The sequence below is a fragment of the Asanoa ishikariensis genome (assembly GCF_900107455.1).
Lineage (GTDB): Bacteria > Actinomycetota > Actinomycetes > Mycobacteriales > Micromonosporaceae > Asanoa > Asanoa ishikariensis.
Window position 1 is genome coordinate 393412 of the sequence record NZ_FNQB01000002.1, and the last position, 113114, is coordinate 506525.

Below are 113114 nucleotides of genomic sequence, written 5' to 3' on the forward strand. Positions count from 1 at the left end.
TCGAGGCAGAGGTTCTCGGCGCGGCGGCCGTAGATCGGTCCGGTGTAGCGGACCTCGCGATGCTGGCCGCAGACATGGCACACGTGCTCGGCGCGCTCGGCCGAGCCGGTCGCGATCGGGTCCGGGTGGTAGCGGAACATCGCTCAGCCCGACAAACCGCCGCCGGAGAGGAGGGCGCGGGTGGCATCCCAGCCCTCTACGGCCTGGTCGAGGGTGGCCAGGTCGGCCGGACCGCGCAGGCGGCGCCACGGCGGTGCGGTCGCCACCTCGGCGGGGTTCGGCGCGTGCGGGCGGATGGTGGTCGCGGCCACGTCGCCGTCGAGGTCGAGCTCCGGCAGCCAGTCCGGCGCCGGCAGGCGGGACGCGACCCCGAGCAGGCCCGGTCCCTCGTTCGGGGCCACTGCGACCGTCTTCGTGGTCAGCGGGCGGAACAGCTTGCCGAGAATCAGGCCGGGCAGGTCGGGCACGTCGGCGGCGATCACCGCTGCCTGGTCGTAGCCGTCCGCCGCGGCCGCCGCGAAGGTGGCGTTGACGGTGGTCGACGGGACCTCGTACACCTGCATCGAAGGCCAGGCCACCGCCTCGGCGAGGGGCCGGTCGGCGGGTGTGGCGGCGATCGCGGGGTCGACCTCGTTGAGGGTCGCCAGCAGGTCGACGACGTCCTCGGCGAGCGCATGGCGCCACTTCTCGAGTTCGATGCCGGGAGGTGCCCAGGTCACCTGGGTGAGCAGTACGACGATCACACGGCGGGTCACGGACCCAAGGTTATTTCAGTCCGCCAGGACCAGGCCCGTGGTGGCGGCGACGCCCTCGAGAAAGCCACGGGCGCGCTCGGTCTTGTCATAGCGACCCACGAGGGCCCAGAAACGGGCGTTGTGGCTGGGGACGACGAGGTGGGCGAGCTCATGGAGCAGCACGTAGTCGATCACCCAGTCGGGCATCTCCTGGATCCGGTGCGAGATGCGAATCGACCGGTCAGCGGGCGTGCACGACCCCCAGCGGCCGTTCTGGTTGGTGACCCAACGGACACTGGCCGGTTGGGCGGCACGGGCGAACTCAGCCAGGTAGAGAGCGATCAGGCGCCGGGAGCGAGCCTGGAGCTCGGCGTCGCTGCGGCTGAGGCGCTGCTCGCGGGCGGCGAGACGGGCGAGCATCTTGTCAACCCACTCGGTCTCCTCGGCCCGGGAGAACTGGTCGGGTATGAGCACGACCACGCGCTCGCCGTCACGGTAGGCGGACACCGTCCGGCGCCGGCGCTGTGAGCGCCGTACCTCGACGACCGGCTTCCGCGTGGCGGCCACTACCGCGCCCCGGAGCCCCAGGTTCCGTTCACGAACGCACGCTAACCGGTAGGTGCCATGCCGCCGCAAGGGCCAACACACACGGTCACGCCGGGAAAGTGCTAGTTCACGACGTGTCGTCCGGAAAAAATTTCGCGGGTACGTCGTTGGCGGTGGGTCCGCTGCGCCCCGAGGGACCCTACGGCAAACGTTAAGGGATCCCACGCTCGGATGGGCCGCAAACGGCGTGATCCAGCTCGCACGAGCGCTTTGGTCGGCGTGTCTCGGCCGAATCTGACTAATCAGGCCGAGTCCGACATGCACACTCGTCCCCGTCAGGTGTCGCATCGCACTACCAGCGGAGCCCCGTCCCTGGTGATGATCGGGTTCCTGACATGGAACCGCCCGCTTGTGGGTAGGGTCCGCGGACCGGCGGTCACACGTGTGACCGCGGAGAAGCCCCGACGTCGGCGCTCTTGTGCCGCACCCGGGCATTCGCCGGGGCGAAACCGGCGAACAAGACTAGGAGGGCATCGTGGCCGACAAGGCCCAGACCTACAACGGGTATTGCGTCAAGTGCAAGGAGAAGCGGGACTTCACGGGCACCGTCGAGGTGTCGAAGACCGGTATGAACATGGCCAAGGGCAAGTGCCCGGTTTGTGGGACCACGGTCAACCGGATCCTCGGCAAGGCGAAGGTCTGACCGGGAGTTTTCGCTCCGGCCCTCGGCCGGCGTGTACTGACGTAGTTGCGACGGGAGAGGGCGGCCACTCGGCCGTCCTCTCCGGCGTCTCGGAACGAATACGGAGTGTTATCAAGATCGGGCGGTCAGATTACCGGCTGGTTGTGGATAACTCGCCGGAAGCTGTGGATAACCCCGTGTACATGACCCGCCACCTGTGGACAACGAGCCGATGGCCGCTAGGTGACGGTGACATTCTGTTACGTCGTGACGACCATTGGGTTGCTCCGGCCGACGCTGCTGCCAGGCCTGACAAGGATCCGGCGCGGGCACCGCACGCTGCAGTTCGGTGTCGACCCGGGGCGTGCGGTGCTGGTCGAACTGGCTGACGAGCGGACCGCCGGGATCCTCGACCTGCTCGACGGAGCGCACACCGAGCGACAGGTGCTGGCGGGCGCTCAACGGCTGGGAGTGCGTCCGGGTGACGCCCGAGAGCTGCTGGCCACGCTGCACGCCCACGGCCTGCTGGTGCCCGCACACACCCTGACCCCACCGGGCGCCGCACCTCACCTCCGCGCCGAAGCGGCCGCGCTCGCCCTCCGCCAGATCGACCACCGCGCGGCGGGCCGCTGGGCGCTACGCGGCCCGTTGAGCATGGGGCCGGCCGGCGGCGCCGCCTCCGGGCTCGGCTCCTTGAGCGCCGGGTCGGAAGGCCTCCAGGGTGCTGGCCCCGCACGGGGACCCTCTCAAGCAGGCCTTCGCGGCGGACCTGGCGGCCCGCGCGGCGCTGGCTCCGGGCGCGGCCCGTTGAGCGCCGGGTCGGAAGCCACCTACGGTGTTGGCTCCGCCCCCGGACCCTCTCAAACAGGTCCTCGCGGCGGACCTGGCGGCGTCGAGACGGCCAAGCTGGACGCCCAGTCGGACCGACCGGGCGATGCGCCAGGCCCGAGGAAGGTGGGTGCGACCCGCAGACCGGGGAGTGCGGGCGCCGTGCCCGGGGGTCGTCCTGTGGTGAGGACCACCGTTGGGTTCGTCACTCCCGCTCAGGTCCTCCGGCGGCGGGCCGCCGCGCGGGTTCTGGTCACCGGCCGTGGCCGGTTGGCGACGCCGATCGCGATCACCCTGGCCCGCTCCGGAGTCGGCCACGTCCGCCCAGACCTACCGGGGATCGTCCGGCCGGAGGAAGCGGTCCTCGGCCTCGACCCGAGCACCGTCGGGAAGCCGCGCGCCGCCGCCGTGGCCGCGGCGGTCGCCGCCGCCGGAGCCAGACCGGGCCGCACCAAGCCGCACGTCGTCATCCAAGCCGGCGCGCAACAGCCCGCGAATCTGGCGGCTACCGCCCTTCGCCACCGCGGCCAGGCGATGCTCGCCGTCGAGATTCGCGACGGCGCACCGGTAATAGGTCCGTTCGTCCAACCCGCCGGTTCGCCGTGCCTGAGTTGCCTGGACCACCACCGGCGAGACCGCGACGAGGACTGGTCGGAGATCGCCGCCGGGCTGGCCACCGCGCCACCGACTGAGGAGGCAGGTGACCTGGTCACGATCATGACGGCCGCCGCGCTGGGTGCGGCCGAGGCGCTGGCATACATCGACGGTGGTACGCCCCGGACCACCGATGGCGCAGTGACCGTCGTCTCCCCGGGTGACCTGCGGTGGCGGCATTGGCCGGCACATCCGCGATGTTCCTGCGTACCGACCTAATTATGATCTTGGGTGTCCGGAAACTGTCAGTCACAATGATCTGGTGAGCGACATCCCGCGCCAGGCCGTTACCCGGACTGCCAAGCTCGCTTCTCTCCCTCTCGGCTTCGCCGGGCGGGCCATGTTGGGCTTCGGCAAGCGGATGACCGGCATGGCGTCCGATGCGATCTCCGCCGAGTTGCAGCAGCGCACCGCCGACCAGGTGTTCGCCGTGCTGGGCCAGCTCAAGGGCGGAGCGATGAAGTTCGGGCAGGCCTTGTCCGTTTTCGAGGCCGCGCTGCCCGAGGAGATGGCCGGCCCCTATCGCCAGGCCCTGACCAAGCTCCAGGAGTCCGCGCCGCCGCTCCCGGCATCCAGCGTCCACCGGGTGCTCGCCGACCAGCTCGGCCCCGAATGGCGCAAGCATTTCCTCGAGTTCGACGACACGCCGGCCGCCGCCGCCAGCATCGGCCAGGTGCACAAGGCGCTCTGGAAGGGCCGCGCCAAGGGTGGCCGGCCCGTCGCGGTGAAGATCCAGTACCCCGGTGCCGGTGACGCCCTGCTGAGCGACCTCAAGCAGCTTTCCCGGCTCGGCTCGATGTTCAAGGCGATCCAGCCCGGGCTCGACATCAAGCCGCTGCTGGTCGAGCTGCGTGCGCGGATCAGCGAGGAGCTCGACTACGAGCTCGAGGCGAAGGCGCAGCGGGCGTTCGCGGCCGCGTACGCCGATGATGCCGAGATCCTCGTTCCCAAGGTTGTGGCCCAGGCGCCGCGCGTGCTGGTCACCGAGTGGATCGAGGGCATGCCGCTCTCGAAGATCATCGCCGGCGGCTCGCAGGAGGAGCGCGACCTCGCGGGTTCGCGCATGGCGACCCTGCACTTCTCCGCGCCGGCCCGCGCCCGGATGCTGCACGCCGACCCGCACCCCGGCAACTTCCGGCTGATGCCGGACGGCCGGCTCGGCGTGGTCGACTTCGGTGCCGTCGCCCGGCTGCCCGATGGGCTGCCCGAGCCGGTTGGTCGCCTGACCCGGCTGGCCCTGGCCCACGAGGCCGACGCGGTGGTCGAGGGGCTGCGCGAGGAAGGCTTCCTGCGCCTCGAGCAGGACATCGACGCCGAAGAGGTGCTCAACTTCCTGCTGCCGATGCTGGCCCCGCTCGCGGACGACGAGTTCCAGTTCACCCGCGCCTGGCTGCGCGGCGAGGCGACCCGCCTGGCCAGCCCGAAGTCACCGGCCTTCCAGCTCAGCCGCCAGCTCAACCTGCCGCCGTCGTACCTGCTGATCCACCGGGTCACCCTCGGCTCGATCGGCGTGCTCTGCCAGCTCGAGGCCAAGGCCCCGTACCGCGAGATCGTCGAGGAGTGGGTGCCGGGCTTCGCTCCGGTCCCGTAAAGAGCAGTTGAGCGCGGCGCCATCAAAGGCACCGCGCTCAACGCAGGCAAAACCTACTTGTCTTCGTCTTCGCCCTTCGAGGGCGGGTTCTCCTTCGGCCCCTCGGAGTCGCCGAAGTCGATGTCGCCCAGGTCGTCGAAGTCGCCGAGCCCGCCGTTGTCGAACTGTGCGCGGGCGAACGCCTCCGGGTCGGCGAAGTCGTCGCCGGAGGGCAGCAGGTCGGGGTGACCCCACAGGCCGTCGCGGCCCTGCACGCCCCGCTGCTCGGTGACCGCGGTCCACAGCGCCGCCGCCTCGCGGAGCCGGCGCGGCCGCAGCTCGAGGCCGACCAGCGCGGCGAAGGTCTGCTCGGCCGGACCGCCGGCGGCCCGGCGGCGCCGGAACGCCTCGGCCAGCCGGATCACGTTGGGCAGCCGGTCGCCGACCGCCATGTCGACCACGTGCCCGACCCAGCCCTCGACCAGCGCGAGCGTGGTCTCCAGGCGGGCCAGCGAGGCCTGTTGGGCCGGTGTGTCCTCCGGCGCGAAGATGCCCTCCAGGGCCATCTCCTGCATCGACTCCGGGTTGGTCGGGTCGATGCGGCCCATCGCCTCCTCGATCGCCTCGCGGTTGACCGTGATGCCGTTGGCGTAGGTCTCGACCGAGTTGAGGATGTGGCCACGGAGCCAGGGGACATGCTCGAAGAGCCGCTGGTGCGCGGCCTCGCGCAGGGCGACGTAGAGCCGCACCTCGTCTTCCGGCAGCTCCAGGCCGGTGGCGAACTCACGGATGTTGGCCGGGATCAACGCGCCGGTGCCGGTCGGGCCGAGCGGCAGGCCGATGTCGCCCGCCGAGAGCACCTCCGCGGCGAGCGAGCCGAGCGCCTGGCCGAGCTGGCCGCCGAACAGCGCGCCACCCAGCGTGGTGACCATTGACTGCATCGGGCCGAGCTGGGCACGGGCCTCCGGCGGGACGAGGTCGCCCATCGCGTTGACCATGCGCTCGGCGACGGGGTTGCAGAGCTTCTGCCAGACGTCGAGCGTCCGGTAGATCCACTCGTTGCGGTTCCAAGCGACCGCGGTCTTGACGCCCGAGGGCAGGGCCACGGCCTGCTCGAGCCAGAGATCAGCCAGGCGGAGGACCTCTTCAACGGCGTTTCGCTCGAACGGCGAGACGGCGGGGTCACCAGCCTGGGCCAGCTGTGCGGCGGCTACCTGGCGGGCCAGGTCCCAGTTGACCGGGCCAGAGCCCGGCGCCGCGAGTAGCTGCTGCAGTTGCGCCATGAACTGCTGCATCTGCTGCGGGTCGTTGGGGTCCGGCGGCTGGCCGCCCGGGAGCGCGAAGCCAAACGGAATATCAGGCACATGTCAACGGTACGCGCGTCGGGCGCGGGGGACCGTACCGCGTGCTTAAGCCCAGGGAGAACTCGGGGAACACCATTCAGGGACGCTCGGTACGCTTCCCGCCATGAAAAGTCGTGGCGTGACGGTTCTGCTCGGTGCCGTGATCACGGTGCTGCTGAGCTTCGGGGTGCTTTCCGCCCCGGTTCCGTACGTCGTGCTCGGTCCCGGCCCCACCGTCAACACCCTGGGCAAAGAGGCCGACAAAGAGGTCATCCAGATCTCCGGCACACAGACCTTCTCCTCCGCCGGGCAGCTCCGGCTGACCACCGTCAAGGTGTCGCCCGAGACCAAGCTCCTCCCCGCGATCGCCGGCTGGTTCTCCGACAAGCAAGCCGTCGTGCCCAAGGAGTTGATCTACCCGCCCGACCAGACCGAGCAGCAGGTCGAGCAGCAGAACGCCGAGGACTTCCAGGCGTCGCAGACCAGCGCCGAGACCGCCGCGCTGACCAAGCTCGGCTACCCGATCCAGGTCACCGTCGGCAAGGTGACGGCGGGCGGGGCGGCCGAGTCGGTGCTCAAGCCCGGTGACGTGATCACCTCGGTCGACGGCAAGCCCGTCAAGGCGGCCGGCGACCTGACCGAAGCGGTCCGCGCCAAGCCGGCCGGCAGCACGGTCACGGTCGGCTACACCCGTGATGGCCAGCCGGCGCAGGCGACGCTCACCACGAAGACGGTCAACGGGCAGCCCCGGATCGGCGTCGAGATCGAGCAGAAGCAGCCACACCCGTTCGACCTCAAGTTCGACCTCGAAGACATCGGCGGACCCAGCGCCGGTCTGATGTTCACCCTCGGCATCATCGACAAGCTCGGCGCCGACGACCTCACCGGCGGCAAGATCATCGCGGGTACGGGCACGATCGACGACCAGGGCAACGTGGGTCCGATCGGCGGCATCCCGCAGAAACTGGTCGGCGCCAAGGACGCCGGCGCGGTCGCCTTCCTGGTGCCCGCCGACAACTGCAAAGAAGCCAAGGACAACGCCGTCGACGGCCTGCCGCTCTACAAGGTCGGCAATCTCGACGAGGCTTTGGCCGCACTCAACTCCATCAAGAGCGGCAGCCCAGCCCCCATGTGCTGACGCCCCGTAGTCTGACTGAACACCGCCCCCCGAGCTAACCAAGCGTTGCGGAGCCAACTGTGGTCATGCGTAGCAGTCCCCTGCCGAGAATGAGCCGCCGTGGCCGCGTGACGGTCGGCGTGCTGGTCGGTGTCTTCGTGTTGTTCACCCTGCTCGGTTGGGGAGTCAACGCGTGGACCGACTGGCTGTGGTTCGACGAGGTGCACTACACCGGTGTGTTCACCGACGTGCTCACCACCCGCCTGCTGCTGTTCCTGGCGGTCGGCGCGGCGATGGCGATCGTCATCGGTGGCAACCTCTACCTGGCCTACCGGCTCCGCCCACTGCTGCGGCCGCACTCGTCGGAGCAGCAGACGCTCGACCGCTACCGGGTCGCGCTGTCGCCGCGGATCGGCACCTGGGTCACCGTCGTCTCGATCGTCGTCGGGCTGTTCGCCGGGCTCTCCGCGCAGGGCCGGTGGGACACCTGGATGCTGTTCCGCAACGCGCAGCCGTTCGGCGTCAAGGACCCGATCTTCAACATCGACGTCGGGTTCTACGTCTTCCAGTACCCGTTCTACAAGTACCTGCTCGGCGTAGGCTTCACCGCCGTCGTGCTCGCGGTCATCGGCTCGCTGGCGGTGCACTACGTCTTCGGCGGCGTGCGCCTCCAGGGCGGCGGCGACCGCATCACCAACGCGGCCCGCGCGCACCTGACCACGCTGGTCGCGGTCTTCGTGCTGTTCAAGGCCGTCGCCTACGTGCTGGACCGGCGCGCGCTGCTGTTGTCCTACAACGAGGGCGCCAAGGTCTACGGCGCCGGCTACGCCGACGTCAACGCGTTGCTGCCGGCCAAGGAGATCCTCGGCTACATCTCGATCGTCGTCGCGATCGCGATAATCCTGTTCTCCAACGCGTTCATCCGGAACCTGGTCTGGCCCGGCGTCTCGCTCGCCCTGCTCGGCATCTCGGCCGTCGCGATCGGCGGCATCTACCCGTCGGCCGTGCAGAGCTTCACGGTCAACCCGAGCACGATCGACAAAGAGCGGCCGTACATCAAGAACAGCATCGAGGCGACCAGAGCCGCGTTCGGCATCAACGACGTCGACATAAACGCCTATCCGGGCAGCAGCCAGCCGCCACCCGCGAGCCTGGCCACCGACACCTCGGTGGTGCCCAACATCCGGCTGCTCGACCCGCAGTTGCTGTCGGAGACGTACACGCAGCTTCAACAGGCTCGTGGCTTCTACAACTTCGGCGACAAGCTCGACATCGACCGGTACGCGGTCAACGGCAAGACGCAGGACTACGTCGTCGGTGTCCGCGAAATCAACTACGACCGGCTGACGGCGCAGCAGAGCAACTGGCTCAACCGCCACACCATCTACACCCACGGGTACGGCGTGGTCGCCGCTCCGGCCAACGAGGTCTGCAACGAGCAGCCCAAGTTCGTCTCCGGCTTCCTGGGCGACGAGGGCACCGGTTGCCAGTCGGCGACCGAGGAGATCAAGACCGACCAGCCCCGGATCTACTACGGCGAGCAGATGGACGACGGCGACTACGCGGTCGTCGGCTCGCGGGGCAACGGCAGCAACGCCGAGTTCGACCGCCCGACCGGCAGCAAGGAGCAGTACTACACGTACGACGGCACCGGCGGTGTCCCGATCGGCTCGTTCGCGCGCCGGCTGCTCTACACCGTGAAGATGCAGGAGACGAACTTCCTGCTCTCCGAGGCGGTCAACGACAACTCGAAGCTGATGTACGTGCGCAACCCGCGCGACCGGGTCGCCAAGGTGGCGCCGTTCCTCAAGCTCGACGGCGACCCGTACCCGGCGGTGGTCGGTGGTCGCGTGCTCTGGATCGTCGACGGCTACACGACGGCGGCGACCTACCCGAACTCCGAGCGGGTCAACCTCCAGTCGGTGACCAGTGACGAGTTGACCACCAGCGGTGCGGTGGTCGCGCAGGCCCGCGAAGAGATCAACTACATCCGCAACTCGGTGAAGGCGACCGTCGACGCGTACGACGGGACGGTCAAGCTCTACGAGTACGACGAGAAGGACCCGGTCCTGAAGGCCTGGAACAAGGCCTTCGGCGGGAACCTGATCGTGCCGAAGACGGAGATCCCGCAGGAGCTCACGGACCACCTGCGCTACCCGGCCGACCTGTTCAAGGTGCAGCGCGACCTGCTGGCCCGGTACCACGTGACCGAGCCCAACGAGTTCTTCTCCGGTCAGGACTACTGGGAGGTCCCCAACGCGCCGGACGACCCGGACCGGGGCCAGAAGCAGCCGCCGTACTACCTGATGACCCAGATGCCGGGCCAGGACGGGCCGAGGTTCCAGCTCACGTCCGCGGTCACGCCACGCGGGCGGCAGAACCTGGCCGCGATCATCTCCGGGTCGTACGTGAACGGCCAGCCCAAGCTGGAGGCGCTGGAGCTGCCTGACCAGTCCGTCGTCTCCGGTCCGGTGCAGGTCCATCAACAGATGACCAACACCACCGACGTACGTGGTCAGCTCTCCCTGCTCTCGGCCGACGGCAAGGCCACTGTGCAGTACGGAAACCTGCTGTCGCTGCCCTTCGACAACGGCATGCTCTACGTCGAGCCGGTCTACGTGAAGAGCAACTCGCAGAACGCGTACCCGCTGCTGCAACGCGTCCTGCTGTCCTACGGAGACGGCTCCAACGCGGTCCTGGCCAGCAGCCTGCAACAGGGCATCAAGGACCTGGTGGCCAAGGGCGACGCACAGAGACAGGCGGCCGGCGAGCCACCGAGCCAGCCGCAACAGCCCAACCCGCCGCCGCCCACCGGCGAGCAGCCGCCAGCGACGTCGGCTGAACTGTCGGCAGCCGCCCAGCGGCTCTCGGCCGCTATCGACGAGGTGAAGGCCGCGCAGGCGTCCGGCGACCTCGCGCGGTACGGCAAGGCCCTCGCCGACCTCGAGACGGCCAGCGACGCCTTCCAGGCGGCCCAGAAGGCGGCCAACAACCGCCCTGTGGGCTCCGGAACCACGCCCACGCCGACGGGTAGCGCACCACCGCCGACGACGCCTCCGTCGCCTTCGGCGGGCTGATCGCAACGGGGGCCGGCGACCACGCCGGCCCCCGTTTTGGCGCTGGGCAACATGGTGCGCTAGTGTTTAGAAGCCGACGCGGGGTGGAGCAGCTCGGTAGCTCGCTGGGCTCATAACCCAGAGGTCGCAGGTTCAAATCCTGTCCCCGCTACAAAAGGGAACGGCCCTCCAGAGATTCTCTGGGGGGCCGTTTTCGTTGTCCGCGCTAAGCACCCTTTCGTGCGGGGCATATGTGGGCTAGCCCACATACGCCCATCCGAGCGGCAACCCGTCAGCGCCAGACGAGCTCGACGAGGTCCGCGACGGAGTCGACGATCAGATCGGGCTGGTACGGGAACTGGCGCACCTCGTCGGCCCGGCGCGTGCAGCCACTGAGCACCAGCACGGTCCGCAGGCCGGCCTCCACGCCGCCGACGATGTCGGTGTCCATGCGGTCGCCGACCATCGCGGTGGTCAGCGGCTCCCCGCCGATGATGCCCAGGCCGGTGCGCATCATCGTCGGGTTCGGCTTGCCGACGAAGTAGGGCGTGACCCCGGTGGCCGCAGTGATCATGGCGGCCACGGCACCACAGGCCGGACGACTGCCGGCACGCGTAGGCACGCTCCGGTCGGGGTTGGTGGCGATGAACCTGGCCCCGGCCGCGACAAGCTCGCACGCGCGGGCGACGGCCTCGGACGAATAGCTGGCGAGCTCACCCAGCACCACGTAGTCCGGGTCGACGTCGTCCAGGTCGTAGCCGGCCATCGCTTCCGCCAGACCCGCTTCGCCCAGCAGGTACGCCGACCCACCGGGGTGGTGGGTGGCCAGAAAGCGGGCCGTGGCCTGGGCGCAGGTCCAGATCGCGGTCTCCGGGACCTTCAGTCCGACGGCCGCCAGCTTGGCGCTGACCTGATCGGGCGGGTACAGCGAGTTGTTGGTCAACGCGAGAAACGGAACACCGCGGGTGGTCAACGCACCGATGAAGTCCTCGGCGCCCGGGATGGCCTCACCACCGCGGACGAGCACGCCGTCCATGTCGACGAGCCAGTGTTCGACAATCGGGAAAGTCTCGCCAACGTTGATTGGAGCCACCCGGCCAACGCTAGTGGAAACGGACGTTTTCCCAGGTCAGCGGCGCGCGCGGGCAACGGTGCCGGAGCGCCGTTGCCCGCGCGGTCGCTCAGTGGCGTGACGTGAACGTCGACAGGAAGCGGTAGCTGGCCGGGTTCCCGGCGTTGTCGAAGCACATGACCATGACGAGCGCGTCCGAGCCCGAGTACGTCCACGGCTGGCTGAGGCCGCAGTAGTTCGGGCCGTCGCCGTACGCGGTCACCTGCGCATGCGTCTCGCGGATGCCGAGCTGCGGATATTTGACCTGGTAGGTGCCCAGGCCGCCCGGCACCACGCTGTTGGCGCCGACGCCCACCTGGTGGTTGTAGTTGGTCTGGCCGCCGCCGGCCGACCAGATGTAACCGAAGTACTTCGGCACGTCGACGCCGCCGAAGACCGCGCGCTGGCGGTGGTACGTGAGGAAGAAGTCCGTGCTGGTGGGCGCGCCGGCGGCGTTGACGCAGACGACGATGACGTCGATCTCGAGGCCGACGGGCGACCAGGACTCGACCTTGCAGCGGCGGGCGACCGCGTTCGGTTGGATCGCCGTGACCTGGACGTTCCCGGACAGGCCCGCGCCCACGACACCGACGCCGGGGATCCGCACGAGGTAGCGCCCGGGGGTCAGCAGGCCGGTGCCGGGCGCGCCCGCTCCGGTGCTGTTGTGCCACTGGACGGCGGCGCCGGCCGTGTTCACCTGGGCGGTGGCATAGGCACCGGGCGGAAACACCCCTGAGCTGGTCGACCACATGATCGTGAACGGGGTGTCGGCCGCGCTGCCGCCGGGTCGGTGGCAGGCCACGTCGACGATCTCGTCCGCCCCGGCGGAGCCCCAGCGGACCACCTCGCAGTAGTTGCCGGCCCGGCTGACCGCGGTGACGTGCACGGTGCCGCGCGTGCCGCTGGCGACCTGTGGGAACGTGACCCGGAACCGGCCGGCGGCCTGCTTGCCGCCGGTGGCCCAGAGGGCGGGGAACGCGGCCCGCCAGCTTCCCCACTGGCGGGTCGTGTCGAGAGTCGTGCCGGCGGGGACGGTCGGGTCCCACACCGCGGCGAAGCCCCACCGGTCGGGTGTCGCCGCCGCGGCGGGTGGTGCCGCGACCGCCGTGGCGACCAGCGTCATTGCCGCGGCTAGCAGCAAGGCGAGGGGACGGACTCGCATGCCAAACCTCCAATTGAAGCAGTTCGATATCTGAATCGAGGCTGCCGGGCATGCGTCCGTTCCGCTGTCAGATCATGCGCAGTGCACTCAGTTCTGCCGGTCGTCAGGCCACCTCGATGTAGTCGACCTCCGCCCAGCGGCTGCGGAAGCCCAACCGGACCGTGTTGGCGCCGGCCACGAGCGTGACGTCGGCCCGGACCTCGCGCCAGGTCTCCCAACCCGTGTTCGGGTACGTGACCACCTGCGCGCCGCCGCCGTTGACGGTCAGCGTGTGCTGCGCCTCGCCGAACCCGGCCGAGTATCCGATGTAGACCGTGTAGGCGCCGGCCCTGGGCGCGAAGACTCCGAGGCTGACGGTGCTGTCCGCGTAGTCGAGGTAGGCCACCGCCTGCCCCTGGGACGCGGTGGCCGTGGACCGCACCGCACAGTGCGTCAGGACCCCGCGCTCGGCCTCGTAGCGGACCCGGCTGCCACGCACCACGGGGTAGCCGCCGGACCAGCCGAGAGCGGCGACGTACATGCCGCGCGCGGTGTTGTTGTTGATCCATCCGTGGAACACGAGGTGGTCGCCGCCGCTCTCCCGCACGACGTCCGCACCGCCCGGCCCCCGCACGGCGCCGTCGAGGCTCGCAGTGGTCAGCAGGGAGCGGAAAGCCTTCGTGTACGGCCCGGTCAGCGCGGCGGCGGTCGCATAGCTCGTCTGGTACGCGTCACCGCCGTACCCGCCGAGGGAGTAGAAAAGCACATATTGGCTGCCGACCTTGGTCAGCACCGGAGCCTCGATCACGCCGCTCTCCTCGGGCCGCCCGCTGCGCAGAAGCTCGACCCGAGCACCCTGGAGCGTGACCCCGTCGGCCGCGACCCGCTGCAGCCAGAGACTGGTCGGCTGCCCGATCGCGTTGCCGTCGTCCTTGTAGAGCAGGTAGCGCAACCCGGTCGAGTCGGTGAAGCTCGACGCGTCGATGTCACCACCCTCGCCGGCGTCGCAGACCAGCGGACCGGCCCCGACCGGCGTGAATGGGCCGAGCGGGGAGGTGGCGAGCGCGGCGCCGAGGCACTGGCGACCGGTCGCGATGCTGCGGGCGGTGTAGTAGAGCAGGTAGCGGCCGTCGGCCCGGACGGAGACGTCTGGCGCCCACGTGCGGCCGCCATTGGCCCAGGCTCCCAGGGCCGGCAGGGCGTCAGCGCGCCGCGTCCAGGGGCCGGTCAGCGTCGCGGCGGTGGCGACGGGAACGTTGCCGTTCCCGTTGTTGGTCGAGTAGGCGTAGTAGCTGGACCCGAACCGCGACACGTCGGGATCGGGGAAGTCGCTGCCGATCAGGAGCGCGGGGGAGGCCGTCGCCGCGTGGGCCGCCGGCGCGACGACAGTGGCGAGCGGAAGCGCCACAACCAGAACCGCGAGCCGCACAAGGAATCGACGCATAACTATTTCTACCACGCGCCTACCTGTCCGATCCCACCCTCGCACCCACCCAGGGCGACGCCTACGACCGCTGACTCAGCGGTCGACGAACGCCGCGACGGCTCGGCGGAGGTCGGCATCAACCTCTTCGTCGGGAAGCGGCTGTGCTCGCAGCACCTCGACCAGTCGAGAACGAAACGGCCCCCAGAGATCGCTCTGAGGGGCCGTTTCGGCAGGGCTTAGAAAGCCGGCAGGACCGAACCCTGGTACTTGTCCTCGATGAACTTCTTCACCTCGGGCGAGTGCAGCAGCTTCTCCAGCTTCACGATCCGCGGGTCGTTCTCGTCACCGGTGCGGACGACGACCAGGTTCGCGTACGGGTTGTTCTCACCCTTCTCCAACGCGAGCGCGTCCTTGGCCGGGCTGAGCCCGGTCTCGATCGCGTAGTTCCCGTTGATCACCGAGATCGCGGTGTCCTCCAGGCTGCGCGGCAACTGAGCAGCCTCCAACGGCTCGAACTTCAAGTTCTTCGGGTTCGAGGTGATGTCAGCCTCGGTGGCCTTGACCCCGGCGCCGTCCTTGATCGTGATGACACCGTTGGCGGCCAGCAGGTTCAACGCCCGGCCCGAGTTCGACGGGTCGTTCGGAACACCCACCACGCCACCGACCGGCAGGTCAGCCAGCGACTTGATCTTCTTCGAGTAGACGCCCAGCGGCTCGATGTGCACCGGCTTCAAAGCCGTGAACTTGTAGCCCTTCGACGCGACTTCCTCTTCCAGGTACGGGATGTGCTGGAAGTAGTTCGCGTCCAACTGCTTGTCCTGCAGGGCCACGTTCGGCTGGATGTAGTCGTTGAACTCGACGATATCGAGCTTGAGACCCTCGGCCGGGGCCAGCTTGTCCGACACGTACTTGAGGATCTCGCCGTGCGGCACGGGGCTGACACCGACCTTCAGCGGCGCGTCAGCGGAGGATGCACCAGCCGATCCGGAGTCAGAGTCCGAGCCGCAGGCGGCCATGCCCAGACCCAGGACGAGACTGGCGGTGGCAGCGGCGGCGATGGCTATGGTGCGACGCACGGTGGAACCTTTCTTTACCTGTGGGAGAGGCGCCGGGCGACCAGGTCGCCGAGCATCTGAGCTAGCTGCACGAAGACGACGAGCAGCACGACGGTGGCGATCATGACTTCGGTCTCGAAGCGTTGATAGCCGTAGCGGATGGCCAGGTCGCCGAGCCCGCCGCCGCCGACCACGCCGGCCATGGCGGAGTAGCCGACCAGCGCGACCACCGTGATGGTGAGGCCGGCGACCAGGCCCGGGCGGGCCTCGCGGAGCAACACCTTGACGACGATCTCCCGGCGGGAGGCGCCCATCGCCCGGGCGGCGGCGACCACGTCGCGGTTGACCTCGCGGATCGCGGTCTCGACGATGCGGGCGTAGAAGGGGATCGCGCCGACGGTCAGCGGCACGATGGCCGCCGACGTGCCGATGGTGGTGCCGACCACGGCCCGGGTGAACGGGATGATCGCGACGAGCAGGATGATGAACGGCAGCGACCGTCCAATGTTGACGATCAGGCCGAGCAGCGCGTTGACGGGCCGCAACGCCAGCAGGCCACCGCGGTCCGTCAGGACCAGGGCGACGCCGACCAGCAGGCCGCCGACCGCGGTGAGCAGGGTGGCCACCAGCACCATGTAGGCGCTTTCCTTGGTCGCCTCCCACAGCAGCGGGACCATCTCGGACCAGGTCACGGGTGCACCTCCACGGCGACCGCGGAGGCACGCAGTTGATCCAGCGCCGCGGCGTTCGAAGCCGGCGAGCCCGGCAGTGCCAACCGCAGCCGGCCCGCACGACCGCCCGCCAGCGTCTCGACGGAGCCGTCGAGGATGCGGACGTCGACGTCGTGGGCGCGCGCGACGGCGGAGATCAGCGAACCGTCGCCGACGACGGTCACGTCGACGATCGTCGCGTCGTCGAGCACCGGTGGCGGTCCCAGCCGGAAGATGCCGCGGGCCAGGGCCGAGTCCGGCTTGGCCAGCAGCTCGTGCACGGGCCCGGCCTCGGTGATCACGCCGTCGCTCATGATCGCGACCGAGTCGCAGATCCGTTTGACGACCTCCATCTCGTGCGTGATCAGCAGGATGGTCAGGCCGAGACGCTGGTTGAGGTCGCGCAGCAGCGCCAGGATCGAGCCGGTGGTGTCCGGGTCCAGCGCGGAGGTCGCCTCGTCGGAGAGCAGCACCTTCGGCTCGCCGGCCAGCGCGCGGGCGATGCCGACCCGCTGCTTCTGACCACCGGAGAGCTGCGCCGGGTACGCGCCGGCCCGGTCACGCAGACCCACCAGGTCGAGCAGTTCGGCGACCCGGTCGGCGCGCTGCCGGCGCGGCATCCCCATGACTTCGAGGGGGAAGGAGACGTTGCCGGCGGCGGTACGCGACGAGAGCAGCGCGAAGTGCTGGTGGATCATGCCGATCCGCTGCCGGGCGGTACGCAGGCCGGTCTCGCTGAGCCCGGCGAGGTCGACGCCGTCGACCGTGATGGTCCCGGCGTCCGGCCGCTCGAGCATGTTGACGCAGCGCAACAGCGTGCTCTTGCCCGCGCCGCTGCGGCCGAGCACTCCGAAGACCTCGCCCGCGCGCACGGTCAGGTCGACGCCCGCGACCGCGGCTACGTCCCCGCCACGGCCTCGGTACGTCTTGCGCAGACCGTTGATGCGGATCACGGGGGCACGCCGTTCCTGAGAGTTGAGACACGACCGTGGATCCGCCAACGCGAATCCACGGCCCCCTACCGTGCAGGCTGCGTACGGCATTACTCAACCGAACGTGAGCAAACCCACATATCCTACTAGTTAGGTAGAGTTACTCGCGTCCCTCGTGTCACGGTGCTGCCAGCGCCTCGGTCGGCGACAGCCGGGCGGCCCGGATCGCGGGGTAGAGGCCGGCGATGCCACCGATCAGGATCGTGGCGGCCACGCCACCGGCCGTCGCCCAGCCGGGAACCGTGGTCGGCCAGTGCTGGTAGTACGCGTACCCCGTGGTCACGAGGATCCCGAGCAGCACTCCGCCGACGCCGCCCAAGGCGGACAGCAGCAACGACTCCGCCAGGAACTGGGTCCGGACCTGGCCACGGGTGGCGCCCAGCGACCGGCGCAGGCCGATCTCGCCGCGCCGCTCCAGGACCGAGATGACCATCGTGTTGGCCACCCCGACGCCGCCGACCAGCAGTGCCACCGCACCCAGGCCGAGCAGCAGCCCGGTGAACGCGGCGCCGGCCGCCCGTTGGGCGCTCAACGCGTCGGAGGGGCGCGACACGTCGACCTCGTTCGGGGCCTCCGGGTTCGCCGTGGGCCCGAGCACCGCCCGGACCGCCTCGACCTGGCTCTCGGCCGACCGCGTGTAGACGGTCGTCGGGTGGCCGTCGAAGCCGAACAGCCGCTCCGCCACCGGCCAACCCATGATCGCGGCGTCGTCCAGGTTCTCGGCCAGGGCGACCGGGGCCAGGATGCCGACCACCACGAACCGCTGACCACCGACGATGATCTCGACCTCGGGGCCGGCGTGGCTGATGCCGAGGCGGCGCGCGGCGGAGTCGCCGAGCACGACGGCCGGGTAGTTCTCGGTCGCCGCGTTGAGCCAGACACCGCTCCGGACCTCGGCCGACACGGTCTCGGGCAGGTCGAGCCGGGCGGCGTACGTGCCGAGGCCGTTGGTCTGTGCCGCCGGGATCCGGTCGGACCGGTAGACGCTGGCGCCGCTGACGGTGCCGACCGCCGAGGTCGACCGCACCGGCCCGATCCGCTCGATCATCGACTCGGCCGCCGCCGGCAGGCTGGCGTCCTCACCGAAGATGGACTGGCCCGGCGAGACGGTCAGCAGGTTGGTGCCCAGCGCGGCCAGTTCGCGGTCCAGGTCGGCCCGCGACGACGCGGAGATCCCGACCACCGCGATCATCGCCGCGATGCCGATCGCGATGCCCAGAGCGGAGAGCAGGGCCCGGGTCGGCCGGGTACGCAGCCCCACCGCCCCCACCCGCAGAATGTCCCGCGGCCGCAGCCGAGAGTGCCGCAGGCTGATCGCGCCCGCATGCTCGGCATGCCGCCGGGAGGGCTTCAGGCTCGTCGCACCTTCGGCGTCCCGTGGCCGCCGCCAGGACGGTTTCAGGCTCGGGCTCGTCGCACCCTCGGCGGTCCGTGGCCGCCGCCAGGAAGGTCTCAGGCTCATGCCGCCACCACCTCCCCGTCGCGCATCCGGACCTGGCGGGGCAGGCCCTCGGCGATCTCCCGATCGTGGGTGATCACGACGACCGTGGTGCCGGCCGAGTGCAGGTCCCGCAGCAGCGCGAGCACGCCCGCACCGGCCGCCGAGTCGAGGTTGCCGGTCGGTTCGTCGGCCAGCAGCACCCCGGGCTCGCCCACGACGGCCCGGGCGATCGCCACCCGCTGCTTCTCCCCACCAGACAGCTCGTGCGGCTCGTGGTCGAGCCGGTGATCCAGACCGACCCGGTCCAGGGCCGCCGCCGCCCGCTGCCGGCGTTCGGCCAGCGCGACCCCGGCGTACAGCAGGCCGTCGGCGACGTTGTCCAGCGCGCTGACGCCGGGCGCCAGGTGGAACTGCTGGAAGACGAAACCGATCCGGCGCGCCCGCAGCGCGGAGAGCTGCCGGTCGGAGAGCCGGGACACGTCGTGCCCGTCGACGACGACGGCGCCCTCCGTCGGGGTGTCCAGCGTGCCCAGCAGGTGCAGCATCGTCGACTTGCCGGAGCCGGACGGGCCGACGATCGCGACGAGCTCACCCTCGCCGAGTTCCAGGCTGACATCGCGGAGCGCCCTGACCCCGCCGGGATAGGTCTTCGAGACCTCTTGGAGCTGGATCATTCCGGCATCCCCACCGTCATGCCCTCGGTGATGCCGTCGCCGCTGACCTCGACGCGGCCGCCGGCGAACAGCCCGGTCTCGACCCGCGCGTAGCGGGTGGCCGAACCCTCGACCAGCTCGACGCCGTAGCCGCCCTCGGCCAGGGCGACCAGGGCCGCCACCGGCACGGTGAGCACGTCGGCGTGCTGTGCGGCGGTGAAGGTCACCTCGACCGCGGCGACGTCCAGCCCCGCACCGGCCTTCGGGTCGGCGAGCGAGACCTGTGCCTCGATCTTGGTCTCCGGCGTGCCGTTGGGGTCGTCGCTGGCCTCGATGACCGTGTAGACCCGTTGCACCTTGCCGTCGACCCGCTTGCCGTCCGGCAGTTCCACGTTGACTTTGGTGCCCTTCTTGGCCAGCCGCTGCTCGCCGATGTCGAGCTGCACGGTGATCACCCGGCTGGTGCCCGTGTACGCCAGCACCTCCTGGCCCGGCCCGGTCGCGCCACCCAGCTTCGCCTGGACGCTGTCGACCCGGACCGGGCCGGGCGCGAAGACGACCCGGCCCAGCTCCACCCGCCCGGTCTCGGCGACGCCGAGGTCCTCCTGCCAGTCGCGAACCGCGTCGGCCGTGGACGAGCTGTACTCGTCGTCGGCCGTGAACCCGGTGTAGCCCAGGGCCCGCAGGTTCGCTTCGAGCGCCTTGACGTCCGCGCCCTCGTCGCCCGGCCCGAGGTTCCGGTAGGCCGGCACACTGCCGTACATCAGCACGATCGGATCATTGTCCACTTTGTACAGCGCTTTCCCGCGCTGGAAAACGGATCCGGCGTACGGGAGGGAGGTGACGGTGCCACCGCTGCGGCCGGCCAGGGTTGTCGTGTCGCCGTAGCCCAAGGTGCCGTCGACCGTCTGGGTGTCGTCGAGGGTCTGCCGCGTCACTGTCGCGGTCGCCGGCGGCAGGGCCGCCGCCGCACTCCCGGAGTCCGGCTCTCCGAACCCGAAGCCGATGGTGGCCGCGGCCGCCGCGCCGACCGCCAGCACGGTGACCGCGCCACCCGCGATCTTGGGGCCGCGACCCCGCCGACGACGGCTCATCGCTCCGCTCCGGGCCGGCCGAGCTTCGCGTCGCAGGCCTCCTGTGCCTTCTTGAAGTCCGGGTCGCCGGCGATGTCGCCGTCGATCCGTATACCGCCCTCGTTCGGGTTGGGGTCCGGGAACTTCTCGACGCCGTTGTCGCGCATGCACTGTGCGTGGTCGAGCATCTCCTGCTGGGCTTCCGGGTCGGGCTTGCCGCCGGGAGGGCCGGACGGCGCGTACTCCTTGCAGGCCTCCTGTGCGGCCTCCACCTTCTCCTTCCCGCCGGGACCGGCGTTGATCCGCTGGGTGATCCGGCCGCCGTCGATCTCCGGGTCGGGCATGTCGACGCCGTGCTCACGCATGCACTGCGCGAACTTCAGCGCCATTTCCTCGACGTCCTCCCTCGACGGCTCACCGCTGGTGGCCGCCGCGCTCGGCGTGCCGCCGACCGAAGCGATCCCGCCGTCGCCGTTTCCCTTGCCACTGCAGGCGGTCAGCGCCATGAGCAGCGCCAACGGCAGCAGCGCGTGCCTTGTCTTCATGACTTCTCCCGAGCCGGGGCGGGCCGCACGGGTGCGGTCCGCTGTGACGGCGAAGTCAACGCCCCGGGCCGTTTCCGCGGCGCTTCCGAAAGCGCTAACAGCGAAGAAACAGGTTGGCTCGGCACCATGGGGCGATGCGGATCCTGGTGGTCGAGGACGAACGCCTGCTCGCCGAGGCGATCGCCGAGTGGTTGCGCGGCGACGCGCACGCCGTCGACGTCGCCCTGGACGGCGACGCGGCGCTGGAACGTCTCGCCGTCAACGACTACGACGTCGTCGTGCTCGACCGTGACCTGCCGAAGGTGCACGGTGATGACGTGTGCCGGGCCATGGTCGGCTCCGACACGACCGCCCGGATCCTCATGCTGACCGCGGCCGCCGAGATCGGCGACCGGGTCGCGGGCCTGTCGCTGGGCGCCGACGACTACCTGCCCAAGCCGTTCGCCTTCGTGGAGCTGGCCGCCAGGGTGCAGGCGCTCGGGCGGCGGGCGCGTCCGGCCCTGCCGCCGGTGCTGCGCCGGGCCGGCATCCTGCTCGACACGGCCCGCCGCCAGGTCTTCCGGGACGACCGCTACGTGCCGCTGTCCAAAAAGGAGTTCGGCGTGCTGGCCGAGCTGTTGCGCTCCGATGGTGCGGTGGTCAGCGCCGAACAGTTGCTGGAGAAGGTCTGGGACGAGAACGCCGACCCGTTCACCTCGGCGGTCCGGCTCACCGTGCTCAAGCTGCGCCGCAAGCTCGGCGACCCACCGGTCATCGAGACCCTGGCCGGAGAGGGGTACCGGATCTCATGAGGCGCCTCACCCTGCGTATGCGGCTCACCCTGATCTACGGCGGCCTGTTCCTGGTCGGCGGCCTGGTGGTGCTCGGCGTGACCCACCTGCTGGTCGAGCAACAGCTTCCGCATGCGGGCGGCGTGATGGTCAACCGTCAGCTCGTCGGGCCGGGCACCGCCGCGACGGACACGGTCTTCTTCCGGACCGCCGACGGCACGCAGATCCCCGCGGAGGACATGCCGGAGTACATGGCGAAGGAGCAGTCGGAGGTACGCGACGAGGCGTTGACCTCGCAGCTCACCCAGGGCGGCATCGCGCTGGGCCTGGTCGGCAGCGCGGCGATCGGCCTGGGCTGGCTGGTGGCCGGCCGGGTGCTCGCCCCGCTCCACCGGGTCACCGACACCGCCCGCCGGATCGCCCGCGGCGCCGACCTGAGCCTGCACGAACGGATCGCCCTGACCGGCGCGGACCACGAGGTCAAGGAACTGGCCGACACGTTCGACACGATGGTCGCGCGGCTGGATCGGTCCTTCGAAGGCCAGCGCCGTTTCGTGGCCAACGCCTCGCACGAGCTTCGTACACCGCTGACGTTGAACCGCGCCCTGGTCGAGGTCGCGATGAACCGCCGCACGGCCTCGCCCGACGTCATCCAACTCGGCGAGACCCTGCTGGAGATCAACAGCCGGCAGGAGCGGCTGATCACCGGCCTGCTGCTGCTGGCCCGCTCGGAACACGAGGTCGCCGACCGGCACGAGATCGACCTGGCGGACATCGCCACCCACGTGGTGGCCCAGTCACTGGACGAGGCGCGCGCCGCGTCGGTGACCCTGACCGAGGAGGCCGACCCGGCCCTGACCGGCGGCGACCCGGTGCTGCTGGAACGGCTGGCGCAGAACCTGGTGGAGAACGCCATCCGGCACAACCACCCGGGCGGCTTCGCCCGCATCACCACCCGGCCCGGCCCGGACGGCGGGGCGCGGATCGAGGTCACCAACACGGGACCGGTCATTCCGGCGTACGAGATCCCGGGCCTGTTCGAACCCTTTCGGCGCATGGACGCGGACCGCCTGGTCACGGCGAAGGGCGCGGGCCTGGGGCTGTCGATCGTCCGCTCGGTGGCCCGCGCCCACGGAGGCGAGGCCACCGCCCGCCCGCACGCCGACGGTGGCCTGGTGGTGACGGTGACACTGCCCGGCCCTAGTGGTCGAACAACAGGTCCGCGGCTCGGCTGAGGACCTGCGACCGGCTGCGGTCGCCATGGTCGGCGGCGAGGAAGTGCGCGCCGATCGCCATGCAGAAGGCCAACAGGCTGCGCGCCTCGACCTCGTCGGGGTCGGTGCAGAAGGTGCCGATCAGCTCGCGGAGCAACCCCATCCGGCGGTTGTCGACCCGCCGCAGCCGTTCGGCGACGCCCGCGTCACGGCGGGCCCAGTCGCGCACGGCGAGGTCGATCGGCCGCAGGCGGTCGCTGGAGAAGGTGAGCAGACCGGCGCGGGTGATCCTGGCGCGGGCGTCGCCGCCGGCCCGTTCGACCTGGTCGAGCACCTCGTCGGTGCTCTCCCGCTCCCAGGTGTCGAGCATGGCTTCCAGCAGCGCCTCCCGGTCGGCGAACGACCCGTAGAAGCCGCCCTTGGTGACGCCGCGCTCCTTGGCGAGCGCCTCGACGCGGACGGCGTCGGGCCCGCCGGCGGCCAGCGCCCGCAACCCGGCCTCGACCCACTGCTCGCGCGTGGTGCGCGTCGCACCCACAATCGTGCCCACCTTCTATATACGCCACCGTATAACAGGCGTTAGCCTGGTGTTGTACGCCATCGTATACATCTACGGGAGGCCGCGATGACCGTCGTCCGGACGCATGACATCCCCGCGCCCGCCCGCGCGCTGAGCTCGTTGGACACCATCGACTACGCGGATCACTTCACGCTGGCCACGGACGCGGAAGCGACGGCGGAGCAGTGGGCGAGAGCGATGTTCGGCAACGTACCCAGCCCCGGAGAGATCCTGATCTGGCGGTTCATCCTCGGCCTGCGCCTGCACCAGGGCCGCTCACCGAACACGGTGGCGGGCTGGCACATTGGCGCCCGCGGCGACGACTGGATCCGCCTGGAGGCCCAGTCGTGGTTCCTGAGCGGAAACCTCGTCGTACACGCTATGGCTGGGCGGGTGTCGCTCTGGACCTTCCTCCACTACGACGGACCCGTAGGCCAGCACGCGTGGCCACCTCTCTCAACCATCCACCGTGGACTGGTGCCGGGCGTGCTCCGCAAGGCCGCGGCCCGAATCCGACGGCGTCCGCGTTAGGCCAGAGGGTGTCAGCGGTGTTCGACGGTGAAGCCGAGGTCGCCCAGGACCTTCACCGCGCCGGTCTTTCCGCCCTCGAAGTCTCCTGAGGCCAGGCGGTTTCCGGTGGCGAACTCGTACGCCGTGCCCAGGATCGCCTTCGGCGGGTAGTGGTGGTCGTCGCGGACCAGGTCGTACGTCGTGGTCGGGGCGAAGCCGTGCGTGGCGAAGAAGTTGTCCGGCCCCAGTCGGTCGTACTCCTTCATCGCGCGTACGACGTCGGTGTTCTTGACCTTGTTCCACTCCGGTGTCATGAGACTCTCCTGTCCAGGAAGTCGAGGATCAGGTCGGCCACCGGGTCCAGGTGGCTTTCCAGCAGGAAGTGGCCGCCGTCCAGCAGGTGGATCTCGGCGTCGCGCGCGTCGTCGGCGAACGCCTGGGCGCCCGCGGGGGCGAAGATGCCGTCGTTGCGGCCCCAGGTCGCCAGCACCGGCACGCCGCTCTCTCGAAGGTACGCGTGCAGTTTCGGATACAAGGGCAGGTTGTTGGCGTAGTCCGCGAACAGCTTGAGCTGCACCTTGTCGTTGCCAGGGCGGCTGACCAGCGCGTGGTCGTGCTCCCACGTGTCGGGGCTGACGACCGTCTCGTCCGGTACGCCGTGCAGGTACTGCCAGCGGATCGCGTCGAGGGTCAGGGCCGCGCGCACTCCGGCTTCCGTGGTCGGCGACGGGTCGCGCCAGTAGTCGCGCACCGGCGCCCAGAACTCGTCGATGAAGCCGGCCTCGTAGCCGTTGCCGTTCTGGGTGATGATGCCGGTGATGGCCGCCGGCTTGGCCAGGGCGAGCCGCCAGCCGACCGGAGCGCCGTAGTCCTGCACGTAGATCGCGTAGCGCTCGACGCCGATCCGGCTCAGCAGGGCGGCGGTCAGGTCGGCCAGCCGGTCGAAGGTGTAGTCGAACTCGGAGACCGGCGGCGCGTCCGAGAAGCCGAAGCCCAGGTGGTCCGGCGCGATCACGTGATAGCGGTCGGCGAGCCGCGGGATCAGGTCGCGGAACATGAACGAGCTCGTGGGGAAGCCGTGCAGCAGCACCACGGTCGGGGCGTCGGGATCGCCGGCCTCCCGGTAGAAGAGCGTGCGGTCGTCGACGACGGCGTACCGGTGATGGATCATTGTTCTAACCCCCGTGAGTGTCAAAGATGGTTATAGCTAGCAACCTAGGACCGGTTCGGATAACCTGTCAACAGGTTCACGGTGGTTAGGAGAAAGATGCCGGACGGGCAATCGGACGAGGCCGTGCTGCTGGCCATCCTCAACAGCACGCCGGTCATCGACGGAGAGCAGCGCGACGAGTTGGCCGACCCGGTGGCGGCGCGGGACTGGCTGGTCGGGCTCGGCGGACGCGGCACCCGCAAGGAGCGCGAGCACGTTCTGGCGGCCCGCGTCGCGTTGCAAGGAGTCGTGCGCGGTGCGCGACCGCCGGAGACGTTGGCCCCGCTGCTAGATGGGGTCGCGCTCACACCGGCGTTGACGCCGGCGGGCATCACCTGGAACGCGGACGTTCCCGCGGATCGCGACCTCGCGGTGCGCGCCATCCTCACCTGGGACGCGCTGACCAAGGACAACGCGGGCCGGCTGCGGCCGTGCGCCAACGACGAGTGCCAGCTCTTCCTGATCGACCACAGCCGCACCAACACCGCGCGCTGGTGCTCGATGGCGGTCTGCGGCAACCGGATGAAGGCCCGCCGGCACTACCAGCGGAACCGCTAGCGGGCCAGCGCGGCGTCCAGCCGGGCGAGGTGGTCGTCGATCGGGCCGACGGTGAGCATGCCGCTGCCGGCGCCGGCCAGTTCGCCGGCCGCCGCTGCGAGTGCCGTGTGTGCGCGCCGGATCCAGTCCCGGTCGTCGCACCGGATGGCCGCCTCGCCGAGCAGGCACCACAGGGCCTCGAAGAGCAGGTCGTGCGGCGGCTCCGGGGCGACACGCAAGGCGGCGCCGTCGGTCAGCGGGCGCACCCACGGCTCGTACGGGCCCCAGTCGGTGTCGGCGGCGAACTCGATCGGTTGGCCGTGCCACACCCGCAGGCAGAGCAGGGCCAGCGGCAGCAGGCCGCGCTCGACGCCTGGCATTCCGGCTCCGGACAGGTCGGCCGCCGCCGCTCGGTAGGCCGCCTCGGCCGGGGCACCCGTCGCGGCCAGCCGCAGTGCCGCGTACCAGCGGGTGAAGGCGCCCACCAAGGGTCGGCCGTGGCGTTCGGCGAGTCGGTCCGCCGCGGCGGCGTGCTGGTCCGCGGTCGCGAAGTCGGCAAGGGCCGCACGGGCCTGCATCCGCACGAGGTGGCCGAGGATCTCGAACGACGCCAGGCCGTGCGCGGCGGAGACGTCGGTGAGCTCCGCGCCGATCCGGTCGCGTTCGGCCGCCAACCCGGCGTGCTGGAACGACTGCATGAACCTGCCGTTCAGGACGAACACCAGCAACCCGGGGTCGCCGAGCGGGCGGGCCAGGCGCTCGGCCTCGCGGGCGGCGGTGTGCCGGTCGGTGCCTCGGGACTCGATCGCGACGGTCGCCAGCAGCCGGGCGCGGACCGAGTCCGGCGCCGCGGGCGGCAGCGCGGCCAGGGTCCGCTCGGCGGCGGCCACGATCGCCGCCGCCTGCGCCGGGTCGTCGGACCGGGTCCAGATGGCGGGTACGTCGTACCCGCCGATCACCCGCGCCGTGAGCTCCGGATCGCCCAGCCGCTCGGCCGCCTCGACCGTCGCCAATCGCTGGCCGCGCGCGGCTTCGAGGCCGCCACCGACCGCCAGGCCGCGCAGCAGGTCCACCGTCGACTCCAGCCGGGCCGGCGCCCCGAACGTCACGGTGCGGTCGTACGCGGCCGCGGCCGCCGCCCAGATGCCCTCCGCCTCGGACGGCGACGCCTGGCGGAGGATGTCGGACTCCAACCGTCGCAGGGACGGCCCCGGGTCGATGCCGAGTTGCTCGCGGAGCAGGTCCCGGGCCCGGCGCAGCACCGCGAGCGCGTCCGCCTGGCGGTTCGCCCGCCACAGCGCCTCGGCCAGCAGCCGCCAGGCGTCCTCGCGCCACGGGTGGCCGGCCACGTGGGCGTCCAGGTCGGGCACGACGTCGGCGGCCCGGCCCTGTCCGAGCAGCGCTTCGGCGCGTAGCTCGACCGCGTGCAGCCGAAGCTCTTCGAGGCGGGCTCGCTCGTCGCGGGCCCAGGGTTCGTCCAGACCGGCATACGCGGGCCCGCGCCACCAACCCAGGGCCTCGCCGAGCCTCTCTGGAGAAGGCCGCGCCGCTACTACGGCCTCGAACCGCCACGCGTCCACCGCGTCCGCGCCCACCCGCAGCGCGTACCCCGGGCCTTCGGTGACCAGCAGCCGCGGCGGCGTGCGAGGCGCGCGATCGGGCTCCAACGCCCGGCGCAGAGCGGCGACGAACGTGCGCACCGCGCTGACCGCACCCGTTGGCGGGTCGGTCCACAGGTCGTCGACCAGCCGGTCGACCGGGACCACCCGGCCGTTGGCGACCAGCAGGCGGGCCAGCACCGCCCGGTGCCGGGGACCGCGCAGGTCGACCGGCTCACCCGGAGCGGACCAGGCGACGACCGGCCCGAGGACGCCGAAACCGACAGACACGCAGGTCAACGTAGCGCGCTCATCGGTTGCTCATCCGTGATCGGCACGCTGGACCAGACCGATCACGAGAGGACCTGAAACATGATTCCCGGTTTCGACCAGCATCGCGTCCAGGTGGACGAAGATGTCACGCTCAATGCCGCGGCGGGCGGTTCGGGCAGCCCGATCGTGCTGTTGCACGGCTTTCCGCAGACCCACCTGATGTGGCGGCACGTGGCGGCCGACCTGGCCGCGGACCACACGGTGATCTGCCCGGACCTGCGCGGCTACGGTGCCAGCGACAAGCCCTCGGCGCGCGACGCCGACACGTACTCGAAGCGCACGATGGCCGCCGACATCGTGGCCCTGGCCCGGACGCTCGGTCACGAGCGGTTCGCGCTCGCGGGGCACGACCGGGGCGCGCTCGTCGCCTTCCGCGCCGGCCTCGACCATCCCGACTCGATCACCCGGCTGGCGATCCTGGACGTGCTGCCGACCCTGGACATGTGGGACGTGCTGCACGGCGCCGACGCGGCGGTCGCGTTCCACCTCTACCTGATGGCCCAGCCGCCGGGGCTGCCCGAGCGAATGATCGAGGCGACCGCCGACGAGTTCTTCGGCTCGTTCCTCGACGGTTGGGGCGGAGACCCATCGGCGATCCCCACGGAGGTACGCACGGCGTATCTGGCCGCCTCCCGCGCGGCGGTGCCGTCGATCGTCGCCGACTATCGCGCGTCGGCCGGTATCGACGTCGACCATGACCGGGCCGATCGGGCAGCCGGGCGCCGGCTCGCCATGCCGGTCACCGTCGTGCAGCAGGACTGGGGCGCGGCGCTCGGCTACGACGCGGCAGGACTGTGGGGGGCCTGGGCGCCGAACCTGGTGCACCGCACCACGACGGCCGGGCACTTCATGGCGGAGCAGACACCGGCCGAGATCGTCAAGGACCTCCGCGATCTGCTGAATCGGTGACACGTACGGGTCAAGCGCACACTGCGTCCGTCGTGCCCGCCCGGGTCCCGGCCCTACGGTGGACAGCGATGCCGTAGGGAAGGGGTCACGACCCGTGCACGAGGTTTCGGAGTCGCCGGAGGAGTGGCAGGGCGACTATGCCGGCGAAGAGCCGCTGCCGACCGTCCACCGCCGCGTGATGCTCACCGACCTGCCGGACAGCGGTTTGGAAGAGATCGCCCGCCGACTCAAGCTCACCCTGCCGGAAGCCGAGCCCGTCCCCGAACCCGAGTGGCACCCCGCCCCGGAACCAGAGCTGGAGCTGACACCCGCGCCGGAACCGGAGCCGGAGCGGGCACCCGATCCAGAGCCGGCGCCGGCGGCACCAGACCTGGGACCGGCGTCGGCGCCCGTGCTGGCAGTGGTGCCGGTGCAGACGCCGGTGCCGGCGATCGTGGCAGTACCGGAGTTCACGGCGGTGCCGGCTTTCGTGGCGGTCTCCACACCGGTGCCGATGCCGGCACCCGCGCCGGCCCCGGTGGTCGTCGACCGTGGACCCGTGCTCGCCGGGCTGACGGTGGCCGAGCTCGAGGAGCTGGCCCACGAGCAGTTCGCGCGGGTCGTCCACGGCCCGGCGGAGGTGCCGGCGACAGACGAGCTCTACGAGCACCTACGCGGCGCGGGACTCCAACGGATCGACGCGTTCGCGTACCGGGTCGAGGACGGCAGGCCGGTGGTGGTCGTCCGGCCGTCCTCGGCCCCGGAAGGCGCCCGCACCCTGCACCGCGTCGTGCGTACGCCGGCCCGAGAGGCGGTCTGGCAGGTCGTGGACGTCTGGATCGGCGTGCCGATCTCCACGGTCCGCAACCCGCCAGCAGACCTCCTGGAAGCGGTGTACTACGCGGCGTACTAGTCGATGAATATTGTCTTCTTCTGGCTTTCGATGCTCTTCAGGATGCTGGCCACGTCCCCGGGCTTGCGGACGAACTCCTGGAACGCCGGGATGATGACGGTCGAGGCGAAGTCCGGGCGGGTGTCGCGGTCGAGGAACTGCGCGATGTTCTTGGCGTTGCCGACCAGTTCCGCCGACTTCTTCTGGATCGTCGTGTAGGAGCTCGTGTCGGCCTTCGTGTTCGACGAGATGAACGGCTCGCCGAGCTTGCTCGCCTCGGCGGCCGCTTCCGGAGCGGCCAGGTAGGCGAGCAGTTTCTTCGCGCCCGCCCCGTTCTTGGGCTTGGCGCTCATGCAGAAGCCGTCGATCGGCGCGTCGATCGCGTCCGAGCCGACCGCCGGGTCGATCGCCGGGAAGGTGAACAGGTCGACGTCCTCCCGCTCGGCCTGCGGGAACTGGTCGATCAGGAAGGTGCCGAGCAGGTACATGCCGGCCTTCTTCTGCTGCAACGCCTGCGCGGCCTCCTGCCAGGTGCGGCCGAGTGCGTCCGGCTGGTGCAGGGGGAGTAGCTGCCCCCAGGTGTCGAAGACCTTCTTGACCTCGGCGCTCTCCCAGGAGCCCTTGCCGGCCATCAGGTCGATGTGGAACTGGTAGCCGTTGATCCGCATGTTGAGGATGTCGAACGTGCCCATCGCGGGCCAGCCGTCCTTGTCGGCGAACGCGATCGGCGCCAGCCCGTCGGACTTCATCTTGTCGGCCAGCGTGGTGAGCTCGTCCAGCGTGGTCGGCACGGTGTAGCCGCGTTCGGTCCAGACGCTCTTGCGGTAGAACATCGCCCACGGGTAGTAGGACTGCGGCACGAAATACTGCTTGCCGTCGTCGCCGGTGGAGGCGGTCTTGAACGATTCAGCGACGCCGTCCAGGGGCCAGACGTCGCTGATGTCGCCGATCAGCCCGCGCCGGGCGAAGAACCGCATGCGGTAGCCGGCGAACCAGGAGAACACGTCGTCCGGGCTGCCCTGCAGGTAGTTGTTGATGTTCTCCTGGAACGTGTTGTGGTCGATCTCGTTGAGCTTGACGGTCGTGCCGGCGTTCTTCGCCTGGAAGCCGGCGACGGCGGCCTGGCGCTGCTTGGCGAACGTCGAGCCGACCTCGTTGGACCCGAAGGTCACCTCGCCGGTGCCGTCGCCGCCCGTGGTGCCGCCACCGTCGTCGTCACCGCACGCGGCGAGCGCGGGAGCGGCCGCGAGGGCGGCGGCGCCGATGAGCAGGGACCGCCGGGGTACGGGCATCCCGGCCAGAGCGGGAGCCGGTGAAGTCTGGTGTCTCATCCGATCCTCCAAATGTGCGAATGGGATGGTTCAGCAAAGGAGGCGGGCGTCGGCCCAGTCGGCGTGGTCGAAGTCGATCCCGTTGCCGCCGTCACCGAGCACGAGGCGCAGCGTGCCGCGGCCGGTCACGTCGAGGTCGACCACGGAAGGGCCGGACGCCAGCGTCACGGGTGGGCTGGTGTAGAGGGTCACGCCGTCGGCCAGCACGGTGAAGACCACCCGCGCGGTGGCCGAGGTGACCTCGGCGTCGATGCCCGCGACGGCCGTGAACCGCTCGCAGGTGCCGCCGAGGTTGACGGTCAGGTCGCCGGGCGAGTGCCCGCCGATGCCGCGCACGTAGCTGACGCCGCCGGACGTGAGCACCGCGCCGTCGCCGGCGGCCTGCTCACCGTTGGACTGGTCGCGTTCGGCCGGTCCCCAGCCGTTGGCGCCCGTGAACGACGGGTTGGAGCCGGTGCCGGGTGCCGTGCAGGTCAGGGTGGCGCCACCCCAGTCGGCGTGGTCGTAGTTGGCGTTGTCGCGCCCGTCGGTGACCCGAAGCTCCAATGTGGTGTAGCCACCGGTGGCCACGGAGAGCCGGGTCGGTCCGTCGGCCGCGCGTTTGATCCCGCTGTAGGCGAGCAGCTTCCCGTCGCCGTACACCTGGAATCTGACCGATGCGGCCGCGTTGGTCACCTCGTCGTCGATGCCGACGTTCGCGGTGAACAGCGGGCAGGCGCGGCCGAGGTAGAGGTGCACGGCGCTGTCGGCGTGGGTGCCGACGCCCTTCGCGTAGGTGGTGCCGTTGATGGTCAGCGTGCCGCCGTCGGCCGCGGCCTGCTCGCCGTTGGCCCGGTTGCGTTCGGCCGGACCCCAGAAGTTGCTGGACGCGAGCCAGGCGATGTCACCGACCTGGTGAGTGCCGGCCGCGGGAGCGGCGGCCGGTGTGCCCGTGCGGTTGACCCGGAACATCACGGCGCCATGTGCGGGCACGCTCGCGCTGATCGCGCCCGTCGACGTCGTGGTGGCGCCGGTCCAGAGGTTCCGCAGGTTGTATCCGGACGAGCCGCCGAGGCCGACCTCGGCGGCGGAGGTGGTGATCGTGGCGCTGGCGGCTGACCGGTTGAAGAGCACGACCGCCGCGCCGCCGTCGCTCATCGGCTTGCCCCAGACCTCGGTCTCGCCGAAGTCGCGCAGCTTGCGGCCCTGTGAGCCGCCCCAGTCCTGGTTGACCGCGATGACGTCGGCGTTGCGGATGATTCCCAGAGTCGCGGCGGACATCGAGCGCAGGTCGTTGCCGAGCAGCAGCGGCGAGTTGAGGAGAGCCCAGAGGCTGAAGTGTGCGGTGTATTCGGTGGTGGTCATCCCGCCGTTGCCGACCTCGAGCATGTCGGGATCGTTGAAGCCGTTGTTGCGGGCGAACGGCTCCAGCCCGTTCTGCTGGTCGAGCAGCGAGAGCACGCTGCCCCAGTTGTCGGAGATGTCGCCGGTGGTGCGCCACAGGCTGCCGCCGACCTGCGGGGCGAAGACCCACGGGTCGGCCAGTCCCCAGTTGCAGATGCTGTAGACGATCGCGCGGCCGCTTGCCTTGAGCGCGTCACCCATCGCCTTGTACCGGGCAGCGTCCGGCCGGCCCTGGTTGTTGCAGTTGTCGTACTTGAGGAGGTCGACCTCCCAGGCGGCGAACGTGTTGGCGTCGACCACCTCGTGGTCGAGGCTGCCCGGCAGCCCTTGGCAGGTCGCGGTGCCGGCGGACTCGTAGATGCCGAGCTTGAGCCCGCGGGCGTGCACGTAGTCGGCGAGCGCCTTGATGCCGCCCGCGAAACGGGTCGGGTGCGGTTGCAGCCGGCCCTGCGCGTCGCGGGTCGACGCCATCCAGCAGTCGTCGATGTTGACGTAGCGATAGCCGAGGTCGTCCAGGTTGTTGGCGACGATCGCGTCCGCGGTCTGTTTGATCAGGTTCTCGTCGATGTTGCAGCCGAACCGGTTCCAACTGTTCCAGCCCATCGGCGGTGCGGTGACGGGCACGACCGGTGTCGCGGCCGACGCGGCGGGCGCGGTGGCCACCAGGGTCGAGGCGGCGAGCAGTGTGACGGCCAGGAAAGACAGCGGCTTTCGCATGATATGCACCAATCTTCGTGGCGCTACAACGTTACGTCAGTAAATATTGATGGCTACGATCATGCAAGAGTTTCGATCTATTGGAGGCGCCGTGCGTACGCGAAGACGGCTGACGCCGCGTGACCGGATCGTCGTGACGCTGATGCTCGGCGTACCCCTGGTGTTCGTGGTCCTGCTCGTCTGGTTGCCGGCCCTCTCGTCGGTCGCGCTGTCGTTCTCGCGGTGGGAGGGTTTCGGCGGGCTGAGCTCGATCGACTGGATCGGGTTCGAGAACTACAAGAACATCGCCACGATCTACCCGCCGTTCTGGCCGGCGATCTGGCACAACCTGATCTGGGTGGGCTTCCTGTTCCTGATCCCCACACCGCTCGGCATGTTCCTGGCCGTGCTGCTGGACAAGGAGATCCGCGGCAGCCGCCTCTACCAGACGGCGTTCTACCTGCCCGTCATCCTGTCGCTGGCGCTGACCGGCTTCATCTGGCAGCTCATCTACTCGCGGGACCAGGGCCTGCTCAACGCGGTGCTGGGCACGCAGATCGACTGGTACGGCGACCCGAACGTCAACCTGTGGGCGGTGTTGGTCGCCACCGGCTGGAAGCACACCGGATACATCATGCTGATCTACCTCGCCGGGCTGAAAGCGGTCGACCCGGGGCTGCGGGAGGCGGCGCGGGTCGACGGCGCGAGCGAGCCGCGGACCTTCTTCTCGATCGTCTTCCCGGTGCTCCGACCGATCAACCTGATCGTCCTGGTCATCACGATCATCGAGTCGCTGCGCGCGTTCGACATCGTGTGGATCGTCAACAAGGGCCGCAACGGCCTGGAGGTGATCGCCGCGCTGGTCGCACAGAACATCATCGGTGAGGCGAGCCGGATCGGCTTCGGGTCCGCGCTGGCGACCATCATGCTGCTGATCTCGTCGGTGTACGTCGTCATCCACCTGCGCGCGACCACGAGGGGAGACGACCGATGAGGCCTCGGCACGTGCTGCACGCGTTCCTCGCCGTCATGGCGCTCGGCTGGCTCGCCCCGCTGCTCTGGGGACTGTTCAACTCACTGCGGGACTACGACTACACCGGCACGCACGGCTACTTCTCGTTCGGTGGGTTCACCTTCCAGAACTATGTGGACGCCTGGGAACGTGGGGAGTTCGGCGAGAAGTTCCTCAACTCGCTCTACATCACCGTGCCGGCCGTCGTGCTGACGCTCTTCCTGTCCTCGTGCGCCGCGTTCGTCCTGGCCCGGTTCAGCTTCAAGCTCAACCTCACCCTGCTCGGCGTCTTCGTCGCCGCCAACCTGTTGCCGCCGCAGGCCTTGCTGATCCCGGTCTACCGGGCGTTCCGGGAGGTGGAGCTGCTCAACAGCTACACCGGACTGGTGCTCATCAACACCGCGTTCCAGATGGGCTTCTGCACGCTGGTGCTGAGCAACTACATGAAGACCATCCCGCACGAGTTGTACGAGTCGGCGGAGGTCGACGGCGCCGGGGTGAGCCGGCAGTTCTTCACGCTGACCCTGCCGCTGGTGCGGCCGGCGCTCGCCGCGCTGACGACGTTGCAGGTCACCTGGATCTACAACGAGTTCTTCTGGGCCACCGTGCTGCTCCAGGACGGCGACAAGTTCCCGATCACGAGCTCGCTCAACAACCTGCGGGGCGAGTTCTTCACCGACTACAACCTGCTGTCCGCCGGCTCGATCATCGTCGCGCTGCCGACGCTGCTGGTCTTCTTCGTACTCCAGCGGCAGTTCGTGTCGGGTCTGACGTTGGGATCGACCAAGGGCTAGCTAGCGCCCCGCGAGCGGGAGCACCGAGCCGGGCAGCCGGCCGGTCGGGCGGTAGACGACGCACATCGCCACGCGGTCGCCGTCGGCCCAGGTCTCCGCGGTCGGCAGCACCGGGTAGAAGTCGAGGCCCTCGGCCGACGCGCCACGCCAAAGCTTGTCGAAGGCCTGCCCGCAGCGGGCCGCGGCGAACGTCGCCACGGCTGTGCGGTCGAAGGTCCCCTCCGGCGCGTACACGAAGCCGTAGGCCTGGTTGTCGGCTCCTTCTTCGCACGGGATGTAAACGACCACGCGGTCGTCGGCCATCGGGTCGTACTCAGGATCGTCGAAGCACTCGGTGGCTTCGATGCTGAGCAGGCCGGTGGTCTCGGCGGTGAGGAAGGCGTCGGTCTTCTTCACCGGCGCGTCGGGAGGCGTGGCGAAGAGCGTTCCGAGAGCGAGCGCGCTCGCCGCGATCCCGACCCAGCGGAAAACAGGCACCCACGGAACGTAGGTGGCCGCTCTGAACGCCGGATGGCCGATCGGCGACGCCATCGTGACGGCCGGTCAGCCGCCTTTCAGGCGGCTTTCAGTTCACCTTGAGGACATGTCCAGGTCCGGCCTCGGTCGCTCGGCTTTGGCTCAATGCCCGTGTCCCACCGTGCTCTTGTCGGTGGCTGATTCCCTGAGGGGGGAAACACGTTGAGTGAGGTCAAGAGGCCTTGGAACTCGGGTCGTCGCCGGGCGGCGGTGGCGGCCATCGGTGCCGCCGCGCTGTTCGCCGGTGGCATCGCGTTCGGCCCGGCCGCGTTCGGTGACGCCGCGCCCACCAAGTTCCCGGCCGCGGAGCGGTACAAGCCGACGCCGGTGCCGGACCGCGTCATCCTGATCCCGACCGACAAGCCCGCCACCAGCCAGCGCGTCTCGTGGCGCGCCGACGCGTCCGCCGAATGGGCGCAGGCGCAGTTCCTCGAGGCGCCCAAGGCGCTCGGCGACGTCGCGCCGGCTGCCGGCGCGGTGCGCACCGTGAAGGCGATCGCCAACACGCCCGTCAACACCTCGCTGGGGTACGCCTCGACGTACCACACGGTGGAGTTCACTGGCCTTTCGCCGCAGACCCGCTACACCTACCGGGTCGGTGACGGCACCAACTGGAGCGAGTGGATCGACTTCACCACCGCTGCCGAGGGCTTCGAGCCCTTCTCGTTCATCTACTACGGCGACGCGCAGAACTACATCGACAGCGCCGTGCCGCGGGTGTTCCGCCAGGCGTTCGCCGACCGGCCGCAGGCCAAGGTGATCGTCAACGCCGGTGACCTCATCGACTCCGCGAACAGCGAGGAGCAGTGGGGTCAGTGGTACAACGCCGGCGGTTTCATCGACGGCCAGGTCAACAACATCTCCGTGACCGGTAACCACGAGTACAACGGCACCAGCCTGTCGTCGTTCTGGGCGCCGCAGTTCCCGTACCCGGACAACGGCCCGGCTTCCTGGGCCAACGAGCCGGCGCTCGACTCGACTGCCTACTCGGTCGACTACCAGGGCGTGCGGTTCATCGGGCTGAACACCAACGTCCAGAGCATCCCGCAGTACATGGACGCGCAGACCGCGTGGCTCGAGGGCCTGCTCAAGGACAACCCGAACAAGTGGACCGTCGTCACGTTCCACCACCCGGTCTACTCGACCGCCGAGGGCCGCAACAACCCGATCGTCCGGGCGCAGTGGGGTCCGCTGCTCGAGAAGTACGGCGTGGACCTCGTGCTCCAGGGCCACGACCACACGTACGGCCGTGGCAGCACGGTCGCCTCTCGCAAGTCCGCGACGGTGCACGACGGAACCGTGTACGCGGTCTCGGTGTCCGGCGGCAAGATGTACGACGTCGACGGTTCTGTGTGGACGGACAACGGCGCCGACATCATGGCCAAGGCTGAGGACTCGCAGCTTTACCAGATGATCGACGTCAAGGGCGACTCGCTGACCTACGAGGCGCGCTTCGCGAACGGCAAGCACTTCGACGGCGTCGTCGTCCGTAAGAACGAGGCGGGCGAGCGGACCGTCAACGAGTGGCGTACGCCCGAGACCACCACGGGCGAGCACGTCATCGTCAGCACCACCGCGCCGAAGGCGGGCAGCAAGCTGGCCGTCACCGGCTACGGGTACGACCCGAACGAGTCGGTCGACATCTACCTGCGCAAGACCAGCACCGCCGAGGGCAAGCCCGGCATCCTGATCGCCACCAAGAAGGCGGACGAGCTGGGCCGGCTGGACTACACGTTCACCCTGCCGTCGAACGCGACCGGTGGCAGCCAGCACACCGTGTACCTGGAGAGCCACAGCCAGCAGATCTCCAGCCAGGTCATCACCGTCAAGAAGTAGTTCGGTTTGTGGGTTGCGGGCCGGCTCGCGTCTTGGGTCGGCCCGCTCTTCCCGCCCTTCTTAGGAGCTTCGCGTGAGACGGGTCCTTCTTGGCGCCCTGGTCGTGTTGGCTGTCGTCGGTATGGCCGGCACGCCGGCGACCGCGCATCCGTTCGGCCCGCCGTCGACCGCGAACGTCACCGTGCACGGCTCGTCGCTGAAGCTGGTCTGGCACGCGGCCGAAGACGACTGGGTGGCGCTCGGCCAGTCGGTGGGCGCGTTCGACGACCCGGCCACGGACGTGACGGGCGAGCAGAAGCTGCAGCGCTCGCCAGCGGTGCGGACGTATCTGCTGGACCGGATGACCGTGCGACAGGCGGGCCAGGGCTGCCCGGGCTCGCTGCACGAGCTGACCGACGTGCTGGCCACTGGGGCCACGATCACCTACGAGTGCCCGGCCGACGTCGACGAGGTCAAGATCCGGCTGGCTGCCCTGATGGACCTCAACGAGGCGTACCGCACGGTCCTGGTCGGCGACTCGGAGGCGCTGTTCACGGCGACGTCGCCGGAGCAGCAGTTGCGGCTCAGCGGGTCCTCGTCCGGCCTGTCGACGGTGCTGCCACTGGCTATCGGCACGGCCGTGGTGGTTGTGCTGGGCCTCGCGGCGCTTGTGGTGCTGCGTCGCCGCCGTCGGAGGTCCGCATGACCGGGTTGGACGGGCTGGACAACCGGCTGATCGCCCTCTTCGACGGCGGCGCCGTCTTCTGGGTGCTCCTGCTGGTCGCCCTCGGCGTGGGCGCGGCCCACGCGGTGGCACCGGGCCACGGCAAGACCATCACGGCGGCGTACCTGGTGGGCACGCATGGCCGCTACCGCGACGCCGTACGCCTCGGCGTGATCGTGGCGGTGATGCACACGTTCTCGGTGCTGGTGCTGGCCCTCGTCTGGGTCGGCCTAAGCGTGTCAGCGAGCCTGGGCACGAAGTCGGTCACGGCCTGGATGCAGGTCGCCGCGGGCCTGGTGGTGATCGCGGTCGGCGGCCGCCTGGCCTGGCGCCAGCTCCGGCACCGCTATCAGCATTCGCACTCTCACTCGCATCCGCACTCCCATGGCCCGGACGAGGCGACGGACCCGTGGTCCCGCCAGGGTCTGGTGGCGCTGGCCCTGTCCGGTGGGCTGCTGCCCTCACCGTCGGCGTTCCTGCTGCTGGTTAGCGGTCTGCTCACCGGTCGCTCGGTGGACGCGCTGATCCTGGTGCTGGCCTTCGGAGTCGGCATGGCCGTGACCTTGACCGCCGTGGGCGCGATAACGGTCGGAGGCTTCGGCGCGCTGGCGTCGCGCACCAAGCGCTGGTCCGCGATCGCAGCCTGGACCCCAGCCGTAGCCGGCGTCGCCGTCGCGACCGCAGGCTGCCTCTACGTGGCAATGGCAGTCTCGGTCCTCACCGCTTAGGGCGTGCCCCGCTGATCGCGGCGGCGATGGTCAGGACGAGATGTGCAGGATGGCGTCGCAGTGGGCGATGGTCTCCTGATCCAGGGGGAAGTAGCCCTGTTCCGGGGTCATGTCGGTGCGGACGGTCATTGGTTGGCCGTTCAGGGCCTCGTCGATCGTGGCGCGGTCGAGCAGGGTCCGGGCCGTCGCGGGCAGCGCCGCCTCGAAGGTGCCCGCCGGTGGGGTCGAAAGGTTCAGGGCGGCGCTGGCGCCGAGGCTGCCGATGATGACCGCGTAGCGGTCGCCGAGCAGGGCCGCGACGATCGAGCCCGCGGATGACCACTCCAGGTTCATGCCGGCCAGGTTCCAGGTGCTGGGGTGGCGCTGTAGGTGGCGGTTGTTGGCGTACACCAGGGTCGGGCCGCGGTGTTGTTCCTGTGCTCGGATTTCGAGCAGGTTTTGCGCCATCCAGGCGTCGCGGACGCCTAGCAGGCGCGACGTGCGGGCCGCCTGCGGTGCCGGAGCCGCCGCTTCCGCGTGGTAGCCGAGCAGTCGCACCGCCACGTCCGCGTGCAGGTCGGCCCGGCGCCACTCGGCCAGTGACGTGGCGGCGACCAGGCGCGGTGCGTTGGCGTACAGCGCGGTTCGTAGGTCGTCGGCGATGCCGCGCAGGCGCAGGGCTTCGGGGGAGCGGCCGACCGAGCGGGTGTGGTCCATGATCGCGGACGGGTCGGCCCAGCGGGTGTCGGCGCCGATCAGTTCGTCGAGGTCTACGGGCGGGTCCACGTGCTCGCTCAGGTAGGCCAGCACGTGCACCAGATAGCGGCGTGGGCTCGGTGCTCCGGTCATCTCCAGCGGCGCGTCGAAGCCGTGGAACGTCACCCGTTCCGGCAGCGGCCGGTCGAGGTTGTGAAGGCGCAGCCACTCCAGGAGTTCCGGGTTGCCCGGGAGGGTGCCGAAGCCGTGGCTGAAGGCGTCGGTCGGCAGTTCGTCGGTCGCGCCCTGGACGTACGCGTCGATCGCCAGGGCGGCGAGGCGGTCGGACTCGTAGGCGAACGAGCGGAACCCGGCGGAGACCAGCTCCTGGAAGATCTCGTTGCGCGCGAAGGCGAAGGCCGGCTCACCGTGGGTGGGCTCGCCGAGAGCCAACAGGTCACGAGTGGCCAGGAACTCCGAAACCGTCATACGTCCGGACGTTACCGGGTGCGGATCTCGTGACTCTGTGCACCCGCACTCTGGCGTAGCGCTACGAGTGGAAGCTAAAATGGTCGTTACGCATCCGAAGGGAACTTGTTGTTCAGCAAGTGCCGTGTTCGGCACTTCCCACGTCGACCAATGGGGGTCAGGAAGTGGAAGATGGCTGACGACAAGCGGAAACGGGCGAGCAACAGCTAAAGCCGTCGTCGCCCGCGCCCGTCGTGTGCACTGTCGCGCCGGTGGGCGGACAGTGCGGCGTCAACCATCGCCCACATCAACCTCCATTCCGATGGAGGTCCTAGGCCGGGTGACGGCCTCGGTGGGCCAGGTCCAACGCAGCCCGTATTTCCGGCCGTGCTGGCAATTGCGGAATTCGTGATCCACGTACCCGTTCGGCGCCACGGTCAATAGCTGTGGGGCGCCCTCGGGAGGATCGATCGATCCTTCGGATTGCACGGAGACATCGAAGTACCAGCAGCGTACGGGCAGTGTGCGCGGGTCGAACTGAGCGCGAACGGTGAGTAGTTCGGTCTGCTGTCCGCGGATCTCCTGCAGGATTGTCGGTCGACAGGAGCGGTCGGAGTTGAAGCGCGTTTCATACGAGAAGTAATAGCGTTCGCCGGATTCGATCCGGCGCGCGAAGCGGAGTCGTCCCTTGCGGCCCCCTTGCGGAAGCAGTTCGTACGAGCCTTCGCGTCGGCAGTTGGCGATGGGAACGATGTCGACGCCTGCATCGGGATCGTTGTAGTACCAGCCGACGGCGTCGTAATACTCGACTGGGCCGTGTGCGATCAGCCATCGCTGGCAGGTCGACCGGACTCCCCGTGTGCCTTCGAAGTGGTAGAGCACCTCGGTGCGTTCAAATGACAATGGAAGAGCCGCAGAGGGGATGTACTCCTCCTTGCGTAACTGCTGCCACCCGTCGCCTGTGTTGAGTTGATCGATGCGGGTCATCAACGCCCTCGCGATGTGAGGTGCTGTCGAGTTCCGCCAGTAGCCGCGGTAGCGGTCGGCTGCATCGTCGACTTCGATGCCTTCCTGGCTGGCATCCTCGCGGCCGAGGTCGCGCCAGCGCGCGGCCAGCGAGTCGAACTCGGCACCCTGAAAACGCTGGGCGGGTATCCGGAACGCAGCTTGGGCTGTGCGCTTCCATCGACGGTTCGTCAGCTCGTCGATGACCGCCACGATGGTGGCGATGACCGCCGTGGCCTTCTCCTCCGCTGACCACGACTCCGGTGTCCGAGCCGCAGCCATGATGGTGCGAGCCCCTTCGCTCTCGTTGTTGACAAGCTTGTGGACGCTCGGGCCGGAATCGACGACGAGGGCGCGGATCGCAGACTCGAGTGACTCCACCGTGGCATTCGCAGGGGTGTCATGACGGGCCACGGAGTCACCCCTCCCTACCGCCGAAATCACCCTTGTTCGCCCCTGGGTGGAGCCTGGTTCCCTACTGGTATGACCGGCGAAACGGCGCCGACGACGGATATCCACGTGGCAGCGAGGTTCCAGTCATGAACGAAAAAGGATCGCGTCCTATCGCTGACACTAGGTCCTTGCATGCTCTTGCGGAAACCTACGCAGGTGTTGCTGCACGGATCGCTCACTCGCGGTACGTGGCACCAAGTTACCTATTTGGACAACTGGGTGCAAATTATGTCGCCGCTACGGACGGCGAGTACGTTGCCGCGCGCGTTGGCCTGGCAAGGTGTTTCGCGTTTTGTGGCCTGCCGCTGCTGTGCGCGATGGTGCGAGGCGGCGGGATGCCGCTTGCTGGTCTGTTTCGGCACGTCCGGCTGGTGGTCCGGTTGGTTGAACTCACCGGGGCCGATGCATCGGAGGACGTGTGTAACGACCTCCACGACGCGGTTCGAGCGATCGTGGAAACAACGACAGGGATCGCGCGGGAACGCGGCCTGAACTCGGACACGATCATGAACCTCATCTCGGAGACTCGCTGGTTCGACCGCGTAGGCGACTAATAGACACGACCAACTGGGGGTGAGTGCCGTGCGTGGGTCCACAGCCAACGGCTTCGACGTCTTCATCGGATACAACGGCAGGGATCGGGGCCGGGTGCTCCCGATCGTCCGGGCCTTGCGGTCGCGCGGGATCGCCGCGTGGGTCGACGAGTTCGAACTGCCGCCTGGGCGGCTGTTCCAAGACGAGATCGATCGAGTCCTCCGTTCCTGCCGATCTGCGGCGCTGTTCGTCGGTGCGGACGGAGTCGGGCCGTGGGAGCAACTGGAGATCAAAGCGGCGATCAGCCAGTTCCTGCGGCGTGGTCTTCCCGTGATTCCGGTCCTGCTGGACGATGCCGGTCCGGAGCCGGATCTGCCGCTGTTTCTGCGCGAGTTCCGGATGGTTCGCTTCGCGCAGGAGACTGCCTTCGACCTGACGATCAGCGATCTTGTCTGGGGGATCACCGGCTCCAGGGACGAAAACGTGGGTGCGCGCCGTACGGGCAGCGTTGGTGCCTGAAGTTTTCTTTCATGTCGACGATCATCTCTTGAAAATTCCTCCAAGTTCCGGTTGGCTCGCCGGCATGGGTATCCGTCTATCCGCCCGCCGTGTCGGGCCCGTGCTGCTGCCTCTGCTGGCCGCCTTGCTCGCGGGTGGGCCGGCGGTCGCGACTCCCGTCGACCGGGTCGAGATCGCCGTCGCGGCTCCTGCGGTCAACACCTCGATCGAGACCGACCGGCGTACGCGGCCCGTCGCGCCCGGGTTGGAGCTCACCTCCTTCGACCGTCTGGACGCCAACGGGTGGATCCGGGCCGACGCCCTCACCGCCGATCTGGCCGGTGAGGGCCTGTCCGTGGGTTACCTCAACACCGGCGCGGTGGCGCGCACCGCCCCGCTGCGCGGTGTCGCGGACCAGGCCCGGGCGGTCGCCGCCGTCAACGGCGACTTCTTCGACATCAACCAGTCCGGAGCCGCGCAGGGCGTCGGCGTACGCGACAGCGTGCTGGTCCAGTCGCCGGTCGCCGGGCATCCGGACGGGGTCGCCGTCGGGCCGGACGGGGTCGGTCGGGTCGTGCAGTTCTACTTCGACGGCACGGCGGCGCTGCCGGGCGGGCCGGTCACGCTGACCCAGTTCAACAACCTCGTGCAGGCCGGCGGCATCGGCGTGTTCACCGCTCTGTGGGGCGACTACGACCGTGCCCGCGCGGTGGCCGGCGCGGCTCGGGTGGCCGAGGTGACGCTGGTCGGAGGGCACGTCGCGACGGTGGCGCCGGGCGCCGGGCAAGGCCCGATTCCGGCCGGCACGACGATCCTGCTCGGGCGGGACGCCGGGGCCGACGCGCTGGGTGGGCTGCGGCCGGGCGATGCCGTCGACGTGACTTACCGCGCCCGTCCCGACGACGACCGGGCCGTCGCCGCCGCGATCGGTGGTAACCGGGTGCTGGTTCGCGACGGCGTGCCGCTGGACATCGGCGACGTGACGCCGGAGCCGCGTACCGCGGTCGGCTTCTCCGCTGACGGCAAGAAAATGATCATGTTGACCGTGGACGGGCGGCAGGCCGACAGCCGCGGTGTCACCCTCACCGAGTTGGGCCGGTTGATGGCTTCGCTGGGCGCCCACGACGCGCTCAACCTCGACGGTGGCGGCTCGTCGACGCTGGTCGCCCGCGAGCCGGGCGGTGCGGCGGTGCAGGTGGAGAACGCGCCCTCCGACGGGTCCGAGCGGCCCGTGCCCAACGGGTTGGCCATCTACGCGCCGGCGGGCAGTGGGCGGCTACGCGGGTACTGGGTGGAGACGGCGATCGACCCCGCCGCCGCGCCCGGCATCGGGCCGGTGCGCGGTGGCCGGCCGGACCGGGTCTTCCCGGGTCTGACCCGGCGGTTGACCGCGGCCGGCTACGACGAGACGTACGGGCCGGCAACGGGCGCACCGACCTGGCGCGCGACCCACGGGACCGTCTCCGCAGCCGGTGTGTTCCGCGGGTTGCTGCCGGGTGCGGCCACGGTCACCGCGCAGCGCGGCGCGGCGAACGGCAGCACAAAGCTCACCGTGCTCGGTCCGCTGTCCAGAGTGGACGCGACCGCCGACAAGGTGGCGCTGGACGCGGCCGGCTCAACGGGGACGTTTGGCGTCGTCGGCTACGACGCCGAGGGCAACAGTGCGCCGATCGAGCCGGCCGACGTGCGCCTCGACTACGACCCCGCGTTGGTCGACGTGGTGGCCGGCGCCAACGGGTTCTTCACCGTCAAGGCCGTGGCCGGCGGTGGGGCCGGGCTGGTCACCGCGACCGTCAGCGGCCGCAGCACGGTGGTGCCGGTGTCGATCGGCCTGACCGACGTGCCGGTCGCGATGTTCGACGACGCCGCGGCCTGGAAGTTCAGCGCCGCGCGGGCCACCGGATCGGTCGCGCCCGCGCCCGGACACACCGGTGGCGGGCTGCGGATGGCGTACGACTTCGGCCAATCGACCGGCACCCGGGCGGCCTACGCAGACCCGCCACAGTGGATCGCGGTGGACGGGCAGCCGCAGGCGTTCGGGATGTGGATCTACGGAAACGGCAAGGGGGAGTGGCCGAGCCTGCACCTGCACGACGCGCTCGACCAGCAGCATGTGCTGCGCGGCCCCTACGTCACCTGGACCGGCTGGCGTTACGTGGAGCTGGCCGTGCCGCCCGGTGTGCGGTATCCGGTGCGGATCCGCCGCTTCTACGTCGCGGAGACCGACCCGGCCGAGGCCTACCGGACCGACATCATGATCGACGACATCGTGGCGCGGGTGGCGCCGCCGGTCGACGTGCCGCCGGAGCCGCCGCGCACCGACCGGGTCGTGCTGCGCGACGGCACGGTCGACGGCGCGCCCTGGCGGCTCGCGGTGCTCTCGGACGCGCAGTTCGTGGCCGCGGACCCGAACAGCACCCAGGTCGAGCGGGTACGCCGGACGTTGCGCGAGATCCGTGCGGCCAGGCCGGATCTCCTGGTCATCAACGGGGATCTGGTGGACACGGCGTACCCGGCGGATTTCGCCCTGGCCAAGCAGATCCTCGACGAAGAGCTGGGCGGCACGCTGCCGTACTACTACGTGCCCGGGAACCACGAGGTCATGGGCGCGCCGATCACGAACTTCACGTCGGTGTTCGGGGCCACGTCGCGCGTGGTCGACCACCGGGGGACCCGGCTGGTCACCCTCGACACCAGCCCGGGTGTGCTCGGCTTCGACCAGGTCGTGGCCCTGCGCGCGGCACTGGACGCCGCAGCCACCGACCCGCGGGTCGGCTCGGTCGCGGTGTTCGAGCACCACCCGCCGCGCGACCCCACGCCGGCGAAGGCGAGCCAGCTCGGCGACCGCAAGCAGGCGGCGCTGGTGGAGCGGTGGCTGGCCGAGTTCCAGCACCGTACCGGCAAGGGCGCGGCATTCGTCGGCGCTCACGTCGGCACCTTCCACGCCGACCGGGTGGACGGCGTTCCGTACCTGATCAACGGCAACAGCGGCAAGGAACCGTCCACGGCGCCGCACCTCGGTGGCTTCACCGGCTGGACGATGCTGGGCATCGACCCGGTCACGCCGGCCGAGGCGGTGCTGGCCCGGCTCAACCCGCTGGCCGAGGGTCCACGATGGATCGATGCCGAGGTCAACCCGCACGTGGACGCGGTGGCCCTGAGCGCGCCGGCCACGGTGGCGGTCGGCGCACCGGCGATGGTGTCCGCGACGCTGACCCAGCCCGGCGGCCGGGTGGTGCCGGTGGCCCCGCCCGTGACCGCCCAGTGGTCCGGTTCGGCGGACCTGCACGTGGGGTCCGGCAAAGGCATCCGGCCGGGCGACCGCGCCTGGTTGGACCCGAGCACGGGACGCCTGACCGCCCTGCGCACCAGCGGCACGGTGACGCTCGCGGTGACTGTCAACGGCGTCAAGGCGTCCGCGACGGTGGAGCTGACTAGGGCAACTGCGCGAGGGGCAGCGGGCCGCGGGTTTTGACCGTGCGGATGGCGAACGTGCTGTGTGCGTCGACGATCGACGGGATGGTCAAGATCTGGTCGATGAGCAGATGTTCGTACGCCGCCAGGTTGGCGACGGCGGCCTCGACCAGGATGTCGGCCCGGCCGGAGATCACGTGGCAGGCGACGATCTCCGGGATGGCGGTCAGCTTCGCCTCGATGCGGGCCGCGTTCTCGCGGGAGTGGCGGTCGACCCGGAGCTCCACGAACACGGTCAGGTCCAGGCCCAAGCGGGCGCGGTCCAGCTCCACCCGGTAGCCGGCGATCAGGCCGTCCTGCTCGAGCGCCCGCACCCGGCGCAGACAGGCCGACGGCGACAGGGCGACGGCCTCGGCCAGGTCGACGTTGGCGATCCGGCCGTCCTGCTGGAGCCGGGCCAGGATCGCCCGGTCGGTGCTGTCGTATCGATCCATGGCAGATGATTGCGCGCCAAGGCCAGGAACCGCAACAGAGTTGCGCACAGGGCCGCCAGCTCGCGCACATTTGCCATCGCGTGCGGCGGCAACGTTGCCAGACTGCGGAGCATGACCAGCGACATCGGCATCGCCCGCGGCACCGCCCTCTACATCGGTGCCCTGCTCGGTCCCGGCCTGCTGCTGCTCCCCGGGCTGGCCGCCAGCCAGGCCGGCCCGGCCTCCGTGGTGGCGTGGGCGGTGCTCCTCGGCGCTTCGGCACTTTTCGCGGTCGTGTTCGCGGCGCTCGGTGTGCGCCACCCGTCGGCCGGCGGGGTGTGGGGCTACGCCACCGCCGGACTCGGCCCGCGCGCCGGACGCGTGGTGGCCTGGTGCTTCCTGGCCGGCGTGATCGGGGGTGCCCCGATCGTCTCCGTGGTCGGTGGCAACTACGTCGCCGAGCTCACCGGTGGCGGGGTCCGGGTCGCCGCGACCACCGCGGCCGTGCTGCTGGTCGGCACGCTCGTGGTCACGGCGCGCGGGGTGCGCACCTCGGCAACCATCCAGTTCGGACTCGTGGCCCTGCTGCTCGTGATCGTCGTCGGCGCGGTCGCGGGCGCCGCACCGGCCAGCCGGGCCGCCAACTGGACCCCGTTCGCGCCGCACGGCTGGGTCGCACTGGGTCCGGCCGCGGCGACGCTGATGCTGGCATTCGTCGGCTGGGAGGCGATCGCGCCGCTCACCACCCGGTTCGCGCGGCCGCGCCGACAGCTTCCGGTGGTGATCGCCATCGCGTTCGCGGCCACGGCCGTCGTCTACCTGGCGCTGGGCATCGTCACCGTCGCGGCGCTGGGGGAGCGGGCCGGCACCGAGGTGCCGCTCGCCGCCCTGCTCAGGATCGGGCTTGGCGACATCGGCACCGCGGTCGCCGCGGTCGGGGCCGTGGTGCTCACGATCGGTGCGATGCTGGCCTACCTGGCCGGGGCGGCCAGCCTCGCCCGCGCACTGCGGCCGGAGATTGGCGGGCCGTCGGCGGGCCGAGTCCTCGCGCCGCAACCGGGCGGCGATAGGCCGCGGCCTGGCATGGCCCGCGAGCCGCAACCGGGCGGCGATGGGCTTGGGGCCGGCATGGCCCGCGAGCCGGGGTCGGGCGGCGCGGGTCTGCCGCGGTGGCTAGCCGGCGCGGTGCTGGTCTCCGGTGTCGTGCTGATCGGGCCGCTGGCCACCGGCCGGATCGAGTTGGCCACCCTGGTCAACGTGCCCACCACGTTCTTCCTCGTGGTCTACCTGGGCTGCACCGCGGCCGGTTGGCGGCTGCTGCGCGGCGCACCCCGGATCTGCGCCGGCATCGCGTGCGTCATGGTGGCCGTGGTCCTGGCCTTCTGCGGCTCGGCGCTGATCCCGGCCGCCGTGGTCACGATGGCCGCGTCGATGGGGCGGCGTAGCGCGCGCCGAACAGTCGGGCACCCGCTTGATGCCGCACCGGACCCCGGTTAGTCTCGGCTCGAAACATTTTCGAGGTGGGAGAAAACCGGTGGTGGTCGAGGGCGAGCGGCGGGCCACGCTTGCGATGGTGGCCGAGTCGTGTGGTGTCTCGCTGCCGACCGTCTCCAAGGTGCTCAACGGCCGCGCCGACGTCGCCAGCGCCACCCGGGCGCGGGTCGAAGAGGCGTTACGCGCGCACAACTACAGCCCACCGGGTGTCCGCAGCCGGGGCACGCCCGCGCCGGTCCGCACCATCGAGCTGGTCTTCGACGACATCATCAGCCCGTACGCGACCGAGGTGCTGCACGGCGTCACCGACGGCGGCGACGATCTCGGCGTCGACGTGGTCGTGCGCCGGTTGCCCACGTTGACCGAGTCTCCGCCGCGCACCGAGGCGGCCTGGGCCCGCCGGTTGACCGACGCCGGCCGCAAGGGGCTGATCGTGGTCACGTCCGAGCTGACCTCGCGCCAGCTCGCCGCCTTCGACCGGGCGGGGCTGTCGCTGGTCGTCATCGACCCGGTCAACCTTCCGCGCACCGACGTGGTCAGCGTCGGCGCGACCAACTGGAGCGGCGGACTCGAGGCCACCGACCACCTGATCCGGCTCGGCCACCAGCGGATCGCGTTCATCGGTGGGCCGATCGCGTCGTCGCCGAGCCGGGCCCGGCTGCACGGCTACCGGGCGGCGTTGGAGAACGCGGGCATCCGCTCCGACCCGGCGCTGATCCGCAACGGCTCGTTCGACTTCCCGTCCGGGCTGAAGCTCGGCGGCGAGTTGCTCGACTCCGGCGATCCGCCGACGGCGGTGTTCGCCGCCAGCGACCCGACCGCGATGGGCGTGTTCGCCGCGGCCGTCGCGCGCGGGCTGAAAGTGCCTGAGCGGCTCAGCATCGTCGGCTTCGACGACACCTACCTGACCGTGATGTCGACGCCGGCGCTCACCACGGTCCGGCAACCGTTGCGGGACATGGGCCGGGTCGCTCTGCGTACCCTATTGCGCTTGATCGCCGGTGAGCCGCTGGACTCGCACCACGTGGAGCTCGCCACGAAGCTGGTCATCCGCGAGTCGACCGCACCGCCGCCCGGCTAGATCCGCGCCGTCGAGCCGCGGACGATCAGCTCTGTCGCCAGCTCCACGTGGTGGGAGTCGAGCTTTTCCCCGACGGCCAGCCGCAGTGCGGTGCGTAGGGCCACGCCGCCCATCTCGCGCAACGGTTGCCGCACCGTGGTCAGCGGCGGTGAGGAGAGGCGGGCGACCTCGGTGTCGTCGAAGCCGACCACGCTGAGGTCGTCGGGCACGCGGAGCCCGCGGGCGCGGGCCGCCTCGATCACGCCGGCCGCCGTCTCGTCGCTGCCGGCGAAGACCGCCGTGGGCCGGGTCGGCAGGTCGAGCAGCGCGGCACCGCCCTCGATCCCGTCCTGGTAGCGGAAGTCGCCCGTGTGCTGGTATTCGTCGGGCACCGACACCCCCGCCGCTTCCAGCGCGGCCCGGTAGCCGTGCATCCGCGCCTGGTTGCAGGCCGACCGCGTGGAGCCACCGACGTAGCCGATCCGCCGGTGGCCCAGCGCGAGCAGGTGCTGCGCGGCGGCCATCCCGCCCGCGAAGTTCGTCGAGCCGACGCTGGTGACCTGGTCGCGCTGGAGGTTGAGCGGGTCGATGACGACCAGCGGCAGGTGAGCCCGGGACAGCGCCGCCAGGTCGGCCGAGGTCAGCTCGTCGACGACCGCGATCACCGCGCGCCGGCCCGCGGCGGCCAGGTCACGGGCCCAGGCGCGCGGGCGGCTGGCATCGACACCGGCCGCGGCCCGCGGCCGGGTGCTGACGGCGACCGCGATGCCGGCTTCGACGCCGGCGGCGAGCACACCCTGGATGATCTCGGTCGAGTACGCGTTGAGCTCGCCCTTGAAGATCAGCTCGATCCGGGCGGTGGCCGCGCTGCCCTTGGCCGCCGGCGATCGTCGGCCGATGTAGTCGTGCTGTTCGAGCAACGACTCCACCAGTGCACGGGTCTGCGGACCGACGTCGGAGCGTCCGTTGACCACCTTGGACACGGTAGTCACCGAGACGCCGGCTGACCTGGCGACGGTCGCCAGCGTCGTGCGGCCAACCTTGGGCGGCACGGACCTCCCTCTCATCACGGACCAGCGTCACCCAGGACCGGCACGATCTCGACCGGTGTGTCGAAGTGCCGGTCGTGCCCGACGACACGAGTCGGGCCGACGAGCCGTACCGTACCGTGCAGCGGCAGGTCGGCTGCGGATGTGCCGACGAGCACGTCGATGTCGCCCGCCTCGACGATCCGGCGCAGGTCGCGGCCGGCGAACGCGGTGCGGTCGGTGTGCACGCGGAAGCGCACGTCGGCGGCCGCGCCCGGCGCCAGGTCGACCCGGGCGAACCCGACCAACTGCTTGACCGGGCGGACCACCTGGGCGACCAGGTCGTGCAGGTAAAGCTGGACGACCTCGGTGCCCGCCCGGTCGCCGGTGTTGCGGACCCGCGCGGCCACCGTGAACTCGCCGTCCGTCGGCGCCGTCGGCGCCGAGATCCGCAGGTCGTCGACCGCGAACGTGGTGTACGAGCGGCCGTGCCCGAACGGGAACAGCGGAGTCGGGTCGAGGCTGCTGATGTCGGTGCTCTCGGCGCCGAGCGGCGGCTGGAGGTAGGTGCCCGGCTGGCCGCCCGGCCCGCGCGGCACCTGCACCGGCAGCTTGCCGCTTGGTTGCACGCGGCCGGAGAGCACCCCGGCGATCGCCGCGCCGCCCTCCTCGCCCGGCATGAACGCCTGCACCAGCCCGGCGGCCCGCCCGTGCACGTCGCCCAGCGCGTACGGCCGGCCGGAGACCACCACGACGACCACCGGGGTGCCGGTGTCCAACAGGGCCGCCAGCAGCTCGCCCTGCACACCGGGCAGCGCCAGGTCAGGTGCGTCGCAGCCCTCGCCGGAGGTGCCGTGCGCGAACAGCCCGGCGATGTCACCGACGAATGCCACGCACACGTCGGCCGCTTGAGCCGCCTCGACCGCGGCCGCGAAGCCTGACCGGTCGTCGCCCTGGATCTCGCATCCTCGCGCGTGCGTGATGTCCACATCGGGCAGTGTCGCGCGCAGCGCGTCGACCGCGGTCGGCACGTCGACACCGAGGCCCAGGCCCGGGTGCCGGGGTAGCACGTGGTTGGGGAACGCGTAGCAGCCCATGAACGTGCGTGGCTCGGCGGAGCACGGGCCGACCACCGCGATCCGGCCGGCGGCCGGCAACGGCAGCGCGCTGCCCGGGTCGAGCAACACGACCGAGCGTTCGGCGATCTCCCGGGCCAGCGCCCGGTTGGCGGGCGAGTCCAGCTCGACGGTGGCCGCGCCGGCGACCGAGCCCTCCGGTGTCCACTCTGGATCCAGCAGGCCGAGCGCGACCTTCTGCGTGAGCAGTCGGCGGGCGGCCTGGTCGACCAGCTCCTCGGACACCTCGCCGGCCCGCACCTTCGCGAGCAGCGCCGCGCCGTAGCCGATGGTGTCGGGGAGCTCGACGTCGATGCCGGCGGCCAGGGCCAGCGCGCCGGCCTCGGCGTCGTCGGCGGCGATGTGGTGCATGGTCGCGAGGAACGGCACGGCCCAGTAGTCGGAGACCACCGTGCCGGCGAAACCCCACGCGTCGCGGAGCACCTCGGTGAGCAGCCAGCGGTCGGCGCCGGCGGGGATGCCGTCGACGTCCGAGTAGGAGTTCATCACGGAGCCGGCGGCGGCAGTGGCCACGGCGGTCTCGAACGGCGGCAGGATGACGTCGACCAGCTCGCGCCGGCCCATCGACACGGGACCGTGGTTGCGTGCGCCGCGGGAGGCCGAGTAGCCGGCGAAGTGCTTGAGCGTGGCGATCACGCCGGCGCTCTGGAGGCCGCGAACGTAGGCGGAGCCGAGCATCGAGACCAGGTGCGGGTCTTCGCCCATCGTCTCCTCGACGCGGCCCCAGCGGTAGTCGCGCACGACGTCGAGCACCGGCGACAGTCCCTGGTGCACACCGACGGCGGCCATGTCGCGGCCGATCGCGGCCGCCATCCGCTCGACCAGGTCGGGCGAGAAGGTCGCGGCCCAGGCGATCGCGGCCGGGTAGACGGTGGCGCCGTAGGTGGTGAACCCGGTCAGGCACTCCTCGTGCACTAGTGCCGGAATGCGCAGCCGGTGGGCGTCGAGCACGACATGGTGCTGGCGCACCAGCTCCGCCGCGCCCTCGGCGGCGGTGACGGGCGCGCTGCCGTAGACCCGGGTGAGATGGCCGAGACCGTGCCGGCTGGCCTCGTCGAGCGGCTTGTCGCCCGCCGAGAAGACGTCCTGCATGGGTGCCACGTTGTGGTCGGGTGCGAAGACCTGCTCGGCCTCGTCGTCGTTCAGGTCCTTGCGGAGCCACCGGCTGCCGAGCTGGCCGAGCTTCTCCTCGAGGGTCATCGCGCCCAGGAGCAGCTCGACCCGGTCGGCGACCGGCCGGCTGACGTCGTGCCAGGGCTGGGTGTCGACCTGAGCGGGCTGAGTTGCCACGGGGCGTGCCTCCTTTGCGCAAGATAGAGGTTGGTCTTCGAAACTTTCGAAGTTTCCGGTGCTCGCGGCCGACCGGCCAAGCCTTGCGCTGACCTTACTTTCGCCGATCAGAACGTCGGCATCAAGCCCTTGACACGTGGATGACGGAATCCTACGTTGACTTGAAAATTCTACGTTAATTTGCGAGACCACCGGCCGAAATTTCCCCGCCTCGGCATCCTTGCGTGTGGCTGTGGGAGCGCTCCCTCATGGCCGGTGACCCCTCGTGCTACTCGCCCGATCGAAACGCCGCGTCTGTCGCGGCACACGAGTACGGAGGTCAGCGTGGAGCGCAGCATCCTGTCCCGGCGGAACTTCTTAGGTCTTTCCATGGGCGCGGCCGCCGGCGTCGCGCTCGCCGGCTGTGGCAGTTCCGGCCCCAGCAGCAGCACGGGCGGCGGTGGCAGCGCCGGTTCGGCCAGCTACTGGTTCCTCACGGGCGCGCCTGGTGAGGGCATCCGCACCAACACAGTCAACCGCTTCAACCAGGCGAACCCCGACAGCAAGATCACCGCGACGACGTTCCAGAACGACGCGTACAAGACGAAGATCAAGACGGCGATCGGTGCCGGCCAGGCCCCGACCGTCATCTGGGGCTGGGGCGGCGGCACCCTGCGCACGTACGCCCAGGCCGGTCAGGTCGAGGATCTGACCTCGTGGTTCGGCGAGAACGCGGCGGTCAAGGACCGGCTGTTCCCGTCGTCGTTCGGCGCGGCCACCATCGACGGCAAGATCTACGCGATGCCGGCCGAGACGGTCCAGCCGATCGTCATGTTCTACAACAAGCGTGCCTTCGAGAGGATCGGCGCGCAGCCCCCGCAGACCTGGGGCGACGTGATGGACCTCGTGCCCAAGTTCAACGCGAAGGGCATCGCGCCGTTCTCGCTCGGTGGCCAGTCCCGCTGGACCAACATGATGTGGCTCGAGTTCCTCTTCGACCGCCTTGGCGGCAGCGAGGTCTTCCAGGCCGTGTTCGACGGCCAGAAGGACGCCTGGTCGAACCCGGCGTCGATCCAGGCGCTGACGTTGGTGCAGGACCTGGTCAAGCAGAACGGCTTCATCAAGGGCTTCTCGTCGATCACCGCCGACTCCAACGCTGACCAGGCATTGCTCTACACGGGCAAGGCGGCGATGATGCTGCACGGCACGTGGACGTACGGCGGCATGGCGGCGGACGGAGGCGACTTCGTGTCCAGCGGCAGTTTGGGCTACATGAACTTCCCGCCGATCGACGGCGGCAAGGGCGACGTGTCCGACACCGTGGGCAACCCGGGTCAGTACTACTCCATCTCCTCCAAGGCCACGGCCGAGCAGAAGGAGACCGCGAAGAAGTTCTTCAAGGACGCGGTGCTCGCCGATGCCGAGGTCAAGGAGTGGATCGACGCCGGCGCCGTCCCGATCGTCAAGGGCACCGAGAGCGCGTTCGGCGCCTCGAAGGACGCCGACTTCCTCAAGTTCGTCTACAACACCTCGGCCAACGCCAAGACCTTCGCGCAGTCGTGGGACCAGGCGCTGAGCCCGACCGCGGCGGAGAAGCTGCTCGACAACATCGCGCAGCTCTTCCAGCTGAAGATCTCGCCCGAGAAGTGGGCGGAGAACATGAACGGGGTCATCGGGCAATGACATCTCTCGCTCCGCCCGCCCCGCGGGGGAGTACTACGACCTCCGCCCAGGGCGGGCGGAGCGGGTCCGTCACCTGGCTGGCCCTCCCCGCGTTCCTCATGTTCGTCGCGTTCGCGATCATCCCGCTGATCGGCGTGCTGGTGCTCAGCTTCACGCAGTGGGACGGCATCGGCGACATCCACGCGGCGGGCTTCGACAGTTGGCGCAGCGTGCTGCGCGACCCGGGCCTCGTACACGCGCTCTGGGTCACCTTCCTGATCATGGCTCTGTCCTGGGCGTTCCAGACCCCGCTGAGCCTGCTGATCGGCGTCTACCTGGCCACGCAGAGCCGCTTTCGCGAGATCCTCGCGGTGATCTACTTCGTACCCCTGCTGCTCAGCTCGGCCGCCCTCGCGATCACCTACAAGGCCCTGCTCGACCCGAACTTCGGGCTCGGCGCCGGCCTGGGCATCCCGTTGCTGCAACAGGACTGGCTCGGGCGCGACAACCTGGCGCTCGGCGTGCTGGTGTTCGTGGTCTCCTGGCAGTTCATCCCGTTCCACTCGCTGATCTACCAGAGCGCGGTGCGGCAGATCCCGAAGGCGATGTTCGAGGCGTCCGAGATCGACGGCGCCGGCCGGCTGCGGCAGTTCTTCAGCATCACCTTGCCGCAGCTCAAGTACACGGTCATCACGTCGTCGACGCTGATGGTGGTCGGGTCGCTGACCTTCTTCGACCTGATCTTCGTGCTCACCGGTGGCGGGCCGGGCGATGCCACCCGGGCGCTCGCGCTCGACATGTACAAGCGGGGCTTCCAGGCCAGCCTGATGGGCCCGGCGAGCGCGATTGCGGTGATCCTGGTGCTGGTCGGTCTCGGCCTCGCGCTGCTGTTGCGCCGCCTCGGTGGCCGCGACACGACCGAGAGCCAGATGGAAGGCGTGTGACGTGGCGACGACTCTGACGACAGCACCCGACACGGCGACCCGGCCCGACGCACCACAACGGGCCGGCGGGGGCGGCCGGCGCCGGGTGTTCAACCTGCCGGCCGGGCTCGCCGCGCTGATCTGGCTCGCGATCGTGTTGATCCCGCTCTACTGGATCCTCATCACCAGCCTCAAGACGCAGTCCAACTACTTCCTGAGCAACCCGTTCGTGCCGCCGAAAGAGCCGACCCTCGACAACTACCGGATGGTCATCGAGGCCGACTTCGTCCGCTATTTCGTCAACAGCGCGATCGTCACCGCGGGGGCGGTCATCCCGGCCGTGGGGATCTCGTTCATGGCGGCGTACGCCATCGTCCGGGCCGGCAACCGCAGCCGGTTCCTGCGTTCGGTGAACGCCGTGTTCCTGATGGGCCTGGCGATCCCGCTCCAGGCGGTGATCATCCCGGTCTACCTGATCATCATTCGGCTGAAGATGTACGACACCCTGCTCGCCATCATCCTGCCGTCGATCGCGTTCGCCATCCCGCTGTCCGTGCTGGTGCTCTCCAACTTCATCCGGGACGTGCCGCGCGAGCTGTTCGAGTCGATGCGGATGGACGGCGCCTCGGAGTGGGGCACGCTCCGGCACCTGGCCTTCCCACTGATCCGGCCGGCACTGGTCACCGTCACCATCTACAACGGACTGTCCATCTGGAACGGTTTCCTGCTGCCACTGATCCTGACCCAGAGCCCGACGCAGCGCACGCTGCCGCTGGCGCTCTGGACCTTCCAGGGGCAGTACAGCATCAACGTGCCGGCGGTGCTCGCGTCCGTGGTGCTGACCACGCTGCCGATCCTCGCGCTCTACGTGGTGGGGCGGCGCCAGTTGCTCAGCGGTCTCACGGCCGGTTTCAGCAAGTAACCGAGGTTCAACGTCCCCGCGCGGGGTATCCGGCCCTCGAGGAAGGATTTTCGCCGCGAAAGGGACATCGTGACCACCACAGCGACCATCTCCGACCTGTCCACCGCCCGTGACGTGGCCCGGCAGCTCCGGGTCGACTCGGTGCGGACCAGCACGAGCGCCGGATCCGGGCACCCCACGTCGAGCATGTCGGCCGCCGACCTGCTCGCCGTGCTGGTCACCCGGCACCTGCGCTACGACTGGGACAGCCCGGAGAACGACGCCAACGACCACCTGATCTTCTCCAAGGGGCACGCGTCGCCGCTGCTGTACTCCGTCTTCAAGGCGGCCGGCGTGATCTCCGACGAGGAGCTGATGTCGGGCTACCGCCGGTTCGGGCAGCGGCTGCAGGGCCATCCGACGCCGGTGCTGCCCTGGGTCGACGTGGCCACCGGTTCGCTCGGCCAGGGCCTGCCGGACGGCGTCGGCGTCGCGCTGGCCGGGCGCTACCTGGACGAGGTGCCGTACCGCGTGTGGGTGCTCTGCGGCGACAGCGAGATGGCCGAGGGCTCGATGTGGGAGGCGCTCGACAAGGCCGCCTACTACCGGCTGTCCAACCTCGTCGCGATCGTCGACGTCAACCGGCTCGGCCAGAGCGGCCCGACCGAACTGCAATGGGACCTCGACGCGTACGCCCGCCGGGCCTCGGCTTTTGGCGCCCGGGTGTTGATCATCGACGGGCACGATCTCGAGGAGATCGACGAGGCTTACCGCTCCGCGACCGACCGCACGGACGACCGCCCGACCGTGATCCTCGCCCGCACGCTCAAGGGACGCGGCTTCAGCGAGGTCGAGAACCTGGAGGGTTGGCACGGCAAGCCGCTGCCCAAGGAGATGGCCGACCGGGCGATCCGGGAGCTGGGCGGCGAGAGCGACCTGGTCGTACGCGGGCCGGTGCCGATGGACGAGGCGCCCGTGTCGCGGTCGGCACCGGGCGGGACGGAGTTGCCCCGCTACCAGGTCGGCGACAAGGTGGCCACCCGGCGGGCGTACGGCGACGCGCTGACCGCGCTCGGCGGCGGGAACAGCCGGATCGTGGCGCTGGACGGCGAGGTTGGCAACTCGACGTACTCCGAGGAGTTCGCGAAGGCCTTCGGCGACCGGTACTTCGAGATGTACATCGCCGAGCAGCAGATGGTCGCCGCCGCCGTCGGGCTCAGCGTGCGGCACTACATCCCGTTCGCCTCGACGTTCGCCGCGTTCCTGTCCCGGGCGTACGACTTCATCCGGATGGCGTCGATCTCGCGTGCCGACATCCGCCTGGTCGGTTCCCATGCCGGGGTGGAGATCGGGGCCGACGGGCCTTCCCAGATGGCGCTCGAGGACCTGGCGATGCTGCGCGCGGTGCAGGGCTCGACGGTGCTCTACCCGAGCGACGCGGTCAGCACCGCCTCGCTCGTCGCGGCGATGGTCGAGCTCGACGGGGTGAGCTACCTGCGGGCCACCCGGGGTGCGTACCCGGTGCTCTACGAGAGCGGTGAGGTCTTCCCGGTCGGTGGCAGCAAGGTGCTGCGCTCGGGGCCGTCAGACGCGGTCACCCTCGTGGGCGCCGGGGTCACCCTGCACGAGTGCCTGGCAGCGGCGTCGCTGTTGGCGTCGGACGGCATCGCCGCGCGGGTGATCGACCTCTACTCCGTCAAGCCGGTCGACACCGCGACGCTCAGCGAGGCGGTGGCCGCGACCGAGGGCCGGATCATCGTCGTCGAGGACCACCATCCCGAGGGCGGGCTCGGGTCGGCGGTCGCCGAGGCGCTGCTGGCGGCCGGGTCGCCGGCGCTGCACTTCACCCATCTCGCGGTGCGTGACCTGCCGGGCTCGGGCTCGACCGCGGAGCAGCTCGCGGCGCAGGAGATCGACGCTGATCATATTGCCGCGGCCGCCCGGGCGTTGGTGAGCTAGGCCGTACGTGCTTGTTGCCTTAGGTGTGTAGGCGGCGCTGCCAGTCCTTGGGGACCTGGCCCTTGGGGCCGGGCACCGGCTGGTCGACCGGGTGGCTGTCGGGTCCGGCGAGCTCCGGACCGTCGAGGAACTCGTTGCTGCGGTAGTCGTAGAACCAGTCCTCGCCGGGCTCGAACGACTGGATGATCGAGTGCTGGTCGCTGGTCGCGTGCGCGGTGGCGTGCTGGGCCGGCGAGTTGTCGCAGCAGCCGATCTGGCCGCACGTGGCACATCGCCGCAGGTGGAGCCACCACCCGCCGCTGGCCAGGCATTCCGCGCAGCCGGCACCGGACGGGGGCACTTCGGGTCGGACGAGTGGTTCGGTCACGATTCCTCCTCGCTGTTTCTTACGGATCAACATCTACCCGCATCGCGCGCGCTCTCACGTGAGTACTCGATCACTCCGCGTAAGATCGCCAGGTGAGCGATGTGCTCAACAGCCTGGTCGACCAGCGCGCCATCCTCGTCTACGTGATCGTCGGCTTGGTGGTGTTCACCGAGGACGCGTTGTTCTTCGGCTTCATCCTGCCCGGCGAGACGGCCGCCATCCTCGGCGGTGTCGCGGCGAGCCTCGGCCACGTCTCCGTGCTCTGGATGAGCGTGATCGTGGTGGTCGCGGCGATCCTCGGTGACACGGTGGGCTACGAGATCGGCTCGCGCTGGGGGTACCGGCTGCTGCGCGTCAAGTGGCTCCAGAAACGCGAGAAACAGGTGGAGTCGGCCCGCTCGTTCCTTGCTCGGCGCGGCGGGCCGGCGGTCTTCTTCGGGCGGTTCATCGCGTTCCTGCGGGCGTTCGTGCCGTTCTTGGCCGGCGCCTCGCACATGCACTATCGCCGGTTCCTTGCCTACAACGCGGCAGGGGGCGTGGTCTGGGGTGCGGGGTCGGTGCTGCTCGGGTATCTGGCCGGCAACTCGTACTCGATGATCGAGGACACCGTGGGGAAGTGGGCCGCGATCGCGGTGGCCGCGGTTGTGGTGGCGGCGCTGATCGCTTGGGCGGTTTATCGCCGGGTCCGCGAGCGTCGTAGTCACTGAGTCGCCTCGGCCACCGAGCCGTTGGCATTGGTTAGTGAGCGCTCACCATCCAGGCGGTTAGTAAGCGCTCACCATCCTGGGGGTTGGTAAGCGCTTACTAACTGCTTCGGGTGGTGAGCGCTCGCTACCCGGCCTTGGGCAAGTGGGCGGAGCCGCACACGATCATGGGGCGGGGGATTCGCTGGCTGGTCAGAGCCGCTGCCGCCCGACCAGGGAAGCAGGCCGACACCGACGCTGTGCGCCGACCGTCCCGGGCTGTCTAGGTCGCGGAGCCCGCGGCGGCCAGTTTGAGTGCGGCGGTCAGGTCCGCCGCGGTCAAAGCGCCATCAGGGTCGATCAGCCACTGGATGGCCAACCCCGCCAGCAGGGCCTGCGCGAGCCCGCCAAGCAGCCGCGCCTCCTCGCCGTCCGCGCCCCCGCCGAGAAGGCCGGCCAACTCAGCGCGGCCTTGGCGCTGCCCGGCGACCAAAAACTCGTGGATCTCCGGCAGTCGGTCGACCTGGCCCGCCAGCTCGAACTGGGTCGTCCAGAGCGGCCGCTGGTCGCGGACCGAGGCGATGACCGCCGCCCAGAGCGCCTCGTTCGATCCGTCGGTCGCCCGCAGCGTGGAGTCCAGTTCCGCGCCCCACTCCGCCAGCGCTTCCATCAGCGCCTGGTTGAGTAGTTCCCGGGTCGAGCCGAAGTGGTAGCCGATCGCGGCCAGGCTCACCCCGGCCGCGGTGGCGATGTCGCGGGCCGTGGTGCGGGTGTAGCCGATGTCGTGCAGGCACGCCTTGGCCCCGGCGATCAGGCTCTCCCGGTTTCCCATGCGGAGATTGTACAAGTGTGCAAAACCGCCTTGGTGCACGAGTTGTAACTGGCGGCCGGGCTCTGTGAACATAGAGGGCATGACCGAGGAGTGCACCGCGCGAGAGGTGCTCGACCGGGTCGGCGGCAAGTGGAGCATCGCGATCATCGTGGCCGCGGCGCAGGGTCCGGTGCGGTTCACCGAGCTCGAGCGGTCCATCGTCGGGATCAGCCGGCGGATGCTCGCGCTGACCCTGCGCAACCTCGAGCGCGACGGCCTGCTGACGCGCACCGTCTTCGCGACCGTCCCGCCCCGGGTCGAATACCTCGCGACGGACCTGTCGCGCGAGATCTACGACGCGCTGGTCACGTTGACCACCTGGGCCGAGCGGCACCGGATGGAGATCGCCAGCGCGCGGGCCGCGTATGACCAAAGGGCACTGGAATGAGCTTGGAACTGGCCGCCGACTGCAGCCGGTGCGTCGGCCTCTGCTGCGTGGTGCCGGCGTTCGCCAAGTCCGTCGACTTCGCCATCGACAAGCCCGCCCGGCAGCCCTGCCCGAACCTCGGGACAGACTCGCGCTGCGGGATCCACGCCAAGCTGCGTACGGAAGGGTTCCGGGGCTGCACGGTGTACGACTGCTTCGGCGCCGGTCAGCACCTCACCCAGGCGACCTTCGGCGGTGCCGACTGGCACGACCGGCCCGAGCTCGCCGACTCGATGTTCAGCGCGTTCCCGGTCATGCGCGAGTTGCACGAACTGCTCTGGTACCTGACCGCCGCGCTCGAGCTGAAGCTGCCCCAGCAGCAGCGCGACGCCCTCCAGGACGCGTACGAGCGGATCCGAACGCTCACCGAAAGCAGTGAGCTGGCCAAGGTGGACCCGGCGCCGCACTGGGCCGCCGTCAACGACCTGCTCATGCGGGCCAGTGCGGCCGTGCGCGCGAAAGCACCCGGCGCACGCCGCGAGCACCGCGGTGCCGACCTGGTAGGCAAGGACCTGCGGCGCACCGACCTGCGGGCGGCCAACCTGCGGGGCGCCTATCTCATCGGCGCCGACCTGCGCGGCGCGGACCTGGGCTGGGCTGACCTGATCGGGGCCGATCTGCGTGACGCCGACCTGCGCGGCGCCCGCCTGCGCACCGCGCTGTTCCTCACGCGGGCCCAGGTGGATTCCGCGAAAGGGGACGGGACGACGGCGCTGCCGCGTGGGCTGCGCCGTCCGCCCCACTGGCCGAGCTGACGAAACCGAACTGCCGAGCTGACGAAGCTAGGCGAGCTGCTCGGCCACTTCGAACTGCACCGCGCCGTTGGCGTCGACGGCGGCGTCGAGTGATTTGTCGTCGAGCACCCTCGCGGCCTCGCCGTCGAGGAAGAGCCGGGCGCCGGACTGGTCGACGACCTGGTCGCCTTCCTGGGGCGAGGTGGCCAGGCTCATGGTCAGCGCGCCCTGCGTCGGGTCGGACGCGATGCGTACACCGGCGCCGTCCGGCAGGTTCTGCTGGCCGGTGAGGTCACGGATGACCGCTACGGCGTTGTCAGTCACTGCGAGCATGGTGAAACCCTCCAGATGAGCGGCAGGGGAATGTTGAGACCGCAACTGACAGGGCCGTTCCTAACGGCAGGCGGGTCTGCGGCCGTCCATGACCCACGTAACCCTCCGTCGCCGGATCCCGCAACCCGAACGCGACTTATTCTGGCTGCATGAACCCGTTGCCCGGCTCTGTATCGATCCGCGAGGTCGCACCCCGAGATGGCCTCCAGAACGAGGATCCGGTGCCTACCGCAGCCAAGATCGAGCTGCTGGACGCGCTCTCGGGCACGGGTGTACGACGGATCGAGGCGGTCTCGTTCGTGCACCCCAAGGCGATACCGCAGATGGCCGACGCCGACCAGGTGTGGGCCCAGGTGCGCAAGTCCCCGACTGTCCGCTATTCGGCCCTGGTGCCCAACTCGCGCGGCGCGCAGCGCGCCCTGGCCGCCGGGTTCACCGAGGTCGAGGTGGTCGTCTCGGCGAGCGACACGCACAACAAGCGCAACGTCAACCGCTCCACCGGCGAGTCGCTCGACGACATCGCCGCACTGATCGACGAGTTGCACGGCGCGGGCGCCAGCGCCGAGGTGATCATCGCGACCAGCTTCGGCTGTCCGTTCGAGGGTGACGTCGACCCGAAGCGGGTCGCCGACATCGTCGACCGGGTGGTCGCCGACGGTGCCGACCGGATCGCGTTCGGCGACACCACCGGCATGGCCACCCCGCGGCGGGTCACCGACGTGGTCACCCTGGTCCGCGAGCGCCAGCCGGACATTCCGGTGCTGCTGCATTTCCACAACACGCGGGGCACGGCGCTGGCCAACATCCTGACCGCGATGGACCTGGGCATCACCGAGTTCGACGCGAGCGTCGGCGGGTTGGGCGGCTGCCCCTACGCGCCCGGCGCCACCGGCAACGTGGCCACCGAGGAGGTGGTGCACATGCTGGAGGACATGGGGATCGACACCGGCATCGACCTCGACGCGCTGATCGAGGCGGCGGCGCTGGCGCAGCGGGTGGTGGGCCGGGAGTTGCCCTCGGGCGTGCTGCGTGCGGGGCCGCGTACCCGGTTGGCCTGATTCGAGCACGAACGGAGAAGCGCTCCGCCGGGGAACGGGCCTAGCGTCGACCGCATGAAACTTTCGCACTGCTTCGTCCTCGTCGACGACCAGGAGCAGACGCTCGCGTTCTATCGCGACGTGTTGGGTCTCGAAGTGCGCAACGACGTCGACATGACCGACTGGGGCATGCCCTGGCGCTGGCTGACTGTCGGCCCTCCGGGTCAGCCCGCCATCGAGATCGGCCTGGACGCGATCTCCTCGAAGGCGCCGGTGGACCAGCCGGCCCTGCGCGAGTTGATGGCCAAGGGTGCGCTGTCAGCGCTGATCTTCGACATCGCCGACTGCGACGCGGCCTTCGAAAAGATCAGGTCGAGCGGGGCCGAGGTGCTTCAGGAGCCGATCGACCAGCCTTACGGGGTACGCGACTGCGCGTTCCGTGACCCGTCCGGCAACATGGTCCGCTTCAGCCAGCGAAGGGGTCCCGCCTGATCAGGCGAGACCCCTTCGAGCTCAGGACAGGCTGGCCACCGCGCGCCGGGTCAGCACGCCGGCCAGGTGGCGCCGGTAGTCCGCGCTGCCCAGCAGGTCGTCGCTCGGTCGCGTGCCCTCGGCCACCCGCGCCGCGGCCGCGCCGATCGCCTCGCGGCTGTCGGCGCCGGCCAGCGCCTGCTCCGTGGCGGTCGCGCGGAGCGGCGTCGAGCCCATGTTGGTCAGTCCGACGCGGGCCTCGGCGATCGAGCCGTTGTCGCGCCGGACCATGGCCGCCACGCCGACCAGGGCCCAGCCCTGCGCGACGCGGTTGAACTTCTCGTAGGCGCCCACCCAGGAGCCCTGCTTGGGCACCCGGACCGCGACCAGCACCTCGTCAGGAGCGACCACGCTCGTCAGGTAGTCGACGAAGAACTCACTCGCGGGCACGACCCGCCGGCCGCTGGGGCCGACGACCTCCATCGAAGCGCCGAGCACCAGTGCCACCGCCGGCAGGTCGCCGGCCGGGTCGGCGTGCGCCAGCGAGCCCGCGAACGTGCCGCGATGGCGCACCTGCCGGTCGGCCACCGTCTCGGTCGCCGAGACGAGCAGCGGCAGGTGTTCGTTGATGAGCGGGTCGCGCAGGACGGACGCGTGGGTGACCATCGCGCCGATCACCAACGCGTCGCCGTCTTCGCGGACCTGCCGCAGCTCGGCGATGCCGCCGAGGTCCACCAGCGTGCTCGGTGCGGCGAACCGCAGCCGCAGCAACGGGATCAGGCTCTGGCCGCCGGCGATCACCTTGGCGTCCTCGCCCGCGTCCCGCAACACCCCGACCGCCTCGTCGACCGTGGTCGGCGCGGCGTAGTCGAACGACGGTGGGATCATGCCGCACCTCCCTGGATGGCTCGCCAGACCCGCTCCGGCGTGCACGGCATCGCGATGTCGTTGACACCCATCGGGCGCAGCGCGTCGACGATCGCGTTGACCACGGCCGGTGTCGAGGCGATGGTGCCCGCCTCGCCGACGCCCTTCGTCCCCAATGGATGGTCGGGCGCCGGGCTCTCGGTGCGGTCGGTGACCAACGTCGGCAGATCGGCCGCCGTCGGCAGCGTGTAGTCGACGAACGTGCCGGTCATCAGGTTGCCGTCGGCGTCGTACACGGCCTCTTCGAAGAGGGCCTGTGCGATGCCCTGCGCGATGCCGCCGTGCACCTGGCCCTCGACGATCAGCGGGTTGATCACCTTGCCGATGTCGTCGACGGCCACATATTTGCGGATCGTCACGCGGCCGGTCTCGGTGTCGACCTCCGTCGCGCACAGGTGGGTGCCGTGCGGGAAGGAGAAGTTGACCGGGTCGTAGACCGCGTCCGCGTCGAGCGTCGGCTCGATGCCGTCGGGCAGGTCGTGCGCCGCGAACACGGCCAGGGCACAGTCCGCGAGGGTACGGCCGCCGTCGGGGTTTCCGCGCACGCGGAACTGGCCGCCGGTGAACTCCAGGTCGGCCGGATCGCACTCGAGCATGTGCGCGGCGATCGGCTTCGCCTTGTCGATCACCTTCTGGCAGGCGTTGTAGAGCGCGACGCCGCCGACCGCGAGCGACCGCGAGCCGTAGGTGTCGAGCCCTTTGTAGGAGGTGCGGGTGTCGCCGTGCAGCACCTCGATGTCGTCGAAGCCGACGCCGAGCTGGTCGGCGACGATCTGGCTCCACGCCGTCTCGTGCCCCTGGCCGTGCGGCGAGGTGCCGGTGACCACCTCGACCCGACCGGTGGGCAGCATGCGTACGCTCGCCGTCTCCCAACCGCCGGCGCCGTAGCGCAGCGCGCCGAGCACCCGGGACGGCGCGAGGCCGCACATCTCGGTGTAGGTCGAGATGCCGATGCCGAGCTGCACGCTGTCACCGGTGTCCCGGCGGGCCTGCTGCTCCTGGCGCAGCTCGTCGTAGCCGAACAGCTCCTTGGCCCGGTCGGTCGCCTTGGCGTAGTCGCCCGAGTCGTACGCCAGGCCGCACACGGTGGTGAACGGGAACTCGTCGGCGTTGATCCAGTTGCGTTCCCGCACCTCCAACGGGTCCAGCCCCAGCTCGACGGCGAGCTCGTCCATGATCCGCTCGATCGCGTACGTGGCCTCCGGCCGGCCGGCGCCGCGGTAGGCGTCGGTGATCGTGGTGTTGGTGAAGATCCCGCTGCACTCGAAGCGGTACGCCGGGAACTTGTAGATCGCGTTGTACATGAACGCGCCGAGGATCGGCACGCCCGGGCCGACCAGGCCCATGTAGGCGCCCATGTTGGCCAGCAGCTTGACCCGCAGCCCGGTGACCGTGCCGTCGCGCCGCGCGGCGAGCTCGAGGTCCTGGATCACGTCGCGGCCGTGGTGGGCCGAGACCAGGCTCTCGGAACGGGACTCGGTGTACTTGACCGGCTTGCCGAGCCGCTTGGCGGCGATGAACGCGATCAGCTCCTCGGGCGTGACCTGGAGCTTGCCGCCGAAGCCACCGCCGACGTCGGGTGCGATCACCCGGACCTTGTGCTCCGGCGTGCCGGTCACCACGGCGAGCAGGAAACGCAGGATGTGCGGGATCTGGGTGGCCGACCACATCGTGTAGACGTCGCCGGTCGGGTCGACGACCACGCTGCGGGGTTCCATGAACGCGGGGATCAGCCGCTGCTGCACGTAGCGGCGGCGGATGACCACCTCGGCGTCGTCGATCGCGGCGCCGGCGTCGCCGCCGGTGCCCGCCTCGGCCGAGTCGAACACCCAGGTGTAGCCCTTGTTGGTGCCCTTGTCGGCGTGGACCAGGTCGGCGCCCTCGGCGATCGCCTGCTCCATGTCGAGCACCACGGGCAGCGCCTCGTAGTCGACCTCGATCGCGGCGATGGCGTCCAGCGCCGCCGCCCGCGACCGGGCCGCGACCACGGCGACCGCCTCGCCCATGAAGCGGACCTCGTCGACCGCGATGGGCGGCCGGTCGGGGTGCACCATGTCTTCGGTCACCGGCCAGGCGCAGGGCAGCGAACCCTGCACGTCGGCCACGTCCCGGCCGGAGAAGGCGGCGACCACGCCCTTGGTCTCCAGTGCCGGTGACACGTCGATGCTGGTGATCCGGGCATGCGCCATCGGGCTGCGCAGGATAGCCAGGTGCAGCATGCCGGGCAGGGTGACGTTTTCCGTCCAGGTGGTGCGACCGGTGATCAGCCGGGCGTCTTCCTTGCGTCGCCGGGGACTGCCGATCTCGGTGCCCGGGGATTCGGTGATGGTCATCGGTTCTCCCTCACGGCACCGGCTGCGGGATGGTCTCGTCGGGCACGCTCTGGCGCGGCAGGCCCGAGTCGGGGGTGTGGCCCTCACCGGCCAGCGGCGACGGTGCTGCCGGTTCGGCGTCACCGCCGCTGCGGCGGATCTCCTCGCTCGCCGCCCGTACCGCGCGGACGATGTTCTGATAGCCCGTGCACCGGCAGAGGTTGCCCTCCAAGCCTTCGCGGATCTCCTGCTCGCTGGGGTCGGAGTTCTCCTCCAGCAGGTCGACGGCGGCCATGATCATGCCCGGCGTGCAGAAACCACACTGGAGTCCGTGCGCCTCGTGGAAGGCCCGCTGGACAGGGTGCAGTGTGTTGTCGGGGCCGGACAGCCCTTCGATGGTCGTGATCTCGCGGTCATCGGCCTGTACGGCCAGGACGGCACAACTCTTGACACCCTGCTGGTGCCCGTCGGCGTCGCTCATCAGCACGGTGCACGCGCCGCAGTTGCTGGTGTCGCAACCGACGACGGTGCCAACCTTGCCGAGGCGTTCGCGTAGGTGATGGACGAGCAGGGTGCGCGGTTCGACGTCGTCTTCGTATTCGACACCGTCGACCTTGATCGATACCCGGGTCATCAAGCCTCCCGGCTTGCTCCACTGCGGCCGGTTGGGGGCCGGCGCGCATGCTCAACTGCGGGGATGGCGCGTCAAGCCCCGGCCACGCCCCTCCTTTCGACCGCGGTCAGCGGGCGGCCAAGGTCATGCGCGTGGAACTCAGCCAATCCCTTCGCGGGCGGCACCGCAAGGGGTGGGTGTGAAATGGACCACGCTATTTCGCGATGACGCGCACGAGTTCGTCGAGGGCGTCGAGCGTGTGTCCGGCGACGAAATCGTCGAGATGGGGCAAAGCCGCAGCCATCCCGCCGGCCAGCGGTGCGAAACCGGTCTTGCCGCGGTGGGGGTTGACCCAGATCAGCCGGTACGCGAGGCGGGCCAGCCGCCGTGTCTGCTCGGCCAGTGCGGCGGGGTCGCCCCGTTCCCAACCGTCGCTGAGCACCACGACGACCGCGCCCCGGGCGGTGCCGCGCTGCCCCCAACGGTCCAGAAAGGCCTTGAGCGCGTCGGCCAGGCGGGTTCCGCCGTGCCAGTCCGGGATGGCGACCGACGCGGCGTGCAGGGCCGCGTCCGGGTCACGGTGCCGCAGCGCGCGGGTGATCCGGGTCAGCCGGGTGCCGAGCGTGAACACCTCGGTGCCGGTCGGGCGCCGGCGCACGGCGGCGTGTGCGAAGCGCAGCAGGGCGTCCGCGTACGGGCTCATCGAGCCGGACACGTCGACCAGCAGCACGAGCCGGCGGGGGCGGTGGCCGCGTCGCCGTCGGGCCAGCCGGGTCGGTTCGCCGCCGTGCCGCAGCGCCGCGCGTACCGTCCGGGTCGGATCGACGTCGCCGCTGCCGGCCGGGCGGCGCCGCCGGCTGCGGCGCAGCGCGGTCTGCGGGCCGAGCAGCGCCAGCAACCGCCGCACCTCGTCGCGTTCGAGCGGGGTGAGCAGGGCGAAGTCGCGCTGACGGAGGATCTCGACGGTGCTCGCGGACAGGCCGAGGATCTGCGACTCCTCGTCGTTGTCCGTGGCATCGCCCGGCGGACCGGAGGTGTACGGCGCCGCCACGCTCGGCAGCGTCGGTGTCGGGTTGACGAGCGTGCCGCTGGCGGGCCGGTGCCCGCCGAAGTACGCCACGAACGCGGCGTCGTAGATCGCCAGGTCGTCCGGCTCGGCGCAGAGCGTCTGCCGGCCCGCCCAGTAGATGCTGTTCGGGGTGACCTCGCCGAGGGCGTCGACCGCGCGCACCGTCGTCTGCACCCGGTCGGGGCCGGCGTCGACACCGGCGTGCCGGAGCGTCCGCGCGAACCCGACCAGCAGCGCGGTCACGTCGAGCCCGCCGACCCGCGTCATTGGCGGCTGGCAACCAGGTTGTCGAGACCGGTGGCCCGGACGCGGGTGACGTCCTCGCGGTACTTGAGGACCGCGCCCAAGGTGGCGGCCGCGAGGTCCGGGTCGAGCGCGCGGGCGCCCAGCGCGACCAGCGCGCCGGCCCAGTCGATCGACTCGGCCACGCCGGGCGGTTTGATCAGGTCGAGCTCGCGCATCCGGCCCGCTGCGGTGGCGACCTCGGCGGCCAGCCGCTCGGTGACCTCGGGCAGCCGCTCCCGCAGGATCGCCACCTCCCGGTCGAAGTCCGGGTGCTCGACCCAGTGGTAGAGGCAGCGGCGCTTGAGCGCGTCGTGCACCTCGCGGGTGCGGTTGCTGGTCAGCACCGTGAGCGGCGGCGTCTCGGCGGCGATCCGGCCCAGCTCGGGCACGGTGATCGCGGCCTCCGCGAGCACCTCCAGCAGGAACGCCTCGAACTCGTCGTCGGCCCGGTCGACCTCGTCGACCAGCAGCACGCAGGGGCTGTGCTCCAGCGCCTGGAGCAGCGGTCGGGCGATCAGGAACCGTCGGTCGTAGAGGCCGGCCTCGATCGCGGCGGCGTCGACCGGGGCGCCGGTGGCGGCGGCCGCTGCGGTCGCGGCCGCCTCGGCCGCCCGCAGGTGCAGGATCTGCCGGGGGAAGTCCCAGTCGTAGAGCGCCTGCGCCGCGTCGAGCCCCTCGTAGCACTGGAGCCGGACGAAGGTGGCGCCGGTCGCGACGGCCAGTGCCTGCGCGAACGAGGTCTTGCCCACGCCGGCCTCGCCCTCGAGGAACAACGGCCGCCCGAGCTTCAGGGCAAGAAAGCCGGCGGTCGCGAGACCCTCGTCGGCGAGGTAACCGGTGGACGCCAGGGCCTCGGCCAGCGCACCGGGGGAGTGCAACGAGGTCGTCACGTCGTCAACCTATGCCATCCGAAGGGCATTCGTGATCGTCAGAATTTCGGCCGGCGCTGCTGGGCGGCGAGCGCGATCACGAGGAGCACTGCGCAGCCGGCCCAGACCAGCCCCAGCGTCACCAGGTCGGGCAGGACCGGCAACGCCATCGGCCAGCCCGCGTCGAGGAAGACGGGGGTGGCCTGCCCGGCGAGCGCCCAGGCCGCCAGGGCGAGCAGCGGGCCGAGGAGCACGCCAAGGAGGACGGGCCAGAGGTCCAGCAGCCGGGTGGCGGCGCGGAGCGTACGTGCCGCCACGCCCTGCGCGCGCAACACGCGGCCGCGGGCCGAGCGGTCGGCGCGTTCGACCGCCGCGACCAGACCCAGGCCCAGCAGCACCAGCAGGACCGCGAAGGCGGCGGTGACCAACTCGTAGCGGGCGGCCAGCGCGGCGCCGGCCTTGTTCTCGTATTCGGCCCGGTCGGCCGCCACGGTCTCGGCGAGCACGGTCAGGCCCGCGTCGGCCAGCCGGGAGACCGCGTCGGCGGGCGCGTCCGGGCCGACCCAGACCTGGGGCGCCCCGCCCGCGCCCATCGGTGCGGCGCGGTCGAGATAGTCGAGGTCGACCAGCGTGCCGGAGGCGCCGACACCGGGCAAGACCGGCCGTGCGCCGACCGCGGTCGCGGGTGCCGGCACGGCGCGTCCGGGCGACGCGACCGCCCAGCCGGTGTCGGTTTCGCGGGCTGCGGCCGAGGTGGTGCGCAGGATCGGCAGCACCTCGGTCGCGTCCGCCACCACCAGGCGTTGGGCCGCGTCGCTGGGTGCCATCTCGACGGTGACGGCGCCGGCTCCGGTGGTGAGCTTCGGTGCGGTGGCCGTGCTGCGGTCTTCGGTCGTGGCTCGCCAGCGCGCCGGGTCGTCGAGGACACCGGCACCGGCCACGACCTGGTCGGGCTGCAGCTGGCTGATCTCGTGCACGGTCAGTTGGAGCGCAGTGGGCGCCGGCTGGACCTCCACCGCGACCAGCCGGCACCCGGGCCCGCACTCGGGCAGGTTGCCGGTGTACTGATGCCGGCCGAGTGCGATGTCGCCGAGCGCCACCCGGCGCTCGCTCTCGCCGGGCGGCTGCACCACGATCCAGAGCTCAGGCTCAGAACCCTCCCGGAACTTGTCCCGGGCCGGGTCGAACGTGGGCATCACCACGGTCGCGTCCACCCGGATCCGGTTGCCGGTCACCGGGACGGACGGCGCCACCGCGGGTCGCAGCCGGCTCAGCAGGTCCGCCGGCACCGAGCCGGGCCAGGCGACCGTCGCGAGCCGCTCCGTGTCGGCCGCGACCGACGGCGGCCCAGAGCCGGTCGCCGGGATGATGACCGCGGCCATCGCCCAGCGTCCTTCGGGGTCGGCGGCGCGCACCGCCGCCCGCAGCGCGCCCCCGCTGACCTGGTTGACGTCGAAGACGCGGGCCGCGCCGACTTCGATGCCGGCGCGCTGGGCCCGGGCGGCGGCACCCGCGTCGACCGCGAGCACGGTGAAGCAGAGCAGCGCGGCGCCGAGCACCGCGAGTGTCACGGCCCGGCGCGGCGCCGACCGGCGGGACAGCTCGATGCCACTCAACGCGCCGGCCAGCCGGCCGGCGGACAACGCCCGCCGGCCCACCCGGCGGGCGGCCGGAGCGAGCAGCCGACCGGCGAGCAGGGCGCCGGCCAGGATCACCAGCACCGGTGCCAGGGTCGCGAGGCCACCCCGGACCGGGCCCTCCGCCGTGCGCGCCTCGATCACCGCGAACGCGGCCAGGGCGACCACCATGGCGTCGACGGTGACCGACCGCCAGGCCCCGACCTGCCGCGTCACCTTGCGCACCAGGTCGATGGCGCGCCCGGTGACCACGGGCCGGTAGGCGAACACGACGGCCAGCACGGCGCCGACGACCGCCACGGCCGCGAAGCGGCTCAGCGCCGAACCCAGGCTCAGGTCCGTTGCGCCGCCGGGCACCGCGTACCCGCCGACGAACTGGCCGGCCACCCACCCGAGCGGCGCGCCGACCAGCACCGCGATGGCGTCCGGGCCGGCGGCCAGCCACCAGCGGTGCGGCAGGGGAAGGCCGCGCACCGCGACCTGGCCCAACTCGCTGCGCCGGCCCTCCGCCCCGGACGCCGCGGCCAGGAAGATCACGAACCAGCACAGCGGCACGACCGTCATGGCCAGCCACGGGACGAGCGAGCGCACCGCCGAACGGCTCTGCTCGATCCGGGCCAGCAGCGGATCGGTGCCCACGACGAAGTTGGCCTGGATCCCGAACGCCGTGGCCTTCATGCGGTCGAGCTCGGCCGGGTAGGCGTCGACCCAGTCGACGCTCAACCGGTCAGGGTCGGCGACCAGGTCGTACGCCTGGGACTCCGGCACCTCCAGCGGTCGCCCGTAGAGTTTCGAGGTGGCCCGCGAGCCGAACATCGGTTCGACACCGACCTGGCTGAACGTGGCTTTGGTGACCACAGTGGGGTCTGTGAACAGGCCGGGCGGGAACGGTGGCACCGGTCCCCAGTAGGCCTCGGTGGGGTCCGTCGGTCGGTAGACCCCGACGATCGACAGCGGCACCGCCTTCGCCAGCCGGACGACCTGGGGCGCGCCGTCGACGGAATCGAACCGCGACTGGCGGAACGAGATCGCGTCGCCGACCCCGGCGTCGAGCTGGGCGGCGGAGTGAAAGCCGATCATCACCTCGCCCCGGCCGGTGGGGCAGCGCCCGGCGTCGAACGTCACGTGCGCGCAGACGTCGTCGCGGTACGCCAGCTTCCACGCGAGGTTGGGCGTGCGCGGCGCGACATCGAACGCGGTGGAGAAGTAGAGGTCGAACCCGGGTGTCGAGAACTCGCTCGCGCCGAGGTTCTCGAAGACATCGCCGAGCTCGGGCCCCTGAAGCGTGGGTGCGAAGTTCAGCACCGTCTCGTTGGGCTTCGCCGCGGCCACCTCGCTGGCCACGATCGCCCGTTGCGCGGCGTCGACGTAGGCCGGGCCGGCCACCGCCGCGGCCACCGGCAACGCGCCGAGCAGCACCAGCACGCCGGTGCGGCGCCGGGCGGCCCGAAGCAGGTCGACGATCACGCCGATCATGTCGACTCTCCTCCGTCGCGTCGTGACCGGCCGGAAGCCAGCAACACGACCAGGGCGAACACCAGGGCGGCCGCGGCGGCCGCGAGGAACAGCGGGCCGGGGCGCAGCGCGGCCGGCGCCGGCAGCACGTCCCAGCGATCAGGGAACGCCGACAGCGGTGCGGCCAGGATGGTGCGGGCCGGCAGCGCGGCCACCAGCCCGGCGACCAGGGCGACGGCCGCCACGACCAGGTAACCGCCGAACATCGCCCGCCGCGCGGTGCGGGCGCCGAGACCCTGGTGGCGCAGCGCCGCGAGCTCGGTGCGGCGCGGGCGGCGTTCGACCGCGACGATCACGCCGAGCGCGCCGGCGGCCAGCAGCACCATGAGGGCGGCGGCGACCAGTTGGAACCGGATCGTCGACGGCGGGGCCTGGCGGGAATAGCGCTCGGCCTGCTCCGCGATGGTGCCGGTGCCGTACGTGTCGACGTGGTGCTCGGCGAGCCGGTCGGCGAGGTCGGCGGGGGCGGCGTCGGTCGCCCACACCTGCATCGAGTCGCCGCCGCCGAGGTCGCCGGTCATCACGTCGGCGGTCTCGAGGTCGACCAGCATCGCGTCCCGCCCGACAAGGGGAACCGTGTGCGCGCCTCCGGCCACGGCGACCGGAATCAGGCTGCCCGGGAACGCCTGCAGGTGCGGGTCGGCGGCGGCGAGCTCGGCCTGCTTGACGCCCGCGGCGATGGCGGGCAGCCGTTCGGGGCTCTCGTCGACGAACACCAAGGGGTCGCTGTTGACCGGGTCGTCGGGCGTGAGCACGAGTCCCTCCGGCGTCACCGACACCGCCGTCGGGATCTGGCCGCCACCGCTCGCGGTGCGCCAGCGGGACCGGTCGGCGAACGCCGGCGGGTCGATCCCGCCCGTCGTGCCCCGCAGCGCCGAGAACAGCACCGCGTCGGGTGCGGGATATTCCGGGGGCGGGTCCCCGATCGGGCGCTCGCCCGCAGCGACCGCACCCACTCCGACGATCTTGAACGAGACCAGCTTGCAGCCGTCCGCGCAGCCCTCCGCCGGCTTCCGGTAGTCGGCGGCGCCGCCGGTGATCAATCCGAAGTCGACCTTGACCGCCGAGCCGTCGGCGGCCTGGAGGGTGGCCGCCACGGTGGCGCCGCCCCGGAGCGCGGCCGCCCTCAGCGTCAGCTCGGAGCCGGTGACGGTCAGCGGCTCCGGTCGTTGGGGACGCAGCCGGGCCGCCACCGCCGCGACGTCGGTGCCGCCGTACTCGCCACGCCAGCGGGCGACCGTGGCCAGCCTTGTCGCGTCGACGGCCAGCACTCCGACGTTGGGCGACGCGACGACGGCCATCAGGAAATCACCCTGCGGGTCGATCGAGCGGGTCGCGGCGAGCAGGACGGCACGGCTCGGTGCGGACACCCGCAGCACCCGGTCGGCGCCGATCTCGGTGGCCGCCCGCTCCTGCCCGGACCTGGTGGTGGTGTCCGAAGTGGTCACCGCGACGCAGAACAGCGTGACCGCCGCGGTCAGCAGCGCGGTGAGGCGGGGCACAGCGGGCCGCCGGGCGAGCTCGGTGGCGGTGAACGCGACGCCGAGGCGGCCGGCCCGCAAGGCCCGGCGGCCCACCTCGGCGGACGCGGGGCCGACGAACCGGGCCAGCACCACACCGAGCGCGAGCGCCAACAGCGCCGGGGCGAGCAGGGCCAGCCAGGTGCTCTGGTACGCGGCGCCTTGGGCCGGGTCGCGACTGGCGTACGACCAGGCCTCGTAGGCGCCGGCCAGGGCGAGGATGACCAGGACCCCGTCGACCGCGCCGTAGCGCCAGCCGGACCGCCGGGGCGGCACGGCCCGCATCAGCAACGCGACGGGCGCGGCCAGCGCTCGCCGTTCGGCGACGGCGGCAGCCAGGATCGCGCCGAGCACCGTCACCGCCGCCGCGGCGACGGACAGCAGATCGGTGGTCGTGGCCGAGGCGCTCGCTATGCCGCCGCCGGCCCGCAGCGGGATGGCCGCCGCCAGCCCGACCAGGCCGCCGGCGAGCATCGGCACCCCGCTCTGGCCCAGGGTCAGGCTCAGGATCCGCAGTTGGGCGGTGCCGCGCAGTTTGAGCAGGCCGACGTCGCGATGGCGCTCCAACGCGCCGTGCCGCACCGCGAGGAACAGTGCGATCCAGCAGAACGCGAGCAGCTCGATCAGACTGATCGGCACCGCGTACACGATGTCGAGCTGGCTGTTGTAGATGCCCACCGCGAGCGACCGCAGGGGGGTCTGCGCCTCATAGCCGCGTTGGCCGAGCACCGGTATGGCCTTGACGATCCGGTCGCGAACGGCCAGGGGCGGGACGTGCGCGAACAGGTCCTGCCCGCCCACCGCGTCGACGGCCAGGGTGCTGGCCTGCGGGTTCGCGGCGACGATGGTCTCCGGCATGGTCAGCACCGGCGCCAACGTCGGCGTGCCGCTGATCGGCAGCCGTGAGGCGGCCCAGTAGTCGGAGAACGGGTCCGTGATCCGGTAGACCCCCGACACGGTGAACGGGTCCTTCTCGAAGCCGGGCGCGTAGGCCAGCCGATCCCCGGCCTTGACACCGAACCGTCGGGCCGTCGCCTCGTCGACCGCCACCTCGCCCGGTCGGCTCGGGCAGGCGCCGTCGAGGACCAGCTGATCGCAGAACCCGGTGCGGTAGGCGAGCAGCAGGTTGGTGCTGGTGCCGCCCGCCACGATCGAACCGTTGACCTGGAGGCCGCCGCGCACCGTCAGCTCGGGCAGGCCGAGCGCGTCGCTGACCTCCCGCTCGGCCTGCTTGACCGCGTCGGGGCGCAGTTCGCGCTGGTCGAGCTCGCGGCGCAGCGTCACCGTGCGGGCGTCGACCGCTGCCGCCTCGGCCGTCGCGGCGGCCAGGTCGCGGGTGGTCGTGGCGATGTACTGGGGTGCGGCGGCGGCCGCGCCGGCGGACAGCACGGTGAGCAGAAACAGCGTGACAGCGGGTGCGCGCCGGCTGGCGATCGCACGCAGGATCAGCCCGAACATCCCCGCTCCTGTCCCGGACCCAGCCGCGGCGCGCAGGCCCGCATGGTGGACGCGACCACCGTTCCGAGAGGTTGTCACGATCGACAGATCTTGTCTGCCCCGTGACCCCGGGACGGCAGGACTTGCGCGCGCACCGCAGGATGGCTACATGGAACTCGTCCGTAAATGGTTCGCCCGGGTCGGCGCCGTCGTCACCACCGCCACCCTCGCGGTCTTCGTGCCCGCCATGGCCTGGGCCAGCACCTCTGGCGCCTACGACGTGGCGGTCGAGGCTGCCCGCAGCCGCCGGCGCAGCGGTGGCTTCGGCTTCTTCGGCGTCGCCGGGCTGCTCTGCTGCCTGGTTGTCGTCGGCGGCATCGTGGTCGCGGTGGTGCTGATCAGCCGCAACCGCAAGCGGCGTTAGCGCGCGAGCGCCGTCGCCGACTTGCGGGCGAAGTCGTCCGCCGCCTTGTTCAGCGTCGACTTCTCGCTGGCCACGGCGGCGGCCGACGCGGCAAGCAGGGTGCGCAGCTCGGCGTGGGCCAGCGGCGGCGGTGCCGGTGCCCGGCCGATCCGGGCGCTCATCGCGCTCTCGAAGGCGAGCGCGGTGCGGACCGGCCCCTCGGCCAGGTCCGCGCCGTTGGCCTCGCGCACCTCGAGGTTCGGCGCGAAGCCCCGGTCGTCGCCGAGCGCGCGGCCGGCCTGCGGGTCGTTGGCCAGGAAGTCGATCACGTCGGCGACGGCGCCGGCGTCCCGGGTGCCCCGGAAGCCGGCCCAGTAGTAGTTGGCTCGCGCCCACTGTCCACGGGTGTCGCCCGGGCAGGCGACCAGCGCGAGCTGGTCGTCGGTGCCGGCCTGCCAACCGGCGAACTGGCCCGACGAGCCGAACGCGGCCGCGACCTTCCCGTCGACCAGCGCACGTCGCGCGTTCGCGCCACCGGCGGACGGCGTCGCGTCGTCCCAGCGCGCCTCCTGCCACAGCGTGAACCAGCGCACCACGTCCTCGGTGCCGAAGCCGGGGCCGTCACCCTGGTAGAGCTCGCGGCCCTGGGCCCGCAGCCACATCCAGAACGCGTCCAGGTCACCGGAGGCGTCCGCGAGGCCGTTGACCTCGCCGCCGCTCTCGCGGGTCACCCGCGCCGCCCAGGCCAGCAGTTGCGAGTAGCTCATCCCGGTCTTCGGCTCGGCCACGCCGAGCTCTTTGACCAGCGACCGGTTGTAGATCAGCGCCGAGGTCTCGGCGCCGGCGGCCACCGCGACCACCTTGCCGCCGACGGTGCCGTAGTCGGCGAGCCCCGGCGGGAACCTGGTCACGTCGACCTGGCCGCGGGCGACCGGCGCGCTCAGGTCGAGCAGCAGGCCCTGGGTCGCGTAGTCGACCAGCCGGGAGTCGTCGATCTGGAACAGGTCGGGCGCGTTGCCGCCGACCGCCTGGGTGGCCAGCCGGTCGTAGTAGCCGGCCTCACCCTGCCAGGTGACTTTGAAGGTGGTGCCCGGGTGCCGGTTCGAGTAGAGCTTCAGCGCGGCCTCGGTGCGCTCGGCCCGGTCCTGGTCACCCCACCAGAACACGGACAGCGTCACCGAGTCGCCGGAGCCCTCCCGGTCGCCCGCGGAGCAGCCGCCCGCCAGAAGGCAGAAGGTGGCGAGCAGCGCGACCGCCGGCCGGCGGGGGAATCTGCGCACGCACGAGCTCCTGGCTGGTCGGGTACCGGATCATCACTACACAGCCCGTACGGACCGGTGTCAACCGCTCGTGATCTACTGAAATCGTGGAGCTGGTGCACCAGGGCAAGGTCCGGGACGTCTACGCCGACGGCGACGAGCTCGTGCTGGTCGCCTCCGACCGGCTGTCCATCTACGACGTCATCCTGCCCACGCCGATCCCCGACAAGGGCGCGATCCTGACCCGGCTCTCGCTGTGGTGGTTCGACCAGCTCGCCGACATCGTGCCCAACCACGTGGTCTCCGCGACCGACGTGCCGGCCGAGTTCGCCGGGCGCGCGATCCGGGTCCGCCGGCTCGACATGCTGCCGGTCGAGTGCGTCGCCCGCGGCTACCTGACCGGTGGGGGCAAGCGGGAGTACGACGCGACCGGCACGGTCTCCGGCATCGCGCTCGCGCCCGGCCTGGTCGAGGCGGCGAGGTTCCCTGAGCCGATCTTCACGCCGTCGACCAAGGCACCGGCCGGCGCGCACGACGAACCGATCTCCTTCGCGCAGGTGATCGACACGGTCGGCCGCGAGACCGCGGAGGCGATCCGGGACCTCACGCTGGCCGTCTACCAGCGTGGGGCCGACCTGGCCGCCGAGCGGGGCGTGCTGATCGCCGACACGAAGATCGAGATCGGCCGGGCACCGGACGGCACCCTGGTGCTCGCCGACGAGGTGCTCACCCCGGACTCCTCGCGGTTCTGGCCGGCCGACGACTACCAGCCCGGGCGCACCCAGTTCTCGTTCGACAAGCAGTTCGTCCGTGACTGGGCGACCGACGCCGGCTGGGACAAGAAGTCACCGCCGCCCCCGGTGCCGGACGACGTCGTCGCGGTGACCCGCGCGCGCTACATCGACATCTATGAACGCCTGACCGGCCAGGCTTTTTAGACCCAATCGAGCGTACGGGCGACCGCCTTGCGCCACTGGGTCCACTCGCGGTCGCGGCGGGTCTTGTCGGCGGCCGGTTCCCACTGCGCGTCCGGGCGCCAGTGGGCGCGCAGCGCGTCCAGGTCTGGCCAGAAGCCGACGGCCAGCCCGGCCGCGTAGGCGGCGCCCAGGCAGGTGGTCTCCGTGACCCGCGGCCGGACCACCGGCAGGTCGAGCACGTCGGACAGGCACTGCATGAGCAGGTTGTTGACGGTCATCCCGCCGTCGACGCGCAGCCGGCGCAGCGCCACGTCCGTGTCGGCGTCCATCGCCTCGACCACCTCGCGGGTCTGCCAGGCGCTCGCCTCCAGCGCGGCGCGGGCCAGGTGGGCCTTGGTGATGTAGCCCGTGAGCCCGGCGATCACGCCCCGCGCGTCGCCGCGCCAGTGCGGTGCGAACAGCCCGGAGAACGCCGGCACGATGTAGCAGCCGCCGTTGTCGTCGACCGACGCGGCCAGCGCCTCGATCTCGTCGGCGCCCGAGATCAGGCCCAGGTTGTCGCGCAGCCACTGGACCAGCGCGCCGGTGACGGCGATCGCGCCTTCCAGGGCGTACGCCGGTGCCTGTGAACCGACCTGGTAGCCGACCGTGGTGAGCAGCCCGTGGCGCGACACCACCGGGGTGGCGCCGGTGTTGACCAGCAGGAAGCTGCCGGTGCCGTAGGTGCACTTGCCCTCGCCCGGCTGGAAGCAGGCCTGCCCGAACAGCGCCGCCTGCTGATCACCGAGCGCTCCGGCCACCGGCACGCCGTCCATCCGGCCGCCCCGGACGGTGCCGTAGACCTCGGCCGACGGGCGGATCTCGGGCAACATCGCCGCCGGGATGCCGAACGCGTCGAGCAGGTCCGGGCTCCAGTCAAGGGTGCGCAGGTCCATCAGCAACGTCCGGCTCGCGTTGGTCACGTCGGTGACGTGCCGGCCGGTCAGGTTCCAGATGAGCCAACTGTCGACGGTGCCGAACAGCACGTCCCCGCGCCGCGCCCGGTCACGCAGACCGTCGACGTTGTCGAGCAGCCAGCGCAGCTTGGGTCCGGCGAAGTAGGTGGCCAGCGGCAGCCCGGTGATCCGGCGGATCTCGTCCTCGCGGTCGGCCAGCGTGCGCAGGATCGGCTCGGTGCGGGTGTCCTGCCAGACGATCGCGTTGTGCACCGGCTCGCCGGTGGCCCGGTCCCAGACCACGGTGGTCTCACGCTGGTTGGTGATGCCCAGCGCGGCGACGTCGTAGCCGGCCGTCGCCTCGTCGACCACGGCCCGCACATCGGCCCAGATCTCGGCGGCGTCGTGCTCGACCCAGCCCGGGCGCGGGTAGCGCTGCCGATGCTCGCGCCGAGCGACGGCGGCGATCCCACCGGCTTCGTCGAACACGATGCACCGGGACGAGGTGGTGCCTTGATCGATCGCGGCGACGTAGGGCATGCGGGCCATTGTGCCGGCCGATCGAGCGCCCGAATAGGATTGAAATCGTGCGCGAGATCGCGGTCTTCAGCGGTGGTGCCCATCCCGAACTAGCGGCCGACATCTGTGAGCACCTGGGTGTTCCCTTGCGGCCGACCCGGATCTCCCGGTTCGCCAACGACTGCCTCGAAGTGCAGTTGCAGGCCAACTGCCGGGAGCGCGACGTCTTCCTGATCCAGCCGATCGTCCAACCGACCCAGGAGAACCTGGTCGAGCTGCTCTTCATGATCGACGCGGCCCGGGGCGCCTCCGCCGGGCGGATCACGGTGGTTCTGCCGCACTTCGCGTACGCCCGCTCCGACAAGAAGGACGCCCCACGCATCTCGATCGGCGCCCGGCTCGTGGCCGACCTGCTGGTCTCCGCGGGTGCCCACCGGGTGCTGGCGATGACCCTGCACTCACCGCAGGTGCACGGCTTCTTCAGCGTGCCGGTCGACCACCTGCACGCCCTGCGGGAGCTTGCCAACCACTTCCGCGGCGAGGACCTGAGCGAGACCGTGGTGGTCTCGCCCGACCTGGGCAACGCCAAGGAGGCGGCGGCGTTCGCCCGGATGCTCGGCACCCCGGTCGCCGCGGGCGCCAAGCAGCGTTTCCACGACAAGGTCCGGATCAGCGCGGTGATCGGCGACGTCACCGACCGCGACGTGATCGTGCTCGACGACGAGATCGCCAAGGGCAGCACGGTGATCGAACTGGTCGACCACCTGCACCAGCTCAAGGCCCGCTCGATCCGGCTGGTCTGCACGCATGGCCTGTTCGCCGAGGACGCCCTGGACCGGCTGGCCGCCCTGGAAGGCGTCACCGAGATCGTCTGCACGAACACGGTGCCGATCCCGATCGAGAAGCGCATCCCCCAGCTCACGGTGCTCTCGGTAGCCCCGGCCCTCGCCGAAGCCATGCGCCGCATCCACAACGGAGAATCAGTAAGCGCACTCTTTTCTTAATCAACGGCAGTTTCTTGATCAACGGCAGGGTCCGGTGCCCGGGTCCGCGGCGGTTGCGACCGTCGCTCCCGCCGGAGACCGCTCCGCTTCGCTCCGCTGCCAGGTCCGCGCCGGGTCGCGGTCTAACGGAGGGCCGACGCGGCCGCTGCGCGGACCGCGGTGGTCAGGGCACTCAGGACTGTCGAGGTCAATTTCCAGTGTTGCCAGTACAGGGGGACGTCCAGTTGATGGGCGGCCGCTAGGCGTGTTACTCGGCCGTTGTGCAGGTCGGCGTCCGCTAGTTGTTCCGGCATCAGGCCCCAGCCCACGCCGAGGCGGATGGCTTCCGTGAAGCCCCAGGCCGAGGGGATGTAGTGGGTCGGCGGCTCCGGCGGGCGGGGGGTCAGCGACCGCAGGAACTTGTGTTGGAGGCGGTCCTTGCGGTCCAGGACGAGCATCGGTGCCGCCGCGAACTCGGCCGGGGTGCCGCCCGCCGGGAACCAGCGGGCCGCCACGCGCGGCGCGGCCACCGCCAGGTAGCGCATCGCGCCCAGCCGCTCGGCCCGGCAGCCCTGGACCGCCTCGCGCTGCGCGGTGACCGCGGCCATCACCGCCCCGTCGCGGAGCAGCTCGGTCGTGTGGTCCTGGTCGTCCTCGCGCACGTCGAAGAGGATCCGGTCGCCGGCCGTGACCAGGGCGGGCAGGAACCAGGTGGCCAGCGAGTCGGCGTTGACCACGACGGCCGCCCGGGACCACTGCCCGTCGCGGTGGGCGGCGGCGGCCAGCGCCTCGCGTTCGAGCACCGCGATCTGGCCGGCCAGTCGGAGCAGCGGGCGCCCGGCGGGTGTCGCGCGGCACGGCTTGGCCCGGCGCAGCACGACCTGGCCGACCGCCTGCTCCAGCGCCTTGACTCGCTGGCTGACCGCCGACGGGGTGACGTGCAGGACCCGCGCCGCGGCCTCGAAGCTGCCTTCGTCGACCACGGCGGCGAACGTCGCTAGCTGCGTCGAGTCGAGCGCCATGATGAGAAATTCTAAACAACCATGAAAAACCTGAGCTGGAGTACGGTCAGCGCCGCACGTACGGTTCGCCCATGCTCACCTCCGTGCTCGCCGGATTCGCCAACTCGATCGCACTGATCGCGGCGATCGGCGCCCAGAACGCGTTCGTGCTCCGCCAGGGGCTGCGTCGCGAGCACGTCTGGGCCGTAGTGATCATCTGTGCGCTCTCCGACGCCCTGTTGATCTCGATCGGCGTCGCGGGCATGGGCACCGCGATCGCCGACCGACCGATGCTGTTGCAGGTCGCGAAGTGGTGTGGCGCAGCGTTCCTGCTCAGTTACGCGGTGCTCGCCGCGCGCCGCGCGATGCGGCCGGCGGTGCTCGATCCCGGCGAGGCCCGCCCCGCCACCCTGCGCGCCACCCTGGTCGCCTGCCTCGCCTTCACCTACCTCAACCCGCACGTCTACCTCGACACCGTGCTGCTGCTGGGCGCGGTCGCCAGCCAGCACCGCTACCAGTGGGTGTTCGCGGCCGGCGCCGTCACGGCCAGCGTCGTCTGGTTCGCCGCGCTCGGCGGCGCGGCGCACAAACTGGCGCCCGTGCTGGCCCGTCCGGCGGCCTGGCGCGTGCTCGACGGCGTCGTCGCCGCCATCATGGTCGCGATCGCCTTGGGCCTGCTGCTCGCCTGACCTCGCCCGGTCCATCCCAGACGGTCCCTCCGGTGGGACTAAAAAACGACGGGTTGCGCGCACGCGGTGTGCGACCCCACCCTCTTGACAGGCGGCACCATTCACGCAACACGATCGGGTGAGCCTCCGGTCGGTGTGGTGCACGACCGGGTGAGAGGGGGACGGCATGGGGCTCGAGCCGGTTCCGGCGGTCGACGGACCGGGCGGAGAACAGTCGCGGCAGCCGGCCGGGGTCGCGGTGGAGACAGTGGTGCGCCTCCTCGCGCCGGACGCGTCGGGTGTGCCGGTGCGCTGCGGGCTGCACTACGACCCGGGCGACCCGTACGCGGTGCAGGTCCGCTTCTTTCTTGATCGTCGCCGACGCGAGGCGGTGCTCTGGTCGTTCGCGCGCGAGTTGCTCGCGGCCGGCCTCCACGAGCCCAGCGGCCTCGGCGACGTGCGGGTCTGGCCGTGGCGCACGACCCACGGTGACGCGGTCGCGCTGGCACTGAGCTCGCCCGACGGTCAGGCGCTGCTCGAGGCGCCGCGGGCGACGGTCGCCGCCTTCCTGGAGGACACCTACGCGCAGGTGCCGCGGGGTCGCGAGTCGGAGCGACTAGACATCGACGCCGACGCGTGGCTGAGTGGGCAGTTGCTGCCGGAGCCCGACCAGGCCGACCCCGACCTGGATCAGGACGGGCGGTAGCCGAGAGAGTCCTCGACCCCGCTGATCTCGATCACTCGGGCCACGTGCCCGTAGGCGCCGGTCAGCCGCAGCCAACCGCCGGCCTCGACGCAGCGCCGGTCGCCCCGCACGAACGTGGTCAACCCCGCCGAGTCGCAGAAGGTCAGCGCCGCGAGGTCGATCACCAGTCGAGGTGTGCCGCCGGTCGCCAGCGCGATGATCCGTTGCAGCAGCTCCGGCGCGGTCGACATGTCGAGCTCGCCCGCGAGCCGCAGGCGCACCAGCTCACCGGCCGGCTCAGCGGTCACCACCAGCGGGGCGACCAGCTCGGTCTCCTCGATCCGGGGGCCGCCCGTGGCCTGCCTCGGTGCGGCCGGGTCGGTGTTCACTCCACCCGCTCCACGGCGCCGGCGGTGTCGGCGTCGGCGAGCCGGCCGTGCACGCCGTTGAGCATGGTGCTGATCCGCACCGTCGTGCCGGCCGGGCCGGTTGCCACCTGCATGCTGTCGCTGAGCTGGCCGGCTAGCCACAACCCCCAGCCGCCGGCCACGTCGGGAGCGGGACGTTCGTGGTTGGCCAGGCGCTCCGCGCCGATGCCAGCACCGCCGTCGGAGACCTCGCAGACCAGCGTGCCGCCTGCGCGCCAGAGCCGCAGCACACCCGCGCCGCCGCCGTGGCGCACGGCGTTGGTGATCAGCTCGTTGACGGCGAGGACGAAATCGTCGAGGCGCTGGTCGCGCAGGCCGGCGGCCTCGGCACAGGCGGCGAGCGCGTGCCGCAGGTCGGTCACCTGGCCCCGGGCGAACCGCTCGGCGAGCAACTGCTGGCCGGCAGCGGGCACAACCGCGTCCGGCCGATGGTGCCCGTCGTCGGTCATGTGCCGCCTCGGAGGTGCGAGCGAGTGGGGCCCCGCGACCGTCAGCGCGGTACTGGCCCTCAATCACACTACGTCCTGCCGGCCAGTCCCGCATCCGACCAAGAACCCTGGTCCGCCCCTGGTGGCGCCCGTCGCAAGGCCGCGCCACGAGCGCCGGGACTGTGGGATCGTCGGAGCGTGCCGGACAACCGGATGGCCCCCGGAGCGGACGGCCCACTGGCCGCCCTGATCGACGCCGCCGTGGCGGTGTTGGCAGAGCGACTGGAGTGCACACCGGGAGAGGCGAGAGAACGGTTGCAGGGGCTGGCCGACCGCTCCGGCGTGCCCGTGGCCGAGGCCGCCTCGGCGATCCTCGACAGCGCCCGCCCCAGCTCGCCGGCGCCCTTCGAGGAGGTGCGCCGGATGGCGAGCGCCGCGGCCGCCGATGCCGCGGCGATGGCCGCCCGGGCGCTGGCCGCGCCCGGCCAGGAGCCGCTGGCCGACCTCGCCGGCACGCTCCAGCAGCGCCTGGCGCACGAGGTGGGCGCCGACGCGGTCGCGGTGTACGCGGTCGAGCCGGACGCCTCGTTGCAGCTCGTCGGCGCGGCGGGGGTGCCGCCGGCGGTGGTCGACGCCTGGAGCCGGGTGCCGGCGCACCCGCCGACCGAGGCCGGCTACGTCGCCCGTACCCGGGACCCGCTCTTCCTGCCCGACCGCACCGCGACGCCGCCGCACTACCTGCTGGTCGGCGGGCCCGGCGCGGACTGGCCATCGCGAGCGGTGGTGCCGGTCCTCGGCGACACGGCCGCGGTAGCCGTTGTCGTCGCCTTCTTCGTCAAGCAGCAGACGTTCCCAGCGGCGGTGCGCGAGACGGTGAGCACGCTGGTCGGCGAGGCCACCGGCGAGATCGCGAAGCGGCTGCGGGCGCACCCCCACCAGGCTGGCTGGATCACGGACGCCCAGTCGATGCTCGACGCGATGCCCGGTGCGGTCGGTGTCTCCGTGCCGATTCGCGACGCGGGTGGCGAGATCGTCGACTGGGTGCTGGTCGCGGCCAGCCCGGAGGCCACCGACGTGACCGGGCTGCGCGGGCGGGAGCTGGTCGGCAGCAGCACGGCCACCCGCTACCCGAGCATCGTCGGCAGCGAGCTGTGGCACTCGCTGGCCCAGGTGCTCAGCTCTGGCCGACCGCGCGAGATCGGGCCGTTCACGTACACCCCGCAGACCGCGGGCATCGAGACCGCGGTGTTCACCGTGCGGATCTCCCGGTTCGGCGGCGGCGTGCTGCTCACCTGGACCCGGCTCGACGAGGAGCGCCGGCTGGCCGCGCGGATCGCGCAGACCGAACGGCTGGGCCGGCTGGGGTACGGCGAGTGGGATCTGGGCACCGGCAGCGTCTACTGGTCCGAGGGCCTCTACTCGATCTTCCGGCGCGACCCGGAGAGCGGCCCGCCGACCCTGGACGAGGCGGCCGGCAACCTGCACCCGCAGGACGCGCCGCGGATCGCGCCGCAGCTTGCCCGGGTCTTCGAGCACGGCCAGTCCGCCGACCTCAACTACCGCATCCTGGTCGCCGGAGAGGTCCGCTACCTGCGCGCCCGGTTCGAGACCATCCGCGACCGGACCGGCCGGGTGCTCAAGGTCTACGGAATCGTGCAGGACGTGACGGCGAGCGAGGCGGCCGCGCGCGACCGGGCTCGGCTGGTCGACGTCGAGGCCGAGCTGGCCGAGCGGCTGCGCATGCAGCAGACCGAGCACCGCCTGGTGGTCGCGTTGCAGCAGATCATCCTGCCGATCCCGACCGGCGTCCTGCACCTGCCGGGGCTGGACGTCGCCGTCCGCTACCTGCCGGCCGAGGTGGTCAGCCGGGTCGGCGGCGACTGGTACGACGTGGTCGAGATCGCCGACGGCCGCAGCCTGCTCGCGGTCGGCGACGTGGCCGGCCACGGCATCGCCGCCGCCGCCACGATGGCCCGGCTGCGGCACTCGGTCGCCGCGCTCGCCGTCACCAGCACCGAGCCCGGTGAGCTGCTGGCCTACCTCAACCGGATCGTCCACGACGACGCCAGCGAACCCACGGCGACCGTCGTGGTGGCACACTTCGATCCGCAGACCCGGGAGCTCACCTGGGCGCAGGCCGGCCACCCGCCGCCGATCCTGGTCTCGGGCGACGGCACCGCCGCGGCGCTCACCCGGCCACCCGGGATGATCGTCGGGGCGCGACCCGACAGCACGTACGACACCGTCACGACGACGCTGGCCGAAGGGGACACGGTGCTGCTCTACACCGACGGCCTGATCGAGCGCCGGGGTGGCTACGACAGCGACTGGCTCGGGCCGCTGCTGCGCAGCCTGGCCGGCACCGGCCACCTGCCGGTCGACGAGCTGATCGGTCGGCTCCAGCCGGCCAACCCCGGTGACGACACCTGCGTCGTCGCGCTGCGGCTGCGCCCCGCGTGAGTCCGACCGGGCGGCCGGCGGCCTCCGGCGGGCTGCTGACGGTCTCCGGCGGGCTGCAGACGCCGTTGTGGCGCGCGATCGTGGTCTTCCGGTTCGCCTCGCTGGCCTGGGCGCTGGCGCTGATCGCCGGCAACGTACGCGACTACGTGCGCCCGCTGGCGGCGATACCCGTCGTCGTCGTGCTGATCGGCTGGACGATCGCCGCGAGCTGGCTGTTCGCCCGCCCGGAGCGGCGCCGCTGGCCACTGCTGATCGCCGACCTCGCGGTCACCGCCGCCGTGCTGCTCTCGGCCGACTGGGTGATCGGCCAGGACGCGCTGGGCCGCGGCACGCCGGGGATGGCGGTGGCCTGGCTGGCCGCGCCCGTGCTGGCCTGGGCGGTCGCGGGCGGCCGGCGGCTCGGCATCCTGGCCGCGCTGCTGCTCGGCCTGGCCGACCTGGCGATCCGGCCCAACCTCAACCAGACCTCGCTGACCGGCACGAGCCTGATGCTGCTGGCCGCCGTCGGCGTCGGGCACGTCACCCGGCTGGCCGCGATCGCCGAGGCGCGGTTGCAACGGGCGGTGGAGCTCGAGGCGGCCAACCGCGAACGGGAACGGCTCGCCCGGGACATCCACGACTCCGTGCTCCAGGTGCTCGCGCTGGTCCGCCGCCGCGGTGCCAGCCTCGACGGTGAGGCGCGCGAGCTGGCCCGGCTGGCGGGGGAGCAGGAGGCCGCGCTGCGCCGGCTGATCGCGACCGGTGCGCCGCCACCGTCCGCCAGCGGCGTCGTCGACCTGGGCGCGCTGGTCACCGCGTACGCCAGTGACGTGGTCTCGGTGGCCGCACCGGCGACCGCCGTGCCGCTGCCCTCGGCCGTCGCGTCCCAGATCGCCGCCGCCGTCAGCGCGGCGCTCGACAACGCCGCCCGGCACGCGGGACCGGCCGCGGGCATCTTCGTGCTGGTCGAGGACGAGCCGGACGCGGTGACCGTGACCGTCCGAGACGACGGCGCCGGGATCGAGCCCGGCCGGCTCGCGGCGGCGGAGCAGGAGGGCCGGCTCGGTGTCGCGCAGGCGATCCGCGGCCGCATCACCGACCTCGGCGGGACCGTCCGGATCCACTCGGCACCGGGCCAGGGCACCGAGATCGAGATGGTGGTTCCTAAGGTGTCCGTATGACCGAGCCTTGGCGAGGGAATCATCAGCAGAGCCCGCCCGGGCAGGGCGGGTCACCACGAAGTGGGGACCCGTCATGACCGAGCCATGGCGAGGGCATCATCAGCAGAGCCCGCCCGGGCAGGGCGGGTCACCACGAAGTGGGGACCCGGCATGACCGATCGGATCCGGCTGATGGTGGTCGACGACCATCCAATGTGGCGCACGGGGGTCGCCCGCGACCTCGCGGAGGCTGGCTATGACGTCGTGGCGACGACTGGGGAAGGGCGGCAGGCGGTGCGGATCGCCGGCGCGACCCGGCCGGACGTGGTCGTGCTAGACCTCCAACTGCCCGACATCTCCGGCGTCGAGGTGGTGCGTGGCCTGCGCGCGGCGCTGCCGGACGTGCGGGTGCTGATGCTGTCGGCCAGTGGCGAGCAGCAGAGCGTGCTCGACGCCGTGAAGGCGGGCGCGGCCGGCTACCTGCTCAAGTCGGCGGCACCGGACGAGTTCCTGGCCGCGGTCGCGCGTACCGCTGCCGGCGAAGCGGTCTTCACGCCCGGTCTCGCGGGGCTGGTGTTGGGCGAGTACCGGAGGCTGGCGGCGGCGTCGGACCCTGGGCCGCCGGCCCTGACCGAGCGCGAGACCGAGGTCCTGCGGCTGGTCGCCAAGGGACTGTCCTACAAGCAGATCGCCGAGCGGCTGGGTGTCTCGCACCGCACCGTGCAGAACCACGTGCAGAACACGCTGGGCAAGCTCCAGCTCCACAACCGGGTCGAACTCACCCGGTACGCCATCGAGCAGGGACTTGACTGAGCCGTCCTACTCGTACGGCGGTTCCTCGGTCTCGTGCATCGCCAGCTCCTCGGCGGTCGCGCCGCCACCCGCCGCGCCGGCGTCGTCCGCGATGGAGTCACCCTCGTCGTCGAGGAGCGCGCCCTCGGGCTCGTCCTCACCGGCGAGCTGGTTCGGGTCGACCAGGCGCCCTATGGGTGCGCCACCACCGTCGAGCTCGAGCCCGTCGGTGTCGTAGAGCGAGACCTCGGAGTTCGGGTCGCCCTTCGGCCCGTCGTCCAGCACGTCGGCGTCGAGCTGCGACTGGGCCTTTTCGGTGCCCAGGTCCTCCTCGTCGCGGATCTTCGGATCGGCCGGCGTCGCCAGCGGATCGTCGACCTCTTCGGGCAGGTTCTCCCGGGCCAGCTTGTAGTCGAGCGACTCACCCTGCTCAGCTTCCTCACCCGTGGTGCCGAAGCGGTCGACGGCCAGGGGCGAGTCGACAGGCAGCGCGGCCGGATCCGGCCCCTGGATCTCCCGCTCCGACTCGACGTCGTCGTATGCGGTGGAGTCGTCGTCGGCGGTGCCGGGCAGGCCTTCGGCCTCAGGGTCCGACCAGGGCTCTGGGTACTCGTCTTCGCGGCGCATACGGCGCTCCTACCCCGCTTCCGGCCAGGACAACCGGGGGTGTCCCGATGTGATAGATGCCTCGGAGCAAGTAATACGCTTTGTTTTTCATTGCTCCGTTCGCGCGCACCGACGTATGGTCACGTTGAGGGGACAGCCGTACTACAGCGGCGGTCTCCGGGGTGCTCAACACGCGGGCATCAGCCAGCACATTCCACAAACCGGTGCCGACTCCCTCCCGCCCCACCAGGGCGGTAGTGAGGCGAACGAGGAGGCTGCGCGATGACCCTCCAAAGCGGCATGCCCGCTTCTGGTGACTTGGACCTGCCGGCCCTCGACGCGGTCGCCATGTCTTATGCCCACCGTTCGGGAGATGATGCGCGGCGGATGGCGCGGGAACGGCTCGTCCGTTCCGCGATGCCGTTCGCCGGCCGGCTGGCGCGGCGCTATCGAGGCCGCGGTGAGCCGATGGACGACCTGGAGCAGGTGGCGCGGCTGGGGCTGCTGAAGGCAGTCGACCGCTTTGATCCCGAACGCGGGGCCTTCACCGGTTTCGCCGCGGCGACCATCATCGGCGAGCTCCGTCGCCATTTCCGCGACCGCACCTGGGGCGTCCACGTCCCTCGTCGGATGCAGGAGCTCAGCATCGAGGTCAACCGGGCGTCCACCGAGATGACCGCCAAGCTGCGCCGCTCGCCGACCGTCCCCGAACTGGCCGAACGCCTCCGGGTCGACGAGGAGGATGTGCTGGCGGCGCTGGAGACGGCGGCCGCGTACACGCCGCTGTCGTTGAACATGCCGGCCAGAGCCGAGAGCGAGGCCGAGCTCGGCGACCTGATCGGCGGCGCCGACGTGGGCCTGGAGGCGGTCGACGACCGGCTGACGGTCGCCAGCCTGCTGTGCCGGCTGCCCGAACGCGAGCGGCGGATCCTGGCGCTGCGGTTCTACGGCAACAAGACCCAGACGGAGATCGCCACCGAGTTGGGCATCTCCCAGATGCACGTGTCCCGGCTCCTGTCCCGGGCACTGGCCTGGCTGCGCGAAGCGATGCTCAGCGACGCGCCCAAGCAGTGGCAGGCCGGCATGGGCCCAGGCGACCACCACGAGATCACCATCCAACGCCGCGACAAGGGCGGCCTGGTCCGCCTGGACGTGACGGGCGAGGTCGACCGGGACACCGCCGACCCGCTGCGCTCGGCGTTGTTGGAGGCGGTCGAGGTGGCCGCGGACCGGCCACGACCACGCGAGGTCGCGGTCAGCCTGGCCGGCGTGCCGATCATCGACGCGGCCGGGGTGTCGGCCCTGCTGGCCGGGCTGGAGGCAGCCCGCGCCGCCAGCGTCCGGCTGCGCATCGGCGACATGCAGGTCTACGTCCGCCGCACGTTGCGAGTAGCCGGCCTAACCCCGATCATGGCCGCCCCGCACGACTAAGGTGCGTGCGGCGCGCCCCTGAACTCAGCCGCTGACGTGGCGGAGGACGGCCAGGACCCGGCGGTTGTCGCTGTCCGAGGACGCCAGGCCGAGTTTTGCGAAGATGTTCGCCACGTGCTTCTCCACGACCCCCGGGGTGATCACCAGAGCCGCCGCGATCCCGGCGTTGGATCGGCCCTCGGCCATCAGCGCGAGCACCTCACGCTCCCGAGGCGTCAGCGACGCCGTGTCACGCCCGGCGCGCATCAGGTGGCCGACCACCTCCGGATCCAGCGCGGTGCCCCCGGATGCCACCCGGGTCAGTGCCTCCACGAAATCGGCGACGTCGGCGACGCGGTCCTTGAGCAGGTAGCCGACGCCGTTCGGCCGGTCGGCGAGCAGGCGGGTCGCGTAGCGGGTCTCCACGTACTGCGAGAACACCAGCACTCCGACGTCGGGGTGGTCGCGCCGGATGTCGATCGCGGCGCGTAGTCCCTCGTCGGTGTGCGTCGGTGGCATCCGAATGTCGATGATGGCCACGTCCGGTGCGGTCTCCGCGATCGCGGACCGCAACGCGTCCGCGTCGGCCACCGCGGCGCACACCTCGAAACCGCGGTCGGTGAGCAGCCGGACCAGCCCTTCGCGCATCATCGCGGCGTCCTCCGCGATCACCACCCGCATGTCACAACCCTCCTGTGGGCAGTTCGAGCTCGACCCGGGTCGGACCGCCGATCGGACTGTGTACGCGCATCCGCCCGTCCACGACGGCGATCCGGCGCGCCAGCCCGGACAGACCGGGTCCGTCCGCGTTCGCCCCGCCGGCGCCATCGTCCTCGACGGTCAGCAGCACGTGCGCGCCGGATCGGATGACGTCGAGCCCGATCCGGGTCGCGTGGCTGTGTTTGGCCGCGTTCGCGAGGAGTTCGGAGGCGCAGAAGTACGTGATGGTCTCGATCGCGGGCGCCGGCCGGTCGGGCAGGTCGACGTGCACCGAGACCGGGATGGCGCTGCTCGTCGCGAGCGTCGCCAACGCGTCGCCGAGGCCGCTGTCGAGGACCGGCGGGTGGATTCCGCGCACCAGGTCGCGCAGGTCGGCGAGGGCATCCTTCGCTCCGCGGTGGGCGAGCGCGACCAGTTCACGGGCCTGCGCGAGATCGGGCGGCGGGCCGTCGACACCGAGCTTCTCGGTCGCCATGCCGAGGTTCATCGCCAGTGTGGCCAGCCGGATCTGCGCGCCGTCGTGCAGGTCCCGCTCCAGCCTGCGCATCATCGTGGCCGCGTCGTCGATCGCCTGGGCGCGGCTGATCTGCAGTTCGCGTACCCGCTCGGCCAGCCGGCGCGGACCGAGCAGCCGGCGCATCGCGGCCAGGTCCGCCGTCGTGCCGGCCCGCATCAACCACGGTGCGACCAGCAGCATCGCGAGACCGGCCGCGGCGATCAGGAATGTTCCGGCGAACGTCCGCGTACCGATGGTGCCGAACGGAGTCAGCGCCCACACCGGCCCGAGGGTCGTGCCGGCCGGGTGGTTGCGAAACAGCGGCCACCACACCGGATAGCTGAGGTTGACCAGGCCGAACACGTAGCAGAACGCGCCGTAGCCCTGTGGGATGGCCAGTGGCACCTTGAGCAGGCAGTACCCGATGGCTCGCCAGCCCGGCCCGTCGGAGAGGACCGAGCCGATCCGCTTCGGCGGTGCGTCCACGTGCACGCCGAGCAGCCGGTCCGCGAGTGAGCGGTGCACGGCTCCCAGCGCGCGCCCGGTCGGTGCGGCCAGCACGACCAGGAGCGCGACGGTGAGCGGGAACAGCACCAGGAACACCGGCCCGACGACGGGTGCGGGCCGGTCGGACATGGCTCCGGTCGCCCAGAGGATCAGGACGCCAAGGCCGGGCACGATCGCCGGTACGGCCAGGATCGCGGCCGCGCTGACCACGCAGACGACGCAGTACACCGCCCGGCGCAGAGCCAGGGTCGTGAACGGAGCGCGCAACGCGGTCATCAGCCGATTGTCGCCGGTCAGGCGTCGCGGTGGCGGAGCAGCAGGCCGCCGCACAGGATCGCCGCCGCCGCGTACCCGCACATCAACAGCACGCTGACCCAGCCCGCGAACAACCCGGGGATCGGCGACGTCACCGCGATCGAGTTGAGCAGCATGAGCAGCGGGACGAACCGGCCGACCGCGATTCCGCTCTCACCGAACAGGCCGGCCACGATCATCGGGACGAACATCAGACCGAACAACGTGCCGATCGCGGCGCCCGAGTGCCGCACGATCGTCCCGATGCCGACCCCGATCAACGCGGTGGCGCCCAGATACACGCCGGTCAGCAGGACCGCCCGCAGGATCGGCCCGTCCCCGAGGGAGGCGGCCGGGATGGCGGTGCCACGGATCGCGAGCTGCCCGCCCAGATAGCCGGCGAAACTCGCGACCAGGCCGATGGTGAGAGCCGCTCCGCCGCACACGGCGGCCTTCGCGGCCACGACGATCCGCCGCCGCGGGACGGCGGCGAACGTCGAGCGGATCATCCCCGTGCCGTACTCGCCGGTCACCATCAGGACGCCGAGCGCTCCGAGGAGCAACTGGGCCACGATGGCGCCGCCGAGGCTGTTGTTCAGGATCTGGGCGCCGGTGGCCACCGGGGTGTGCGATCGGTAACCCAGTCCCACCCCGGCCCCGGCCGCCGCCATCGAGACCACCGCCGCGATCGCCAACCACCACGTCGAACGGACGCTGCCCAGCTTGATCCGCTCCATCCGGGCCGCTTGCCGGAATCCGTACCCGTTCATGACGCTCCCACTCCGCGATAGTCGGTGGCCTGCGAGGTCAGCCGGAAGAACGCGTCTTCCAGGCTGTCGTCGCCGGCGGCGAGCTCGGCGACGGTCGTCTCGGCCAGCAGCCGGCCGCGGCCGATCACCACGAGCCGGTCGGCGGTCAGCGCCATCTCGGCGATCAGATGGCTGGACACGAACACGGTCCGGCCTTCGGCGGCGAGTCCGCGCAACAGGTCCCGGATCCAGCGGATGCCCTCCGGATCCAGCCCGTTGACCGGCTCGTCGAGCAGCAGGACGCCCGGGTCGCCGAGCAGGGCCACGGCCACACCGAGCCGCTGGCGCATGCCGAGCGAGTACGTGCCGGCGCGCCGGGTCGCCGCGTCGGACAGCCCGACGATGCGCAACACCTGCTCGACCCGCGAACCGGGGATGTCGTTGCTGGCGGCCAGTGCGGCCAGGTGCGCGCGGGCGCTGCGGCCGGGGTGGAACGCCCCGGCGTCGAGCAGCGCGCCGACCGTCCTCAACGGCCACTTCAGGTCCGGGTACGGGACGCCGCCGATCAGTGCCTCGCCCCGGTCGGGGGCGTCCAGGCCGAGGATCATCCGCATGGTCGTCGACTTGCCGGATCCGTTGGGGCCGAGAAACCCGGTCACCACACCCGGCTGGACCCGGACACTGAGCCCGTCGACGGCGACCCGACGGCCGTACCTCTTGGTCAGCTCACGAAGTTCGATCACACGAATGACGCTAGGCAGCACCGTCAGCGCTCAGAAGCCGGAAACCACCCGACCGGGCCTGGGGGTTTCCACCCCCGAGGGCGGTCAGTCCTCGTAGTCGGGTGCGACCACGGACCAGACGAGCTTGCCGTCGGGTAGGTCGCTGACGCCCCAGCGCAGGGCTACCGCCTCGATCAGCAGGAGGCCTCGGCCGCCGTACGCCGTGGTCGGGACCGGGCCGCCGTAGACCGGCAGCGTGTGCGACCAGTCGCGCACCGAGAGGTGCAGGGTGTCGCCGTCGGCGCCCCGGCCGACCAGGACCGTCATCGGCGTGTGTGCGTGCGCGACCACGTTGTTCACGAGCTCCGTGACGACGATGCAGGCCGGACCGGCGACCGCCGGTAGCTCCCAGCGGGCGCACGCCTCCGTGACCAACTCGCGGGCGCGGCGGGCGGCGCCGGGCATCGGCTCCAGGCTGCCGCGCAGCAGGGTCTCCGTGGAGAAGGCGGCGGCACGTCGGTCGCCGTCGGCGAGCCGGAAGCCCACGCCGCGCCAGGGGTCCGCGACGGCCGCCGGCACGCTGATCACCGGTTGGCCGGCGGGCCAGTCGGCGGTCTCGCGGGCCACCTCGCCGAAGGTCGACAGCACGGTCGGGTCGTCGATCCGCAGGCCGGTCACCTCGATGACCGCCGGCGTGCGGTCGGCGACGACGGACAGCAGGGCACCACGCAACGCCTGTGCCGACCGCTCGTCGAGCACACCCTGGAGCTGGACGACCGCGTACGGATCGTCGTCGGCCACCAGAAAATGCACGTCGGTCGGCATGATCGCTCCATTGTGCATGTCGGGGACGTCCGTTCGTGCCCGCCCGCGCGAGTCACGAGCCTTTGTCACCATCGCCGGCTCCGGGCGTTGCGGCGGGTGACGGCGGCGATGGTGCCCGCGGCGGTGCCGGCGGCGAGGCCGAGCATGGCGGATACGCGCAACGTCGTGCTGCGCCGGGCCTCGGTCGCCAGGGGTGGCGGGCGCCAGGTGACGCGCAGCAGTGCGGCCGCACCACCGGCGTACGCCTCGCGGCGTGGCCTGGTCAGCAACCGCACGATGGTGTGGGCCGCCACCTCCGGTGGCTGGACCGGCGGTGGCGGCGCGATGCGTCGGCCGGCGGCGTACCGGCGGACCGGTGCCGCGGTGCCGGCCGGCAGGACCGTGCAGATGGCGATCCGGCGTTCTCCGGTTACCCGCAGCTCTTGGCGGACGGTGTCGGCGAGGCCTCGGACGCCCTGCTTCGCGGCGTTGTAGATCGACTGGTACGGCATCGCGATGGCGGCCAGCGCCGACGCGTTGTTGATCAGCACCCCGCCGCCGGACGCGCGCAGGTGGGGCAGCGCGGCGCGCATTCCGTAGGCGGCGCCGAGCAGGTTGACCTCGATGACCCGGCGGAGCTGGGCCAGCGGGATCTCCTCGAAGAGCCCTACCGCCCCGGTGGTCGCGTTGTTGATCCAGGCGTCGAGCCGCCCGAAGATCGCGACCGCGTTCTCCGCCAGGCGCTCGACGGCGACCGGGTCGGTCACGTCGGTGGGCAGGACGGCCGTTCGCGCGCCGAACGCCCGGCAGCGCTCGGCGACCGCGTCCAGCGCCTGCTCGCCCCGGGCGGCCAGCACCACCGTTCCGCCGTTGCGCGCCACCTCCAGCGCCGTCGCCGTGCCGGTGCCACTTGATGCACCGGTGATCACGACCACCGCTTGGGCGAACGGGCGGGACAGTGCCATACACGTCCGTTACCCCGTAGTGGGCGGCATCATGCGAACCGGTTTGCCGTCCGGTTCGAGCCACCGCGGGGATCTATCGTCCGCGGGGTCCGGAACTGGGGGGTGGGCCCGCTGGCATCGGCCGGGCCACGACCGTGCGCGCGGCGTCGGCCGCCACGTGCCGGGCGGCCAGCGCCCGGGCCTTGAGCGCGCGGGGGCCGGCGGTCAGGGCACGCGGGCCGGGTTCGGCCGTCGCGTGGTGGTGCTGCGGCTCCGCGTACCGGGTCAGGCCGATCACCGCGGCCAGGGTGATGAAGAAGCCGAGTGCGGCTACCCACTCCCGGCCGGGGTGGATCTTGTCGCCGAGGAACAGCAGGCCGATCGCGGCGGCGGGCACGGCGCCGGCGGCGTCCATCGAGGCGACCGACGCGGTCGTCGAGCCGCGCTGCATGGCCAGGCCGAGCAGCAGTTGGCCGAGCAGTGAGGCGCCGATCAGCACGTACAACAGCGGGCTGGAGACGAACTCGGTGATCGAGTGGCTGGAGGCCAGCGGGCGGCCGGCGACGGCGGCGGCGGAGAACGCCATGCCCGCCAGCGAGCCGAGGGCGACCGAGCCGGGTGCGCCGTGCATCCGGGCGGCGAAGACGCCGATCACCGCGATGACGGCGAGCCAGATGAGCAGCGCGAACAGGCCGCCGGAGCCGATCGAGTGTGCCGGCGCGGGTTTGGCCGAGATGACCAGGGCGAAGAGGCCCGCGAAGAGCAGGGTCAGCAGGCCCACCTCGGCCTTCGGCAGCTTCCACCGGAGGATCAGCACACCGCAGAGGGCGGTCACGCCCAGGCCCGCGGACGCGGCCGCCTGCACGAGGAACAGCGGCAGGTCGCGGCGGGCGACGAAGGCCAGCATGAAGCCGAAGATCTGGAAGCTGAGGCCGTACAGGTAGATGCGGTGGCTCGCCAGCCGGACCAGCAGCTTGGGGTTGCAGGAGGTGTGCAGCTTCGTCCGGGATGCCGCGACCGACTGGAGGAGGTTGGCGACGCCATAGGCGATGATCATCGCCGCGAGGAAGCCCCAACTGGTGGACAGCACCCGCGCACAGTAACGGAGGTTTCTGCGGATCCGCTTGGCGACCGGCCGAACTGGCTAACCTGCGGCTACACCGCGTGTTGCGATCAAAACCACAGGTCAAATACCGGCTTATGAAATGCGACACACTGTCAGCTCAAGCGGGTAAGCACCTCTTCGTGAATTTTTCCGTTGGTGGCCACGGCGCTCCCACCTGACGGACCCGGCTGGCCGCTCAGGTCGGTGAAGGTGCCACCGGCCTCGGTGACGATCGGGATCAGCGCCGCCACGTCCCAGAGCGAGAGCTCCGGCTCGACCATCACGTCGACGGCACCCTCGGCGAGGAGCATGTAGCCGTAGAAGTCGCCGTACGCCCGGCTCCGCCAGCTCTGCCTGATCAGGTCGAGCATCGGCTCCAGCCGGCCGGTCTCCTCCCAGCCGGGCAGGCTCGAGTAGCAGAAACTCGCGTCACCGATCCGGCGTACACCGGATACCCGGATGGGTGTCGCCGCGGCGGTGTGCCGGCCGGCGAACGCGCCGTGACCGAGCGCGGCCCACCAACGCCGGCCCAGCGCCGGTGCGGAGACCAGGCCGACCACCGGCTGGTCGCCTTCCATGAGCGCGATCAGCGTCGCCCAGATCGGCACGCCGCGGATGTAGTTCTTGGTGCCGTCGATCGGGTCGATCACCCACTGCCGATGGCCCGGGCCGGCGGGTGCCTGGGTCGCGCCGTACTCCTCGCCGAGCACGCTGTCCCGCGGCCGGGTGCGGCCGAGGGTGGCCCGCAACGCCCGTTCCACGGCCTGGTCGGCGTCGGAGACCGGTGTCAGGTCGGGCTTGGACTCGACCCGGAGGTCGAGGGCCCGGAACCGGTCCATCGAGATCTTGTCCGCGGTGTCGGCGAGAACGTGGGCGAGCGAAAGGTCATCCGCATACCGGGGGGCCATGGCAGCAAAGGCTACTGGTTTTCGGTCTCGTCGCCGGCGCGGGAGGCGAGGAGGCGGCGGTACGAGGCGAGGCGGCGCGGGTCGGCGTTCCCGGCCATGACCCAGGCGTCGAGCGCGCAGTCGTTGTCGTTGGGGGTGTGCTCGCAGTTGGGCCGGCACTCGACCGTGCCCTCGACCAGGTCAGGGAAGCCGTGCAACAGGCTGTCCGCCGAGACGTGGGCGAGCCCGAAGCTGCGTACGCCAGGCGTGTCGATGATCCAACCGGTTTCGCCGGGCAGCGGGAGCGCCACCGCGCTGGTGGAGGTGTGCCGGCCGCGGCCGATCGCGCTGACCACGCCGACCGCGCGGTCGGCGTCCGGGACGAGCCGGTTGACCAAGGTCGACTTGCCCACCCCCGAGTGACCGACCATGACCGACACCTGCCCGGCCAGCCGCTCGCGCAGTTCGGCGAGGTCGGAGTCCGGGCGCACCAGCACGTGCGGCAGGTCGAGCTCGGCGTAGTAGTCGAGAACCTCGGCCGGGCCGGCCAGGTCGGCCTTGGTGAGGCAGAGCAACGGCTCGATGTCGGCGTCGTACGCGGCGACCAGGCACCGGTCGATGAAGCCCGTGCGCGGCGGGGGATCGGACAGCGAGCTGACGATGACGAGCTGGTCGGCGTTGGCGACGACGACCCGTTCCAGGCGCCCCTCGGGCGTGCTGTCGTCGTCATCGGCGGTGCGGCGCAACACCGACTTGCGCTCGGTGATCCGGACGATCCGGGCCAGCGCGCCGGCGGCCCCGGTGGTGTCGCCGACCAGGGAGACCCGATCGCCCACCACCACCGACTTGCGGCCCAGCTCGCGGGCGCGCATCGCGGTCACCGGCTGGCCCCCGTCGACCTCGACGGCGTAGCGGCCACGGTCGACCGCGCTCACGAAGCCCTCGATCGCGTCGTCGTGTTTGGGGCGGGTCCGGGTGCGCGGGCGCGACGAGCGGCCCGGGCGCACCCGGACGTCGTCCTCGTCGTACTCCCGCTTCTTGCCCGCCAGCGCCTTCTCCTCCTACTTGCCGGTCACCATCGCTGACCATAGTGCCGGGAAGTCCGGCATGGTCTTCGAGGTGCATGCCACGTCGTCGAGCTCGATCCCCGGCACCACCAGACCGACCACGGCGCCGGCGTGCGCCATCCGGTGGTCGTCGTAGGTGTGGAACACGCCGCCACGCAGCGGCCGGGGCGTGATCTCCAGGTCGTCGGCGGTGTCGGTGACGGACGCGCCGAGCGCGCTCAGCTCGCGGGCCAGCGCGGTCAGCCGGTCCGTCTCGTGGCCGCGGATGTGACCGATGCCGCGCAGCCGAGACGGCGAGTCGGCCAGTGCGCTGAGCGCGGCCAGCACCGGGGTCATCTCGCCCACCTCGGACAGGTCGGCGTCGAGGCCGTGCACCACGCCGGTGCCCCGCACGGTCAGCCCCTGCGTGCCGAGGGTTACTTCGCCGCCCATCTGGCCCAGCAGCGCGCGCAACCGCTCGACCGGCTGGGCGCTGCTGCGCGGCCAGCCGAGCAGGGTCACCGAGCCGCCGGTGACCAGCGCGGCGGCGAAGAACGGCATGGCACCGGACAGGTCGGGCTCGATCGTCCAGCCCCGCCCGGTCAGCTTGCCGGGCTCGACCGACCAGACGTCGCGGACCGAGTCGTCGATCCCGGCGCCAGCGGCGCGCAGCATCTGCACGGTCATCCGGACGTGCGGCGCCGACGGCATCGCCGGGCCGACGTGGCGCACCACGACGCCACGGTCGAAATCGGGCGCGGCCAGCAGCAGGCCGGAGACGAGTTGGCTGGAGGCGGACGCGTCGAGCACCACCTCGCCACCGGTGACCCGGCCGGTGCCCCGCACGGTCAGCGGCAGGCCGCCGCTGGGCGCGGTGTCGATGCTCACGCCGAGCGAGCGCAGGGCGTCGATCAGCGGGCGCAGCGGGCGCTGCCGGACCGACGGGTCGCCGTCGAAGGTGACCGGGCCCTGCGCCAGTCCGGCGAGCGCCGGCATGAACCGCAGCACCGTGCCGGCCTGGCCGACGTCGACGTGCGCCGGACCCTGCAACGTGCCGGGTCGGACCACCCAGCGCTCGTCGTCGACCGTCGAGACGCTGACGCCCATCGCGCGCAGCCCGCCGGCCATCATCTCCGTGTCACGTGCGCGCAGCGGGCGGGCTAGCGTCGACGGGCCGACCCCGATGGAGCTGAGCACCAGCGCGCGGGCGGTCATCGACTTGGAGCCGGGCAACTGGACGGTCGCGGCGACCGGCTCGGCGGCGGTCGGCGGGGTCCACGGCACGTGCGCGGGGTTGGCCACGTACTCCAGTCTGACCTGCCCGGGGCCCGAACCCGCGATCGACATTCGGCACTCCCGCGTGCCGGGACGCTGTGCGCTAGCGTGACGGGCATGTGCGGGCGGTACGCGACCACGAAAGACGCGCCGGACCTCAGTGCGCTCTTCGAGGCTTTCGACGACACCCGCGACGGTCTGGTGATCGACTACAACGTCGCGCCGACCGACCCGGTGCCCGTGGTCCGGATGTCCGCACGGTTGGGCGGCCGGACGCTCTCCGTGGCCCGCTGGGGGCTGGTGCCGAGTTGGGCGGGCGACACCAAGGGCGCCGCCCGCATGATCAACGCGCGGGCGGAGACGGTCGCCACCACCCCGGCGTACGCGCGGGCGTTCGCCGGCCGACGCTGCCTGATTCCGGCCGACGGCTGGTACGAGTGGGTGCGCCAGCCGGGCGGCGGCAAGCAGGCCTATTTCATGACGGCGCCGGAACCCGTGGTGTTCGGTGGCCTCTGGGCCGCGTGGGGCGACCAGAAGCTGCTCACCTCCAGCATCGTGACCATGCCGGCGCTGGGCGACCTGGCGCTCGTGCACACCCGGATGCCGCTCGTGCTCGCGCCCGACCGCTGGGAGGCGTGGCTGGCCGGCGGCGGCGAGCCGGCCGACCTGCTGGCCCCGCCGAGCGACGCGACGCTGGCCGGCATCGAGATCCGCCCGGTCGGTGCCGGCGTCGGCGATGTGCGCAACGACGGCCCCGGTCTGGTCGCCCCCGTGGCGGCACCCGCATTGGCCGCACCGCGCGATGAACCGGTCGAACTGACCCTCTTTTGATCATCGATTTATAGCGGTTGATTTTTCCCTTTCTGTAAACCTTGTATCGATTTCTTGCAGCCGACTTTCCGCAGGTTCGTTGCAAACCCTTGTCTCCGCCGTCACGAGTGCGATAGAACACAGCGCCGGCAATGGGTGCCTTCTCGCACCGGGCGACGACACCCATTGGTCCTTGATCTTCCGTTGCCATGCAGCGGAAAGCCGGCCCCACGGGGGAGGTGGGTTGTTGATGACACGGGCGCGAATGCCACGCCCGCATGAGGTCGCCGCCGCACGTCGTGATCCACGACTGCTGCGCGCCTCGGCCGAACGACAGCTCGACGAGGCTTGGCGCACGCGCGGCCTATGCCAAACCGTCGATCCAGAGACATTCTTTCCGGCACCGAGCGAGCCGGCCGACACCGCGATCGCGCTCTGCCGCACCTGCGACGTGCAGGGCGCGTGCCTGGCGTGGGCACTGGAGGTCGGCGACTGCCACGGCGTCTGGGGCGGCACCACGCCGCGCGAGCGGCGGGCGATGCTGGTCGCCTGGCGCGGTCAGCTCACCCGCGGCGCCGAGACGATCGACTCGGGGCCACCGATGCGGGACCTTTCGCTCGAACTGGTGCCGGTCAGCTGACCTGGGCCTCCTGGCCAGCACAATGGGGCCATGGGGGTCACACAGATCGCGACACCGCACGGTCCGGCCGTCACCGAAACCGACGAGGCCACCGGCCGGCCGGCGGCACTGCTCATCCTCGGGCACGGCGCGGGTGGTGGCGTCGAGGCGCCTGACCTGATGGCTGTCCGCCGCGCCGCGCTGGCTGCCGGCGTCACGGTGGTCCGGGTGACCCAGCCCTATCGGGTCGCCGGCCGCCGGGCGCCGGCTCCCGCGGCGCAGCTCGACGCTGCCTGGTCGGCGGTGGTGCATGAGATCGTCAAGGGCTACCCCGACCCGCCACCGCTGGTGGTCGGCGGCCGGTCCAGCGGGGCCCGGGTCGCCTGCCGCACCTCGGTCGCGCTCGGCGCGGCCGGCATCGTCTGCCTGGCCTTCCCGTTGCACCCCCCGGGGCGCCCGGAGCGGTCCCGGGCCGGCGAGCTGCTCACCGGCGTGCCCACGCTGGTCGTCAACGGCGACCGGGACCCGTTCGGCGTGCCCGACGCGTCGTCCGGGGTCGAGGTCGCGGTCCGACCCGGCCAGCGCCACGACCTGCGGGGCGATCCGCGCGGGCTGGGTCTGCTGGTGGTGGAGTGGCTGCGGGGCAAGGGCTGGGCCAATCCGTAACCCGTGCCGTGAGTGACTCGTTGCACTTAGTGAGCCAGGCATGCCCTGGGGACTCCCTCCACGAGTCCGCGGACCCCCCGGTCCGCATCAACCTCCCAGGCCCACCTGGTCCCGGGGATTCTGTCCCCGGGGCCAGTGGGTTGATCAGGGGAATTCGCAGGAACCCGCCCTTGTTACAGCCGTCGGACGCGAAAAGACGGCGAGGGGGCTCTTCCCAGTGCGAGCAGCTACGCGGGACAACCGCGAGACTGGCCGGTTCCGGGCACTTTTGTCCGCACCGCAATGGCCGGCGAGCGACGTTACTCACGGCCTGATCCGGGGCAACCAACCTGCAACTGAGACTGTCGGGAGCGCGCGCCGCGTATCCTCGGCGGAACAGTTGAGGGGGGACGTGCGCTTGACGCAGCCGGAGAAGACCCGAATCGAGGAGCCCACCGACGAGCGGCGGGCCCGTTTCGAGCGGGACGCGCTGCCTTTTGTCGACCAGCTCTACGCCGCGGCCCTGCGGATGACCCGCAACCCGGCCGACGCCGAGGACCTGGTCCAGGAGACGTTCCTCAAGGCCTACGCCGCCTTCCACCAGTTCGAGGAAGGCACGAACCTCAAGGCGTGGCTCTACCGGATCCTCACCAACACCTACATCAACTCTTACCGCCGGCGGCAGCGCCAGCCCATCCAGTCACCGACCGAGGAGATCACCGACTGGCAGCTCGCCAGCGCGGAGTCGCACACCTCGAGCGGGCTGCGCTCGGCGGAGACCGAGGCGCTCGACCGGCTGCCGGACAGCGACGTGAAGAACGCGCTGCAGCAGTTGCCGGAGGAGTTCCGACTGGCCGTCTACCTGGCTGATGTCGAGGGTTTCTCGTACAAGGAGATCGCCGACATCATGAACACGCCGATCGGTACGGTCATGTCGCGACTTCACCGCGGTCGGCGGAACCTGCGCAACTTGCTGGAGCGCTACGCTGCGGATCGAGGTTTCACCCGCACTCCTTCGGGTGATGCCGCCGCTGCCCGCCAGGAGGTGTGAGGAACCGTGAGTTGCGGTAACCCCCACGAGACCGACTGCAGCGAAGTGCTCGAAGAGGTCTATCTCTACCTCGACCTCGAATGCGCCGACGAGCGCCGCGAGCTGATTCGCGAGCACCTCGACGAGTGCCACCCGTGCCTGCGCGAATACGGCATCGAGCAGGAGGTCAAGGCGCTGGTCGCCCGCTGCTGCGGCAACGAGACCGCACCGACCGAGCTCGTGGCCCGCCTGCGCGGCAAGCTCTCGGAGCTACGCACCGACGTATAAAAGCTCGTCGCCGGCCCTTCAGGGCCGGCGACGCTGGCTTTGTTAGCTGTTTGGGCGCTTGCCGTGGTTGGCGGCGCTCTTCTTACGTGCCTTCTTCTTGCGGCTCTTCTTCGCCATGTCGACCTCCGTCCCTCAAGTGACCCGACGATCGTAGTCGGCCCGCCAGGCGGGCACCGACGCCCGGCGCATGGTTGGATGCTGACGCGGCCCGGCGAGGTGCCGCGAGGTGCCGGCAGGGAGGACCACGCGATGGCTGACGAGATCCGCGCCGAGATGGTGGCGAACGTGTGGAAGGTCGTCGCGGCGACGGGCGACACCATCGCGGAGGGCGACACGCTGGTCATCCTCGAGTCGATGAAGATGGAGATCCCGGTCATCGCCGAGTCCGGCGGGACGCTGGCGCAGCTCGCCGTCAACGAGGGCGACGTCGTCCAGGAGGGCGACCTGATCGCCGTCATCGAATGACGCTGCTGATCCGCCCGGCGACGCCGGCCGACTTCCCGGCGGTCGCCCGGTTCACGGTCGACGCCTACCGCGAAGACGGCCAGCTCGCCGGTGACCACGGTTACGACAAGAAGCTGGCCGACGTGGAGACCCGCGCCGAGGCCGGCGTGCTGCTGGTCGCCGTCGACGAGTCCGGCCAGGTGCTCGGCTCGGTCACCTTCGTGCTGCCCGGCACCGAGTACGCGGAGCTGTCCGGCCCCGGTGAGGCCGAGTTCCGGATGCTCGCCGTCGACCCGGCCGCCCAGGGCCGCGGCGCGGGCGAGGCGCTGGTGCGGGCCTGCCTGGAGCGGGCGACGGCGCTCGGTTGCCAGGCCGTCGTGATCTGCGTGCGCAGCTTCTCCGAGCCGGCCAAGCGCCTCTACGCCCGGCTCGGCTTCGTCCGCGTGCCCGAGCGCGACTGGTCGCCCTTCCCGGGCGTCGACCTCGAGGCGCTCCGGCTGCCGCTCACGGGCTGATCCGCGGCCGCCACAGGTCCTCGGCCACGTCGAGCGCGACCCGCTTGCGCTCTTCGAGCGGGATGTCCTGCCTTATCGCGAACCAGCTCCCGTGCACCGCGAACAGGGCCAGCGCCGCGCGGAGCTGTTCGGCCGGGTCGTCGACGTCGTCGGCCATCAGGGAAGCCACCCGGAGCATCCGGTCACGCATGTCCATGCCGGAAGACATGGTCTTGGCGACCGTCTGGTTCTGTTCGTAGAACCGCATCACCGATGGGTGATTGCTCGCGAAGAACTCGTCCGCGTAGCGGGACAGCAGCTCCTGCCGCCGCTCCGGTTTCGGCGGCTGGGCCTCGCCCCACGCGATCAGCTCGTCGAGCCGGGCCAGCCGGTCCTCGCTGAAGCTGGAGACGATCTCTTCCTTGCTCTTGAAGTGGTAGTAGAGGGCGGCCTTGGTCACTCCGAGCCGCTCGGCGATCTCCCGGAGCGAGGTTTTCTCGTACCCGTTCTCCGTGAAGAGCTCGAGCGCGACGGCCTGGATCCGGCCTCGCGTGCTCTCGGCCACCCTTTGTCTCCCTAACTAGCTTGACGACCGGTCAGTTCGCAGCTTACCGTGCGGCTAGTAAGTTCAACTAGCCGGGCGGCAAGTAAGTCCCATCACGCTGGGGGGCGTACCCAATGACCACCGTCGCGCCACAAGCCATCGCGCCACAGAAGATCCGAGGCATTCTCGCAGGTCTGATGATCGCGATGATGCTCGCGATGCTCGACAACATGATCGTCAGCACGGCGTTGCCACGCATCGTCAGCGAGTTCGGGGGCATCGACCATTTCACCTGGGTCGTCACCGCCTACGTGCTCGGAACGACCGTCTTGACGCCGATCTGGGGCAAGCTCGGCGACCTCTACGGACGCAAATCCATTTTCCTGACGTCGATCATTATCTTCCTGATCGGCTCGGCGCTGTGCGGAATGGCCGGCTCCGCGATGCTCGGCGGCCCCGGCGACGGCATGCTCGAGCTCATCGCGTTCCGGGCCGTCCAGGGCCTCGGCGCCGGCGGCCTGATGGTCGGCGTCATGGCGATCATCGGCGACCTGGTGCCGCCCCGCGAGCGCGGCCGCTACCAGGGCATGATCGCCGGCATCATGGCGATCGCGATGGTCGCCGGCCCGCTGGTCGGCGGGTTCATCACCGACAACCTGTCGTGGCGCTGGGCGTTCTACGTCAACCTGCCCCTCGGCGGCCTGGCCCTGGTGGTCCTGGCCACCCGGATGCACCTGCCGCGCTACCGCACCGAGCACCGGATCGACTACCTCGGCGCCGCGCTGCTGTCCGTCGGCATCACCGCGCTCGTGCTGATCACCACCTGGGGCGGCAACGAGTACGACTGGGCCTCGCCGCAGATCCTCGGCCTCGGCGTGCTGACGCTGGCGTCGCTGGTGACGTTCGGCTTCGTCGAGCGCCGCGCGCCGGAGCCGATCCTGCCGCTGCACCTGTTCTTCAACCGCAACTTCGCCCTGATCTCCGGGGTCGGCTTCCTGCTCGGCTTCGCGATGTTCGGCGCGATGAACTTCCTGCCGCTGTTCCAGCAGACCGTGCAGGGCGCCTCGGCGACCAACAGCGGCCTGCTGCTGTTGCCGCTGATGTTCGGCATGCTGGTCGTCTCCGTGATCACCGGCCGGGTCATCACCAAGACCGGCCGCTACCGGATCTTCCCGATCCTCGGCGGCGTGGCCCTGCTCGGCGGCATGATCCTGCTGTCCACGATCAACGCCGCTACCACGAAAACGGTGCTCTCGCTCTACATGGTCGTGCTCGGCGTCGGCATGGGCTTCCTGATGCAGACCTCGATGCTGATCGCGCAGAACAGCGTCGAGCAGAAGGACCTCGGTGCGGGCAGCGGCGCCGCCACCTTCTTTCGCTCCATCGGCGGCTCGATCGGCATCGCCCTCTTCGGCGCGCTCTTCGTGCACCACCTGGCGAAGTCGCCGGCCGGCGCGGCCCTGGCGGGCGACGGCGGGGGCGCGGGCGTCAACCCGACCGCCCTCCAGAACCTGCCCGCCCAGATCCGCGACGGCGTGATGAGCGGCCTGGCCGACTCGATCGCGTACGTGTTCGTCTGGGCGGCGGTGATCGTGATCCTGGTGCCGGTCCTGGCCTGGTTCGTCAAGGAGATCCCGTTGCGCGGCTCCAGCGACCAGCCGGTGTCGGGCGACAAGAAGGAGACCCCGGCCGACGACGCCGAGGTGGCCCTGGCCAAGGCCGAGGCCATCGCCGACTGAGGAAGCTGTTCGGAACGCCCCCGGAGCGATCCGGGGGCGTTCTGTGTTCGGTGTGGGGTTGCTGATCGGAACGTTGCGATAAACAGGAGTTCCGTGCAGAATCGAGCAGGGATCGCGCAGGGGAGGCACACATGGGTACGCCGGGCGCAGGGATGGCCGCGGACATCGCCGAGCAGCCGGGGGTGTACGCCGGGCTGCTGGAGCCGGCACACGCCGGCCCCATCGCGGCCGTCGCGGCCGCGATCATCGAGCGGCGGCCGAGGCACGTCGTGTTCACCGCGCGCGGCACGTCCGACCACGCGGCGCTCTTCGGTGCGTACCTCGCCGAGATCCGGCTGGGGCTGCCCGCCGGGTTGGCCTCGCCGAGCGCGGTCACGGTCTTCGGCGCCCGCCCCGACCTGTCCGACGCGCTGGTCGTCGGGGTCAGCCAGAGCGGCGGCTCGCCCGACCTGACCGAGGTGGTCCGAGTGGCCCGGGAGACCGGCGCGCTCACCCTCGCGATCACCAACAACCCCGACTCGGCCCTGGCCGGCGCGGCCGAGTTGCACATCGACGTCGCGGCGGGGCACGAGCGGGCCGTCGCCGCCACCAAGACCTACACCGCCGAGCTGCTCGCCCTGCTGATGCTGGTCGAGGGCATCCGCGGCGGCACGGGGGCGGTGCCGGCCGACGAGCTGCGTGCCCTCGCCGCACTGCCCGCCCTGGCCGAGACGGCCCTGGCCGACCCGACGGCGCCCGACCTGGCGCCGCGCTACCGGTTCGCGGCCCGGCTGGTCACCACCGGCCGTGGCTACGCCTACCCGACCGCCCGCGAGGCCGCCCTCAAGCTGATGGAGACCTCCTACCTGCCGGCCCTGTCGTTCTCGGGCGCCGACCTGCTGCACGGCCCGCTCGCCCTGGCCGACCCCGACGTCCCGGTGCTGGCCGTGGTCGGCGCCGGCCCCGGCGGAGCCGCCATGCGCGAGGTGCTCACCCGCCTCGACGAGCGCCGCGCCGACGTCGTGACCGTCGGCCCGGCCGACGTGCCCGGCGCCACCGCCCGGCTCGCCGTGCCCGAGGTCGACGAGCGCTTCGCCCCGCTGCTCGACATCCTCCCGCTGCAACGCCTGGCCCTGGCCCTGGCGCTGGCCCGCGGCGAGGACCCCGACGCACCGCGCGGCCTGGCCAAGGTGACCAGCACGCTCTAGAGGTCGAGGGCGTGGCACGCTTTGAGACGTGTCCACCCTGCGTGATCTAGTCGAAGAGCACACCGCCCTGCGTCGGGGCGACATCGACCATCTGCACCGGATCGCCGGTGAGTGGCAGTTGCTCTCCGACCTGTCCTTCGCCGACCTGCTGCTCTGGGTGCCGGTCGACGACGAGGGCGGATTCCTCTGCGTCGCCCAGGTGCGCCCGACCACGGCGCCTACCGCCTACCAGGACGACCAGGTCGGCCGGATCGTCGGCGGTCCCGAGGTGGCCCACCTCGACATCGCCTACCGGGAGGGCCGGATCTGGCGTGAGGGCGACCCGGTCTGGTACGGCGATACCCCCGCCCGCCACGAGGCGATCCCGGTGCGACTGCGCTCCGCAGACGGGGAGGGCGGCGAGGTGATCGCGGTCGTCGGCCGGGACACCAACCTGTCCACCGCGCGCACCCCGAGCCAGCTCGAGCTCAACTACCTGACCACGGCCGACGACCTGGCCCAGATGACCTCCGACGGTACGTTCCCGCCGCGCCGGCACCCGGGTGAGACCACCTCGGCACCGCGGGTCGGCGACGGGCTGGTCCGGCTCGACGCCGGCGGCAAGGTGACCTACGCGAGCCCGAACGCGCAGTCCGCGTACCGCCGGATGGGTTTCGCCGCCCATCTGGTCGGTGAGGACCTGTCCGTGTTGATCAAGCGGTTGGCTGACGACCCGCTGGAGGGCACCGACGCCGCCAACCGGGTGCTGGCCTCGCTGCGCGGTGAGGCGCCGGCCCGCAAGGAGGTCGACGCCCGCGGCGCGACCGTGCTGCACCGGGCGTTGCCGCTGATGCCCGCGGGGGTGCCGATCGGTTCGCTGGTGCTGGTCCGCGACATCACCGAGGTACGCCGGCGGGACCGCGCGCTGATCACCAAGGACGCGACCATCCGGGAGATCCACCACCGGGTCAAGAACAACCTCCAGACGGTCGCGGCCCTGCTGCGCCTGCAGGCCCGCCGGGTCGGCATCCCGGCCGCCCGGGCCGCCTTGGAGGAGTCGGTGCGCCGGGTCGCGTCGATCGCGCTGGTGCACGAGACGCTGTCGATGTCCAGCGACGAGGCGGTCGAGTTCGACGGCATCGTCGACAAGGTCGCCGGCGCCGCCACCGAGGTGGCGAGCACCGAGGTGTCGGTACGCATGCGCCGCGAGGGCTCCTTCGGCGTGTTGCCCGCGGAGATCGCCACGTCGCTCGTGATGGTGCTCAACGAACTGCTGCTCAACGCGGCCGAGCACGGCTTCGACGGCGACGGCGACCGGGCGGGGGAGCCCGAGGTGGTGGTTGCCGTGCACCGGTTCCGCAAGCAGTTGCACGTCACGGTCGCCGACAACGGGCGCGGCCTGCCGCCGGACTTCGACGCCGACAAGGGTGGCCGGCTCGGTCTCCAGATCGTCAAGGCGCTGGCCACCGGGGAGCTGCGGGGGACGATCGAGCTGCGCAACCGGGCGGAGGGCGGCACCGAGGCGGTGCTGGTCGTCCCGCTCGGCAAGGGCCGCACTAGCGACGCGTGAGCAGGGCGACCGTCAGGCCGGGCTCGTGCCAGACCTGACGGGTCGCGTACGCCGCCCGCAGGGCCGTGCCCTTCTCACCGGGCACGGTCGCCAGCGGGTCGCGGCGGTCGCCGTCGGCCAGCAGCCAGAGCCGGTCGGCGCCGGCGCGGGCCAGGCAGGCGGCCGGGTCGGCGCACTCGGTCGGGCGCAGTTCGCCGCGGTCGACGGCGGTCCGGGCGACCAGCACGTCGCGCGGTGCCGCGCCGTCCAGCTCCCGCGCCACCGCGACGTCGAGCATCCGCCAGCCGGACCGCGGCTCGTAGACGATCCCGTCGCCGGGCCGGGCGTTGGCCTGGATCACCGCGACGGCCGCCGGGTAGTCGACCGGTGCGGCGCGCGGCCACTCGTGGGTGCGGCGCAGCCCTAGCTGGGCGGGCGCGCCCAGCGCGGCGATCACCAGGACCAGCGCGAGCGCGTAGGCCGGCGCGACCCGGCGCAGCGCGCCGGCGGCCAGCACGCAGAGCAGCGACACGGTGAAGAGCAGATAGCGAGGCACCCAGAACGGGGCCAACTGGGCGGCGGTGAACAGCAGCAGTGCGGGCAGCGCCACCGACAGGGCCAGCACCGTCGGCCAACGGCCCCCGGTCATCGCCCAGCCGAGCCCGGCCAGCAGCAGCAGGGCGCCGCCGACGGCTTGGGCCGACAGGACGCTGCCGGGCAGCCCGATCAGGTCGCCGGGTCCAGGGGTAGGCACCCAGCCGAGCTGCACGCCCTGCTGCCCGCGGCCGAGCCAGACCAGCGGCGCCAGCAGCAGGCCGACCGCGCCGAGGGAGGCGGCGAAGCCGATCACCGCCCGGCGGGCACCGAACACGGCCGCCGCGTGGCCGGCGACCAGCGACAACCCGACCAGGTTGCAGAGGCCGAGGCCCAGCAGGGCCGCCGCGTACCCGGCGAACCGCCAACCGGTCGGCCGGCGCACCGCCTCCACCAGCAGCAGCGTGGCCAGGACGGCGAACAGGGCCGCGAACGCGTATCCGCGTGCCTCCTGGCCGTAGCGCGACGTGCTCGGGACGACCGCGAACAGCAGGCCGGCGACCAGGCCGGTGCGGGGGCCGAACAGGCGGGTGCCGAGCACCGTGGTGAGCGCGGCGGCCCCGGCCATGGCCAAGAGCGAGGGCAGCCGCAGGGCCACCGCCGAGTCGCCGAAGATCCTGGTCCAGCCCTGCATGAAGAAGTAGTACGGTCCGGTGACCGCGTCGATGTTGGCGAGCATGCGCCACAGGTCGCCGGGTGAGCGCCCGGTCGCGCTCCAGGTCGCCAGCTCGTCGCGCCAGAGCGGGGCGCGGCCGAGCTGGATGCCGACGACGATCATGGTGAGGGCGGCCGGGACAACGGGCGCCCATGGCCCCGTCAGGAACCGGCGCGGACCCGCGGTCACCCCGGTCCGGTCGTGGTCGAGCTGCTGTGTCATTTGCCGGCTCCCCCGATGCGCCGCAAATGCCCCCATTCGCCCGATCAGCCTAACGTGAACCAGCCCACACCGGGGCCCGGCATCTGGGACTGCCCGAGGTAATCGGAGCGTGCTGTGGCAGCATGATGAGCGTGACTGCAACGGTCGAACAGCGCGTGGTGACCCTGGGCCTCACGGTCCGGCGCCATGTCGACTACGGCCGTGTCCGCAGCGCCATGTGTCCGGCTCACTGACGACGCCCGACTCACGTCCGGGCGCGTCCGCGCCGGGCTTTCTTGTGTCTTCTTTCCGAAGGCGGCTCGCGCGACGCGCCGCAGCTCAGACCTTCGGAGGAACGCCGCGATGGCGGTCAGCAGCACCCCAGCCCGTTCGCCTCGCCGCGCCCGGGGCGAAGGCCAATGGGCTCTCGGGCACCGCGAGCCGCTCAACGCCAACGAGCGCGCCAAGAAGGACGACAACCCGCTGAACGTGCGGGCGCGGATCGAGAACATCTACGCGCACGGCGGCTTCGCCTCGATCGACCCGGCCGACCTGCGGGGCCGGTTCCGCTGGTGGGGGCTCTACACCCAGCGCAAGGCCGGCATCGACGGTGGCCGCACCGCGGTGCTCGAGCCGCACGAGCTCGAAGACGAATACTTCATGCTCCGGGTCCGGGTCGACGGCGGCCAGCTCAGCCTCGAGCAGCTCCGGGTGATCGCCGACATCTCGCAGGAGTTCGGGCGCGACAGCGCCGACATCACCGACCGGCAGAACATCCAGCTCCACTGGATCCGGGTCGAGGACGTGCCGGAGATCTGGCGGCGGCTCGAGGCCGTCGGCCTCCAGACCACCGAGGCCTGCGGCGACTGCCCCCGGGTGGTGCTCGGCAGCCCGGTCGCCGGTGTCTCCGCCGACGAGGTGCTCGATGCCACGCCGGCCGTCGACGCGATCGTCGAGCGGTTCGTCGGCGACAGGGAGTTCTCCAACCTGCCGCGCAAGTTCAAGTCGTCGGTGTCCTGGCTCGCCGACATGCCGTACGAGATCAACGACATCTCGTTCATCGGCGTCGACCACCCCGACTACGGCCCCGGCTTCGACCTCTGGGTCGGCGGCGGCCTGTCCACCAACCCGATGCTGGCCAAGCGCCTCGGCGTGTGGGTGCCGCTCGACGAGGTGCCCGACGTCTGGGTCGGCGTGGTCTCCGTGTTCCGCGACTACGGCTACCGCCGGCTGCGGCACCGCGCCCGGCTCAAGTTCCTGGTCGCCGACTGGGGTGTCGAGAAGTTCCGCGAGGTGCTGGAGAAGGAATACCTCGGCCGGTCGCTTGTGGACGGTCCGGCCCCGGCGTTGCCGGACAAGCCGATCGACCACATCGGCGTGCACCGGCAGCGCGACGGGCGTTACTACGTCGGTGCCGCGCCGGTCGTCGGCCGCGTCTCCGGATCGCAGCTCAACCAACTCGCCGACGTCGCCCGGGCGCACGGCAGCGGGCGGGTCAGCCTTACCCCGTACCAGAAGCTGCTGGTCCTCGACGTTCCGGAAGAGCGCACCGAGGCCCTGGTGACCGCGCTGCGGGGGATCGGGCTGGAGGCGCGCCCGTCCACCTGGCGGCGGTCGACGATGGCCTGCACCGGCATCGAGTACTGCAAGCTCGCCATCGTCGAGACCAAGGCCCGTGGCCAGGAGCTGGTGGCCCGCCTCGAAGAGCGGCTCGGCGACATCGACGCCGACATCACCATCAACATCAACGGCTGCCCGAACGCCTGCGCCCGCACGCAGACCGCCGACATCGGCCTCAAAGGACAGTTGGTGATGGGCCCGGACGGCCGCCAGGTCGAAGGCTTCCAGGTGCACCTCGGCGGCGGCCTCGGCATGGCACAGGGCCAGGAGGGCGGCTTCGGCCGCAAGCTGCGCGGTCTCAAGACCACGGCCGACGAGCTTCCCGTGTACGTCGAGCGACTGGCCCGCCGTTACCTCGACGGCCGGACCGGCCCGGACGAGGCCTTCGCGCAGTGGGTCGTCCGAGCTGACGAGGACGCGCTGCGATGAGCACCGAGAGCCGCGCGGCGCCGAACTACTGCCCGTACTGCGCCGAAGAGGACCTGCGTCCCCGCGAGGAACCGCACGGCGCCTGGGAGTGCCGAGGCTGCCAGCGCGTGTTCTCGCTCAAGTTCGTCGGCCTGCGGGCCGAAGGAGTTTCTTCCAACCCCCGGACGGAAGAGGTGAGGTAACCCGATGAAGGCCGTGAACGCGGTGGATTTGGGACTGGTGTCGCTGGGTGGCGCTCCGCGCCCGGCATCGGGTCGGCGGTCCGCCGACGAGCTCAAGGCCCTGGCCGACGCGGCGGGCCGTGACCTGGAAGGCGCGCCGGCGCTGGAGATCGCCCGTTGGGCGTCCGAGACGTTCGGTTCGCGGTTCTGTGTGACCAGTTCGATGGCCGACGCCGTGGTCGCCCACCTGGTCTCCCGCGTGGCACCCGGTGTCGACGTGGTGTTCCTCGACACCGGCCTGCACTTCCCGGAGACCCTCAAGGTCCGCGACACCGTGGCGCGCACCATGCCGGTCAACGTGCGGTCGATCCGGCCCCGGATGACCGTGGGCCAGCAGGACGGCGAGCACGGTCCCCGGCTGTTCAACCGGGCACCCGACGAGTGCTGCTTCCTGCGCAAGGTCGAGCCGCTGGAGCGGGCGCTCGGTGACTACGACTCCTGGGCGACCGGGCTGCGCCGCGACGAGTCGCCGACACGGGCCAACACGCCGGTCGTGGCCTTCGACCCCAAGCGCGGCAAGGTGAAGGTGAACCCGATCGCCGCGTGGAACCAGACCGAGGTCGACAGCTATATCTCCCGGTGGAACGTGCCGGTCAACGAGCTTTTCAAGCAGGGCTACGGCTCGATCGGCTGCTGGCCGTGCACCCGGCGCACCAAGGCCGGCGAGGACCCGCGCGCCGGCCGCTGGGCGATGTTCGACAAGACCGAGTGTGGCCTGCACGCATGACACCTCGGCTCTGGCTCCCGTCCGCCGCCGGCCCGCTGGTGCTGGTGGCGCACGGCAGCCGTGACCCGCGGGCGGCCCGCGCCAACGAGGCGCTGGCCGCGGCGGTTCGCCGGCTCCACCCGCGTGGTCAGGTGCGGCTGTCGTTCCTCGACCACACCGGCCCGCGCCCGGCGGAGACGCTGCTGGCGCTGGAGGAGTCGGGCGAGCGGCGGGCCACCCTGGTGCCGCTGCTGCTGACCTCGGCCTACCACGGCCGGGTCGACATCCCGGCGGCGCTGATGGACGCCCGTGCGGCCGGGCTGCGGATGCCGGTCTCGGTCTCGGACGTGCTCGGGCCGGTCGGCGGGCAGACGTCGGCGCTGCTGTTGGCCGCGCTGCGCAGGCGGCTCGACGCGGCATCGGCCGCCGCGGGTGTCTGGTCCTCGGCGGGCCCGCTGGACGGCGTGGTGCTGGCCGCGGCCGGCACCCGGGACGCGACGGCGCGCGAGACGGTGTCCGCCGTGGCGGCCAGCTTGTCGACCGCGTTGGGCGGGGTGCCGTGCCAGGTCGCGTACGCGTCGGCGGCCGCACCCACCGGCGCCGAGGCGGTCGCCGCGCTGCGGGATGCCGGTGCCCGGCGCGTCGGTGTCGCGTCCTACTTCCTCGCCCCGGGCCTGCTGCACGAGGCCGTGGTGACGGCGGCCCGGTCCGCGGGTGCCGCGGTGGTCGCCGAGCCGCTGGGCGGCGCGCCGGAACTGGCCCGCCTGGTCCTGGCCCGCACCGCGACGGCGCGCGAGCCGGTCTGCGACCTGGTCAAAGCGGCCTGATACCGCCCACTTTGGAGTGAATGCCCCGCTGTGCGGGGTGGCGGTGGATAGTTTTTCGCGCTGTGACGCGACACATGTCCCGCCGGCCGGCGTCGTCGGGCTTCT

General features: G+C 71.1%; 109 protein-coding genes and 1 tRNA gene (2 of these 110 only partly in view). 55 read left to right on the forward strand and 55 right to left on the reverse strand.

Annotation, left to right across the window (positions count from 1 at the left end; genetic code table 11):
• The 3 genes in view from BLV39_RS16140 to BLV39_RS16150 are tightly spaced (at most 15 nt apart) and all read right to left on the reverse strand, a layout consistent with a single transcriptional unit that may run on beyond the window.
• Positions 1-140: the 5' portion of a CbrC family protein gene (locus BLV39_RS16140; protein WP_090792514.1), read on the reverse strand. 403 nt of this gene lie to the left of the window's left edge; 140 of the gene's 543 nt are visible here — the first part of the coding sequence; the start codon lies at positions 138-140; its stop codon lies off the left edge, out of view.
• Positions 141-143: 3 nt separating this feature from the next.
• Positions 144-755, reverse strand: coding sequence for a hypothetical protein (locus BLV39_RS16145; protein WP_090792517.1), 612 nt, complete (start codon positions 753-755; stop codon positions 144-146).
• Positions 756-770: 15 nt separating this feature from the next.
• Positions 771-1301: a M48 metallopeptidase family protein gene (locus tag BLV39_RS16150; protein WP_090792519.1), complete on the reverse strand. Its 531-nt coding sequence runs from the start codon at positions 1299-1301 to the stop codon at positions 771-773.
• Between the two features lie 514 nt (positions 1302-1815).
• Between BLV39_RS16150 and BLV39_RS43015 the strand changes: the two genes are divergently transcribed.
• The 3 genes from BLV39_RS43015 (at position 1816) to BLV39_RS16160 (ending at position 5035) form a co-directional block, all read left to right on the forward strand.
• Positions 1816-1983 (forward strand): DUF5679 domain-containing protein, encoded by a 168-nt coding sequence (locus BLV39_RS43015; protein ID WP_170215861.1) that lies wholly within the window; start codon positions 1816-1818, stop codon positions 1981-1983.
• 246 nt (positions 1984-2229) lie between these two features.
• Positions 2230-3663, forward strand: a complete 1434-nt coding sequence (locus BLV39_RS16155; RefSeq protein ID WP_143049779.1) for a TOMM precursor leader peptide-binding protein — start codon at positions 2230-2232, stop codon at positions 3661-3663.
• 43 nt (positions 3664-3706) lie between these two features.
• On the forward strand, positions 3707-5035 hold the full coding sequence (locus tag BLV39_RS16160) for an ABC1 kinase family protein (RefSeq protein ID WP_090792524.1): 1329 nt from the start codon (positions 3707-3709) through the stop codon (positions 5033-5035).
• 53 nt (positions 5036-5088) lie between these two features.
• Here BLV39_RS16160 and BLV39_RS16165 read toward each other — a convergent pair whose 3' ends face one another.
• On the reverse strand, positions 5089-6378 hold the full coding sequence (locus BLV39_RS16165; protein ID WP_090792527.1) for a zinc-dependent metalloprotease: 1290 nt from the start codon (positions 6376-6378) through the stop codon (positions 5089-5091).
• Positions 6379-6481: 103 nt separating this feature from the next.
• Between BLV39_RS16165 and BLV39_RS16170 the strand changes: the two genes are divergently transcribed.
• From BLV39_RS16170 to BLV39_RS16180, 3 genes are all read left to right on the forward strand, one after another.
• A complete protein-coding gene (locus tag BLV39_RS16170; protein ID WP_176984939.1) occupies positions 6482-7495 on the forward strand; it encodes a YlbL family protein in 1014 nt (337 codons plus the stop codon).
• A gap of 65 nt (positions 7496-7560) precedes the next feature.
• Complete coding sequence (locus tag BLV39_RS16175; protein ID WP_176984940.1) at positions 7561-10551, forward strand: UPF0182 family membrane protein; 2991 nt, start codon at positions 7561-7563, stop codon at positions 10549-10551.
• Positions 10552-10628: 77 nt separating this feature from the next.
• A tRNA-Met gene (locus BLV39_RS16180) sits at positions 10629-10702 on the forward strand.
• 120 nt (positions 10703-10822) lie between these two features.
• Here BLV39_RS16180 and BLV39_RS16185 read toward each other — a convergent pair.
• The 10 genes from BLV39_RS16185 to BLV39_RS16230 all read right to left on the reverse strand — a co-directional run bounded on the left by BLV39_RS16185 (position 10823) and on the right by BLV39_RS16230 (position 20677).
• Positions 10823-11566, reverse strand: a complete 744-nt coding sequence (locus tag BLV39_RS16185; RefSeq protein WP_090792538.1) for an HAD-IIA family hydrolase — start codon at positions 11564-11566, stop codon at positions 10823-10825.
• 145 nt (positions 11567-11711) lie between these two features.
• The gene (locus BLV39_RS16190) at positions 11712-12803 is read right to left on the reverse strand and encodes a hypothetical protein (RefSeq protein WP_090792541.1); all 1092 of its coding nucleotides are present in this window, start codon (positions 12801-12803) and stop codon (positions 11712-11714) included.
• A 103-nt stretch (positions 12804-12906) separates the two neighbouring features.
• The gene (locus tag BLV39_RS16195; RefSeq protein WP_239083609.1) at positions 12907-14190 is read right to left on the reverse strand and encodes a family 43 glycosylhydrolase; all 1284 of its coding nucleotides are present in this window, start codon (positions 14188-14190) and stop codon (positions 12907-12909) included.
• Between the two features lie 254 nt (positions 14191-14444).
• Positions 14445-15284, reverse strand: a complete 840-nt coding sequence (locus tag BLV39_RS16200; RefSeq protein WP_204082762.1) for a MetQ/NlpA family ABC transporter substrate-binding protein — start codon at positions 15282-15284, stop codon at positions 14445-14447.
• Positions 15285-15298: 14 nt separating this feature from the next.
• Positions 15299-15955: a methionine ABC transporter permease gene (locus tag BLV39_RS16205; protein WP_090792549.1), complete on the reverse strand. Its 657-nt coding sequence runs from the start codon at positions 15953-15955 to the stop codon at positions 15299-15301.
• Positions 15952-16926, reverse strand: a complete 975-nt coding sequence (locus BLV39_RS16210; protein ID WP_090792554.1) for a methionine ABC transporter ATP-binding protein — start codon at positions 16924-16926, stop codon at positions 15952-15954. The genes BLV39_RS16205 and BLV39_RS16210 overlap by 4 nt, the downstream gene beginning before the upstream one ends.
• Before the next feature lie 157 nt (positions 16927-17083).
• Positions 17084-18427: an ABC transporter permease gene (locus tag BLV39_RS16215; protein ID WP_090792557.1), complete on the reverse strand. Its 1344-nt coding sequence runs from the start codon at positions 18425-18427 to the stop codon at positions 17084-17086.
• Complete coding sequence (locus BLV39_RS16220) at positions 18424-19080, reverse strand: ABC transporter ATP-binding protein (RefSeq protein WP_090792560.1); 657 nt, start codon at positions 19078-19080, stop codon at positions 18424-18426. The genes BLV39_RS16215 and BLV39_RS16220 overlap by 4 nt, the downstream gene beginning before the upstream one ends.
• Positions 19077-20153 carry a peptidoglycan-binding protein gene (locus BLV39_RS16225; RefSeq protein ID WP_090792563.1) on the reverse strand — a complete coding sequence of 359 codons (1077 nt, stop codon included), beginning with the start codon at positions 20151-20153 and terminating at the stop codon, positions 19077-19079. The genes BLV39_RS16220 and BLV39_RS16225 overlap by 4 nt, the downstream gene beginning before the upstream one ends.
• The gene (locus BLV39_RS16230) at positions 20150-20677 is read right to left on the reverse strand and encodes a hypothetical protein (RefSeq protein ID WP_090792567.1); all 528 of its coding nucleotides are present in this window, start codon (positions 20675-20677) and stop codon (positions 20150-20152) included. Before BLV39_RS16230 ends, BLV39_RS16225 begins: the two co-directional genes overlap by 4 nt.
• 134 nt (positions 20678-20811) lie before the next feature.
• Between BLV39_RS16230 and BLV39_RS16235 the strand changes: the two genes are divergently transcribed.
• Both BLV39_RS16235 and BLV39_RS16240 read left to right on the forward strand, forming a co-directional pair.
• The gene (locus tag BLV39_RS16235) at positions 20812-21468 is read left to right on the forward strand and encodes a response regulator transcription factor (RefSeq protein ID WP_090792570.1); all 657 of its coding nucleotides are present in this window, start codon (positions 20812-20814) and stop codon (positions 21466-21468) included.
• On the forward strand, positions 21465-22682 hold the full coding sequence (locus BLV39_RS16240; RefSeq protein WP_090792573.1) for a sensor histidine kinase: 1218 nt from the start codon (positions 21465-21467) through the stop codon (positions 22680-22682). Before BLV39_RS16235 ends, BLV39_RS16240 begins: the two co-directional genes overlap by 4 nt.
• Here BLV39_RS16240 and BLV39_RS16245 read toward each other — a convergent pair.
• Positions 22648-23199, reverse strand: a complete 552-nt coding sequence (locus BLV39_RS16245; RefSeq protein ID WP_176984941.1) for a TetR/AcrR family transcriptional regulator — start codon at positions 23197-23199, stop codon at positions 22648-22650. The two genes, BLV39_RS16240 and BLV39_RS16245, sit on opposite strands and share 35 nt — an antisense overlap.
• Before the next feature lie 87 nt (positions 23200-23286).
• Here BLV39_RS16245 and BLV39_RS16250 point away from each other — a divergent pair, with 87 nt between their 5' ends.
• Positions 23287-23751 (forward strand): hypothetical protein, encoded by a 465-nt coding sequence (locus BLV39_RS16250; RefSeq protein ID WP_090792579.1) that lies wholly within the window; start codon positions 23287-23289, stop codon positions 23749-23751.
• An 11-nt stretch (positions 23752-23762) separates the two neighbouring features.
• Here the strand turns inward: BLV39_RS16250 and BLV39_RS16255 are convergent, their stop codons facing one another.
• Together BLV39_RS16255 and BLV39_RS16260 are read right to left on the reverse strand one after the other, a co-directional pair.
• Complete coding sequence (locus BLV39_RS16255; RefSeq protein WP_090792584.1) at positions 23763-24044, reverse strand: ScoMcrA-related endonuclease; 282 nt, start codon at positions 24042-24044, stop codon at positions 23763-23765.
• The gene (locus BLV39_RS16260) at positions 24041-24901 is read right to left on the reverse strand and encodes an alpha/beta fold hydrolase (RefSeq protein ID WP_090792664.1); all 861 of its coding nucleotides are present in this window, start codon (positions 24899-24901) and stop codon (positions 24041-24043) included. The genes BLV39_RS16255 and BLV39_RS16260 overlap by 4 nt, the downstream gene beginning before the upstream one ends.
• A 96-nt stretch (positions 24902-24997) precedes the next feature.
• On the opposite strand from BLV39_RS16260, the gene BLV39_RS16265 reads away from it, so the two are divergent.
• Complete coding sequence (locus tag BLV39_RS16265) at positions 24998-25498, forward strand: CGNR zinc finger domain-containing protein (RefSeq protein WP_090792666.1); 501 nt, start codon at positions 24998-25000, stop codon at positions 25496-25498.
• Here BLV39_RS16265 and BLV39_RS16270 read toward each other — a convergent pair.
• On the reverse strand, positions 25495-27366 hold the full coding sequence (locus BLV39_RS16270) for an AfsR/SARP family transcriptional regulator (RefSeq protein ID WP_090792669.1): 1872 nt from the start codon (positions 27364-27366) through the stop codon (positions 25495-25497). The two genes, BLV39_RS16265 and BLV39_RS16270, sit on opposite strands and share 4 nt — an antisense overlap.
• A gap of 81 nt (positions 27367-27447) precedes the next feature.
• On the opposite strand from BLV39_RS16270, the gene BLV39_RS16275 reads away from it, so the two are divergent.
• Positions 27448-28317 (forward strand): alpha/beta hydrolase, encoded by an 870-nt coding sequence (locus BLV39_RS16275; protein WP_090792673.1) that lies wholly within the window; start codon positions 27448-27450, stop codon positions 28315-28317.
• A gap of 94 nt (positions 28318-28411) precedes the next feature.
• Positions 28412-29209 (forward strand): hypothetical protein, encoded by a 798-nt coding sequence (locus tag BLV39_RS44795; RefSeq protein WP_090792677.1) that lies wholly within the window; start codon positions 28412-28414, stop codon positions 29207-29209.
• Here BLV39_RS44795 and BLV39_RS16285 read toward each other — a convergent pair.
• Positions 29206-30519 carry an ABC transporter substrate-binding protein gene (locus BLV39_RS16285; RefSeq protein ID WP_204082760.1) on the reverse strand — a complete coding sequence of 438 codons (1314 nt, stop codon included), beginning with the start codon at positions 30517-30519 and terminating at the stop codon, positions 29206-29208. The two genes, BLV39_RS44795 and BLV39_RS16285, sit on opposite strands and share 4 nt — an antisense overlap.
• Positions 30520-30549: 30 nt before the next feature.
• Positions 30550-32619: an NPCBM/NEW2 domain-containing protein gene (locus BLV39_RS16290; protein ID WP_090792683.1), complete on the reverse strand. Its 2070-nt coding sequence runs from the start codon at positions 32617-32619 to the stop codon at positions 30550-30552.
• 91 nt (positions 32620-32710) lie between these two features.
• Between BLV39_RS16290 and BLV39_RS16295 the strand changes: the two genes are divergently transcribed.
• Both BLV39_RS16295 and BLV39_RS16300 read left to right on the forward strand, forming a co-directional pair.
• Positions 32711-33592, forward strand: a complete 882-nt coding sequence (locus tag BLV39_RS16295) for a carbohydrate ABC transporter permease (protein ID WP_239083607.1) — start codon at positions 32711-32713, stop codon at positions 33590-33592.
• Positions 33589-34404, forward strand: coding sequence for a carbohydrate ABC transporter permease (locus tag BLV39_RS16300; RefSeq protein ID WP_090792689.1), 816 nt, complete (start codon positions 33589-33591; stop codon positions 34402-34404). The genes BLV39_RS16295 and BLV39_RS16300 overlap by 4 nt, the downstream gene beginning before the upstream one ends.
• On the opposite strand, the gene BLV39_RS16305 is transcribed toward BLV39_RS16300, so the two are convergent.
• On the reverse strand, positions 34405-34881 hold the full coding sequence (locus BLV39_RS16305) for a hypothetical protein (RefSeq protein ID WP_143049780.1): 477 nt from the start codon (positions 34879-34881) through the stop codon (positions 34405-34407).
• A 201-nt stretch (positions 34882-35082) separates the two neighbouring features.
• Between BLV39_RS16305 and BLV39_RS16310 the strand changes: the two genes are divergently transcribed.
• From BLV39_RS16310 to BLV39_RS16320, 3 genes are all read left to right on the forward strand, one after another.
• On the forward strand, positions 35083-36756 hold the full coding sequence (locus tag BLV39_RS16310; RefSeq protein WP_090792696.1) for a purple acid phosphatase family protein: 1674 nt from the start codon (positions 35083-35085) through the stop codon (positions 36754-36756).
• Between the two features lie 73 nt (positions 36757-36829).
• Entirely contained in the window at positions 36830-37441 is a 612-nt protein-coding gene (locus BLV39_RS16315; protein ID WP_143049781.1) for a hypothetical protein, read from the forward strand.
• Entirely contained in the window at positions 37438-38187 is a 750-nt protein-coding gene (locus BLV39_RS16320) for a nickel/cobalt transporter (RefSeq protein WP_090792703.1), read from the forward strand. The genes BLV39_RS16315 and BLV39_RS16320 overlap by 4 nt, the downstream gene beginning before the upstream one ends.
• 30 nt (positions 38188-38217) lie before the next feature.
• On the opposite strand, the gene BLV39_RS16325 is transcribed toward BLV39_RS16320, so the two are convergent.
• Positions 38218-39351 (reverse strand): erythromycin esterase family protein, encoded by a 1134-nt coding sequence (locus BLV39_RS16325; RefSeq protein ID WP_090792707.1) that lies wholly within the window; start codon positions 39349-39351, stop codon positions 38218-38220.
• A gap of 270 nt (positions 39352-39621) precedes the next feature.
• Positions 39622-40749, reverse strand: a complete 1128-nt coding sequence (locus BLV39_RS16330) for a hypothetical protein (protein ID WP_143049782.1) — start codon at positions 40747-40749, stop codon at positions 39622-39624.
• Between the two features lie 125 nt (positions 40750-40874).
• On the opposite strand from BLV39_RS16330, the gene BLV39_RS42370 reads away from it, so the two are divergent.
• The 3 genes from BLV39_RS42370 to BLV39_RS16345 all read left to right on the forward strand — a co-directional run bounded on the left by BLV39_RS42370 (position 40875) and on the right by BLV39_RS16345 (position 45295).
• Complete coding sequence (locus tag BLV39_RS42370; protein WP_143049783.1) at positions 40875-41342, forward strand: hypothetical protein; 468 nt, start codon at positions 40875-40877, stop codon at positions 41340-41342.
• A gap of 28 nt (positions 41343-41370) precedes the next feature.
• A complete protein-coding gene (locus BLV39_RS16340) occupies positions 41371-41841 on the forward strand; it encodes a toll/interleukin-1 receptor domain-containing protein (protein ID WP_275414256.1) in 471 nt (156 codons plus the stop codon).
• A 64-nt stretch (positions 41842-41905) separates the two neighbouring features.
• Positions 41906-45295, forward strand: a complete 3390-nt coding sequence (locus BLV39_RS16345; RefSeq protein WP_090792720.1) for a phosphodiester glycosidase family protein — start codon at positions 41906-41908, stop codon at positions 45293-45295.
• Here the strand turns inward: BLV39_RS16345 and BLV39_RS44800 are convergent.
• Positions 45255-45728: an Lrp/AsnC family transcriptional regulator gene (locus BLV39_RS44800; protein ID WP_090792723.1), complete on the reverse strand. Its 474-nt coding sequence runs from the start codon at positions 45726-45728 to the stop codon at positions 45255-45257. The genes BLV39_RS16345 and BLV39_RS44800 overlap by 41 nt on opposite strands.
• A 111-nt stretch (positions 45729-45839) precedes the next feature.
• Between BLV39_RS44800 and BLV39_RS16355 the strand changes: the two genes are divergently transcribed.
• The gene (locus BLV39_RS16355; RefSeq protein ID WP_090792725.1) at positions 45840-47204 is read left to right on the forward strand and encodes an APC family permease; all 1365 of its coding nucleotides are present in this window, start codon (positions 45840-45842) and stop codon (positions 47202-47204) included.
• Between the two features lie 37 nt (positions 47205-47241).
• On the forward strand, positions 47242-48282 hold the full coding sequence (locus BLV39_RS16360; protein ID WP_204082759.1) for a LacI family DNA-binding transcriptional regulator: 1041 nt from the start codon (positions 47242-47244) through the stop codon (positions 48280-48282).
• On the opposite strand, the gene BLV39_RS16365 is transcribed toward BLV39_RS16360, so the two are convergent.
• Both BLV39_RS16365 and BLV39_RS16370 read right to left on the reverse strand, forming a co-directional pair.
• The gene (locus tag BLV39_RS16365; protein WP_239083606.1) at positions 48279-49313 is read right to left on the reverse strand and encodes a substrate-binding domain-containing protein; all 1035 of its coding nucleotides are present in this window, start codon (positions 49311-49313) and stop codon (positions 48279-48281) included. The two genes, BLV39_RS16360 and BLV39_RS16365, sit on opposite strands and share 4 nt — an antisense overlap.
• A gap of 14 nt (positions 49314-49327) precedes the next feature.
• Positions 49328-51715, reverse strand: coding sequence for a glycoside hydrolase family 3 N-terminal domain-containing protein (locus tag BLV39_RS16370; RefSeq protein WP_239083605.1), 2388 nt, complete (start codon positions 51713-51715; stop codon positions 49328-49330).
• Positions 51716-52039: 324 nt separating this feature from the next.
• Here BLV39_RS16370 and BLV39_RS16375 point away from each other — a divergent pair, with 324 nt between their 5' ends.
• From BLV39_RS16375 to BLV39_RS16390, 4 genes are all read left to right on the forward strand, one after another.
• Positions 52040-53377 (forward strand): extracellular solute-binding protein, encoded by a 1338-nt coding sequence (locus BLV39_RS16375; RefSeq protein WP_239083604.1) that lies wholly within the window; start codon positions 52040-52042, stop codon positions 53375-53377.
• Entirely contained in the window at positions 53374-54300 is a 927-nt protein-coding gene (locus tag BLV39_RS16380; protein ID WP_090792734.1) for a carbohydrate ABC transporter permease, read from the forward strand. Before BLV39_RS16375 ends, BLV39_RS16380 begins: the two co-directional genes overlap by 4 nt.
• 1 nt (position 54301) lies before the next feature.
• Entirely contained in the window at positions 54302-55201 is a 900-nt protein-coding gene (locus BLV39_RS16385; protein ID WP_239083603.1) for a carbohydrate ABC transporter permease, read from the forward strand.
• A gap of 69 nt (positions 55202-55270) precedes the next feature.
• Positions 55271-57139, forward strand: coding sequence for a transketolase (locus tag BLV39_RS16390; protein WP_239083602.1), 1869 nt, complete (start codon positions 55271-55273; stop codon positions 57137-57139).
• 19 nt (positions 57140-57158) lie between these two features.
• Here the strand turns inward: BLV39_RS16390 and BLV39_RS16395 are convergent, their stop codons facing one another.
• Positions 57159-57506: a UBP-type zinc finger domain-containing protein gene (locus tag BLV39_RS16395; protein WP_239083601.1), complete on the reverse strand. Its 348-nt coding sequence runs from the start codon at positions 57504-57506 to the stop codon at positions 57159-57161.
• A gap of 92 nt (positions 57507-57598) precedes the next feature.
• On the opposite strand from BLV39_RS16395, the gene BLV39_RS16400 reads away from it, so the two are divergent.
• Positions 57599-58213 carry a DedA family protein gene (locus BLV39_RS16400; RefSeq protein ID WP_090792739.1) on the forward strand — a complete coding sequence of 205 codons (615 nt, stop codon included), beginning with the start codon at positions 57599-57601 and terminating at the stop codon, positions 58211-58213.
• A gap of 259 nt (positions 58214-58472) precedes the next feature.
• Here BLV39_RS16400 and BLV39_RS16405 read toward each other — a convergent pair whose 3' ends face one another.
• Complete coding sequence (locus BLV39_RS16405) at positions 58473-59021, reverse strand: TetR/AcrR family transcriptional regulator (protein WP_090792742.1); 549 nt, start codon at positions 59019-59021, stop codon at positions 58473-58475.
• Between the two features lie 79 nt (positions 59022-59100).
• On the opposite strand from BLV39_RS16405, the gene BLV39_RS16410 reads away from it, so the two are divergent.
• Both BLV39_RS16410 and BLV39_RS16415 read left to right on the forward strand, forming a co-directional pair.
• Positions 59101-59448: a winged helix-turn-helix transcriptional regulator gene (locus tag BLV39_RS16410; protein ID WP_090792745.1), complete on the forward strand. Its 348-nt coding sequence runs from the start codon at positions 59101-59103 to the stop codon at positions 59446-59448.
• Positions 59445-60242 carry a pentapeptide repeat-containing protein gene (locus tag BLV39_RS16415; protein WP_090792748.1) on the forward strand — a complete coding sequence of 266 codons (798 nt, stop codon included), beginning with the start codon at positions 59445-59447 and terminating at the stop codon, positions 60240-60242. The genes BLV39_RS16410 and BLV39_RS16415 overlap by 4 nt, the downstream gene beginning before the upstream one ends.
• Before the next feature lie 27 nt (positions 60243-60269).
• On the opposite strand, the gene BLV39_RS16420 is transcribed toward BLV39_RS16415, so the two are convergent.
• On the reverse strand, positions 60270-60554 hold the full coding sequence (locus BLV39_RS16420) for an adhesin (protein WP_090792750.1): 285 nt from the start codon (positions 60552-60554) through the stop codon (positions 60270-60272).
• 158 nt (positions 60555-60712) lie between these two features.
• Here BLV39_RS16420 and BLV39_RS16425 point away from each other — a divergent pair, with 158 nt between their 5' ends.
• Entirely contained in the window at positions 60713-61612 is a 900-nt protein-coding gene (locus tag BLV39_RS16425) for a hydroxymethylglutaryl-CoA lyase (RefSeq protein ID WP_176985035.1), read from the forward strand.
• A gap of 54 nt (positions 61613-61666) precedes the next feature.
• Positions 61667-62083 (forward strand): VOC family protein, encoded by a 417-nt coding sequence (locus tag BLV39_RS16430; RefSeq protein ID WP_090792756.1) that lies wholly within the window; start codon positions 61667-61669, stop codon positions 62081-62083.
• 21 nt (positions 62084-62104) lie between these two features.
• Here the strand turns inward: BLV39_RS16430 and BLV39_RS16435 are convergent, their stop codons facing one another.
• The 7 genes from BLV39_RS16435 to BLV39_RS16465 form a co-directional block, all read right to left on the reverse strand.
• Complete coding sequence (locus tag BLV39_RS16435; protein ID WP_090792760.1) at positions 62105-62950, reverse strand: FAD binding domain-containing protein; 846 nt, start codon at positions 62948-62950, stop codon at positions 62105-62107.
• Entirely contained in the window at positions 62947-65322 is a 2376-nt protein-coding gene (locus BLV39_RS16440) for a xanthine dehydrogenase family protein molybdopterin-binding subunit (RefSeq protein ID WP_090792765.1), read from the reverse strand. Before BLV39_RS16440 ends, BLV39_RS16435 begins: the two co-directional genes overlap by 4 nt.
• A gap of 10 nt (positions 65323-65332) precedes the next feature.
• Positions 65333-65935 carry a (2Fe-2S)-binding protein gene (locus BLV39_RS16445; RefSeq protein ID WP_090792768.1) on the reverse strand — a complete coding sequence of 201 codons (603 nt, stop codon included), beginning with the start codon at positions 65933-65935 and terminating at the stop codon, positions 65333-65335.
• Positions 65936-66128: 193 nt separating this feature from the next.
• Positions 66129-67250 carry a vWA domain-containing protein gene (locus tag BLV39_RS16450; RefSeq protein WP_090792772.1) on the reverse strand — a complete coding sequence of 374 codons (1122 nt, stop codon included), beginning with the start codon at positions 67248-67250 and terminating at the stop codon, positions 66129-66131.
• Positions 67247-68158: an AAA family ATPase gene (locus BLV39_RS16455; protein ID WP_090792775.1), complete on the reverse strand. Its 912-nt coding sequence runs from the start codon at positions 68156-68158 to the stop codon at positions 67247-67249. The genes BLV39_RS16450 and BLV39_RS16455 overlap by 4 nt, the downstream gene beginning before the upstream one ends.
• A 38-nt stretch (positions 68159-68196) precedes the next feature.
• Entirely contained in the window at positions 68197-71250 is a 3054-nt protein-coding gene (locus tag BLV39_RS16460; RefSeq protein ID WP_090792778.1) for a thioesterase domain-containing protein, read from the reverse strand.
• Complete coding sequence (locus BLV39_RS16465) at positions 71247-74267, reverse strand: FtsX-like permease family protein (protein WP_090792782.1); 3021 nt, start codon at positions 74265-74267, stop codon at positions 71247-71249. The genes BLV39_RS16460 and BLV39_RS16465 overlap by 4 nt, the downstream gene beginning before the upstream one ends.
• A gap of 148 nt (positions 74268-74415) precedes the next feature.
• On the opposite strand from BLV39_RS16465, the gene BLV39_RS16470 reads away from it, so the two are divergent.
• Positions 74416-74670 (forward strand): hypothetical protein, encoded by a 255-nt coding sequence (locus tag BLV39_RS16470; RefSeq protein WP_090792785.1) that lies wholly within the window; start codon positions 74416-74418, stop codon positions 74668-74670.
• Here BLV39_RS16470 and BLV39_RS16475 read toward each other — a convergent pair.
• Positions 74667-75929 carry an ABC transporter substrate-binding protein gene (locus tag BLV39_RS16475; RefSeq protein ID WP_090792787.1) on the reverse strand — a complete coding sequence of 421 codons (1263 nt, stop codon included), beginning with the start codon at positions 75927-75929 and terminating at the stop codon, positions 74667-74669. The two genes, BLV39_RS16470 and BLV39_RS16475, sit on opposite strands and share 4 nt — an antisense overlap.
• 86 nt (positions 75930-76015) lie before the next feature.
• Here BLV39_RS16475 and BLV39_RS16480 point away from each other — a divergent pair, with 86 nt between their 5' ends.
• The gene (locus tag BLV39_RS16480) at positions 76016-76846 is read left to right on the forward strand and encodes a phosphoribosylaminoimidazolesuccinocarboxamide synthase (RefSeq protein ID WP_090792790.1); all 831 of its coding nucleotides are present in this window, start codon (positions 76016-76018) and stop codon (positions 76844-76846) included.
• On the opposite strand, the gene glpK is transcribed toward BLV39_RS16480, so the two are convergent.
• A complete protein-coding gene (gene glpK, locus BLV39_RS16485; RefSeq protein WP_204082758.1) occupies positions 76843-78300 on the reverse strand; it encodes a glycerol kinase GlpK in 1458 nt (485 codons plus the stop codon). The genes BLV39_RS16480 and glpK overlap by 4 nt on opposite strands.
• A gap of 47 nt (positions 78301-78347) precedes the next feature.
• Between glpK and BLV39_RS16490 the strand changes: the two genes are divergently transcribed.
• A complete protein-coding gene (locus BLV39_RS16490) occupies positions 78348-79283 on the forward strand; it encodes a ribose-phosphate diphosphokinase (protein WP_090792796.1) in 936 nt (311 codons plus the stop codon).
• A gap of 122 nt (positions 79284-79405) precedes the next feature.
• On the opposite strand, the gene BLV39_RS16495 is transcribed toward BLV39_RS16490, so the two are convergent.
• Positions 79406-80284, reverse strand: coding sequence for a LysR family transcriptional regulator ArgP (locus tag BLV39_RS16495; RefSeq protein WP_090792798.1), 879 nt, complete (start codon positions 80282-80284; stop codon positions 79406-79408).
• Positions 80285-80355: 71 nt separating this feature from the next.
• On the opposite strand from BLV39_RS16495, the gene BLV39_RS16500 reads away from it, so the two are divergent.
• Together BLV39_RS16500 and BLV39_RS16505 are read left to right on the forward strand one after the other, a co-directional pair.
• Positions 80356-80952 carry a LysE/ArgO family amino acid transporter gene (locus BLV39_RS16500; protein ID WP_090792801.1) on the forward strand — a complete coding sequence of 199 codons (597 nt, stop codon included), beginning with the start codon at positions 80356-80358 and terminating at the stop codon, positions 80950-80952.
• Positions 80953-81118: 166 nt separating this feature from the next.
• Positions 81119-81637, forward strand: a complete 519-nt coding sequence (locus BLV39_RS16505; protein ID WP_090792803.1) for an SsgA family sporulation/cell division regulator — start codon at positions 81119-81121, stop codon at positions 81635-81637.
• On the opposite strand, the gene BLV39_RS16510 is transcribed toward BLV39_RS16505, so the two are convergent.
• The gene (locus tag BLV39_RS16510; protein WP_239083600.1) at positions 81622-82005 is read right to left on the reverse strand and encodes an STAS domain-containing protein; all 384 of its coding nucleotides are present in this window, start codon (positions 82003-82005) and stop codon (positions 81622-81624) included. The two genes, BLV39_RS16505 and BLV39_RS16510, sit on opposite strands and share 16 nt — an antisense overlap.
• Entirely contained in the window at positions 82002-82493 is a 492-nt protein-coding gene (locus BLV39_RS16515; RefSeq protein WP_090792806.1) for an ATP-binding protein, read from the reverse strand. The genes BLV39_RS16510 and BLV39_RS16515 overlap by 4 nt, the downstream gene beginning before the upstream one ends.
• Before the next feature lie 177 nt (positions 82494-82670).
• Between BLV39_RS16515 and BLV39_RS16520 the strand changes: the two genes are divergently transcribed.
• The 3 genes from BLV39_RS16520 (at position 82671) to BLV39_RS16530 (ending at position 86884) form a co-directional block, all read left to right on the forward strand.
• Positions 82671-84932: a PP2C family protein-serine/threonine phosphatase gene (locus tag BLV39_RS16520; protein WP_176984943.1), complete on the forward strand. Its 2262-nt coding sequence runs from the start codon at positions 82671-82673 to the stop codon at positions 84930-84932.
• Positions 84929-86092 (forward strand): MacS family sensor histidine kinase, encoded by a 1164-nt coding sequence (gene macS, locus BLV39_RS16525; RefSeq protein WP_239083599.1) that lies wholly within the window; start codon positions 84929-84931, stop codon positions 86090-86092. Before BLV39_RS16520 ends, macS begins: the two co-directional genes overlap by 4 nt.
• Positions 86093-86242: 150 nt before the next feature.
• Positions 86243-86884, forward strand: a complete 642-nt coding sequence (locus tag BLV39_RS16530) for a response regulator (RefSeq protein ID WP_090792811.1) — start codon at positions 86243-86245, stop codon at positions 86882-86884.
• Positions 86885-86890: 6 nt separating this feature from the next.
• On the opposite strand, the gene BLV39_RS16535 is transcribed toward BLV39_RS16530, so the two are convergent.
• The gene (locus BLV39_RS16535; protein ID WP_090792814.1) at positions 86891-87490 is read right to left on the reverse strand and encodes a DUF5709 domain-containing protein; all 600 of its coding nucleotides are present in this window, start codon (positions 87488-87490) and stop codon (positions 86891-86893) included.
• A 261-nt stretch (positions 87491-87751) separates the two neighbouring features.
• On the opposite strand from BLV39_RS16535, the gene BLV39_RS16540 reads away from it, so the two are divergent.
• Complete coding sequence (locus tag BLV39_RS16540) at positions 87752-88900, forward strand: SigB/SigF/SigG family RNA polymerase sigma factor (RefSeq protein WP_090792817.1); 1149 nt, start codon at positions 87752-87754, stop codon at positions 88898-88900.
• A 24-nt stretch (positions 88901-88924) separates the two neighbouring features.
• Here the strand turns inward: BLV39_RS16540 and BLV39_RS16545 are convergent, their stop codons facing one another.
• The 10 genes from BLV39_RS16545 to aroA form a co-directional block, all read right to left on the reverse strand.
• Positions 88925-89560, reverse strand: a complete 636-nt coding sequence (locus tag BLV39_RS16545) for a response regulator transcription factor (RefSeq protein WP_090792819.1) — start codon at positions 89558-89560, stop codon at positions 88925-88927.
• 1 nt (position 89561) lies between these two features.
• A complete protein-coding gene (locus tag BLV39_RS16550) occupies positions 89562-90878 on the reverse strand; it encodes a sensor histidine kinase (RefSeq protein ID WP_090792822.1) in 1317 nt (438 codons plus the stop codon).
• Positions 90879-90895: 17 nt separating this feature from the next.
• Entirely contained in the window at positions 90896-91666 is a 771-nt protein-coding gene (locus BLV39_RS16555) for an ABC-2 transporter permease (RefSeq protein WP_143049785.1), read from the reverse strand.
• Positions 91663-92388, reverse strand: a complete 726-nt coding sequence (locus BLV39_RS16560; RefSeq protein WP_090792829.1) for an ABC transporter ATP-binding protein — start codon at positions 92386-92388, stop codon at positions 91663-91665. Before BLV39_RS16560 ends, BLV39_RS16555 begins: the two co-directional genes overlap by 4 nt.
• An 84-nt stretch (positions 92389-92472) precedes the next feature.
• Entirely contained in the window at positions 92473-93192 is a 720-nt protein-coding gene (locus tag BLV39_RS16565) for an ATP-binding protein (RefSeq protein ID WP_239083598.1), read from the reverse strand.
• Between the two features lie 65 nt (positions 93193-93257).
• Entirely contained in the window at positions 93258-94136 is an 879-nt protein-coding gene (locus tag BLV39_RS16570) for an SDR family NAD(P)-dependent oxidoreductase (protein ID WP_090792836.1), read from the reverse strand.
• A 73-nt stretch (positions 94137-94209) separates the two neighbouring features.
• The gene (locus tag BLV39_RS16575; protein WP_239083617.1) at positions 94210-95172 is read right to left on the reverse strand and encodes a DMT family protein; all 963 of its coding nucleotides are present in this window, start codon (positions 95170-95172) and stop codon (positions 94210-94212) included.
• A 161-nt stretch (positions 95173-95333) separates the two neighbouring features.
• Positions 95334-96128 (reverse strand): histidinol-phosphatase, encoded by a 795-nt coding sequence (gene hisN / locus BLV39_RS16580; RefSeq protein WP_090792839.1) that lies wholly within the window; start codon positions 96126-96128, stop codon positions 95334-95336.
• 11 nt (positions 96129-96139) lie between these two features.
• Positions 96140-97156, reverse strand: a complete 1017-nt coding sequence (gene rsgA, locus BLV39_RS16585) for a ribosome small subunit-dependent GTPase A (protein WP_090792841.1) — start codon at positions 97154-97156, stop codon at positions 96140-96142.
• Positions 97157-97168: 12 nt separating this feature from the next.
• Entirely contained in the window at positions 97169-98500 is a 1332-nt protein-coding gene (aroA, locus tag BLV39_RS16590) for a 3-phosphoshikimate 1-carboxyvinyltransferase (protein ID WP_090792844.1), read from the reverse strand.
• 45 nt (positions 98501-98545) lie between these two features.
• Here aroA and BLV39_RS16595 point away from each other — a divergent pair, with 45 nt between their 5' ends.
• The 5 genes from BLV39_RS16595 to rsrA all read left to right on the forward strand — a co-directional run bounded on the left by BLV39_RS16595 (position 98546) and on the right by rsrA (position 101820).
• Positions 98546-99259, forward strand: coding sequence for an SOS response-associated peptidase (locus BLV39_RS16595; protein ID WP_090792847.1), 714 nt, complete (start codon positions 98546-98548; stop codon positions 99257-99259).
• 229 nt (positions 99260-99488) lie between these two features.
• Positions 99489-99878, forward strand: coding sequence for a WhiB family transcriptional regulator (locus BLV39_RS16600; RefSeq protein ID WP_090792851.1), 390 nt, complete (start codon positions 99489-99491; stop codon positions 99876-99878).
• A 30-nt stretch (positions 99879-99908) separates the two neighbouring features.
• A complete protein-coding gene (locus tag BLV39_RS16605; RefSeq protein WP_090792854.1) occupies positions 99909-100523 on the forward strand; it encodes an alpha/beta hydrolase family protein in 615 nt (204 codons plus the stop codon).
• A 217-nt stretch (positions 100524-100740) separates the two neighbouring features.
• Positions 100741-101553 (forward strand): sigma-70 family RNA polymerase sigma factor, encoded by an 813-nt coding sequence (locus tag BLV39_RS16610; RefSeq protein ID WP_275414255.1) that lies wholly within the window; start codon positions 100741-100743, stop codon positions 101551-101553.
• Positions 101554-101559: 6 nt separating this feature from the next.
• On the forward strand, positions 101560-101820 hold the full coding sequence (rsrA, locus tag BLV39_RS16615) for a mycothiol system anti-sigma-R factor (protein ID WP_090792856.1): 261 nt from the start codon (positions 101560-101562) through the stop codon (positions 101818-101820).
• 42 nt (positions 101821-101862) lie between these two features.
• Here rsrA and BLV39_RS45115 read toward each other — a convergent pair whose 3' ends face one another.
• A complete protein-coding gene (locus BLV39_RS45115) occupies positions 101863-101937 on the reverse strand; it encodes a 50S ribosomal protein bL37 (protein ID WP_369814844.1) in 75 nt (24 codons plus the stop codon).
• Between the two features lie 132 nt (positions 101938-102069).
• On the opposite strand from BLV39_RS45115, the gene BLV39_RS16620 reads away from it, so the two are divergent.
• Entirely contained in the window at positions 102070-102285 is a 216-nt protein-coding gene (locus BLV39_RS16620; RefSeq protein WP_090797416.1) for a biotin/lipoyl-binding carrier protein, read from the forward strand.
• Complete coding sequence (locus BLV39_RS16625; RefSeq protein ID WP_090792859.1) at positions 102282-102779, forward strand: GNAT family N-acetyltransferase; 498 nt, start codon at positions 102282-102284, stop codon at positions 102777-102779. Before BLV39_RS16620 ends, BLV39_RS16625 begins: the two co-directional genes overlap by 4 nt.
• Here BLV39_RS16625 and BLV39_RS16630 read toward each other — a convergent pair.
• Complete coding sequence (locus BLV39_RS16630) at positions 102769-103323, reverse strand: TetR/AcrR family transcriptional regulator (RefSeq protein WP_090792863.1); 555 nt, start codon at positions 103321-103323, stop codon at positions 102769-102771. The two genes, BLV39_RS16625 and BLV39_RS16630, sit on opposite strands and share 11 nt — an antisense overlap.
• A gap of 113 nt (positions 103324-103436) precedes the next feature.
• Here BLV39_RS16630 and BLV39_RS16635 point away from each other — a divergent pair, with 113 nt between their 5' ends.
• The 3 genes from BLV39_RS16635 (at position 103437) to BLV39_RS16645 (ending at position 107777) form a co-directional block, all read left to right on the forward strand.
• Positions 103437-105041 (forward strand): MDR family MFS transporter, encoded by a 1605-nt coding sequence (locus BLV39_RS16635; RefSeq protein ID WP_090792866.1) that lies wholly within the window; start codon positions 103437-103439, stop codon positions 105039-105041.
• 152 nt (positions 105042-105193) lie between these two features.
• Positions 105194-106228 carry an SIS domain-containing protein gene (locus tag BLV39_RS16640; RefSeq protein ID WP_090792869.1) on the forward strand — a complete coding sequence of 345 codons (1035 nt, stop codon included), beginning with the start codon at positions 105194-105196 and terminating at the stop codon, positions 106226-106228.
• Positions 106229-106256: 28 nt separating this feature from the next.
• Positions 106257-107777: a sensor histidine kinase gene (locus tag BLV39_RS16645; protein WP_090792871.1), complete on the forward strand. Its 1521-nt coding sequence runs from the start codon at positions 106257-106259 to the stop codon at positions 107775-107777.
• Here the strand turns inward: BLV39_RS16645 and BLV39_RS16650 are convergent.
• Positions 107764-109128 carry a glycosyltransferase family 39 protein gene (locus BLV39_RS16650; protein ID WP_373315277.1) on the reverse strand — a complete coding sequence of 455 codons (1365 nt, stop codon included), beginning with the start codon at positions 109126-109128 and terminating at the stop codon, positions 107764-107766. The two genes, BLV39_RS16645 and BLV39_RS16650, sit on opposite strands and share 14 nt — an antisense overlap.
• A gap of 441 nt (positions 109129-109569) precedes the next feature.
• On the opposite strand from BLV39_RS16650, the gene BLV39_RS16655 reads away from it, so the two are divergent.
• From BLV39_RS16655 to BLV39_RS16675, 5 genes are all read left to right on the forward strand, one after another.
• Entirely contained in the window at positions 109570-111255 is a 1686-nt protein-coding gene (locus BLV39_RS16655) for a nitrite/sulfite reductase (protein ID WP_090792876.1), read from the forward strand.
• Positions 111252-111437, forward strand: a complete 186-nt coding sequence (locus BLV39_RS16660) for a hypothetical protein (protein WP_090792878.1) — start codon at positions 111252-111254, stop codon at positions 111435-111437. The genes BLV39_RS16655 and BLV39_RS16660 overlap by 4 nt, the downstream gene beginning before the upstream one ends.
• 4 nt (positions 111438-111441) lie before the next feature.
• Positions 111442-112203, forward strand: a complete 762-nt coding sequence (locus tag BLV39_RS16665) for a phosphoadenylyl-sulfate reductase (RefSeq protein WP_090792881.1) — start codon at positions 111442-111444, stop codon at positions 112201-112203.
• Positions 112200-113009, forward strand: a complete 810-nt coding sequence (locus tag BLV39_RS16670; protein ID WP_176984946.1) for a sirohydrochlorin chelatase — start codon at positions 112200-112202, stop codon at positions 113007-113009. The genes BLV39_RS16665 and BLV39_RS16670 overlap by 4 nt, the downstream gene beginning before the upstream one ends.
• A gap of 62 nt (positions 113010-113071) precedes the next feature.
• Positions 113072-113114: the 5' end (the start) of a hypothetical protein gene (locus BLV39_RS16675; RefSeq protein WP_143049786.1), read on the forward strand. The gene runs 344 nt beyond the window's last position; only the first 43 of its 387 coding nucleotides appear in the window; the start codon lies at positions 113072-113074; the stop codon falls past the right edge of the window.

Excerpts from the sequence above, each read along its gene's own strand:
- BLV39_RS16535 (WP_090792814.1), bottom strand. The coding sequence starts at position 87,490 with ATGCGCCGCGAAGACGAGTACCCAGAGCCCTGGTCGGACCCTGAGGCC.
- BLV39_RS16545 (WP_090792819.1), bottom strand. The coding sequence starts at position 89,560 with ATGCGGGTGGTGATCGCGGAGGACGCCGCGATGATGCGCGAAGGGCTG.
- BLV39_RS16285 (WP_204082760.1), bottom strand. The coding sequence starts at position 30,519 with ATGAGACACCAGACTTCACCGGCTCCCGCTCTGGCCGGGATGCCCGTA.
- BLV39_RS16460 (WP_090792778.1), bottom strand. The coding sequence starts at position 71,250 with ATGATCGGCGTGATCGTCGACCTGCTTCGGGCCGCCCGGCGCCGCACC.
- BLV39_RS16465 (WP_090792782.1), bottom strand. The coding sequence starts at position 74,267 with ATGTTCGGGCTGATCCTGCGTGCGATCGCCAGCCGGCGCGCACCCGCT.
- BLV39_RS16250 (WP_090792579.1), top strand. The coding sequence starts at position 23,287 with ATGACCGTCGTCCGGACGCATGACATCCCCGCGCCCGCCCGCGCGCTG.
- BLV39_RS16605 (WP_090792854.1), top strand. The coding sequence starts at position 99,909 with ATGGGGGTCACACAGATCGCGACACCGCACGGTCCGGCCGTCACCGAA.
- BLV39_RS16600 (WP_090792851.1), top strand. The coding sequence starts at position 99,489 with ATGACACGGGCGCGAATGCCACGCCCGCATGAGGTCGCCGCCGCACGT.
- BLV39_RS16320 (WP_090792703.1), top strand. The coding sequence starts at position 37,438 with ATGACCGGGTTGGACGGGCTGGACAACCGGCTGATCGCCCTCTTCGAC.
- BLV39_RS16215 (WP_090792557.1), bottom strand. The coding sequence starts at position 18,427 with ATGAGCCTGAGACCTTCCTGGCGGCGGCCACGGACCGCCGAGGGTGCG.
- BLV39_RS16495 (WP_090792798.1), bottom strand. The coding sequence starts at position 80,284 with ATGGCGCTCGACTCGACGCAGCTAGCGACGTTCGCCGCCGTGGTCGAC.
- BLV39_RS16635 (WP_090792866.1), top strand. The coding sequence starts at position 103,437 with ATGACCACCGTCGCGCCACAAGCCATCGCGCCACAGAAGATCCGAGGC.
- BLV39_RS16300 (WP_090792689.1), top strand. The coding sequence starts at position 33,589 with ATGAGGCCTCGGCACGTGCTGCACGCGTTCCTCGCCGTCATGGCGCTC.
- BLV39_RS16550 (WP_090792822.1), bottom strand. The coding sequence starts at position 90,878 with ATGACCGCGTTGCGCGCTCCGTTCACGACCCTGGCTCTGCGCCGGGCG.
- BLV39_RS16190 (WP_090792541.1), bottom strand. The coding sequence starts at position 12,803 with ATGCGAGTCCGTCCCCTCGCCTTGCTGCTAGCCGCGGCAATGACGCTG.
- BLV39_RS16260 (WP_090792664.1), bottom strand. The coding sequence starts at position 24,901 with ATGATCCATCACCGGTACGCCGTCGTCGACGACCGCACGCTCTTCTAC.
- BLV39_RS16420 (WP_090792750.1), bottom strand. The coding sequence starts at position 60,554 with ATGCTCGCAGTGACTGACAACGCCGTAGCGGTCATCCGTGACCTCACC.
- BLV39_RS16275 (WP_090792673.1), top strand. The coding sequence starts at position 27,448 with ATGATTCCCGGTTTCGACCAGCATCGCGTCCAGGTGGACGAAGATGTC.
- BLV39_RS16515 (WP_090792806.1), bottom strand. The coding sequence starts at position 82,493 with ATGACCGACGACGGGCACCATCGGCCGGACGCGGTTGTGCCCGCTGCC.
- BLV39_RS42370 (WP_143049783.1), top strand. The coding sequence starts at position 40,875 with ATGAACGAAAAAGGATCGCGTCCTATCGCTGACACTAGGTCCTTGCAT.
- BLV39_RS16230 (WP_090792567.1), bottom strand. The coding sequence starts at position 20,677 with ATGAAGACAAGGCACGCGCTGCTGCCGTTGGCGCTGCTCATGGCGCTG.
- BLV39_RS16540 (WP_090792817.1), top strand. The coding sequence starts at position 87,752 with ATGACCCTCCAAAGCGGCATGCCCGCTTCTGGTGACTTGGACCTGCCG.
- BLV39_RS16625 (WP_090792859.1), top strand. The coding sequence starts at position 102,282 with ATGACGCTGCTGATCCGCCCGGCGACGCCGGCCGACTTCCCGGCGGTC.
- BLV39_RS16575 (WP_239083617.1), bottom strand. The coding sequence starts at position 95,172 with ATGATCATCGCCTATGGCGTCGCCAACCTCCTCCAGTCGGTCGCGGCA.
- BLV39_RS16325 (WP_090792707.1), bottom strand. The coding sequence starts at position 39,351 with ATGACGGTTTCGGAGTTCCTGGCCACTCGTGACCTGTTGGCTCTCGGC.
- BLV39_RS16355 (WP_090792725.1), top strand. The coding sequence starts at position 45,840 with ATGACCAGCGACATCGGCATCGCCCGCGGCACCGCCCTCTACATCGGT.
- BLV39_RS16650 (WP_373315277.1), bottom strand. The coding sequence starts at position 109,128 with ATGATCGTCGTCGGCATCCAGCTCGGCCGCGCCCCGCTCTGGCGCGAC.
- BLV39_RS16235 (WP_090792570.1), top strand. The coding sequence starts at position 20,812 with ATGCGGATCCTGGTGGTCGAGGACGAACGCCTGCTCGCCGAGGCGATC.
- BLV39_RS16415 (WP_090792748.1), top strand. The coding sequence starts at position 59,445 with ATGAGCTTGGAACTGGCCGCCGACTGCAGCCGGTGCGTCGGCCTCTGC.
- BLV39_RS16500 (WP_090792801.1), top strand. The coding sequence starts at position 80,356 with ATGCTCACCTCCGTGCTCGCCGGATTCGCCAACTCGATCGCACTGATC.
- BLV39_RS16555 (WP_143049785.1), bottom strand. The coding sequence starts at position 91,666 with ATGAACGGGTACGGATTCCGGCAAGCGGCCCGGATGGAGCGGATCAAG.
- aroA (WP_090792844.1), bottom strand. The coding sequence starts at position 98,500 with ATGTCGATCGCGGGTTCGGGCCCCGGGCAGGTCAGACTGGAGTACGTG.
- BLV39_RS16470 (WP_090792785.1), top strand. The coding sequence starts at position 74,416 with ATGGAACTCGTCCGTAAATGGTTCGCCCGGGTCGGCGCCGTCGTCACC.
- BLV39_RS16620 (WP_090797416.1), top strand. The coding sequence starts at position 102,070 with ATGGCTGACGAGATCCGCGCCGAGATGGTGGCGAACGTGTGGAAGGTC.
- BLV39_RS16505 (WP_090792803.1), top strand. The coding sequence starts at position 81,119 with ATGGGGCTCGAGCCGGTTCCGGCGGTCGACGGACCGGGCGGAGAACAG.
- BLV39_RS16595 (WP_090792847.1), top strand. The coding sequence starts at position 98,546 with ATGTGCGGGCGGTACGCGACCACGAAAGACGCGCCGGACCTCAGTGCG.
- glpK (WP_204082758.1), bottom strand. The coding sequence starts at position 78,300 with ATGCCCTACGTCGCCGCGATCGATCAAGGCACCACCTCGTCCCGGTGC.
- BLV39_RS44800 (WP_090792723.1), bottom strand. The coding sequence starts at position 45,728 with ATGGATCGATACGACAGCACCGACCGGGCGATCCTGGCCCGGCTCCAG.
- BLV39_RS16255 (WP_090792584.1), bottom strand. The coding sequence starts at position 24,044 with ATGACACCGGAGTGGAACAAGGTCAAGAACACCGACGTCGTACGCGCG.
- BLV39_RS16430 (WP_090792756.1), top strand. The coding sequence starts at position 61,667 with ATGAAACTTTCGCACTGCTTCGTCCTCGTCGACGACCAGGAGCAGACG.
- BLV39_RS16665 (WP_090792881.1), top strand. The coding sequence starts at position 111,442 with ATGAAGGCCGTGAACGCGGTGGATTTGGGACTGGTGTCGCTGGGTGGC.
- BLV39_RS16440 (WP_090792765.1), bottom strand. The coding sequence starts at position 65,322 with ATGACCATCACCGAATCCCCGGGCACCGAGATCGGCAGTCCCCGGCGA.
- BLV39_RS16670 (WP_176984946.1), top strand. The coding sequence starts at position 112,200 with ATGACACCTCGGCTCTGGCTCCCGTCCGCCGCCGGCCCGCTGGTGCTG.
- BLV39_RS16435 (WP_090792760.1), bottom strand. The coding sequence starts at position 62,950 with ATGATCCCACCGTCGTTCGACTACGCCGCGCCGACCACGGTCGACGAG.
- hisN (WP_090792839.1), bottom strand. The coding sequence starts at position 96,128 with ATGGCCCCCCGGTATGCGGATGACCTTTCGCTCGCCCACGTTCTCGCC.
- BLV39_RS16345 (WP_090792720.1), top strand. The coding sequence starts at position 41,906 with ATGGGTATCCGTCTATCCGCCCGCCGTGTCGGGCCCGTGCTGCTGCCT.
- BLV39_RS16405 (WP_090792742.1), bottom strand. The coding sequence starts at position 59,021 with ATGGGAAACCGGGAGAGCCTGATCGCCGGGGCCAAGGCGTGCCTGCAC.
- BLV39_RS16170 (WP_176984939.1), top strand. The coding sequence starts at position 6,482 with ATGAAAAGTCGTGGCGTGACGGTTCTGCTCGGTGCCGTGATCACGGTG.
- BLV39_RS16565 (WP_239083598.1), bottom strand. The coding sequence starts at position 93,192 with ATGCCGACCGACGTGCATTTTCTGGTGGCCGACGACGATCCGTACGCG.
- BLV39_RS16185 (WP_090792538.1), bottom strand. The coding sequence starts at position 11,566 with ATGGACGGCGTGCTCGTCCGCGGTGGTGAGGCCATCCCGGGCGCCGAG.
- BLV39_RS16220 (WP_090792560.1), bottom strand. The coding sequence starts at position 19,080 with ATGATCCAGCTCCAAGAGGTCTCGAAGACCTATCCCGGCGGGGTCAGG.
- BLV39_RS16655 (WP_090792876.1), top strand. The coding sequence starts at position 109,570 with ATGGCGGTCAGCAGCACCCCAGCCCGTTCGCCTCGCCGCGCCCGGGGC.
- BLV39_RS16640 (WP_090792869.1), top strand. The coding sequence starts at position 105,194 with ATGGCCGCGGACATCGCCGAGCAGCCGGGGGTGTACGCCGGGCTGCTG.
- BLV39_RS16265 (WP_090792666.1), top strand. The coding sequence starts at position 24,998 with ATGCCGGACGGGCAATCGGACGAGGCCGTGCTGCTGGCCATCCTCAAC.
- BLV39_RS16450 (WP_090792772.1), bottom strand. The coding sequence starts at position 67,250 with ATGACGCGGGTCGGCGGGCTCGACGTGACCGCGCTGCTGGTCGGGTTC.
- BLV39_RS16290 (WP_090792683.1), bottom strand. The coding sequence starts at position 32,619 with ATGCGAAAGCCGCTGTCTTTCCTGGCCGTCACACTGCTCGCCGCCTCG.
- BLV39_RS16175 (WP_176984940.1), top strand. The coding sequence starts at position 7,561 with ATGCGTAGCAGTCCCCTGCCGAGAATGAGCCGCCGTGGCCGCGTGACG.
- BLV39_RS16530 (WP_090792811.1), top strand. The coding sequence starts at position 86,243 with ATGACCGATCGGATCCGGCTGATGGTGGTCGACGACCATCCAATGTGG.
- BLV39_RS16410 (WP_090792745.1), top strand. The coding sequence starts at position 59,101 with ATGACCGAGGAGTGCACCGCGCGAGAGGTGCTCGACCGGGTCGGCGGC.
- BLV39_RS16570 (WP_090792836.1), bottom strand. The coding sequence starts at position 94,136 with ATGGCACTGTCCCGCCCGTTCGCCCAAGCGGTGGTCGTGATCACCGGT.
- BLV39_RS16660 (WP_090792878.1), top strand. The coding sequence starts at position 111,252 with ATGAGCACCGAGAGCCGCGCGGCGCCGAACTACTGCCCGTACTGCGCC.
- BLV39_RS16445 (WP_090792768.1), bottom strand. The coding sequence starts at position 65,935 with ATGACCCGGGTATCGATCAAGGTCGACGGTGTCGAATACGAAGACGAC.
- BLV39_RS16240 (WP_090792573.1), top strand. The coding sequence starts at position 21,465 with ATGAGGCGCCTCACCCTGCGTATGCGGCTCACCCTGATCTACGGCGGC.
- BLV39_RS16225 (WP_090792563.1), bottom strand. The coding sequence starts at position 20,153 with ATGAGCCGTCGTCGGCGGGGTCGCGGCCCCAAGATCGCGGGTGGCGCG.
- BLV39_RS16380 (WP_090792734.1), top strand. The coding sequence starts at position 53,374 with ATGACATCTCTCGCTCCGCCCGCCCCGCGGGGGAGTACTACGACCTCC.